This window comes from Telluria sp. AZSoR62, assembly GCF_058111565.1.
Window position 1 is genome coordinate 1 of the sequence record NZ_JBYTST010000011.1, and the last position, 111645, is coordinate 111645.

At 66.3% G+C, this 111645-nt stretch carries 105 protein-coding genes, 1 tRNA gene and 1 riboswitch (1 of these 107 only partly in view); of the genes, 63 read left to right on the forward strand and 43 right to left on the reverse strand.

Annotated elements, in window-relative coordinates; translation table 11 throughout:
• The first annotated feature begins 215 nt into the window (after positions 1-215).
• The 27 genes from AC3XQU_RS16935 (at position 216) to AC3XQU_RS17065 (ending at position 24072) form a co-directional block, all read left to right on the forward strand.
• Positions 216-671: a hypothetical protein gene (locus AC3XQU_RS16935; protein ID WP_489875337.1), complete on the forward strand. Its 456-nt coding sequence runs from the start codon at positions 216-218 to the stop codon at positions 669-671.
• An 88-nt stretch (positions 672-759) separates the two neighbouring features.
• Positions 760-1740 (forward strand): NAD(P)H-quinone oxidoreductase, encoded by a 981-nt coding sequence (locus AC3XQU_RS16940; protein ID WP_489875338.1) that lies wholly within the window; start codon positions 760-762, stop codon positions 1738-1740.
• A 116-nt stretch (positions 1741-1856) separates the two neighbouring features.
• Entirely contained in the window at positions 1857-2606 is a 750-nt protein-coding gene (gene tpiA, locus AC3XQU_RS16945; protein WP_489875339.1) for a triose-phosphate isomerase, read from the forward strand.
• A gap of 73 nt (positions 2607-2679) precedes the next feature.
• Positions 2680-3168 carry a preprotein translocase subunit SecG gene (gene secG / locus AC3XQU_RS16950; protein ID WP_489875340.1) on the forward strand — a complete coding sequence of 163 codons (489 nt, stop codon included), beginning with the start codon at positions 2680-2682 and terminating at the stop codon, positions 3166-3168.
• Between the two features lie 245 nt (positions 3169-3413).
• Positions 3414-3498 (forward strand) — tRNA-Leu (locus AC3XQU_RS16955).
• A gap of 282 nt (positions 3499-3780) precedes the next feature.
• Entirely contained in the window at positions 3781-4140 is a 360-nt protein-coding gene (locus AC3XQU_RS16960; protein WP_489875341.1) for an NADH-quinone oxidoreductase subunit A, read from the forward strand.
• Between the two features lie 3 nt (positions 4141-4143).
• Entirely contained in the window at positions 4144-4620 is a 477-nt protein-coding gene (locus AC3XQU_RS16965; protein WP_489875342.1) for a NuoB/complex I 20 kDa subunit family protein, read from the forward strand.
• Between the two features lie 15 nt (positions 4621-4635).
• Positions 4636-5229 (forward strand): NADH-quinone oxidoreductase subunit C, encoded by a 594-nt coding sequence (locus tag AC3XQU_RS16970; RefSeq protein ID WP_489875343.1) that lies wholly within the window; start codon positions 4636-4638, stop codon positions 5227-5229.
• Positions 5229-6482 carry an NADH-quinone oxidoreductase subunit D gene (locus tag AC3XQU_RS16975; protein ID WP_489875344.1) on the forward strand — a complete coding sequence of 418 codons (1254 nt, stop codon included), beginning with the start codon at positions 5229-5231 and terminating at the stop codon, positions 6480-6482. The genes AC3XQU_RS16970 and AC3XQU_RS16975 overlap by 1 nt, the downstream gene beginning before the upstream one ends.
• A gap of 14 nt (positions 6483-6496) precedes the next feature.
• Positions 6497-6973 carry an NADH-quinone oxidoreductase subunit NuoE gene (nuoE, locus tag AC3XQU_RS16980; protein WP_489875345.1) on the forward strand — a complete coding sequence of 159 codons (477 nt, stop codon included), beginning with the start codon at positions 6497-6499 and terminating at the stop codon, positions 6971-6973.
• The gene (gene nuoF / locus AC3XQU_RS16985; protein ID WP_489875346.1) at positions 6970-8265 is read left to right on the forward strand and encodes an NADH-quinone oxidoreductase subunit NuoF; all 1296 of its coding nucleotides are present in this window, start codon (positions 6970-6972) and stop codon (positions 8263-8265) included. Before nuoE ends, nuoF begins: the two co-directional genes overlap by 4 nt.
• Before the next feature lie 21 nt (positions 8266-8286).
• Complete coding sequence (gene nuoG / locus AC3XQU_RS16990) at positions 8287-10617, forward strand: NADH-quinone oxidoreductase subunit NuoG (RefSeq protein WP_489875347.1); 2331 nt, start codon at positions 8287-8289, stop codon at positions 10615-10617.
• Positions 10617-11699 carry an NADH-quinone oxidoreductase subunit NuoH gene (gene nuoH / locus AC3XQU_RS16995; RefSeq protein ID WP_489875348.1) on the forward strand — a complete coding sequence of 361 codons (1083 nt, stop codon included), beginning with the start codon at positions 10617-10619 and terminating at the stop codon, positions 11697-11699. Before nuoG ends, nuoH begins: the two co-directional genes overlap by 1 nt.
• Positions 11700-11711: 12 nt before the next feature.
• Positions 11712-12200 carry an NADH-quinone oxidoreductase subunit NuoI gene (gene nuoI / locus AC3XQU_RS17000; protein WP_489875349.1) on the forward strand — a complete coding sequence of 163 codons (489 nt, stop codon included), beginning with the start codon at positions 11712-11714 and terminating at the stop codon, positions 12198-12200.
• A gap of 20 nt (positions 12201-12220) precedes the next feature.
• Positions 12221-12904 carry an NADH-quinone oxidoreductase subunit J gene (locus AC3XQU_RS17005; protein ID WP_489875350.1) on the forward strand — a complete coding sequence of 228 codons (684 nt, stop codon included), beginning with the start codon at positions 12221-12223 and terminating at the stop codon, positions 12902-12904.
• Positions 12901-13209, forward strand: coding sequence for an NADH-quinone oxidoreductase subunit NuoK (gene nuoK, locus AC3XQU_RS17010; protein ID WP_489875351.1), 309 nt, complete (start codon positions 12901-12903; stop codon positions 13207-13209). Before AC3XQU_RS17005 ends, nuoK begins: the two co-directional genes overlap by 4 nt.
• Positions 13210-13245: 36 nt before the next feature.
• The gene (nuoL, locus tag AC3XQU_RS17015; protein ID WP_489875352.1) at positions 13246-15318 is read left to right on the forward strand and encodes an NADH-quinone oxidoreductase subunit L; all 2073 of its coding nucleotides are present in this window, start codon (positions 13246-13248) and stop codon (positions 15316-15318) included.
• 26 nt (positions 15319-15344) lie between these two features.
• On the forward strand, positions 15345-16841 hold the full coding sequence (locus AC3XQU_RS17020) for an NADH-quinone oxidoreductase subunit M (RefSeq protein WP_489875353.1): 1497 nt from the start codon (positions 15345-15347) through the stop codon (positions 16839-16841).
• Positions 16842-16848: 7 nt separating this feature from the next.
• Complete coding sequence (nuoN, locus tag AC3XQU_RS17025) at positions 16849-18366, forward strand: NADH-quinone oxidoreductase subunit NuoN (RefSeq protein WP_489875354.1); 1518 nt, start codon at positions 16849-16851, stop codon at positions 18364-18366.
• 4 nt (positions 18367-18370) lie between these two features.
• Positions 18371-18700, forward strand: coding sequence for a DUF2818 family protein (locus tag AC3XQU_RS17030; protein WP_489875355.1), 330 nt, complete (start codon positions 18371-18373; stop codon positions 18698-18700).
• Positions 18701-18742: 42 nt separating this feature from the next.
• On the forward strand, positions 18743-19300 hold the full coding sequence (locus AC3XQU_RS17035) for an NUDIX domain-containing protein (protein WP_489875356.1): 558 nt from the start codon (positions 18743-18745) through the stop codon (positions 19298-19300).
• 4 nt (positions 19301-19304) lie between these two features.
• On the forward strand, positions 19305-20012 hold the full coding sequence (locus AC3XQU_RS17040) for a hypothetical protein (RefSeq protein WP_489875357.1): 708 nt from the start codon (positions 19305-19307) through the stop codon (positions 20010-20012).
• A complete protein-coding gene (gene ispD, locus AC3XQU_RS17045) occupies positions 20009-20755 on the forward strand; it encodes a 2-C-methyl-D-erythritol 4-phosphate cytidylyltransferase (protein WP_489875358.1) in 747 nt (248 codons plus the stop codon). The genes AC3XQU_RS17040 and ispD overlap by 4 nt, the downstream gene beginning before the upstream one ends.
• Before the next feature lie 4 nt (positions 20756-20759).
• On the forward strand, positions 20760-21272 hold the full coding sequence (gene ispF / locus AC3XQU_RS17050) for a 2-C-methyl-D-erythritol 2,4-cyclodiphosphate synthase (RefSeq protein ID WP_489875359.1): 513 nt from the start codon (positions 20760-20762) through the stop codon (positions 21270-21272).
• 86 nt (positions 21273-21358) lie between these two features.
• Positions 21359-22651, forward strand: a complete 1293-nt coding sequence (locus AC3XQU_RS17055) for an MFS transporter (protein ID WP_489875360.1) — start codon at positions 21359-21361, stop codon at positions 22649-22651.
• A 3-nt stretch (positions 22652-22654) separates the two neighbouring features.
• Positions 22655-22963: a hypothetical protein gene (locus AC3XQU_RS17060; protein WP_489875361.1), complete on the forward strand. Its 309-nt coding sequence runs from the start codon at positions 22655-22657 to the stop codon at positions 22961-22963.
• A gap of 215 nt (positions 22964-23178) precedes the next feature.
• A complete protein-coding gene (locus AC3XQU_RS17065) occupies positions 23179-24072 on the forward strand; it encodes an ion transporter (RefSeq protein ID WP_489875362.1) in 894 nt (297 codons plus the stop codon).
• Positions 24073-24129: 57 nt separating this feature from the next.
• Here AC3XQU_RS17065 and AC3XQU_RS17070 read toward each other — a convergent pair whose 3' ends face one another.
• Positions 24130-24645: a sterol desaturase family protein gene (locus AC3XQU_RS17070; RefSeq protein ID WP_489875363.1), complete on the reverse strand. Its 516-nt coding sequence runs from the start codon at positions 24643-24645 to the stop codon at positions 24130-24132.
• Between the two features lies 1 nt (position 24646).
• Positions 24647-25423 (reverse strand): fatty acid desaturase, encoded by a 777-nt coding sequence (locus tag AC3XQU_RS17075; RefSeq protein WP_489875364.1) that lies wholly within the window; start codon positions 25421-25423, stop codon positions 24647-24649.
• Between the two features lie 370 nt (positions 25424-25793).
• Between AC3XQU_RS17075 and AC3XQU_RS17080 the strand changes: the two genes are divergently transcribed.
• The gene (locus AC3XQU_RS17080; RefSeq protein ID WP_489875365.1) at positions 25794-26369 is read left to right on the forward strand and encodes a phasin family protein; all 576 of its coding nucleotides are present in this window, start codon (positions 25794-25796) and stop codon (positions 26367-26369) included.
• 52 nt (positions 26370-26421) lie between these two features.
• Here AC3XQU_RS17080 and AC3XQU_RS17085 read toward each other — a convergent pair whose 3' ends face one another.
• The 6 genes from AC3XQU_RS17085 to ribA all read right to left on the reverse strand — a co-directional run bounded on the left by AC3XQU_RS17085 (position 26422) and on the right by ribA (position 32704).
• Positions 26422-27642 (reverse strand): acyltransferase family protein, encoded by a 1221-nt coding sequence (locus tag AC3XQU_RS17085; RefSeq protein ID WP_489875366.1) that lies wholly within the window; start codon positions 27640-27642, stop codon positions 26422-26424.
• A 41-nt stretch (positions 27643-27683) separates the two neighbouring features.
• Positions 27684-28451: a LytR/AlgR family response regulator transcription factor gene (locus AC3XQU_RS17090; RefSeq protein ID WP_489875367.1), complete on the reverse strand. Its 768-nt coding sequence runs from the start codon at positions 28449-28451 to the stop codon at positions 27684-27686.
• Positions 28439-29491 carry a sensor histidine kinase gene (locus tag AC3XQU_RS17095; RefSeq protein WP_489875368.1) on the reverse strand — a complete coding sequence of 351 codons (1053 nt, stop codon included), beginning with the start codon at positions 29489-29491 and terminating at the stop codon, positions 28439-28441. Before AC3XQU_RS17095 ends, AC3XQU_RS17090 begins: the two co-directional genes overlap by 13 nt.
• Before the next feature lie 92 nt (positions 29492-29583).
• Positions 29584-30567, reverse strand: a complete 984-nt coding sequence (locus tag AC3XQU_RS17100) for an FHA domain-containing protein (protein WP_489875369.1) — start codon at positions 30565-30567, stop codon at positions 29584-29586.
• Positions 30564-31991: a S1 family peptidase gene (locus AC3XQU_RS17105; protein WP_489875370.1), complete on the reverse strand. Its 1428-nt coding sequence runs from the start codon at positions 31989-31991 to the stop codon at positions 30564-30566. Before AC3XQU_RS17105 ends, AC3XQU_RS17100 begins: the two co-directional genes overlap by 4 nt.
• Before the next feature lie 62 nt (positions 31992-32053).
• On the reverse strand, positions 32054-32704 hold the full coding sequence (gene ribA / locus AC3XQU_RS17110) for a GTP cyclohydrolase II (protein ID WP_489875371.1): 651 nt from the start codon (positions 32702-32704) through the stop codon (positions 32054-32056).
• A 123-nt stretch (positions 32705-32827) separates the two neighbouring features.
• On the opposite strand from ribA, the gene AC3XQU_RS17115 reads away from it, so the two are divergent.
• The gene (locus AC3XQU_RS17115) at positions 32828-34429 is read left to right on the forward strand and encodes a cache domain-containing protein (protein WP_489875372.1); all 1602 of its coding nucleotides are present in this window, start codon (positions 32828-32830) and stop codon (positions 34427-34429) included.
• 12 nt (positions 34430-34441) lie between these two features.
• Here the strand turns inward: AC3XQU_RS17115 and AC3XQU_RS17120 are convergent, their stop codons facing one another.
• Entirely contained in the window at positions 34442-34669 is a 228-nt protein-coding gene (locus AC3XQU_RS17120; RefSeq protein WP_489875373.1) for a DUF3820 family protein, read from the reverse strand.
• Positions 34670-34732: 63 nt separating this feature from the next.
• Between AC3XQU_RS17120 and AC3XQU_RS17125 the strand changes: the two genes are divergently transcribed.
• From AC3XQU_RS17125 to AC3XQU_RS17165, 9 genes are all read left to right on the forward strand, one after another.
• Positions 34733-35152, forward strand: a complete 420-nt coding sequence (locus tag AC3XQU_RS17125) for a DUF1810 domain-containing protein (protein WP_489875374.1) — start codon at positions 34733-34735, stop codon at positions 35150-35152.
• 147 nt (positions 35153-35299) lie between these two features.
• Positions 35300-36844 carry an NYN domain-containing protein gene (locus AC3XQU_RS17130; protein WP_489875375.1) on the forward strand — a complete coding sequence of 515 codons (1545 nt, stop codon included), beginning with the start codon at positions 35300-35302 and terminating at the stop codon, positions 36842-36844.
• A 211-nt stretch (positions 36845-37055) separates the two neighbouring features.
• Positions 37056-37490, forward strand: a complete 435-nt coding sequence (locus tag AC3XQU_RS17135; protein WP_489875376.1) for a hypothetical protein — start codon at positions 37056-37058, stop codon at positions 37488-37490.
• Between the two features lie 91 nt (positions 37491-37581).
• The gene (locus AC3XQU_RS17140; protein WP_489875377.1) at positions 37582-39051 is read left to right on the forward strand and encodes a sodium:solute symporter; all 1470 of its coding nucleotides are present in this window, start codon (positions 37582-37584) and stop codon (positions 39049-39051) included.
• Positions 39052-39083: 32 nt separating this feature from the next.
• A complete protein-coding gene (sppA, locus tag AC3XQU_RS17145) occupies positions 39084-40940 on the forward strand; it encodes a signal peptide peptidase SppA (RefSeq protein WP_489875378.1) in 1857 nt (618 codons plus the stop codon).
• A 253-nt stretch (positions 40941-41193) separates the two neighbouring features.
• Entirely contained in the window at positions 41194-42546 is a 1353-nt protein-coding gene (locus tag AC3XQU_RS17150; RefSeq protein WP_489875379.1) for an efflux RND transporter periplasmic adaptor subunit, read from the forward strand.
• Positions 42547-42592: 46 nt separating this feature from the next.
• Positions 42593-45691: a multidrug efflux RND transporter permease subunit gene (locus AC3XQU_RS17155; protein ID WP_489875380.1), complete on the forward strand. Its 3099-nt coding sequence runs from the start codon at positions 42593-42595 to the stop codon at positions 45689-45691.
• Positions 45688-48951: an efflux RND transporter permease subunit gene (locus AC3XQU_RS17160; protein ID WP_489875381.1), complete on the forward strand. Its 3264-nt coding sequence runs from the start codon at positions 45688-45690 to the stop codon at positions 48949-48951. The genes AC3XQU_RS17155 and AC3XQU_RS17160 overlap by 4 nt, the downstream gene beginning before the upstream one ends.
• Positions 48948-50345 (forward strand): efflux transporter outer membrane subunit, encoded by a 1398-nt coding sequence (locus AC3XQU_RS17165; protein ID WP_489875382.1) that lies wholly within the window; start codon positions 48948-48950, stop codon positions 50343-50345. Before AC3XQU_RS17160 ends, AC3XQU_RS17165 begins: the two co-directional genes overlap by 4 nt.
• Positions 50346-50577: 232 nt before the next feature.
• Here AC3XQU_RS17165 and AC3XQU_RS17170 read toward each other — a convergent pair whose 3' ends face one another.
• Positions 50578-50826 (reverse strand): WGxxGxxG family protein, encoded by a 249-nt coding sequence (locus tag AC3XQU_RS17170; protein WP_489875383.1) that lies wholly within the window; start codon positions 50824-50826, stop codon positions 50578-50580.
• A gap of 338 nt (positions 50827-51164) precedes the next feature.
• On the opposite strand from AC3XQU_RS17170, the gene AC3XQU_RS17175 reads away from it, so the two are divergent.
• From AC3XQU_RS17175 to AC3XQU_RS17190, 4 genes are all read left to right on the forward strand, one after another.
• Positions 51165-53306 carry a S46 family peptidase gene (locus AC3XQU_RS17175; protein ID WP_489875384.1) on the forward strand — a complete coding sequence of 714 codons (2142 nt, stop codon included), beginning with the start codon at positions 51165-51167 and terminating at the stop codon, positions 53304-53306.
• A 102-nt stretch (positions 53307-53408) separates the two neighbouring features.
• Complete coding sequence (gene pnuC, locus AC3XQU_RS17180) at positions 53409-54002, forward strand: nicotinamide riboside transporter PnuC (RefSeq protein WP_489875385.1); 594 nt, start codon at positions 53409-53411, stop codon at positions 54000-54002.
• On the forward strand, positions 53999-54550 hold the full coding sequence (locus AC3XQU_RS17185) for an AAA family ATPase (protein ID WP_489875386.1): 552 nt from the start codon (positions 53999-54001) through the stop codon (positions 54548-54550). The genes pnuC and AC3XQU_RS17185 overlap by 4 nt, the downstream gene beginning before the upstream one ends.
• A gap of 63 nt (positions 54551-54613) precedes the next feature.
• The gene (locus tag AC3XQU_RS17190; RefSeq protein WP_489875387.1) at positions 54614-55588 is read left to right on the forward strand and encodes an HDOD domain-containing protein; all 975 of its coding nucleotides are present in this window, start codon (positions 54614-54616) and stop codon (positions 55586-55588) included.
• A gap of 39 nt (positions 55589-55627) precedes the next feature.
• On the opposite strand, the gene AC3XQU_RS17195 is transcribed toward AC3XQU_RS17190, so the two are convergent.
• Positions 55628-57760, reverse strand: coding sequence for a TonB-dependent siderophore receptor (locus tag AC3XQU_RS17195; protein ID WP_489875388.1), 2133 nt, complete (start codon positions 57758-57760; stop codon positions 55628-55630).
• 93 nt (positions 57761-57853) lie between these two features.
• Positions 57854-57958: riboswitch (TPP riboswitch) on the reverse strand.
• A 123-nt stretch (positions 57959-58081) separates the two neighbouring features.
• Positions 58082-59053 (reverse strand): DUF535 family protein, encoded by a 972-nt coding sequence (locus AC3XQU_RS17200; protein ID WP_489875389.1) that lies wholly within the window; start codon positions 59051-59053, stop codon positions 58082-58084.
• 329 nt (positions 59054-59382) lie between these two features.
• Here AC3XQU_RS17200 and AC3XQU_RS17205 point away from each other — a divergent pair, with 329 nt between their 5' ends.
• Positions 59383-60090 carry a glutathione S-transferase gene (locus AC3XQU_RS17205; RefSeq protein ID WP_489875390.1) on the forward strand — a complete coding sequence of 236 codons (708 nt, stop codon included), beginning with the start codon at positions 59383-59385 and terminating at the stop codon, positions 60088-60090.
• A gap of 9 nt (positions 60091-60099) precedes the next feature.
• Here the strand turns inward: AC3XQU_RS17205 and AC3XQU_RS17210 are convergent, their stop codons facing one another.
• Positions 60100-61314, reverse strand: coding sequence for an MFS transporter (locus AC3XQU_RS17210; protein WP_489875391.1), 1215 nt, complete (start codon positions 61312-61314; stop codon positions 60100-60102).
• A gap of 102 nt (positions 61315-61416) precedes the next feature.
• Between AC3XQU_RS17210 and AC3XQU_RS17215 the strand changes: the two genes are divergently transcribed.
• Positions 61417-62313, forward strand: a complete 897-nt coding sequence (locus AC3XQU_RS17215; protein WP_489875392.1) for a LysR family transcriptional regulator — start codon at positions 61417-61419, stop codon at positions 62311-62313.
• A gap of 14 nt (positions 62314-62327) precedes the next feature.
• Here the strand turns inward: AC3XQU_RS17215 and AC3XQU_RS17220 are convergent, their stop codons facing one another.
• Both AC3XQU_RS17220 and AC3XQU_RS17225 read right to left on the reverse strand, forming a co-directional pair.
• Complete coding sequence (locus AC3XQU_RS17220; protein WP_489875393.1) at positions 62328-62990, reverse strand: SdpI family protein; 663 nt, start codon at positions 62988-62990, stop codon at positions 62328-62330.
• Positions 62987-63274 (reverse strand): autorepressor SdpR family transcription factor, encoded by a 288-nt coding sequence (locus AC3XQU_RS17225; protein WP_489875394.1) that lies wholly within the window; start codon positions 63272-63274, stop codon positions 62987-62989. The genes AC3XQU_RS17220 and AC3XQU_RS17225 overlap by 4 nt, the downstream gene beginning before the upstream one ends.
• 132 nt (positions 63275-63406) lie before the next feature.
• Between AC3XQU_RS17225 and AC3XQU_RS17230 the strand changes: the two genes are divergently transcribed.
• The 4 genes from AC3XQU_RS17230 to AC3XQU_RS17245 all read left to right on the forward strand — a co-directional run bounded on the left by AC3XQU_RS17230 (position 63407) and on the right by AC3XQU_RS17245 (position 68853).
• The gene (locus tag AC3XQU_RS17230) at positions 63407-63901 is read left to right on the forward strand and encodes a VOC family protein (RefSeq protein WP_489875395.1); all 495 of its coding nucleotides are present in this window, start codon (positions 63407-63409) and stop codon (positions 63899-63901) included.
• Between the two features lie 67 nt (positions 63902-63968).
• The gene (locus AC3XQU_RS17235; protein WP_489875396.1) at positions 63969-64817 is read left to right on the forward strand and encodes a PhzF family phenazine biosynthesis protein; all 849 of its coding nucleotides are present in this window, start codon (positions 63969-63971) and stop codon (positions 64815-64817) included.
• A gap of 190 nt (positions 64818-65007) precedes the next feature.
• Complete coding sequence (locus tag AC3XQU_RS17240) at positions 65008-65796, forward strand: N-acyl amino acid synthase FeeM domain-containing protein (protein ID WP_489875397.1); 789 nt, start codon at positions 65008-65010, stop codon at positions 65794-65796.
• 174 nt (positions 65797-65970) lie between these two features.
• Entirely contained in the window at positions 65971-68853 is a 2883-nt protein-coding gene (locus tag AC3XQU_RS17245; protein ID WP_489875511.1) for a putative bifunctional diguanylate cyclase/phosphodiesterase, read from the forward strand.
• A gap of 41 nt (positions 68854-68894) precedes the next feature.
• Here the strand turns inward: AC3XQU_RS17245 and AC3XQU_RS17250 are convergent, their stop codons facing one another.
• From AC3XQU_RS17250 to AC3XQU_RS17260, 3 genes are all read right to left on the reverse strand, one after another.
• A complete protein-coding gene (locus AC3XQU_RS17250; RefSeq protein ID WP_489875398.1) occupies positions 68895-69272 on the reverse strand; it encodes a DUF4124 domain-containing protein in 378 nt (125 codons plus the stop codon).
• Between the two features lie 96 nt (positions 69273-69368).
• Complete coding sequence (locus AC3XQU_RS17255; RefSeq protein ID WP_489875512.1) at positions 69369-69743, reverse strand: RidA family protein; 375 nt, start codon at positions 69741-69743, stop codon at positions 69369-69371.
• Positions 69743-70711: a threo-3-hydroxy-L-aspartate ammonia-lyase gene (locus AC3XQU_RS17260; protein ID WP_489875399.1), complete on the reverse strand. Its 969-nt coding sequence runs from the start codon at positions 70709-70711 to the stop codon at positions 69743-69745. The genes AC3XQU_RS17255 and AC3XQU_RS17260 overlap by 1 nt, the downstream gene beginning before the upstream one ends.
• Before the next feature lie 138 nt (positions 70712-70849).
• On the opposite strand from AC3XQU_RS17260, the gene AC3XQU_RS17265 reads away from it, so the two are divergent.
• Complete coding sequence (locus tag AC3XQU_RS17265; protein ID WP_489875400.1) at positions 70850-71428, forward strand: hypothetical protein; 579 nt, start codon at positions 70850-70852, stop codon at positions 71426-71428.
• Here the strand turns inward: AC3XQU_RS17265 and AC3XQU_RS17270 are convergent.
• Genes AC3XQU_RS17270 through ompR form a run of 3 tightly spaced genes read right to left on the reverse strand, consistent with a single transcriptional unit; the run spans position 71425 to position 74135 of the window.
• A complete protein-coding gene (locus tag AC3XQU_RS17270) occupies positions 71425-72057 on the reverse strand; it encodes a class I SAM-dependent DNA methyltransferase (RefSeq protein WP_489875401.1) in 633 nt (210 codons plus the stop codon). The genes AC3XQU_RS17265 and AC3XQU_RS17270 overlap by 4 nt on opposite strands.
• Before the next feature lie 3 nt (positions 72058-72060).
• Positions 72061-73434, reverse strand: coding sequence for an ATP-binding protein (locus tag AC3XQU_RS17275; protein WP_489875402.1), 1374 nt, complete (start codon positions 73432-73434; stop codon positions 72061-72063).
• Positions 73434-74135, reverse strand: a complete 702-nt coding sequence (gene ompR / locus AC3XQU_RS17280) for an osmolarity response regulator transcription factor OmpR (RefSeq protein WP_051306146.1) — start codon at positions 74133-74135, stop codon at positions 73434-73436. Before ompR ends, AC3XQU_RS17275 begins: the two co-directional genes overlap by 1 nt.
• A gap of 301 nt (positions 74136-74436) precedes the next feature.
• On the opposite strand from ompR, the gene AC3XQU_RS17285 reads away from it, so the two are divergent.
• The 3 genes from AC3XQU_RS17285 to AC3XQU_RS17295 all read left to right on the forward strand — a co-directional run bounded on the left by AC3XQU_RS17285 (position 74437) and on the right by AC3XQU_RS17295 (position 77309).
• Positions 74437-74832 carry a hypothetical protein gene (locus AC3XQU_RS17285; RefSeq protein WP_489875403.1) on the forward strand — a complete coding sequence of 132 codons (396 nt, stop codon included), beginning with the start codon at positions 74437-74439 and terminating at the stop codon, positions 74830-74832.
• A 169-nt stretch (positions 74833-75001) separates the two neighbouring features.
• The gene (locus AC3XQU_RS17290) at positions 75002-76897 is read left to right on the forward strand and encodes a flagellar assembly protein A (RefSeq protein WP_489875404.1); all 1896 of its coding nucleotides are present in this window, start codon (positions 75002-75004) and stop codon (positions 76895-76897) included.
• 25 nt (positions 76898-76922) lie between these two features.
• Positions 76923-77309 (forward strand): DUF2750 domain-containing protein, encoded by a 387-nt coding sequence (locus AC3XQU_RS17295; protein ID WP_489875405.1) that lies wholly within the window; start codon positions 76923-76925, stop codon positions 77307-77309.
• On the opposite strand, the gene AC3XQU_RS17300 is transcribed toward AC3XQU_RS17295, so the two are convergent.
• Together AC3XQU_RS17300 and AC3XQU_RS17305 are read right to left on the reverse strand one after the other, a co-directional pair.
• A complete protein-coding gene (locus AC3XQU_RS17300) occupies positions 77306-77812 on the reverse strand; it encodes a nuclear transport factor 2 family protein (protein ID WP_489875406.1) in 507 nt (168 codons plus the stop codon). The two genes, AC3XQU_RS17295 and AC3XQU_RS17300, sit on opposite strands and share 4 nt — an antisense overlap.
• A 28-nt stretch (positions 77813-77840) precedes the next feature.
• Complete coding sequence (locus tag AC3XQU_RS17305; RefSeq protein ID WP_489875513.1) at positions 77841-78683, reverse strand: DUF817 domain-containing protein; 843 nt, start codon at positions 78681-78683, stop codon at positions 77841-77843.
• A gap of 200 nt (positions 78684-78883) precedes the next feature.
• On the opposite strand from AC3XQU_RS17305, the gene AC3XQU_RS17310 reads away from it, so the two are divergent.
• Together AC3XQU_RS17310 and AC3XQU_RS17315 are read left to right on the forward strand one after the other, a co-directional pair.
• Positions 78884-81781 carry a hybrid sensor histidine kinase/response regulator gene (locus tag AC3XQU_RS17310; RefSeq protein WP_489875407.1) on the forward strand — a complete coding sequence of 966 codons (2898 nt, stop codon included), beginning with the start codon at positions 78884-78886 and terminating at the stop codon, positions 81779-81781.
• Positions 81782-81810: 29 nt separating this feature from the next.
• Complete coding sequence (locus AC3XQU_RS17315) at positions 81811-82458, forward strand: NUDIX hydrolase (RefSeq protein WP_489875408.1); 648 nt, start codon at positions 81811-81813, stop codon at positions 82456-82458.
• A 4-nt stretch (positions 82459-82462) separates the two neighbouring features.
• Here AC3XQU_RS17315 and AC3XQU_RS17320 read toward each other — a convergent pair whose 3' ends face one another.
• Positions 82463-82801, reverse strand: coding sequence for a hypothetical protein (locus AC3XQU_RS17320; protein ID WP_489875409.1), 339 nt, complete (start codon positions 82799-82801; stop codon positions 82463-82465).
• 179 nt (positions 82802-82980) lie between these two features.
• Between AC3XQU_RS17320 and AC3XQU_RS17325 the strand changes: the two genes are divergently transcribed.
• Positions 82981-83442 (forward strand): chemotaxis protein CheW, encoded by a 462-nt coding sequence (locus tag AC3XQU_RS17325; protein ID WP_489875410.1) that lies wholly within the window; start codon positions 82981-82983, stop codon positions 83440-83442.
• A gap of 17 nt (positions 83443-83459) precedes the next feature.
• On the opposite strand, the gene AC3XQU_RS17330 is transcribed toward AC3XQU_RS17325, so the two are convergent.
• The 8 genes from AC3XQU_RS17330 to AC3XQU_RS17365 all read right to left on the reverse strand — a co-directional run bounded on the left by AC3XQU_RS17330 (position 83460) and on the right by AC3XQU_RS17365 (position 92598).
• On the reverse strand, positions 83460-85457 hold the full coding sequence (locus AC3XQU_RS17330) for an ATP-binding cassette domain-containing protein (protein WP_489875411.1): 1998 nt from the start codon (positions 85455-85457) through the stop codon (positions 83460-83462).
• A gap of 80 nt (positions 85458-85537) precedes the next feature.
• The gene (gene prmB, locus AC3XQU_RS17335) at positions 85538-86428 is read right to left on the reverse strand and encodes a 50S ribosomal protein L3 N(5)-glutamine methyltransferase (protein ID WP_489875412.1); all 891 of its coding nucleotides are present in this window, start codon (positions 86426-86428) and stop codon (positions 85538-85540) included.
• Between the two features lie 80 nt (positions 86429-86508).
• Positions 86509-87642, reverse strand: a complete 1134-nt coding sequence (gene dapE / locus AC3XQU_RS17340) for a succinyl-diaminopimelate desuccinylase (protein ID WP_489875413.1) — start codon at positions 87640-87642, stop codon at positions 86509-86511.
• The gene (locus AC3XQU_RS17345) at positions 87639-87992 is read right to left on the reverse strand and encodes an ArsC family reductase (RefSeq protein WP_489875414.1); all 354 of its coding nucleotides are present in this window, start codon (positions 87990-87992) and stop codon (positions 87639-87641) included. Before AC3XQU_RS17345 ends, dapE begins: the two co-directional genes overlap by 4 nt.
• 125 nt (positions 87993-88117) lie before the next feature.
• A complete protein-coding gene (locus tag AC3XQU_RS17350) occupies positions 88118-89260 on the reverse strand; it encodes a PilT/PilU family type 4a pilus ATPase (RefSeq protein ID WP_489875415.1) in 1143 nt (380 codons plus the stop codon).
• A gap of 120 nt (positions 89261-89380) precedes the next feature.
• Positions 89381-90208 carry a 2,3,4,5-tetrahydropyridine-2,6-dicarboxylate N-succinyltransferase gene (dapD, locus tag AC3XQU_RS17355; RefSeq protein WP_489875416.1) on the reverse strand — a complete coding sequence of 276 codons (828 nt, stop codon included), beginning with the start codon at positions 90206-90208 and terminating at the stop codon, positions 89381-89383.
• Positions 90209-90237: 29 nt separating this feature from the next.
• Complete coding sequence (dapC, locus tag AC3XQU_RS17360) at positions 90238-91464, reverse strand: succinyldiaminopimelate transaminase (protein ID WP_489875417.1); 1227 nt, start codon at positions 91462-91464, stop codon at positions 90238-90240.
• 93 nt (positions 91465-91557) lie between these two features.
• Positions 91558-92598: an AraC family transcriptional regulator gene (locus AC3XQU_RS17365; RefSeq protein ID WP_489875418.1), complete on the reverse strand. Its 1041-nt coding sequence runs from the start codon at positions 92596-92598 to the stop codon at positions 91558-91560.
• 75 nt (positions 92599-92673) lie between these two features.
• On the opposite strand from AC3XQU_RS17365, the gene AC3XQU_RS17370 reads away from it, so the two are divergent.
• Genes AC3XQU_RS17370 through AC3XQU_RS17380 form a run of 3 tightly spaced genes read left to right on the forward strand, consistent with a single transcriptional unit; the run spans position 92674 to position 97383 of the window.
• Positions 92674-94269 carry an FAD-binding oxidoreductase gene (locus tag AC3XQU_RS17370; protein ID WP_489875419.1) on the forward strand — a complete coding sequence of 532 codons (1596 nt, stop codon included), beginning with the start codon at positions 92674-92676 and terminating at the stop codon, positions 94267-94269.
• A complete protein-coding gene (locus AC3XQU_RS17375) occupies positions 94266-95828 on the forward strand; it encodes a glycerol-3-phosphate dehydrogenase/oxidase (RefSeq protein WP_489875420.1) in 1563 nt (520 codons plus the stop codon). The genes AC3XQU_RS17370 and AC3XQU_RS17375 overlap by 4 nt, the downstream gene beginning before the upstream one ends.
• Positions 95821-97383: an FGGY-family carbohydrate kinase gene (locus AC3XQU_RS17380; protein ID WP_489875421.1), complete on the forward strand. Its 1563-nt coding sequence runs from the start codon at positions 95821-95823 to the stop codon at positions 97381-97383. Before AC3XQU_RS17375 ends, AC3XQU_RS17380 begins: the two co-directional genes overlap by 8 nt.
• Before the next feature lies 1 nt (position 97384).
• On the opposite strand, the gene AC3XQU_RS17385 is transcribed toward AC3XQU_RS17380, so the two are convergent.
• The 3 genes from AC3XQU_RS17385 to AC3XQU_RS17395 form a co-directional block, all read right to left on the reverse strand.
• On the reverse strand, positions 97385-98740 hold the full coding sequence (locus AC3XQU_RS17385; protein ID WP_489875422.1) for a diguanylate cyclase: 1356 nt from the start codon (positions 98738-98740) through the stop codon (positions 97385-97387).
• Between the two features lie 175 nt (positions 98741-98915).
• Positions 98916-100109 (reverse strand): aminotransferase-like domain-containing protein, encoded by a 1194-nt coding sequence (locus AC3XQU_RS17390; protein WP_489875423.1) that lies wholly within the window; start codon positions 100107-100109, stop codon positions 98916-98918.
• Between the two features lie 150 nt (positions 100110-100259).
• On the reverse strand, positions 100260-100721 hold the full coding sequence (locus AC3XQU_RS17395) for a RidA family protein (RefSeq protein WP_489875424.1): 462 nt from the start codon (positions 100719-100721) through the stop codon (positions 100260-100262).
• A 187-nt stretch (positions 100722-100908) separates the two neighbouring features.
• On the opposite strand from AC3XQU_RS17395, the gene AC3XQU_RS17400 reads away from it, so the two are divergent.
• On the forward strand, positions 100909-101517 hold the full coding sequence (locus tag AC3XQU_RS17400; protein ID WP_489875425.1) for a PH domain-containing protein: 609 nt from the start codon (positions 100909-100911) through the stop codon (positions 101515-101517).
• Positions 101518-101608: 91 nt separating this feature from the next.
• Here the strand turns inward: AC3XQU_RS17400 and AC3XQU_RS17405 are convergent, their stop codons facing one another.
• On the reverse strand, positions 101609-102169 hold the full coding sequence (locus AC3XQU_RS17405) for a protein tyrosine phosphatase family protein (RefSeq protein ID WP_489875426.1): 561 nt from the start codon (positions 102167-102169) through the stop codon (positions 101609-101611).
• Between the two features lie 222 nt (positions 102170-102391).
• On the opposite strand from AC3XQU_RS17405, the gene htpG reads away from it, so the two are divergent.
• Positions 102392-104311 carry a molecular chaperone HtpG gene (gene htpG / locus AC3XQU_RS17410; protein ID WP_489875427.1) on the forward strand — a complete coding sequence of 640 codons (1920 nt, stop codon included), beginning with the start codon at positions 102392-102394 and terminating at the stop codon, positions 104309-104311.
• 62 nt (positions 104312-104373) lie between these two features.
• On the opposite strand, the gene AC3XQU_RS17415 is transcribed toward htpG, so the two are convergent.
• Positions 104374-104772 (reverse strand): GFA family protein, encoded by a 399-nt coding sequence (locus AC3XQU_RS17415; protein ID WP_489875428.1) that lies wholly within the window; start codon positions 104770-104772, stop codon positions 104374-104376.
• A gap of 173 nt (positions 104773-104945) precedes the next feature.
• On the opposite strand from AC3XQU_RS17415, the gene AC3XQU_RS17420 reads away from it, so the two are divergent.
• Positions 104946-105443 carry a hypothetical protein gene (locus tag AC3XQU_RS17420; RefSeq protein WP_489875429.1) on the forward strand — a complete coding sequence of 166 codons (498 nt, stop codon included), beginning with the start codon at positions 104946-104948 and terminating at the stop codon, positions 105441-105443.
• On the opposite strand, the gene AC3XQU_RS17425 is transcribed toward AC3XQU_RS17420, so the two are convergent.
• From AC3XQU_RS17425 to AC3XQU_RS17435, 3 genes are all read right to left on the reverse strand, one after another.
• On the reverse strand, positions 105436-105966 hold the full coding sequence (locus AC3XQU_RS17425; RefSeq protein ID WP_489875430.1) for a GNAT family N-acetyltransferase: 531 nt from the start codon (positions 105964-105966) through the stop codon (positions 105436-105438). The two genes, AC3XQU_RS17420 and AC3XQU_RS17425, sit on opposite strands and share 8 nt — an antisense overlap.
• Positions 105967-105972: 6 nt before the next feature.
• Positions 105973-106518, reverse strand: a complete 546-nt coding sequence (locus AC3XQU_RS17430; RefSeq protein ID WP_489875431.1) for an RBBP9/YdeN family alpha/beta hydrolase — start codon at positions 106516-106518, stop codon at positions 105973-105975.
• A 70-nt stretch (positions 106519-106588) separates the two neighbouring features.
• Positions 106589-107731, reverse strand: a complete 1143-nt coding sequence (locus tag AC3XQU_RS17435) for an acyltransferase family protein (RefSeq protein WP_489875432.1) — start codon at positions 107729-107731, stop codon at positions 106589-106591.
• Positions 107732-107925: 194 nt separating this feature from the next.
• Here AC3XQU_RS17435 and AC3XQU_RS17440 point away from each other — a divergent pair, with 194 nt between their 5' ends.
• Entirely contained in the window at positions 107926-108126 is a 201-nt protein-coding gene (locus tag AC3XQU_RS17440) for a hypothetical protein (RefSeq protein ID WP_489875433.1), read from the forward strand.
• A gap of 88 nt (positions 108127-108214) precedes the next feature.
• Here the strand turns inward: AC3XQU_RS17440 and kynA are convergent, their stop codons facing one another.
• From kynA to kynB, 3 genes are read right to left on the reverse strand one after another with little or no spacing between them, the layout of a single operon-like run.
• The gene (kynA, locus tag AC3XQU_RS17445) at positions 108215-109108 is read right to left on the reverse strand and encodes a tryptophan 2,3-dioxygenase (protein ID WP_489875434.1); all 894 of its coding nucleotides are present in this window, start codon (positions 109106-109108) and stop codon (positions 108215-108217) included.
• A 9-nt stretch (positions 109109-109117) separates the two neighbouring features.
• Complete coding sequence (gene kynU, locus AC3XQU_RS17450) at positions 109118-110374, reverse strand: kynureninase (protein ID WP_489875435.1); 1257 nt, start codon at positions 110372-110374, stop codon at positions 109118-109120.
• Complete coding sequence (gene kynB / locus AC3XQU_RS17455) at positions 110371-111018, reverse strand: arylformamidase (protein ID WP_489875436.1); 648 nt, start codon at positions 111016-111018, stop codon at positions 110371-110373. The genes kynU and kynB overlap by 4 nt, the downstream gene beginning before the upstream one ends.
• 583 nt (positions 111019-111601) lie before the next feature.
• Here kynB and flhD point away from each other — a divergent pair.
• Positions 111602-111645: the beginning of a flagellar transcriptional regulator FlhD gene (gene flhD / locus AC3XQU_RS17460; RefSeq protein WP_171081135.1), read on the forward strand. Its footprint extends 274 nt past the window's final position; 44 of the gene's 318 nt are visible here — the first part of the coding sequence; it begins with the start codon at positions 111602-111604; its stop codon lies off the right edge, out of view.

Consider the following 111645-nt stretch of genomic DNA (forward strand, 5'->3'; position numbering starts at 1 on the left):
TAATCCGCACCGGCAAGCCATTTGACGCAAATTACCCGTCGAAACGGCTTGCCATTCAAGACGGTATCTGACCCCGAAGGTGTGACCTGACCCCGAAGGTGTGACCCCGAAGGTGACCCCGAATGCGCGCGCTGTGCTAACCTGACCCCCTGGCCCGCTTCTGTTGTCGACACGTCGGACGATGCCAGGCGTGCGGCTGTCGGCGGGGGGCATTCATGATTTCCAGGCGTAAGCTCAACCACATCAGCGCGGGACTGCTCGACACCTTCATGTCGCGCTACAACGATTACGAAGGCTATTGGGCCTTCGGGGTGCTGGCGTGCGAGGCAAGAGGCGCAGCGAACCGCATCGAATTCGACTTGCTGGCCGGAGCCGCGCAGCCATGCACGCCCGCCGCGCAGCAGGTCGCGCGCAACTATGCCGATTACTTGCGCCTTGCCGCCGCCAGGCTCGGGGTAGCGCTGGAGCAGCTGGAGGCGGTCCGCATTGTGATCGCGTTCGGCCTCCCGCCCGTTGCGCCCGATCCGAACCGGCGCCAGGTGGGCGATCCGTTCAGCTGCTCGCTGCAGGTCGCCACGCGGGACGGCCGCAGCGTATGGCGCGAGAAGCTGTCGCACTGCATGCCATTCGACGCATTCCGCGGCAGCCGCAGCACGCGTTATCACGGCTGATCGCTCAGGCGTGCGCACATCTGCGCGCGCGCCCACATCTTTTTTTCGCCTCCCGTACAATTGCGGTTTTTTCAACACCGGAGCATTCATGCGCGCCATCGAGATCACTCAACCGGGCAAGCCCGAGGTCCTGCAGCCGTGCGAGCGCCCGATGCCCGTGCCCAAAGCGGGCGACGTCTTGATCAAGGTGCATGCGGCCGGTATCAACCGCCCTGACGTGCTGCAGCGCCTGGGCAAGTACCCGGTTCCGGCGGGCGCATCCGACCTGCCGGGCCTGGAAGTGGCCGGCGAAATCGTCGGCGGCGACTACGCCGCGGCCGGTTTCGAGAAGGGCGACATGGTCTGCGCGCTGGTGCAGGGCGGCGGCTATGCCGAATACTGCACTGCGCCCGCCGAGCAATGCCTGCCCGTTCCGGACGGCCTGACGCCGCTGGAAGCGGCCTCGCTGCCGGAGACTTTTTTTACCGTTTGGACAAATATTTTCGACCGCGCGCAGCTGGCGCCGGGCGAAACCCTGCTGGTGCAGGGCGGGACCTCGGGCATCGGCGTGACCGCGATCCAGCTCGCCACGGCATTGGGCCACCGCGTCTTCGCTACCGCCGGGTCGGACGAGAAATGCCGCGCCTGCGAAGCGCTGGGCGCCGAGCGCGGCATCAACTACAAGACCGAAGACTTCGCCGGGGTGGTGAAGGAGCTGACGAACGGAAAGGGCGTCGACGTCATCCTCGACATGGTCGCCGGCGACTATATCCCGCGCGAGATCGATTGCCTGGCCGACGACGGCCGCATCGCGCTAATTGCGCTGCTGGGAGGCGCCAGGGTGGAGATCGACCTGGGGCAGGTATTGCGCCGGCGCCTGTCCATCAGCGGTTCGACCCTGCGCCCGCGCCCGGTCGCCTTCAAGGCGGCGATCGCACGCCATTTGCGCGAACGCGTCTGGCCGCTGTTCGCGCAAGGCAAGCTCAAGCCGGTCATTTACCGGACTTTCCCGCTGGCGCGGGCCAGCGAAGCGCATGCGCTGATGGAGTCCAGCACGCACGTGGGCAAGATCGTGCTGGAAGTGATCTAAGCGATTGAATCAAAAAGGGAAGTGGTGGTGAAGCGGGGCCAGGATAGAAGCCCAGCCATTGTTTGACTGCCACATATTCGACCGCTAGAATAGCGGGTTATTTAAAGTGGACTCGTATGCGTTCCAAACTCGTCGTAGGTAACTGGAAGATGAACGGCAGCCGTGAAGCCAATGCGCTGCTGCTGACCGGCATTCTGGCTGGACTGGACAATGCCAAGGCGGCGGCGGCCGTATGCGTGCCGGCGCCTTACCTGTACCAGTGCCAGGACCTGCTGCAGGGCAGCGCGCTGGCCTGGGGCGCACAGGACGTGTCCTGCCAGCCGAGCGGCGCCTACACGGGCGAAGTCTGCGCGTCGATGCTGCAGGAATTCGGTTGCCGCTACGTCATCGTCGGCCATTCCGAGCGCCGCGCCTACCATAGCGAGTCGAGCGAACTGGTCGCGAAAAAAACCAAGGCCCTGCTGGACGCGGGCATGACCCCGATCGTCTGCATCGGCGAAACGCTGGAGCAGCGCGAAGCAGGGCAGACCATGCAAGTGGTGAACGAACAACTCGGCGCCGTGCTCGACAAGATCGGCCCGGATGCCGTGGACAAGATCGTGCTGGCCTACGAACCGGTGTGGGCGATCGGCACCGGCAAGACCGCCACCCCGGCCATGGCCCAGGAAGTGCACGCCGGCCTGCGCGAAAAGCTGCGCGCATGCAACGCTGCAAGCGCGGAAAAGGTATTGGTGCTGTACGGCGGCAGCATGAAGCCGGATAATGCGGCGGACCTGATGGCGCAGCCTGACATCGACGGCGGCCTGATCGGCGGCGCAGCCCTGAAGGCGGCGGATTTCCTCGCGATCATCCACGCAGCGAAATAATCGAACTCAGCAAGCATTACCGCAGTACAGAATTACCGCATTTAATCGTCGTTAACTTGGAAATGGAATTGCAATGAACACCCTGTTTAATCTGGTTATTGTCGTGCAGGTTATTTCTGCCCTGGCCATTATCGGCCTGGTGCTGGTCCAGCACGGCAAGGGCGCCGACATGGGCGCGGCCTTCGGCTCGGGCGCCTCGGGCAGCCTGTTCGGTGCCTCGGGCTCGTCGAACTTCCTGTCGAAGTCGACCGCCGTCGCGGCCGCCATCTTCTTCGCCTCGACCCTGGCGCTGGCCTATTTCAGCAACAACCGCACCGCCGGCCCCGACGGCGGCGTGATGGAGCGCGTCACCGTGCCGTCCTCGAAGGCGCCGGCCACCGGCATCCCGAGCGACATCCCGGGCGCCGGCCCGAACGCCGGCGCGACCACCGTCGTGCCTGCCAACGACATCCCGCAAACCCCGGGCGTGGCCATTCCGGCCGCACCGGGCCAGGCGGCTCCAGCGCCAGCGGCGCCTGCTGCAGCGGCTCCGGCCGCACCGGCCCCGGCGCCAACCAAGTAATTCCTCGATGTTCGTCGCACGGGCGCCGCACGCCCGTTCGCGATTAGCGGTAGAATGCGGCTCGCTGTGATTGGCGCGGGCTGGCTTCTTCCGCAGCCCGGCAAGATTTAGTACTGAATGCAAGTGATTAGCTGTAAAGATTAATCGTCAACATTAAATTGTTGAGAAATTGCGTAAATTCCTTGTGATAGCGCAATTTGTGCATTGAAAAGTAGTGCTAAAGCAGGGTAAAATACTGGTCTCCAGCCGACGTGGTGAAATTGGTAGACACGCTATCTTGAGGGGGTAGTGGCGCAAGCTGTGCGAGTTCGAGTCTCGCCGTCGGCACCAAGATACAAAGAAGCCAGCAAGGGCGCAACGAGCAAACGCTCTCCTGCCTGAGCTGGCTTTTTTTACGATTCGTGCGGCCCTGGTCGGTTCAAAAGGGCCTTGAGAAACCGTCGCGAGCGGCGGCAATGTTGGCTGAGAAGCGCAGCTGTACGCCAGTACAGCGGGCATCGCAGGCCGGCAGTGCAACGCGCAGTAGGTTGATCAGGGTCCAGCCAGGTCGTGTGGGTCGGCGCTGCATCCCTGCAGTGTTTCATTAACCGATCGTTCAATACAGGCTTCATCGTGAACCTCGAAAATTATTTCCCCGTACTTCTCTTTATTCTGGTTGGCGTCGGCGTCGGTGTCGCCCCGCAGGTGCTCGGCCGCCTGCTCGGGCCCCATCGTCCGGATGCCGCCAAGCTGTCCCCGTATGAATGCGGCTTCGAGGCCTTCGAAGACGCGCGCATGAAGTTCGACGTCCGGTATTACCTGGTCGCGATCCTGTTTATTTTGTTTGATCTGGAAACGGCATTCTTCTTCCCATGGGGCGTCTCGATGCGCGAACTGGGCTGGACCGGCTTTGTCACGATGATGGTGTTTATCGCCGAATTCGTGGTCGGTTTCTGGTACATCTGGAAGAAAGGTGCCCTTGATTGGGAATAAGCCATGGCTATTGAAGGCGTATTAAACGAAGGTTTCATTACCACGTCAGCCGATAAGCTGATCAACTGGGCGCGCACCGGGTCGATGTTCCCGATGACGTTCGGCCTGGCGTGCTGCGCGGTCGAGATGATGCATGTGGGCGCAGCCCGCTACGATCTCGACCGTTTTGGCATTGTGTTCCGCCCATCGCCGCGCCAGTCGGACGTCATGATCGTGGCCGGCACGCTGTGCAACAAGATGGCGCCGGCACTGCGCAAGGTGTACGACCAGATGGCCGAGCCGCGCTGGGTCATTTCCATGGGTTCCTGCGCCAACGGCGGCGGCTATTACCACTACTCGTACTCGGTGGTGCGCGGTTGCGACCGCATCGTCCCTGTCGACGTCTACGTGCCGGGTTGCCCGCCGACCGCGGAAGCCCTGCTGTACGGCATCATGCAGCTGCAGAACAAGATCAAGCGCACCAACACCATCGCGCGCTAAGAACAGCGAAACACCATGACGACTAAACTCGAAACCCTTGAACTCGCCCTGAAAAATGCACTGGGCGAGGGCGTCGCGATCAGCTCGGCGCTGGGCGAAGTGACTGTGGTGGTCAAGGCCGCCGACTATCTCGCTTCGATGCAGGCCCTGCGCGACAACCCGGCGCTCAAGTTCGAAGAACTGATCGACTTGTGCGGTGTCGACTATTCCCAATATGGGGAAGGGACCTGGGACGGCCCGCGTTTCGCCGTCACCACCCACCTGCTGTCGCTCGAGCACAACTGGCGCGTGCGCGTGCGCGTGTTCTGCCTTGATGACGACATGCCGCTGGTCGAATCGGTAACAAGCATCTGGCGCGCCGCCAACTGGTACGAGCGCGAAGCGTTTGACTTGTTCGGCATCCTGTTCGACGGCCACGGCGACCTGCGCCGCATCCTGACCGACTACGGCTTCATCGGCCATCCGTTCCGCAAGGACTTCCCGATCACGGGCTATGTCGAGATGCGCTACGACCCTGAACAGAAACGCGTGATTTACCAGCCGGTGACGATCGAACCGCGCGAGAACATCCCGCGCGTGATCCGCGAAGAAACCTACGGGACGAAATAATGGCTGAGCTTAAGAATTACACCCTGAACTTTGGTCCGCAGCACCCGGCAGCGCACGGCGTGCTGCGCCTGGTGCTGGAGCTGGACGGCGAAGTCATCCAGCGCGCCGACCCGCATATCGGCCTGCTGCACCGCGGCACCGAGAAGCTGGCCGAGACCCGCACCTACCTGCAGTCGGTTCCGTACATGGACCGCCTGGACTACGTGTCGATGATGTGCAACGAGCACGGCTACGTGCTGGCAGTGGAAAAACTGCTGGGCGTGGAAGCCCCGGTGCGCGCGCAGTACATCCGCGTCATGTTCGACGAGATCACCCGTATCCTGAACCACCTGATGTGGCTGGGCGCGCACGCGCTCGACATCGGCGCCATGGGTCCTTTCCTGTACGCCTTCCGCGACCGCGAAGACCTGTTCGACGTCTACGAGGCAGTGTCGGGCGCGCGCATGCACGCGGCCTACTACCGCCCGGGCGGCGTGTATCGCGACCTGCCGGACTTCATGCCGCAGCACAAGGAGTCGCCGATCCGCTCGCGCAAGGCGATCGACGCCCTGAACGCGGACCGCCAGGGTTCGGTGCTGGACTTCATCGAAGCCTTCACCAAGCGCTTCGACGGCTATGTCGACGAATACGAAACCCTGCTGACCGACAACCGTATCTGGAAGCAGCGCACGGTCGGCATCGGCGTGGTTTCGCCGGAAGACGCGAAAGCCATGGGGTTCACCGGCGCGATGCTGCGCGGCTCGGGCGTGGCCTGGGACCTGCGCAAGCAGCAGCCGTATGCCGTGTACGACAAGATGGACTTCGATATCCCGGTGGGCACCAACGGCGACTCGTACGACCGCTACCTGGTGCGCATGGAAGAGATGCGCCAGTCGAACCGCATCATCAAGCAGTGCGTGGCCTGGCTGCGCGTGAACGCCGGTCCGGTGATGATCGACAACCACAAGATCGTGCCGCCGAACCGGATGGACATGAAGTCCAACATGGAATCGCTGATCCACCACTTCAAGCTCTTCACCGAAGGCTTCCACGTGCCGGAAGGCGAGGCGTATGCCGCGATCGAGCACCCGAAGGGCGAGTTCGGCATCTACATCGTCTCGGACGGCGCCAACAAGCCCTACCGCCTGAAGATCCGTACCCCGGACTACGCCCACCTGCAAAGCCTGGACGAAATGGCGCGCGGCCACATGATCGCGGATGCCGTCACCATCATCGGCACCCAGGACATCGTGTTCGGCAGTATCGACAGGTAAGAAGGACAAAGAATATGTTATCGCAGCAGTGCTACCAAAAAATCGATCGCGAGCTGGCCAAGTACCCAGCCGATCAACGCCAGTCGGCCGTGATGGCCTCGCTGGCCCACGCCCAGGTCGAACTGGGCTGGCTGTCGCCTGAGACCATGCAGGAAGTCGCCGACTACATCGGCATGCCGGCCATCGCCGTGCAGGAAGTGGCGACCTTCTACAACATGTACAACATCAAGCCGGTCGGCCAGCACAAGATCACCGTGTGCACCAACCTGCCGTGCGCGCTGTCGGGCGGCGAGCACGCCGCCAAGCGCATCAAGGACGCGCTCGGCATCGGCTTCCGCGACACCACCGCCGACGGCAAGTTCACCTTGCTCGAAGGCGAGTGCATGGGCGCCTGCGGCGACGCACCGGTGATGCTGGTGAATAACCACCGCATGTGCTCGTTCATGAGCGACGACAAGATCGACGCCCTGCTTGAGGAACTGAACAAATGACCAGCCTGCACGACCGTCACATCAATCCGCTGATCCTCAAGGACCTCAACGGCGAGAACTGGCACCTGGCCGACTACGTCAAGCGTGGCGGCTATTCGGCGCTGCGCAAGATTATCGAAGAAGGCATCTCGCCGGAACAGATCATCGCCGACCTCAAGGCCTCGGGCCTGCGCGGCCGCGGCGGCGCCGGTTTCCCGACCGGCCTGAAGTGGAGCTTCATGCCGCGCCAGTACCCTGGCCAGAAATACCTCGTCTGCAATACCGACGAAGGCGAGCCGGGTACCTTCAAGGACCGCGACATCATGCGCTACAACCCGCATGCGCTGATCGAAGGCATGGCCATCGGCGCCTACGCGATGGGCATCACCGTGGGCTACAACTACATCCACGGCGAGATCTTCGCGGAGTACCTGCGCTTCGAGGAAGCGCTGGAAGAGGCGCGCGCCGCCGGGTACCTAGGCGATAACATCCTGGGCTCGCAGTTCAGCTTCCAGCTGCACGCGCACCACGGCTACGGCGCCTATATCTGCGGCGAAGAAACCGCGCTGCTCGAGTCTTTGGAGGGCAAGAAGGGCCAGCCGCGCTTCAAGCCGCCGTTCCCGGCCTCGTTCGGCCTGTACGGCAAGCCGACCACGATCAACAACACCGAGACCTTCGCTGCGGTCCCGTTCCTGCTGAACATGGGACCGGAGAACTACATGGCGCTCGGTAAGCCGAACAACGGCGGCACCAAGATCTTCTCGATCTCGGGCGACGTCGAGCGTCCGGGCAACTACGAAGTCCCGCTGGGCACCCCGTTCGCCAAGCTGATGGAGCTGGCCGGCGGTATGCGCGGCGGCAAGAAGATCAAGGCCGTGATTCCCGGCGGTTCGTCGGCGCCGGTGGTGCGCGGCGAGGTCATGATGGACACCGACCTCGACTACGACTCGATCGCCAAGGCCGGCTCGATGCTGGGTTCGGGCGCCGTGATCGTCATGGACGAAACCCGCTGCATGGTCAAGTCGCTGCTGCGCCTGTCGTACTTCTATTACGAAGAATCCTGCGGCCAGTGCACGCCTTGCCGCGAAGGCACCGGCTGGATGTACCGCATGGTGCACCGCATTGAAAACGGCAAGGGCCGTCCGGAAGACATGGACCTGCTGAACAACATCGCCTTCAACATCAAGGGCCGCACCATTTGCGCCCTGGGTGACGCGGCCGCGATGCCAGTGGAAGCGATGATCAAGAACTTCCGCGAGGAATTCGAATATCACATCGAGCACAAGCACTGCCTCGTGCCCGCATACCTTTAAACCAGGTCAGGTAACGATCAAATGGTTGAAATTGAATTAGACGGCAAAAAAGTCGAAGTCGCACCGGGTTCCATGGTGATGGACGCCGCAAACAAACTCGGAACCTACATTCCGCACTTCTGCTATCACAAGAAATTGTCGATCGCTGCGAACTGCCGCATGTGCCTGGTCGAAGTGGAGAAGGCGCCGAAACCGATGCCTGCCTGCGCTACGCCAGTCTCGCCCGGCATGATCGTGCGCACCCACAGCGACAAGGCTGTGCAGGCGCAGAAGTCGGTGATGGAATTCCTGCTGATTAACCACCCGCTGGATTGCCCGATCTGCGACCAGGGCGGCGAATGCCAGCTGCAGGACCTGGCCGTCGGCTACGGCAAGAGCAATTCGCGCTACGACGAAGAAAAGCGCGTGGTGGCCCCGAAAGAAGCCGGCCCCCTGATCTCGATGGAAGAGATGGCGCGCTGCATCCAGTGCACCCGCTGCGTGCGTTTCGGCCAGGAAGTGGCCGGCGTCATGGAATTCGGCATGGTCGGCCGCGGCGAGCATTCGGAAATCACGACCTTTGTCGGCAAGACCGTCGACTCGGAAGTGTCGGGCAACATGATCGACCTGTGCCCGGTCGGCGCGCTCACCAGCAAGCCTTTCCGCTTTTCCGCGCGTCCATGGGAACTGCAGCGCCGCAAGTCGATCTCGCCGCACGATTCGCTCGGCACCAACCTGATCGTCCAGGTCAAGGGCGGCAAGGTCATGCGCGTGCTGCCGCTGGAAAACGAAGCCATCAACGAATGCTGGCTGTCCGATAAAGACCGCTTCTCGTACGAGGCGCTGGACAATGCCGACCGCTTGATCAATCCAATGATCAAGCAGGGCGGACAATGGCAGGAAACCGACTGGCAGACCGCGCTTGAATACGTGGCCCACGGCCTGCGCAACATTCGTCATGAACACGGCGCCGACAGCATCGCTGCCGTGGCCACCGCGCACTCGACCGTCGAAGAGCTGTACCTGCTCAACAAGACCATGCGCGGCATCGGTTCCGACAACATCGACTTCCGCCTGCGCCAGAGCGATTTCTCGATGGACGGCCAGGTCACGCCATGGCTGGGCATGCCGATCGCCGACATCTCCAGGCTCAAGCGTGCACTGGTCATCGGTTCGTCGCTGCGCAAGGACCATCCGCTGGTCGCCACCCGCCTGCGCGCCGCCACCAAGAGCGGCGCCAAGCTCTCGCTGCTGCAAGCCGCGGACGACGATCTGTTGATGCCGATCGCCAATAAACTGATCGCCGCACCGACCGACTGGCTCGCTGCATTGTCCGAAGTCGTGTCGGCCGTCGCTGCCGCCAAGGACAGCGCAGCACCTGGTGGCTTCGAGAACGTGCAAGCCGGTCCTGCCGCCAAGGCGATCGCCGCGACCCTGGTCGGCGTCGACACGCCGGGCGCCGTGCTGCTGGGTAACGCCGTATCGCACCACCCGCAAGCTGCGCAGATCCACGCTGCGGCGCAATGGATCGCCGAACAGACCGGCTGCAGCTTCGGTTATTTCGTCGAAGCGGCCAACACGGTCGGCGGCTACCTGGTGGGCGCCACCGGCAAGGGCGAGGCTGCATTCGCCACCCCGAAAAAAGCCTATGTGCTGCTGCACGCGGAACCGGAACTCGATAGCGCCAACCCGCAGCAGGCACGTGCGGCCCTGGATGGCGCCGAGATGGTCGTCGCCATGTCCTCGTTCAAGCACGGCATGGACTACGCCGACGTGCTGTTGCCGATCGCGCCGTTCAGCGAGACCGCCGGTACCTTCGTGAACTGCGAAGGCCGTGCACAGAGCTTCAACGGCACCGTGAAACCGCTGGGCGAGACCCGTCCGGCCTGGAAAGTGCTGCGCGTGCTGGGCAACCTGCTGGGCCTGTCCGGCTTCGATTACGAGACCTCGGAATCGATCCGCGACGAAGCGCTGGGCAAGGGCGTCACCGACCATGCGAACAAGCTGAGCAACGTGGGCAAGCTGGCGCCGAGCGCCGGTTCGTACGCCGCCGCCGGCCAGCTCGAGCGCGTCACCGACGTGCCGATCTATTTCACCGATGCGCTGGCCCGCCGTTCCGAGCCGCTGCAGCGCACCGCCGACGCGAATGCGCCGCTGGTGTCGCTGTCGAAAGCCGTCGCCGAGCAGCTGGGCGTGAACGCGGGCGACCGCGTGCGCGTCTCGCAAGGTAGCGGCAGCGCCGTGCTGGTGGCCAACGTGGATGCCCGCCTGCCGTCGAACGCAGTGCGCGTCGCCGCCGGCCACCCGGCGGTCGCCACCCTCGGTGCGATGTTTGGTGCAATCAATGTAGAAAAAGCAGGGGAGGGCAAGTAATGGCACAGCCCGGTTATATCGATAGTTTTTACGAGTTCGGCGCCGCCAGCCCCATCGCGCCGGTCTGGCCAGTGATCTGGACCGTGATCAAGATCCTGTGCGTGCTGCTGCCGCTGATGGGCCTGGTCGCCTACGCCACCCTGTGGGAGCGCAAGCTGATCGGCTGGATCCAGATCCGCGTCGGCCCGAACCGTGTCGGTCCTGGCGGCCTGCTGCAGCCGATCGCCGATGCGCTCAAGCTGCTGCTCAAGGAGATCGTGATCCCGACCAAGGCCACCACCAGCCTGTTCGTGATCGGTCCGGTCATGACCATCATGCCGGCGCTGGCCGCCTGGTCGGTGGTCCCCTTCGGCCCGGGCGCCGCCCTGGCCAACGTGAATGCCGGCCTGCTCCTGCTGCTGGCGATCACGTCGATGGAAGTCTACGGCATCATCATCGCCGGCTGGGCCTCGAACTCGAAGTACTCCTTCATGGGCGCGATGCGCGCCTCGGCCCAGATGATTTCCTACGAAATCCCGATGGGCTTCGTGATGGTCGTGGTGCTGATGGTCTCGGGCAGCCTGAACTTCTCGGACATCGTGCTGGGCCAGCAGGCCGGCACCTTCGCCGCCATGGGCCTGAACTTCCTGTCGTGGAACTGGCTGCCGCTGTTCCCGCTGTTCGTGATCTATTTCGTCTCCGGCCTGGCCGAATGTAACCGCCACCCGTTCGACGTGGTGGAAGGCGAGTCGGAAATCGTCGCCGGCCACATGGTCGAGTACTCGGGCATGTCCTACGCGATGTTCATGCTGGCGGAATACGCCAACATGATCCTGATCGCCACGCTGGCCGCGATCATGTTCCTGGGTGGCTGGTCGGCGCCGTTCGGTTTCCTCGAATTCGGCGCGTTCGGTGGCTTCTTCTGGCTGTTCGCGAAGATGTTCATCCTGGTCTCGCTGATGATCTGGGTCCGCGGCACCTTCCCGCGCTACCGCTATGACCAGATCATGCGCCTGGGCTGGAAAGTATTCATTCCGCTGACCCTGATCTGGCTCGTTCTCGTCGCAGGCTGGATGCAGACGCCGTGGAACATCTGGAAGTAAGAGAAGAGAAAAATGAATCGAGTGAAAGAAATCCTCGGCAGCCTCATGCTGACCGAACTCTTCAAGGGCCTGGCCCTGACCGGCAAGTACGCGCTGTCGCGCAAGATCACGGTCCAGTACCCTGAAGAGAAGACGCCGATGTCGAACCGCTTCCGCGGCCTGCACGCGCTGCGCCGCTACCCCAACGGGGAAGAGCGCTGCATCGCCTGCAAGCTGTGCGAAGCCGTCTGCCCGGCCATGGCCATCACGATCGAGTCGGCGCAGCGCGAAGACGGCACCCGCCGCACCACGCGCTACGACATCGACCTGACCAAGTGCATCTTCTGCGGCTTCTGCGAAGAGTCCTGCCCGGTCGACTCCATCGTCGAAACCCACGTGCTGGAATACCACGGCGAAAAGCGCGGCGATCTCTACTACACCAAAGAGATGCTGCTGGCCGTGGGCGACCGCTACGAAGCCGACATCGCCGCCGCCCGTGAGGCGGACGCGAAGTTCCGCTAATAAGAAAAGGCTGTCAAGTCATGGAATTTACAACTGGTTTGTTCTACGTGTTCGCGGCCATCATGGTGCTGGCCTCGTTGCAAGTGATTACCACCAAGAACCCGGTCTATGCCGCGCTGTTCCTGGTGCTCGCGTTCTTCAACGCGGCCGGCATCTGGATGCTGCTCAAGGCCGAGTTCCTGGCCATCGTGCTGGTGCTGGTCTATGTCGGCGCCGTGATGGTGCTGTTCCTGTTCGTCGTCATGATGCTCGACATTAACGTCGACCGCATGCGCGAAGGCTTCTGGGGCTACCTGCCCGTGGCTTCGGCCATCGGCGCCCTGATCGTGCTGGAGATGGCCGCCGTCCTGTGGCGCGGTTTCCTCGGTTTCGAGCAGTCGGCCGAAGCCGCCGCCGCCAACATCGGCGGCACCAAGGAACTGGGCCTGCTGATCTACACCAAGTACATCTACGGCTTCGAGATCGCCGCCGTGATCCTCTTGGTGGCGATCATCGCCGCAGTCGCCCTGACCCTGCGCAAGCGCAAGGACACCAAGGCCATCGACCCGGGCCTGGCCGTGCGCGCCAAGCGCAACGACCGCCTGCGCATCGTGAAGATGGACGCGGTCAACCAGCGCGCCCTCGATGCGGCCTCAAACGAGGCAGCTGCCCAGGCCGCCGCTGCGGCAGCACCAGCACCAGCCGTACCGAAGGAGACCCCATGACTTTGTCGCTCGCACACTACCTGATCCTGGGCGCGATCCTGTTCGCGATCTCGATCGTGGGCATCTTCCTGAACCGGAAGAACATCATCATCCTGCTGATGGCCATCGAACTGATGCTGCTGGCGGTGAACCTGAACTTCATCGCGTTCTCGCACTACATGGGCGACGCGGCGGGGCAGATCTTCGTGTTCTTCATTTTGACCGTCGCGGCCGCCGAATCGGCGATTGGCCTGGCGATCCTGGTGGTCCTGTTCCGCAACCTGGACACGATCAATGTGGAAGATCTCGACAGCCTCAAGGGCTGACGGGTTTCGGTACAACAATAACGACTAAGGTTCACTATGGCGGGGCAACTCTCTTCCTCAATGCTGCTCGCGGTGCCGCTGGCGCCGCTCGCAGGCTCGGCGATCGCCGGCCTGCTGGGTACGAAATTCTTTGGCAACGTGGTCGGCCGCAAGGTCTCCCACACGGCAACCATCCTCGGCGTCCTGATCGCGCTGATCATCTCGGTCCAGACCCTGATGGCCGTGCTGGACGGCGCGCCGGTCTTCAACCAGGACATCTACACCTGGATGAACGTGGCCGGCCTCAAGCTGGCGGTCGGCTTCCAGATCGACACGCTGTCGGCCATGATGATGTGCGTGGTGACCTCGGTGTCGCTCATGGTGCACATCTACACGATCGGCTACATGGCCGAGGACGAAGGCTATAACCGCTTCTTCTCGTACATCTCGCTGTTCACCTTCGCGATGCTGATGCTGGTCATGTCCAACAACTTCCTGCAGCTGTTCTTCGGCTGGGAAGCGGTGGGCCTGGTCTCTTACCTGCTGATCGGCTTCTGGTACACCCGCCCGACGGCGATCTTCGCCAACATGAAGGCCTTCCTGGTCAACCGCGTCGGCGACTTCGGCTTCATCCTTGGTATCGGCCTGCTGCTGGCCGCCGCCGGCTCGATGCAGTACGACGAAGTGTTCGCCAAGAGCGCGACGCTGGCCACGATGACCGTGCCGGGCACCGGCTGGCCGCTGCTCACCGCCGCCTGCATCTGCCTGTTCATCGGCGCGATGGGCAAGTCGGCCCAGTTCCCGCTGCACGTCTGGCTGCCGGACTCGATGGAAGGCCCGACCCCGATCTCGGCACTGATCCACGCCGCGACCATGGTTACCGCCGGCATCTTCATGGTGGCGCGCATGTCGCCGCTGTTCGAGCTGTCCGATACCGCTTTGAGCTTCGTGATCGTGATCGGTTCGATCACCGCGCTGTTCATGGGCTTCCTGGGCATCATCCAGAACGACATCAAGCGCGTCGTCGCTTACTCGACCCTGTCGCAGCTGGGCTACATGACCGTCGCGCTGGGCGCCTCGGCCTATTCGGTGGCCGTGTTCCACCTGATGACCCACGCCTTCTTCAAGGCGCTGCTGTTCCTGGGCGCGGGCTCGGTCATCATCGGCATGCACCACGACCAGGACATGCGCAACATGGGCGGCCTGCGCAAGTACATGCCGATCACCTGGATCACGTCGCTGCTCGGTTCGCTGGCCCTGATCGGCACCCCGTTCTTCTCGGGCTTCTACTCGAAGGACTCGATCATCGAAGCGGTGCACGCCTCGAACATCCCGGGCGCCGGCTTCGCCAACTTCGCGGTGCTGGCAGGGGTGTTCATCACGGCCTTCTACTCGTTCCGCATGTACTTCATGGTCTTCCATGGCGAGTCGCGCTGGAACCATCCGGTCAAGCACAGCGAAGGCCACGATTCGGACGCGCACCACGAAGAAGACGCGCACGACGACCATCACGACGACCACCATCATCACGGCCTGCAGCCGGGCGACAAGCCGCACGAGTCGCCGCTGGTCGTGACCCTGCCGCTGATCCTGCTGGCGATTCCTTCGGTGATCATCGGCTACCTGGCGATCGGCCCGATGCTGCACGGCGACTTCTTCAAGGACGTGATCTTCGTCGGCGAGAACCACACCGCCATGAAGACCCTGAGCGAAGAATTCCACGGCGCTGCCGCGATGGCGATCCATGGCCTCTCGACCGCGCCGTTCTGGCTGGCGCTGGCAGGTGTCGTTGCCGCCTACTACTGCTACATGGTCAACCCGCGCGTTCCGGCCTGGTTCTACGACAAGTTCAAGTTCCTGCACACCCTGCTGGACAACAAGTACTACATGGACAAGTTCAACCAGGCAGTCTTCGCAGGCGGCGCACGCGCCGTCGGCGGCGGCCTGTGGAAGGTGGGCGACCGCGGCCTGATCGACGGCCTGCTGGTCAACGGCTCGGCCAAGCTGGTCGGCTGGTTCTCGACCGTCGTGCGCAACCTCCAGACGGGTTACATCTACCACTACGCGTTCTTCATGATCGCTGGCGTGCTGGCGACCCTGCTGTACTTCTTCCCGTTCTGGCGCGGTTAATCAGGCCAAGATAAGAAAAGCGAAAAATGATGCAGTCAATTTCTACATTTCCTCCTTACCTGAGCCTGTCGATCTGGCTCCCGATCGTCTTCGGCCTGATCGTGCTGGCCGTGGGCCGCGAAGGCAACAAGGGCCTGACCCGGATGCTGGCCCTGGTCGGCGCCGTCGTCAGCCTGCTGCCGACACTGCCCCTGATCGCCAACTTCGACAATGCCGCCCACGGCATGCAGTTCTATGAAGCGGCAGCCTGGATCGAGCGCTTCAATGTGTTCTACAAGCTCGGGGTCGACGGCCTGTCGCTGTGGTTCGTGCCGCTGACCGCCTTCATCACCATCATCGTGGTGCTGGCGGCCTGGCAGGTGATCGACGAGCGCGTCGGCCAGTACATGGGTTCCTTCCTGATCCTGTCGGGCCTGATGATCGGCGTGTTCGCCTCGATGGACGGCCTGCTGTTCTACTTCTTCTTCGAAGCCACCCTGATTCCGATGTACATCATCATCGGCGTGTTCGGCGGCCCGAACCGGGTGTATGCGGCATTCAAGTTCTTCCTGTACACGTTCTTCGGCTCGCTGCTGACCCTGGTCGCGATCGTCTACCTGTACAACGCTTCGGGCTCCTTCGACATCCTCGAGTGGCACAAGCTGCCGCTGACGATGAGCGAGCAGATCCTGATCTTCATCGCCTTCTTCATGGCCTTTGCCGTGAAGGTGCCGATGTGGCCGGTGCACACCTGGCTGCCGGACGCCCACGTGGAAGCGCCGACCGGCGGTTCCGTTGTGCTGGCCGCGATCATGCTCAAACTCGGCGCCTACGGCTTCCTGCGCTTTTCGCTGCCGATCACCCCGGACGCCTCGCACTACCTGGCGCCCGCCGTCATCGTGCTGTCCCTGATCGCCGTGATCTACATCGGCCTGGTGGCCCTGGTCCAGAAGGACATGAAGAAGCTGGTGGCCTACTCGTCGATCGCCCACATGGGTTTCGTGACCCTGGGCTTCTTCATCTTCAACGACATGGGCGTGCAGGGCGGCCTGATGCAGGCGATCTCGCACGGCTTCGTGTCGGGCGCGATGTTCCTGTGCATCGGCGTGCTGTACGACCGCGTGCACTCGCGTGAAATCGCCGACTACGGCGGGGTCGTGAACACCATGCCGAAGTTCGCTGCGTTTGCCGTGCTGTTCTCGATGGCCAATGCCGGCCTGCCCGCCACCTCGGGCTTCATCGGCGAATTCATGGTCATCCTGGGCGCCACCCAGTTCAACTTCTGGACCGGCCTGCTGGCGGGCACCGCGCTGATCCTGGGCGCCGCCTACTCGCTGTGGATGGTCAAGCGCGTCGTGTTCGGCCCGATCGGCAACAAGCATGTCGCCGAGCTCACCGACCTGAACGGCCGCGAGTTCGCCATCCTGGGCGTGCTGGCCATCGCCACCCTGTGGATGGGCCTGTATCCGGCGCCGATCGCCGAAACGCTGCAGGTCTCGGTCTCGGACCTCTTGCAACACGTCGCAGTCAGCAAAGTGCCTTAAATAAGCCATGAACGAAATGAACTCCACCCTGCTAGCGGCGACCGACACCAACCTGGTGCCGGTCTATGCCGAAATCTTCCTGCTGGTCGCGGCTTCCGCGATCCTCTTGATCGACATGTTCCTGAAAGAGGGCAAGCGCAACCTGACCTACGCGCTGACCCTCCTGACCATCGCCGGCTGCGCCGTGTTCACCCTGGCCGACTTCAACTCGGGCGCAACGGTGTACACCTTCAGCGGCATGTATGTGTCCGACCCGATGGGCAACCTGCTCAAGCTGTTCACCTACCTGGCCACCGCCATGACCCTGGTGTATTCGCGCCAGTACTCGGGCGAGCGGGGCATGATGTCCGGTAACCTGGGCGGCGAGTTCTACGTGCTCGCGCTGTTCTCGATGCTCGGCCAGATGATCATGATCTCGGGTAACAGCATGCTGTCGCTCTACCTGGGCCTGGAACTGATGTCGCTGTCGCTGTACGCGCTGGTGGCCCTGCGCCGCGACCATGCCGTCTCGACCGAAGCCGCGATGAAGTACTTCATCCTGGGCGCACTGGCCTCGGGCTTCCTGCTGTATGGCATTTCGATGATCTACGGCGCCACCGGTTCGCTCGACATCACCGCCATCGGCCAGCTGACCGCCGACAAGGCCGTACGCAACAACACCATCCTGGTCTTCGGACTGGTGTTCGTGGTCGCCGGCCTGGCCTTCAAGCTCGGCGCCGTGCCTTTCCACATGTGGGTGCCGGACGTCTACCAGGGCTCGCCGACCGCGGTCACGCTGCTGCTGGGCGGTGCGCCGAAGCTGGCCACGCTGGCCATGACTTTCCGCATCCTAGTCGAGGCGCTGCCTGGCTTCGCTTTCGACTGGCAGCAGATGCTGATGGTGCTGGCCGTGCTGTCGCTGGCGATCGGCAACATCACCGCGATCGCCCAGACCAACATCAAGCGCATGCTGGCCTATTCGACCATCGCGCAGATGGGCTTCGTGCTGCTGGCGCTCTTGACCGGCGTGGTCGACGGCGACAACACCGATGCCGCCTCGTCGTACAGCGCCGCCATGTACTACATGATCACCTATGTGCTGACCACGGTCGGCAGCTTCGGCCTGATCATGATGCTGGCGCGCGCCGGCCACGAAGCCGAGCACATTGCCGACTTCAAGGGCCTCGGCAAGCGCAGCCCATGGTTCGCGATCGTCATGACCATCCTGATGTTCTCGCTGGCAGGCGTGCCGCCGATGGTCGGCTTCATGGCCAAGTGGGCCGTGCTGCAAGCCGTGGCCAATGCCGGCATGGTGTGGCTGGCGATCGTCGCCGTGATGTTCTCGCTGGTGGGCGCCTATTACTACCTGCGTATCGTCAAGACCATCTGGTTCGACGACGCTGCCGACACGGCCGCCATCCACACCCCGGCCGACATGCGCGTCGTGATGTCGGTCAACGGCCTGGCCGTGGTGGTGCTCGGCATCATCCCGGGCTGGCTGCTGGCGGTGTGCTACAGCGCCATGCAGGCAACCCTCGCAAAATAAGCCGGTGGATTCTTCCCTGGCCGTCTGGCTGGTGGTCGCGATCTCCCTCGCGGCCGCCAACCTGCCTTTCCTCAGCGAGCGCGTGCTGGGTCTCGTTCCACTCAAGACCCGCAGCGCCGCCGGCGGCACTGCGCGCACGAAGCCGCTCCCGCTGCGCCTGCTCGAATTAATTGTCTTATACTTTATCGTCGGCTTTCTCGCGCGCCTGCTGGAGTCCGGCATCGGCGGCGTGTTCAAGCAGGGCTGGGAGTTCTATGCGATTACCGGGTGTTTTTTCCTGGTACTGGCGTTTCCCGGTTTCGTCTGGCAGTACCTGCGCAAGCGCCGTTCGTAGGGTGGCCGGCGCAGCCGCCCACCCACCTACAACGGAGCCTGCATGACGGTCAATCTCAATGAAACCCGCATCGACGGCGGCGTCGTCTACGACGGCCCCTTCCTCAAGGTCGAACGCGACCAGGTACGCCTGCCGGACGGCTCGATCTCCCACCGCGAACTGATCCGCCACCCCGGCGCGGTCGTGATCCTGCCGCTGCTGCCCGACGGCCGCGTGCTGCTGGAGCGCCAGTTTCGCTATCCCAACAGGCAGGTGTTCGTCGAATTCCCGGCCGGTAAAATCGACCCGGGCGAGGATCACCTCGATTGCGCCAAGCGCGAGCTCGAAGAAGAGACCGGCTATACCGCCGCCAAATGGCGCTTCGTCTGCACGATCCACAATGCGATTGCCTATTCCGACGAGCATCTGGAACTGTTCCTGGCCGAAGACCTGACGGCAGGGCAGCAAAAACTCGACGACGGCGAATTCCTCGAGACCTTTACCGCCACCGTGCCCGAGCTGCTCGGCATGGTCCAGCGCGGCGAGATCACCGACGTGAAGACCATCATCGGGACCTTCTGGCTCGAGAAAATCCTGCTTGGTACCTGGAATCCCGCCTGAAGAAATGAAGCGCCTGCTTGCGTTCGTGCTCCTGTGCTGCGCGCTGGCCGCCGCGCCTGCGCAGGCCGCGGCCCGCACCGCGTTCCAGGCGGCCTGCGAGGACACGATCGGCGAAAGCCTGTCGGTGCTGACCGGCACCCAGAACGGCTTTCGCATCGATAACACGGTCGGCTACCGCTCGCTGACGGTGATGAAAGGCGGCGCCCGGCCCGGGCAGTACGTGCTGGGGCTGACGCGCACCGAGTCGCACGTGAGCATCACTGCCGGGGGGCGCCTGCTGGTGGATCCGGCCAGCGGCTATGAATGCATCGCGCCGCACATCGAGGTCAAGCTCTACTACCCGCCGATCGTCGTGTACGTCAGCCGCGAATTCGCGCCCAGTTCCTGCGCCTACCAGGAAGTGCTGGCCCACGAGATGCGCCACCTGAACACCTACCTGGGCCACCTGCCGCAGGCCGAGGCCCGGGTGCGCCTGGCGCTCAAGCGCCGCTTCGAGGACAAGCCGCTGTATGCGCGCACCGGCCAGGCGCAACAGCTGCTGCAGCGCGAGATCGACCGCGGCTGGATGCCGTATATCAAGAGCGAAATGGCCAAGGTCGAAGCGATGCAGGCAGCCATCGACTCGCCCCAGGAATATGCCCGGCTGGGCAAGGTTTGCGGAGGTGAGGTACAGTCTTTGCTCCGACCCACCCGAACCCGCAATCCATCATGACGAACCCATCCGCTTCCAAGCCAGCAGCGCGCTACATCGCCCTGATCCCGGCAGCCGGGGTTGGCGCGCGCATGGGGGCGAGCAGCCCCAAGCAATACCTGCAGCTGGCCGGTCGGCCGATGCTGCGCCACACGCTCGACGCCTTCGTGTCGAGCCCGCTCATCGCCCATACCTATGTAGTGGTGAGCGCGGACGACCCGGTCATCGATTCCATCGTGCCGGCGCGTGGTGTGACCGTGCTGCGCCATGGCGGCGCCAGCCGCATGGACTCGGTGCGCAACGGCCTGCTGGCCCTGCACGGCATCCTGCACGAGGACGACTGGGTGCTGGTGCACGATGCGGCGCGGCCAGGGCTGGATGCGGAACTCATCGAGCGCCTGATCGTCGAAACAGGTGAGCATCCCGCCGGCGGCCTGCTGGCCTTGCCGGTGGTCGACACGGTCAAGCGCAGCGTCGCCGATGAGGTAGCGACCGTGTCGCGCGACGGCCTCTGGCTGGCCCAGACGCCGCAGATGTTCCGCTACCACCTGCTGAGCCGCGCCCTGGACGCGGCCACCGACCCATCCATGATTACCGACGATGCAAGTGCGGTTGAAGCGCTGGGACTGGCCCCCAAGTTGGTGGAAGGGCACCCGCGCAACCTGAAAGTCACGCTGCCTGCCGACATCCGGATTGCCGAGATGTACCTGGCCGCTTACCGCCCCCAGACGCAAGCCGACACGCAACCTGAACAGAAAAACTGAACCTATGGCACTAGCTTCCTATAATCCCGCACCGCCGTTCCGCATCGGAACCGGCTACGACTGCCACGCACTGGTCGAAGGGCGCAAGCTCATCGTCGGCGGCGTGACCATCCCGCATCGCCTGGGCCTGCTCGGCCATTCGGATGCCGACGTGCTGCTGCACGCCATCATCGATTCGCTGCTGGGCGCCGCCGCGCTGGGCGATATCGGCAAGCATTTCCCGGACACCGATCCGATGTTCGCCGGGGCCGATTCGCGCACGCTGCTGCGCGAAGTCGGGCACCGCGTGGTGGCCACCGGCTACACCATCGGCAACATCGACGCGACCATCATCGCGCAGGCGCCGAAGATGGCGCCGCACATCCCGCATATGGTGTCGCGGATCGCCGAAGACCTGGGCGTGTCGCCCCAGCAGGTGAACATCAAGGCCAAGACCAACGAGAAGCTCGGCTTCCTCGGGCGCGAAGAAGGCATGGCGGCGGAATCGGTGGCAATGCTGATCCGCGCGGCGGAATAGGGCGTTTTTTAATGTCGCTCTGTCATGTGCGTGCATATGCACTATAATCGGCCGGATGGGCAATCCGCCTGTTCGAGGAGCCGCACATGACATCCCCTCCGGCCATTGCCCCCGCCGCCCCGGCATCCATGACGCCGCGTGCGGCCTGGATGCTGATCCTCGCCGCCAGCGCGATCCTGATGATCACGATGGGCGCGCGCCTGACCACGGGGCTGTTCCTGTCCCCGATCAATACCTCGACGGGTCTCGGCATTGCGTCCATCAGCTTCGCGATGGCGGTGGCCCAGCTCATGTGGGGCGCCTCGCAGCCGGTGTTCGGCGCCATCGCCGACAAATACGGCCCGGCGAGGGTCATCATCGTCGGCGGGCTCATGCTGGCCGTGGGCACCGCCGCCACGCCTTTCGTCGACTCGCAGTGGGGCCTGATCGTGACCATGGGCCTGCTCTCGGCGGCAGGCGCAGGGGCGGGCAGCTTCTCGATCCTGATCGGCGCCACCGCCCAGCGCCTGCCCGCCGAGCGCCGCGCCTTTGCGTCCGGCTTCATCAATGCGGGCGGCTCCTTCGGCCAGTTCGTGTTCGCGCCGCTGATGCAGGCGATCATCGCCAGCGCGGGCTGGGTCGCGGCCATGCTGACGATGGCGGCCTCGACCTTGCTGACCATTCCGCTCGCACTCGGGATGCGTGGCAAGAAGCCATCGATTCCGGCGGTGCAGGGCAGCGCAGCCGGCGCCAGCCCCGCCGTGGCGCCGGCGCCCGCAGGCATCTCGCTCACCGAGCAATTGCGCCAGGCGGCGCGCGACCGCTCCTACCTGTGCCTGCACCTGGGCTTTTTCACCTGCGGCTTCCACATTGCCTTCCTGGTGACCCACCTGCCGGGCGAAGTCGCCCTGTGCGGCCTGCCGGCCGGCGTCTCGGCCACGGCGCTCGCGCTGATCGGCCTGTTCAACATCGCAGGCAGCCTGGCGGCCGGCGCGCTGGCCACCCGCTACCGCATGAAGTCGCTGCTGGCCGTCATCTATGCCAGCCGCGCCGTCATCATCGTGCTCTACCTGCTGGCGCCCAAGACCGCGCTGACCTTCTACCTGTTCGCCGGCGCGCTCGGCTTCACCTGGCTGGCCACCGTGCCGCCCACCGCGGGCCTGGTGGGCAAGCTGTTCGGCATGCGCTACCTGGCCACGCTGTTCGGCATGACCCTGCTGTCGCACCAGATCGGCGGCTTCTTCGGCGCCTGGCTGGGGGGCCTGAGTTTTGTCCGCTTCGGCGACTACAGCTGGATGTGGTACGCCGACATCCTGCTGGCCGTGGCCGCCGCCCTGGTCAACCTGCCGATCCGCGAGCAGCCTGTGGTGCGTCCGGCGCTGGCGCCGGCGAAGGGCTGAGCGGTGGCGCGCGAGAGCTGGCTGTATCGCGAGGTGGCGGTCGAATCGAAGCCCGATCCCCGCACCGGCCGGCTGCGCATCCGGCCGGTGCCCGGCCAGGCCTATGCGTCCTCGCTGCGGGTGCAGTGCTCGCGCCAGCTGGTCGACCCCGAACGCTATCCGGCCGGCACGCGCTTCCTGCTGTCGGCCAAGCTGACCGACCGCCAGGGCGGCGAGCCCTTCCTGTATGCCTGGCACGGCGACCCGGTGGACGTGATGAGCGCCGGCCGGCTCAAGCGCTTTTTAGAAGAGCGGCGGCGCTTGCGGATCTAGGAATCGCCGACTGTCTGGTAGCGCATCCTTGCTGAATTGGTTAACATCGAACGCCCAAGACCGACCAGGAGAATGATATGGCCACAAGGAACATCGCCGTCATCGTTGGTAGCCTGCGCCAGGAGTCGTTCACGCGCAAGTTCGCCTTTGCCGCCTGGGGCGAGCGCCATGCCCGGTGATCCGATCGCGCGGCCTGGCCCACATCGCATGCGGCGATGAAGGCCGCCAGCGCAGCACCTGGCAAGCGCCAGCCGGCCCGCTACGGGCGTCCGGCCGGCGGCTGGCGCGCCCGCCTGTACGATGTGATCTTCGAGAGCGACACCCCGGCCGGCCGCCGCTTCGACATCCTGCTGGTGGCCGCGATCCTGCTCAGCATCCTGGTGGTGGTCCTCGAGAGCGTGCCGGCCATCGGCAAGCAGCATGCGGACGTCATGTACGTACTCGAGTGGGCCTTCACCCTGCTGTTCACCGCCGAATACCTTGCGCGCCTGGCCTGCGTACGCCGGCCGCTGCGCTATGCCACCAGCTTCTTCGGCATCGTCGACCTGCTGTCGGTGCTGCCCACCTATGTTTCGCTGCTAGTGCCGGGCAGCCAGGCCCTGCTCGACATCCGCATCCTGCGCCTGCTGCGCGTCTTCCGCATCTTCAAGCTCACCCTCTACATCGAGGAATACACCCGCCTGGCCGAAGCCCTGGCCAACAGCCGGCGCAAGATCATGGTGTTCCTGTCGGTGGTGCTGATGGCGGTGCTGATCCTGGGCACCTTGATGTATGTGGTGGAGGGGCCCGAACATGGCTTCACCAGCATTCCCACCGCCATGTACTGGGCGATCGTGACCATGACCACGGTGGGATACGGCGACATCACGCCCCAGACCACACTGGGCAAGGGCATTGCCTCGTTCATGATGCTGCTCGGCTGGGGCATCCTGGCGGTGCCCACGGGGATCGTGACCGCCGAGATGACGGCGATGCGCGTGGACCGCCGCCACGGCCTGCGCGCGGCGCGCACCTGTACGGATTGCGGCAGCGGCGACCACGATGCCGGTGCGCAGTATTGCAAGGATTGCGGGGCGGCCTTGCCTGCGGCGCTGGAGCCCGAGCCTTAGGGCGGCGCGCCGGAGGTCTTATATGCGGCTATGCAGGCGGCTGCCGGACAAGTGCGATCACACCCCTGATGAATACCGGCTCTGGTCTTCCGGGGCGCCGGAAGAGGCGCGGGTGTTTTCTTGCAGTTTCTTCTTGAGCTGAGCGGCTGGCTCGGCATAGATGAATCCGAATGACACGCAGCCATCACGCCCCTTCACCGCGTGATGCAAGCGGTGGGCCTGGTAGACGCGCTTCAGGTAGCCGTTGCGCGGCACATACTTGAAGGGCCAGCGCTGGTGCACCAGACCGTCATGCATGAAGAAATACAGCATGCCATACGTCGTCAGGCCTACGGCGATCCAATACAGAGGCCGGAACCAATTGGCGCCGACAAACAGTGCAATCGCGAACACGGTAAAAACAATCGCATAGAGATCGTTTTTCTCGAGCATACCGTCATGCGGTTCATGATGGGACCGATGCCAGCCCCAGCCCCATCCGTGCATGATGTGCTCATGCGACCAGGCTGCAAACCATTCCATGAACGCGACGGTTCCCACCACGAGCAGGATGGGGATGAGGTAATGCAACATGCTATCCATTCTCGACCTTACAAGATTCCGCGTTGATTGCCGACCGGCGCTGCGCCGGCAGTTTCCACCACGGCACCCATGGCGTGTCGTGATGCTCGTGATGGTAGCCGAAATGGAAGCAGGTCAGCAGGGAGACGACATGCGACAGGTCATTGCTGCGGGCGCGGTGCCGATCGGCGAACGGTGTTCCGTCGACACGGTGCGGGCGATACGTGCCGAAGTAGAACAGTTGCACGGATGAGAGCAGCGCCGGCAATGCCCAGAACACCAGCATGGTCGGGAAGCGCTCGCGCAGGATCAAGAGGTAGGTGACGACGGCGATGGTCAGCAAGCCGAATTCGCGCCAGCTGAAATAGTGGCGGAAGAACTTGAAGTACCACGGCCAGAAGCTGCGTGGATGATCGATGTCGAAATCGGGATCGGCGGCCGTGCCGGCATGGCGATGGTGGGCATGGTGGTTTTCATAGAGCTTGTCGTACGAAAAACCGGCATAGATGAAGACACAGAAGCAGCCAATGGCACGGTTGAGCCATGGATAGCGCGGCGCCAGCGAGCCGTGCATCGTATCGTGGGCGACAATGAACAAGCCGACGCTCAGCCAGCACTGCAGGGCAATGACGAGAGGCGCGGCGAGCCAGAGCCGCGCGGACGTCCAGTCGACCAGGAAGATCGCGCTGACATGCACAGCCAGCCAGGCGCCGACAACCAGGCCGGCAAGCATCAGCCCGACCGTGGTCGTCGCGCTGCCGACCCGGCTTTCGTTCGTCGGTGTCACCATATTGGACATCCATCACACCCAGGTCTTGACGTGGACACGGCAGGGCCAGCGTCGTGCCTACGATCGCAAGGGCCCATCAACCCATGATCATAGCAGATCGATCGGATCTTCCGCGCGCCGCAGCACCCGCGCCAGGCCCGTCCATAAGACTGGCGAGACCTGTTCAGCCATTCCTCGGCGGCGCCAGGGACACCGGCAGAGCATGTGAAATCGCGCTGAACGTTTCTGCCCCCCAGCCACGCACGTTTGATACACATCAAACGCGTACCAGCCTGCCCCTTTAGCCTTCTAGCTTCGTGCCGCGGACGCCGGCCCAACCGGTTCCAAGGCTTGCCGTTCCCATTCATACCAGACAAAGTGAGGTCAATGCATGTATCCCTTTTCGCAATCCGTGACGCCGGCCGTGCGCAGCCACATGGACGCCCAGACCGCCTTCATCAACGACATGTCGAAATCCGTGTTCCATTCCTTCCAGCAGATGTGCGACCTGAACATCCAGCTGGTGCAGACCCTGGTCGAAGAAGGCACGCTGGCCAGCAAGCAGGTGCTCAGCGCCGACCGCCAGAGCGAGATCTTCACCGCCGCATCCAGCCGCGCCCAGCCCACCAGCGAGAAGCTGCGCTCCTACCAGCAGTACATTTCGCGCCTGGCCGCCGACGCCCAGGCCGAACTGGCCCGGGTGACCGAGCAGCACGTGCAGAACACCAGCCGCACCGCACGCGCCCTGGTCGATGAAGTCGCCCGCACCACCGCCGAAGAGACCGAGCGCAGCATCCGCACCCAGCAGGAGGCCTTGCGCTCCGCAACCGACCCGTTCGCCCGTCCCAACGGCTCGGCCGACGCCTCTGCCCGCGGCGACGGCGAAGAGGCACGCAGCCGTCCCGCCTCAGGGCAGGGCGCACAGCAGGGCCAGGCCAACCGGCCATCGGGCAGCGCCGCCCACTAACTGGCGCCCGACACGCTCGCCAGTGTCGTCGCTGTAACAGAGCGGGCGTCGTTCAGCCCGCAGTCGCTTCACCCGGCACGGCCTTCAGCTGCCGTGCCGCTTCCGGATCCTCCCGGCGCGGTCCCAGGCCCAGCAGCGGCCGCAGCATCCCGACGCGGCGCACGATCTCGAACACCCCGAAACCCAGGGTGAGGGTCAGTACCACCAACACCATCGCCTCGACACCCGGCCTCATCCGCACCGGCTGCAGCGCATGGGCAATCACCACGATCAGGCTCTGGTGCAGGATATACACGGGGAACACGGCTTCGTTCAGGTAGCGGCGCGCAGGCCCGTCGCGGTCCAGGTGACGCCGCGCAAACCCGCAGGCCGCCACCATTGCGCACCAGGCCAGCAAGCCATGCAGCGCGTACATCGCCGGGCGCAGCAGGCTCCCCGCCTGTGGCGCTAGTACGCCGCCGGGCGCAGCCTCCCAGATCCGCAGCACGGCCCATCCGGTCGCGGCGATGGCCAGAGCATGCCAGCGCAAGGGCGGCAGCCGCGCCCAGAACCCCGGTACCCGCGCCACCAGGGCGCCGAGCAGGAAGGGAAGGAAGGACGAGGCATGGTTATACCAGTCGTCCACCACTGCATGGGTGGTCGGGAAACGCTCGACCAGCAGCACGCGCGCCAGCGCCAGCACGGCTGCCGGCAGGGCGACGATGCGCCAGCCGTGCAAGAGCTTGCCGACACCGACCGCCAGCCGGTCGAAGCGTGCGCCGGGCAGGGCCAGGCAGCCAGCCAGCAGCACCGAATATATCCACAGGTAGGCCACGAACCACAGGTGGTTCCAGGTCGGCATGATCAGGCAGTCTTCGCGGCAAAAACCGTCGTAGCCGCTCAGGTAGAGGCGCATGAAGGCGCCGTAGCCCTCGCCGTAGCCGAGTTTCTCGACCACTTCCAGGTAGGCTTGCGGCGGCACGATCACCAGCATCCCGAACAGTAGCGGCGCCAGCAGGCGGCTGCTGCGCCGGCGCAGGAAAGCGGCCGTCTTCACGCGCGCGAGCACCAGGCTGGCGCCGGCGCCGGCGACGAAGAACAGCAGGCCGAGGCGCCAGGGCGAGGATAGCTGCATGAAGGGTTCCGGGCCGGCGCCGGCTAAGGGGCTTTTCACGTGCCAGTCCCAGCTCACGTAATACATCCCCACGTGGTAAAGGACCAGCAAGAAAAACGCCAGGATGCGTACCCAGTCGAGGAAATACAGGCGGGCGTTGCCCTGCTGCTGGATGGTCATGGTGCGCTCTCGAAAAGGAAGAGCGGCCAGACTGCCGCGGCTCACTCGATGGCGCGACTGTTTTGTGGCGAAGCGGGCGCCGCGTGGGGCGAGCCGGATTGCGAGAGGGCATCCAGCACCGCCTGGCGGAACTGGCGGCTGCACGGCACCCGCGCGCCGCTGATCAATACCAGCTCGCAATCGCCCTTGTCCAGCGGATGGATGCGCGCGATGCAGGCGATGCGCACCGCGGCGCGCCGGTGGCAGCGCACGAAGCCGGCTCCGATGCGCTCGAGCAGCCCGGCCAGGGTCTGGCGCAGCAGCGGTTGTGCGCCGGCCGAATGTAGCACCACGTAATTGTCGGCCGTCTCCAGCCACTCGATCCCCGCCACCGGCACCACCCGGGTGGCGCCGCGCTCGCTCACCAGCAGGTTGGCGGGCGGCAGGCCGGCGCCCTGGGATCGTGCCGTGCCGCCGGCGCGGCGTTCGAGCAGGCGCTCCAGCGCGCGCCGCAGGCGCAGCTGGTCGAAGGGCTTGAGCAGGTAGTCGATGGCGCCGGCGTCGAACGCGCGCAGCGCATAGGCGTCGTAGGCCGTCACGAACACCACCTGCGGTGCCGGGGTGGGCAGGGAAGCGGCCAGATCGATGCCCGACAAGCCGGGCATCTCGATGTCGAGCAGCAGCGCATCGGGTCGGAACGCAGCGAGCATCGCCATCGCTTCGAGGCCGTCGCCCGCTTCGCCGATGGCCTCGATGCCGGCTTCCTGTTCCAGCATGCGGCGCAGGCGCGCGCGCGCCGGGCGCTCGTCGTCGACGATCAGGATGCGCATGGCAGCCGCAGTTCCGCGCGCACGCCGGTAGGCGCGAGCTGGGTGAGGCAGACGCCGGCGGCATCGCCATGCAGGGCGGCCAGGCGCGTGCGCAGGTTGGCCAGGCCGATGCCCGGCGCATTCTCCGCGAGCAGGCCGGCATCGTCCTCGACCCGCAGCACCAGGTGCGCGCCGTCGCGCAGGGCGCTGACCGCGATGCGGGTGGGCTCGCGGCGCCGTTCCACCGTGTGCTTGAACACGTTCTCCAGCAGCGGCTGCAGGCTGACGGCGGGCAGCAGCACCTCCAGCACCTCGTCGGCGATCTGCCAGTCGATGTGCACCCGGCCGGCGAAGCGCTCTTCCATCACGCCCGCATAGCCCCGGGCCAGGCGCAATTCCTCGGCCAGCGTCGCTTGCGTGCGTTCGCCGAGCGCCAGCGTGGCGCGCAGCATGTCGGCCAGGCGCACCAGCATCGCGTCGGCGCGGGCGACGTCGACGTGCATCAGCGAGGAGACCGTGTTGAGGGCATTGAACAGGAAGTGCGGCTGCATCTGGCGCGCCAGCGACTGCAGTTGCGCTTCGCGCAGCAGGGCATTGCTTTGCTCCGCGCGCAGGCGCGCGCCGAGCAGCTCGCGGTAGGACAGCAGACCGAAGCCGATCACGGTAAACAACCCGATGAAGACCGTGATCTTCAGGGATTCATACACGAACACCTGGGGCCAGGACTCGTGCTCGTACCGGACGCCGGCCAGCGCATACACCGCGTGGCGGATGCCAAAGACCAGCGGCACGAAGGCGATCCAGTACAAGGGCAGCAGCAGCGCCTGGCGTGCGAACCAGCGCGCGGGGGTGGCGATCAGGGCGTCGGTGTGCGCGTTCGCGCGGCGCTGGACCAGCAGCAGCAGGGTGGCGACCAGCGCCGAGGACAGCTCCCACAGCACCGGCTGCCAGTAGGCGCTGCCGCCGTCGCGCCGGTAGTCCTGGACCGCGACCAGTACCATCAGGGCCCAGAACAGGACCCAGGCCATGGCGGCGGCACGCTTGCTTCGGTTGCTGTTCATCGGCGCAGGGGAAAGAAGGATGAGCGATGATCGGCGATCGGCCGGCGCTTGTCAAAGCGGCTCGCATGGCTGCCTGCCGGCGCGCGGCCTGCTCAGTTGCCGCCCTCGGCATGCCCGGCGCGCTCGGCGTCGATGTCCGAGCGCATGGCCGCGACCGAGCCCATGTAGTCCGCCACCGTGGCGTCCGGGCTGGCCCGCAGCTGCGGCGGCAGCAGCACCGACATGTACAGTTCGTCGGCGGTGCGTCCGTGCCGCTGCTCGTTGGCGATCAGCACCAGCCCCGAGCCGAGGAGGGCCATGGCCGCGCACAGCGCGCGCAGGCGCCGCCGCAGCGGAGGCCGGATGGTCGCGAGGTGGAAATAGACGATGCCGGCGACGGTCGCCGCCGCCGCATGCGAGCCGTAGCGCGTGAGCCATTCGAAGGAGCCCGCATAGGCCAGCACGCTGGCGAGCAGGCGCACGCCGACCAGCGCCGCCACCCCGCAGCCGAAGATGAACAGGTGGCGTCCCAGGCGCGCATGGCGCCCGAACAGGCGGTTCAGGAAAGCCCACAGGCTGCTCCACAACAGCGCCGCGCCGATGCCCCAGGCCGGCGCCTGCACGTAGTACAGCAGCTCGAAGGGCTGGGCGTCGAGCAGCCAGGCCACCAGCAGCGCCACCAGCGCCGCCAGCAGCACGCCCGCAGCTCCCGGCAGCAGGCCTTCCCAGCCGTGCATGGTGCGGTCGACCATCTCGGGCGGCACCGGGAAGCCGGCCGGGCGCACCCGCAGCGAGGTGTGGCCCATGCGCACCACGGTGTCCCCGCCCATGACCACCTGCTGCACCCGGCGCCCCGCGTGCACCACGCCGTTGCGGCTGCCCAGGTCGCGCAGCACCAGGGCGCCGTCCTCGCCGGCATCGATTTCCACGTGGTGGGCCGCCGCGTAATCGTCGTCGACGATGAAGTCGTTGTCGTAGGCGCGGCCGACCCGGATCGGCAGGCGCGTGGCGCGGTGGCGGTGCAGCACCTCGCCGCTGCGGGCCAGCATCTCGATGGTCCAGGGGCCGTCCTGCTGCTGCGGCGCGTGCCCGGTCATCGGCGCCCGTTGCGCCCGAAGGCGCCGAGGAAGGCGCGCGTGACGCGCATGCCGTTGTCGTAAGAGACGCCGGAGATGTCGAGCCGGCTCTGCAGGCTCGATTCGGCCGCGTCCGTGCTGGCCGTGAGCAGGGTGAAGTTGTACAGGCCTTCGAACTTGCGGTAGGCGCGCACGCAGGTGACCGCGCGCAGCGGCAGGGTGCGGGTGTGCACGAAGTGCTCGGTGCAATGCGGCTTGGTCAGGCGCGCGTCGCCGGCCCCGCGCGGCTGGTCGGTGCGGAACAAGCGGCTGGCCAGGGCCGCGAAGGGCAGGGGGTGCAGGTTGTCGGAGCGGATGTACTGGTGGGTCATCGACACATGCCCGGTCTGCTGGGCCGCCGACACGTAGACCGCCGCCTCCATCGCGCAGCTCATCGCGTCGGACGTATAAGCAGTGGCCGCCTTCACGTTCGAGCGTCCCCAGCAGCGCAGCTGGCCCGATTCGCGCACCGGCACCAGGTAGGGCCCCATGCTCTTGATGGCCAGCGGTTCGTCGAGCAGGCGGTCGACCATGGCGCGCTGGTGCGTCAGGAGCTGGCCGGCGATCACGGGGTTGAAGTCCTTCGGTGGCCGCAGCTGGGACTCGACCTTGCGCAGCAACTCCTGCGCATACTTCACCGGTACCAGGAAGCTGACCGATTCGCCGTCGCGCCGCTTGGAGACGTTCACGCCGGCCACCAGCCCGTTGCCGGTCACGCTCGGACCCCCGCTCATGCCGGAATTGATGGTGCCGCTGAAGATCAGCTGGTCATAGAAGCTGCGCGTGACGATGCCGTTGTAGGCGCCTTCCGAGATCGCGAACCCGAGGTCGAGCGGATTGCCGAGCGAGTACAGCCGCTGCCCCTGGTTCAGGCGCAGCGGCCGGTCGGGCAGCTTGAAGAAGCCGCTGCCCTTGCGATCGACGCGCACCACGGCCAGGTCGTGCAGCACGTCCACCGCCATCAGCTCCACCGGGCCGCTGTTGCCGTCGGTGTCGACGAATTCGGCCGTGTAGACGTCCGGGTCGAGCGCCAGTTGCGACACCACGTGGTAGTTGGTGACCACCAGGTTGCCGGCGCCGACCAGGAAGCCCGAGCCGACCGTGGACTGGGTGCGCCCGTTCTTGAGCAGCATGCGGATCTGCAGCAGGTCGCCGCGCGCCGAGGCATACAAGTCCTGGGCTGCCGACGAGGGCAGGGGCAGGGCTTCCTGGGCGTCGACTTCGCCCGGCGCGGGGGCGGACGGCGTGAGGCCGGGCGGCGCGGACGGCGGCAGGTGGGGCGGCGCGGCAGCCCGGTTGACAGCCGGCCCCGCGCCCGCTGCAGGCCGGGTCGGCCGCTGGGCCTGCGCGGCAAGGGCGCCGGCGGCCAGGCAAGCCAGGAGCAGGGCAACGGCTTTGCGTTTCATGCATTCACTTTATAGCAAGACGAATCCCTATCTTGCCACTGGACAGCCGCTGCGCGCGCGCGTTAGGCCGCGCCGGGTTCCACGACGGCGGCCGGGGTCATCATGTGACCGAGCTTGGCCTGCTTGGTGTCGAGGTAGGTGTTGTTGAAGGCGTTGCGGTTCACCAGCAGCGGCACGCGGTCGGCCACCTCGATGCCCAGGCGGGTGAGGGCATCGATCTTGCGCGGGTTGTTGGTCATCAGGCGCAGCGAGCGCACGCCGAAATGCGCCAGCATCAGCTGGCACAGCTCGTAGTTGCGGGCGTCGGCATGGAAGCCCAGCTGCAGGTTGGCCTCGACCGTGTCGGCGCCGGCTTCCTGCAGGCGGTAAGCGCGGATCTTGTTGAGCAGACCGATGCCGCGGCCTTCCTGGCGCAGGTAGAGCAGCACGCCGCGGCCTTCCTCGGCGATGCGCTGCAGCGCGCCTTCGAGCTGGGCGCCGCAGTCGCAGCGCTGCGAGAACAGCACGTCGCCGGTCAGGCATTCGGAGTGCACGCGCGCCAGCACCGGCGCGCCGTCGCCGACGTCGCCCAGCACCATCGCCAGGTGTTCCTTGCCGGTGGAATGCTCGACGAAGGCGTGCAGCGTGAACTGCGCCCATGGGGTCGGCAGGGCGCACGAAGTGACGTAATCGAGCAGCTGGTCGCTGGCGGGCAGGGTGGGCAGGGCGGGCATAACGTTTCTCGTGGTAGGAGCGTGTTGCTGTAACAGTGTAGTTTACCGGAAATCCGCGCCAGCCGTGCGGCAGCGCCGCCTGGGCATGTTACTCTAGCGCAATTGTTACGACCTGCGATGTCCATGGCCACACATTCCTCCCTTCCCGCCCTGAGAGGGCGACGCAGCCTCGGCGCCTGGCTCGCCCTGGCGTTCTCGCTGATGAGCGTGATCCTGACCCTGCTGCTGGTCGAGGTCGTCGAACGCGCCGCCACCGAGCAGGTCAAGGAGAGCATCGGCCACGGGCTGGGGGAGCTGGCGCGCCAGACTGCCGACAAGCTCGACCGTGGTATGAGCGAGCGCTACCGCGAAGTCGGCCTCATGGCGCAGCGCCGCGACCTGCGCGATCCTCGCCTTCGGCTGGCCGAGCGGCGCCAGATCCTCGCCGACATCCGGCGCACCTACGGCTACTACGACTGGATCGGCATGGCGGGCCTGGACGGCAAGGTGATCGTCGAGGCGCGCGGACTGCTTGAAGGGGTGGACGTATCGCAGCGCCCCTGGTTCAGGAATGCGCTGACGGGAACCTATGTGGGCGACGTGCACGAGGCGGTCAAGCTGGCCAAACTGCTGCCGGGCGAGAACGGCGAGCCGCGCCGCTTCGTGGACGTCGCCTTTCCCTACACCGGCGTTGACGGGCGAGCCGCTGGCGTGCTGGGCGTGCACCTGTCCTGGCAGTGGGCGCGCGACGTCGAGCGCTCGATCATCGCACCTGTGCAGGCGCGCGGCCGGGTGCAGGCGCTGATCGTGAGCAAGGAGGGACTGGTGCTGCTTGGCCCGCCCGGCCTGCAGGGACGCACGATCGATCCGGTCAGCCTGCGCCTGGCGCGGGAAAAGCGCACCGGCTACCGCATCGAGCAGTGGCCCGATGGCCTGTCCTACCTGGTCGGCTACGGCGCCACCATGGGGCGGGCTGCCTACCCTGGCCTGGGCTGGACCGTGCTGGTGCGCCAGGATGTCGAGGATGCCTATGCGCCGGTGCGCCGCCTGCGCGAACGGGCTTTGTGGAGCGGCGCGGCGCTGGCGGTGCTGTTTTCGCTGGCCGGCTTGCTGGTAGCGGGCCGCATCACCCGTCCGCTCGGCGCGCTGGCCGAATCGGCCGGGCGACTGCAGCGCGGCGAGGCCGTGCAGCTGGTGCCGAATCCGCGCGACTACCACGAAGTGCAGGAGCTCTCCGGCGCACTGAACCAGCTGGTGACTGATCTGGTGCGCGAGCGGGCGCACTTGCGCGAGCTGAACCTGACCCTGGAGCGGCGCGTCGAGGAACGCACCGGCGAGCTCGAACGCGCGCTGGGCGCAGTACGCGCCAGCGAGCAGCGCATCAACGCCATCCTCGATACCGCCGCGGACGCCTTCGTCGGCGTCGACCAGCGCGGGCTGGTGGTCGACTGGAACCACGCGGCCGAGCGCATGTTCGGCTGGCGCCGGCAGGAAGCGCTGGGCTGGCCGGTCGCCGAACTGGTGGTGCCCGAGCGCTACCGGGACAGCTTCGGCAGGGGCCTGCATGCGTTTCGCCAGGCGGGCCGCCTGCCCATGCTGGACCGGCGGGTCGAGCGCATCGTCCATGACCGGCAAGGCCGCGAGTTCCGCGTCGACATGACGACCGGCCTGGCGGGCCAGGGCGAGGACGCCTTCTTCAGTGTATTCCTGCATCCCGTGGCGCAGCCTACGCCGCCCGGCCAGTAGACAGGCTGCTCGTCAGCGGCTCCGGGCACGGCCTGCGCGCAGCGGGTCGAGCAGGCTGCGCAGGTCGTTGTGGTCGAGTTCGTACATCAGGGCGAGCAGCTGGCCCAGTTCGCCGCGCGGGAAGCCTTCGCGGGCGAACCAGCCAAGGTAGTGGCCGGGAAGGTCGGCGATCTTGCGCCCCTGGTACTTCCCATAGGGCATGTCGCGTTCCAGCAGGAGGGTGAGGTGTTCGCTATTCATCGTGCCGCACTTTAGCAAATTGGGGGAAAGTTGTAGCATTTGTCCGACTGGGAGGAGCAAATCATGGAAACCGAATTCGACCTGGAACGCTTCGTCCAGGCACAGGCGCCGGTGTACGGCACGGCCGTTGCCGAGCTGCGCGCCGGGCACAAGCGCACGCACTGGATGTGGTTCATCTTTCCCCAGATCGCCGGGCTCGGGCAGAGCGAGATGGCGCGCCGCTATGCGCTGCGCAACGGCGACGAGGCCGCGGCCTATCTCGAGCATCCGGTGCTGGGTCCGCGCCTGCGCGAATGCGCGGCGATCGTGGCCGCCCTCGAGGACCGCTCGGCCGAGGAGATCTTCGGCCAGCCCGACACGATGAAATTCCGGTCCTCGATGACGCTGTTCGCCGACGTGGCGCCGGACGAGGCGGTGTTCCAGGCCTGCATCGACAAGTACTTCGACGGCGAGCCCGACGACGAGACCCTGGCGCGCCTGTGACGGGCGGCTGCCCAACGCCGGGGGGCCTGAACGCCGGCGCTTCCATGCCTGCGCGGCGCGGCGCTTTCGCGCGTTGCGTGCGAAGCGGGGCGTGTTGCGTATAATTCACCGACGATTTGTCCACACATCAATAGAAAAAAACAACTCATGGCTTCTTCCGACAACATCAGCATGGCGGTGTTCTGCGACTTCGAAAACGTCGCGCTCGGCGTGCGCGACGCCAACTACGAAAAATTCGACATCCGCCCGGTGCTCGAGCGCCTGCTGCTCAAGGGCAGCATCGTCGTCAAGAAAGCCTATTGCGACTGGGACCGCTACAAGGCCTTCAAGGCCCCGATGCACGAGGCCAATTTCGAGATGATCGAGATCCCCCACGTGCGCCAGTCCGGCAAGAACTCGGCCGACATCCGCCTGGTGGTCGATGCGCTCGACCTGTGCTACACCAAGTCGCACGTCGACACCTTCGTGATCATCTCGGGCGACTCCGACTTCTCGCCGCTGGTGTCCAAGCTGCGCGAAAACGCCAAGCGGGTCATCGGCGTGGGCGTCAAGCAGTCGACCTCCGACCTCCTGGTGGCGAACTGCGACGAATTCATCTTCTACGACGACCTGGTGCGCGAAGTGCGCCGCGCCGCCGCCAAGCGCGACGAGCGCAAGGCCGCGCCGCAGAACAACCGCCGCCCGACCGACGACAAGCGCAAGGAAGAACTCGAGGCGCGCAAGGTGCAGGCGCTCGAGATGGTGGTCGAGACCTTCGACGCCCTCACGTCCGAGCGCGGCGACACCGGCAAGATCTGGGCCTCGCTGCTGAAGGACACCCTCAAGCGCCGCCGTCCGGACTTCTCGGAAACCTATTACGGCTTCCGCACCTTCGGCAACCTGCTGGAAGAAGCGCAGACCCGCGGCCTGTTCGAATTCGGCCGCGACGAGAAATCCGGCACCTATGTCTTCCGCAGCGCCAATGCCCCCGTCGCGATGCCGGCGCCGGAACTGGTGGTGGCGGCCGACAGCGGCGACGAGGAAGCGGGCGCACAGGCCGACGAGGGCGATGCCGCCGTCGAGGGCCGTGGCGAACCGCGCCGCCGCAGCCGCGGTGGCCGCAACAAGGGCTCGGGACGCGGCGAATCCGCCGAACGCACGGCGCCGGAGGCGGTTGCCGCGGAACCGGCCGAGCAGGAAACGGAACTCGCCGAGCCGGTCGACACCAGGCCGGAGCCGCGCGGCCGCGGCCGTGGCGGCCGCAAGAGCTATCGCGATGCAGCACCGGCACCGCAGGAAGCGGAAGCACCTGTCGCGGCGCCGGAAGAAGCAGAGCGCGCCGCGCACGATGCACGTGCGGCACAGGAAGCCGTCGAGCTGGCGGCTCCGGAAGCGGTCGAGCCCGAGCCGGAGCCGGCCGCTGCCAAGGAACGCCGCCGTGCGCCGCGCAAGCCTGCGGCGCGCAAGGCTGCCGCCGCGGTCGCTGAGGAAACGATCACGCCGCCAGTCGAACCGACACCGGCGCCAACGCCTGCGCCGGCAATGGCGAGCGATGCGGACGACGATTACGAGGACGACACCAGCGACGATGTCGATGGCAATGTCGCCGAAGGTAGCGCGCCGCGCAAGAAGTCGGCAGGGCGCCCGGCGCGCAAGCCGGCTGCGCGTAGCGCCGCGCCGCGTGGACGTCGCCCGGCCAAGGCGAAGGAATAAGTCCTGGCGGTTGCGGCATGAACCTGGGTTCCGGCGTAGGCCGGAACCCAGGTTGTCGGCAAACCGTTCGCGCGTCCATCAACGTTTGCTGCCCGCACACCGACGCACCCCGTGCGCCACCCCTGCGGCGCCAATGACATAATGTCATCGCCTGCCTGCGCGGGCTGACGGGGCATCCGCCCCGCACGACGTGAAGCCATCGGAGCCTGCCATGCGCGTATTTGCCGCAGTTTCTTCCGCAGTACTGGCCTTGCCCTTGCTCCTGGCCGCTCCCTCCCACGCCGCCCCTCCGTCCGACCATCCCATCCTGGGCATCTGGAAGCTCAACCTGCCCGACCTGAGCTGCTCGGAAACCTACCGCTTCCGCGCCGACGGCACCACGCTCGTGACCAGCGCCGAAGAAGTCTCCGAGAGCGCCTACCGCATTCCCGACAAGCCCAGCGCCAAGGGTTTCTACCGGCTCGACGACCAGATCACGAAAGACAACGGCAAGAAAGACTGCGCCGGCGCGGTCATGAAGGTCGGCACCAAGGCCACCAATTTCATCCGCTTCCATCCCTCTGGCGCCCTGTTCCTGATGTGCGCCGACGAAACCATGGAAACCTGCATCGGGCCTTTCCAGCGCGTGCAGGGCGAAGAAGCCTGAGAAGCGGGGCAGTGGTGGGCCGGGGCCTTGTTCCCGGTGAGGACGCTTGGGTGTATATTGCTGGGCGACACGACAACTGCATTGGAATTCCATGTCCCCGGTATTACTGTTCTGCATCCTCATCGGCTATTTCGCGCTCCTGCTCGCCGTCGCCTGGGCCACTTCCCGCAACGCCAACAACGACAGCTTCTTCATCGGTAACAAGAGCAGCAACTGGATGCTGGTCGCCTTCGGCATGGTCGGCACCACCTTGTCCGGCGCCACCTTCATCAGCGTGCCCGGTGCTGTCGGCAGCGACGCATTCGGCTACGCCCAGATCCTGATCGGCTATGTGTTGGGCTATATCGCCGTCGCCTACATTTTGCTGCCGCTGTACTACCGCCTCGGCCTGACCTCGATCTACCATTACCTCGACCTGCGCCTCGGGCGCCGCGCCTACCAGAGCGGGGCGGGCTTCTTCATCATCTCGCGCCTCCTGGGCGCGACCGCGCGCCTGTACCTGGTCGTGAACATCCTGCAGGCGATCATCCTCGACAGCCTGGGCGTGCCGTTCTGGATCACCACGCTCGTCATCCTGGGCATGATCCTGCTGTACACCTACCAGGGCGGCGTGAAGACCATCGTCTGGACCGACACCCTGCAGACCACCTGCATGCTGTTCGGCCTGTTCGCCTGCGTCTGGTTCCTGCTCGGCGAGCTGGGCATGTCGATCCCGGAAAGCCTGAACCAGATGCAGTCACAGGGCCTGGCGCGCATCTTTACCACGGACTTCGACAGCCCGAACTTCTTCCTCAAGCAGATCGTGGCCGGCATCTTCATCGTGCTGACCATGACCGGCATGGACCAGGAAATGATGCAGAAGACGATCTCGGTCAAGACGCTCAAGGATTCGCAGAAGAATCTGCTGACCCTGACCGCCGTGCTGGTGGTGGTCTTGATGAGCTTCCTGTTCCTGGGCGGCCTGCTGTACCTGTATGCGCCAGTGGCCGGCGTGACCGCCACCGGCGACAAGATCTTCCCGGCCGTGGTGATGGGACACCTGCCTGCCACGGTGCAGATCATCTTCCTGATCGCCCTGATCTCGGCGCTGTTCCCGAGCGCGGACGGCGCCATTACCGCGCTGACCTCGTCGTTCTGCATCGACATCCTCGGCATCAAGCGCCGCACCGACATGACGGAAGCCGCCAAGGAAACGCTGCGCCGCCGCGTGCACCTGGGCTTTGCCGCGGTCTTCCTGCTCCTGGTGATGGGCTTCAAGCTGGCCGACAACCCGAGCATGATCGTGGTCATCCTGAAGCTGGCGGCCTATACCTACGGGCCGCTGCTGGGCCTGTTCGCCTTCGGCATGATGACCCGCCGCTCCCTGAGCGACCATCTTGTCCCGTTCATTACGATCGGCGCACCGATTCTTTGCGCTGTCCTTGAGTACAATCAGGAACACCTGCTTGGTTCCTACCGCCTCGGGCTGGAATTGCTTATGGTAAATGGCATACTCGTCTTTGCCGGCCTATACGCGATTTCGCACAAGGAAGGCGCCGGGCGTGCCGCGCTAGCGGCCTGAGTGCTACAAATTTACTGACCTGTGGAGTATGAATGGCTTTTAAACCTTTTAGTGCGCTGGGGCGCGGTTTGCGCATGGTGTGGAATGCGGTCGACTTTACCCGCCGCACCGTGATGAACCTGCTGTTCCTGCTGATCGCGCTGGTGATCCTGGTCGTGGCCTTCTCCGGCGGCGTCAAGCCGATCGGCGACAAGAGCGCGCTGGTGCTGGAACTCAAGGGCGACCTGGTGGAGCAGCACGAAACCAGCTTCCCCGACACCCTGCTCGACAGCGTCGGCGGCGACAGCAAGCGCAGCGTGCGCCTGCGCGACGTGCTGCGCGTGCTGGACGAAGCGGCCAAGGACAAGCAGATCACCACCGTGGTCCTGCTGCTGGACCAAATGGATGGCGGCGGCATGGCCATGCTGCGCGAGATCGGCGCCGGCATCGACCGCGTCAAGGCCTCCGGCAAAAAGGTCATCGCCTGGGGCGGGATGTACGACCAGAAGCGCTACCTGGTGGCCTCGCACGCCGACGAAGTCTATGTCCACCCGATGGGCATGGTGATGATCGAAGGCTTCGGCGGGCGCCGCAACTACTACCGCGACGCCCTCGACAAGCTGGGCGTGACGGTCAACCTGATCAAGGTCGGTACCTACAAGAGCTTTGCCGAGCCGTATATCGCCAACGGCCCGTCCGAAGCGGCCCAGGAAGCCGACAGCTTCCTGTACAACGCGCTGTGGCAGGACTACACGGCCCAGGTCGAGAAGAACCGCAAGCTCCCGGGCGGCGCGATCGCCAAATGGATCGAAACCCTGCCGCAGCAGATGGAAGCGGCCGGCGGCAGCGCCGCCAGGGCGGCCCAGAACATCAAGCTGGTCGACGGCCTCAAGACCCGCGACGAGATCCGCGACATGCTGGTCAAGCGCGGCGCCTACGACGAGGGCATCAAGTCCTTCCGCCAGGTCGGCTACCAGGACTATCTGGGCCGCCACCCGCAGAAGCCCTTCGGCGACGCCGTGGGCGTGATCGTCGCCTCGGGCAACATCACCGAAGGCACGAGCGGTCCGGGCGTGGTCGGCGGCCTCACCACCGCCAACCTGATCCGCCAGGCGCGCGAGGACGAACAGGTCAAGGCCATCGTGCTGCGCGTCGATTCGCCCGGCGGCAGCGCCTATGGCTCGGAACTGATCCGGCGCGAGCTGGAACTGACCCGCGCCGCCGGCAAGCCGGTGGTGGTGTCGATGGGCAGCGTGGCCGCGTCCGGCGGCTACTGGATCTCGATGGCGGCCGACGAAGTCATCGCCGACCCGGCCACCATCACCGGCTCGATCGGCGTGTTCACCATCTTGCCGACCGCCGAGAAAGTCAGCGACAAGCTGGGCATCCACACCGGCGGCTACACCACCACCTGGCTGGCCGACGCCTACAACCCGCTGCGCCCGATCGACCCGCGCTTCACCCAGCTGATCCAGAGCAGCATCAACCACGTCTACAGCGAGTTCACCACCAAGGCCGCCGCGGCGCGCAAGACCACGGCCGCGAAAATCGACGAAGTGGGGCAGGGCCGGGTCTGGACCGGCGCCCAGGCCAAGGAGCGCGGCCTGGTCGACCGCCTTGGCAATTACCGCGACGCCCTCAACTCGGCCGCCAAGCGCGCCAAGCTCGGCGCGGACTACCGCGTGGCCTATGTCGAGCGTCCGGTCAACAAGGTCGAGCGCTTCCTGAACATGATGGGCGCCTCGAGCGTGCAGGCGCTGAACATCCAGATCAAGCTCGGCCTGATCGACGCGGCGCTGCCGGCCGGTACGGCGGCCCAGGTGATGGACGACATGGCCTTCCTGCGCGACGTGGCCGACGGCCGCAAGCCGTTTGCCGCCGTCACCCACTGCATGTGCGGCACGCCATGAAGAGATTTGTAGCCGGTTTGTAACCGGATACGAGGCCAGCCAGGACGGGCGCGGAACGATTTCCGCGCCCGTTTTGCGTTTACGCCCGGGGAGCCGGCGTACCCGTGTAAATCGGTGTAAAGCCTGTCCCGCGCTTGTAACAAGCCGGTGCGCGCAATGTACGTTACGAAACATATGAAGCCGGGGTAGCGTGCTAACCTTTTCTCATCCGTATTGTACAAATTGCATGTTGGCCGAAAAAACAAGGATGAGCATGGAGTCGAACCCACCCCAGAAGTCTGCCCTCACCAGTCCACCGCCTGCGCCGCCCAAGCGCAACAAGCGTCTGGTCGGCACCGTCGTCGCGGTGCTGGCCATGATCGGCCTGGCCGCGCTGGCCTGGTACCTGACCCACCGGCCGGCAGGCGGCGCGGCCGGCGCCGGCGGTCCTCCGGGCGCGACGGGACAGCGTGCAGCCGGCGGCGGTGGCGGCGGGCCGGGTGGGGGCGGCGGTGGCGGTGGCCGCGGCGGGCGCGGCGGCGGAGCGACCACGGTCGGCGTCGCAACGGCCGAGCTGCTCGACATCCCGGTCACCATCGACGCGCTGGGCACCGTGGTGGCCGCCGCGAACGCGACCGTGCGACCGCAGGTCTCGGGCGTGCTCCAAAAAATCAACTTCGAAGAAGGACAGATGGTGCGGGCAGGGCAGGTGCTGGCCACGGTCGATGCGCGTTCCTTCGAGATGGCGCTGCTGCAGGCGCGCGGCCAGCGCCAGCGCGACGAAGCGCAGCTGGAAAGCGCGCGCCTGACCTTGTCGCGCTACCGCACCCTGCTCGAGCAGGACTCGATCGCGCGCCAGGAAGTCGATACCCAGGCGGCGCTGGTCAAGCAGCTCGAAGGCACCGTGATGACCGACCGCGCCGCCGAAGGCATCGCCCAGCTCAACGTCAGCTACACCCAGGTGAAAGCGCCGATCTCCGGGCGGGTCGGCCTGCGCACCGTCGACATCGGCAACCTGGTCGGAAGCAGCGACGCCAACGGCATCGCCGTGATCACCCAGCTCTCGCCGATCGACGTCGAATTCGCGGTGCCGCAGGACGGCGTGCCCGCGCTGCAGGGCCGCATCGCGCAAAAGGCGAAACTGACGGCGATTGCCCTGGACCGCACCCGCACCACCACCCTGGCCTCGGGCAGCTTCTTCGCCCTGGACAACCAGGTGGATGTCCAGACCGGCACCGTACGCGCCAAAGCGCGCTTCTCCAATAGCGACAACAAGCTGTTCCCCAGCCAGTTCGTCAACCTGCGCCTCCAGCTCGACACCATCGACGACGCAGTGGTGGTGCCGGTCACGGCGCTGCGCCACGGCGCGGCCGGCGACTTCGTCTACGTGCTCAATGCCAAGGACAAGACGGTCTCGCAACGCGCGGTCACGCGCGGCCAGGCGACGGTGGACCGGATCCAGATCGCCACCGGCCTGAAGGTGGGCGAGCAGGTGATCACGGAAGGCGCCGACCGCCTGCGCGACGGCGCCAAGGTGACCTTGCCGGGCGACCGTCCGGCCGGTGCGCGCGGCGAGGGAGCAGGGCGGGGCGAAGGGCGGCGCCAGCGCCAGGGGGCGCAGCAATGATGCAGGCGCCCGAAGCGCTCACCGATGCGCGGCACGGGGCAGCCGGATGAATCCCTCCACCCCCTTCATCCGCCGTCCGGTCGCCACGGCCCTCCTGATGCTGGCCATCGTGCTGGCCGGGATGGTCGGCTACCGCTTCCTGCCGCTGTCGGCGCTGCCGCAGGTGGACTTCCCCACTATCCAGGTGCAGACCCTGTATCCGGGCGCGAGCCCCGAAGTCATGGCGCGCACCGTCACCGCGCCGCTGGAGCGCCAGTTCGGCCAGATGTCGGGCCTGACGCGCATGAGTTCCACCAGCGCCTCGGGCGTGTCGGTGATTACCCTGCAGTTCGGCCTGGGCCAGACCCTGGACGTGGCCGAGCAGGAAGTGCAGGCCGCGATCAATGCCGGCGGCTCGCTGCTGCCGACCGACCTGCCGGCCCCGCCCGTCTACGCCAAGGTCAACCCGGCCGACGCGCCGGTGCTGACCCTGGCCATCACGTCCGATACGCTGCCGCTGACCGAAGTGCAGAACCTGGTCAACACCCGCCTGGCGTTGAAGATCAGCCAGGTCTCGGGCGTGGGCCTGGTCTCGCTCTCCGGCGGCCAGCGTCCGGCGGTGCGGATCCAGGCAGACACCGAAGCGCTGGCTTCCTACGGCCTGGGCCTGGACACCCTGCGCAGCGCCATCACGGCGGCCAATGCCAACAGCGCCAAGGGTAATTTCGACGGCCCCACGCGCTCGTATGCGATCAATGCCAACGACCAGCTCTTGAGCGTCCCGGACTACAAGAACCTGATCGTCTCCTACCGCAATGGCGCGCCGGTGCGCCTGCAAGACGTGGCGCGGGTGGTCGACAGCGCCGAGAACGTGCGCATCGGCGCCTGGGCCAACCTGAAACCGGCGATCATCCTCAACGTGCAGCGCCAGCCAGGCGCCAACGTGATCGCCACCGTCGACGGTATCCGCGAACGCCTGCCCGAGCTGCAGGCCGGCTTGCCCGCCTCGGTGCGCATGGACGTGCTGAGCGACCGCACCGCCGGCATCCGCGCCTCGGTCCACCACGTGCAGCTCGAACTCCTGCTGGCCGTGGCCCTGGTGGTACTGGTGATCTTCGCCTTTTTGCACAGCATCCGCGCCACCATCATCGCCAGCCTGGCGGTGCCGATTTCCCTGATCGGCACCTTCGGCATCATGTACCTGATGGGCTACAGCCTGAACAACCTGTCGCTGATGGCGCTGACGATCGCCACCGGCTTCGTGGTCGACGACGCCATCGTCATGATCGAGAACATCGCGCGCTATATCGAAGAGGGCGAAAAGCCGATGGCCGCCGCCATCAAGGGCGCCGCGCAGATCGGTTTCACCATCATTTCGCTGACCGTCTCGCTCATTGCCGTCCTGATTCCGCTGCTGTTCATGGGCGACGTGGTGGGGCGCCTGTTCCGCGAATTCGCGGTGACGCTCGCCGTGACCATCCTGATCTCGGCCGTGGTGTCGCTCACCCTGGTGCCGATGATGTCGGCACGCTGGCTCAAGAGCCATGAAGAAGAACGCCCGGGTCGCTTCGCGCAGCGGACCCAGGCCTTTTTTGACCGCATCATCCAGCGCTACGACGTGGCGCTGGGCTGGGTGCTGGCGCGCCAGGGCCTGACCCTGCTCGTCGCCCTGGGCACGCTGGTGCTGACCGCGCTGCTGTGGATGGTGATCCCGAAAGGCCTGTTCCCGACCCAGGACACCGGCCAGCTGCAGGCACGCCTGCAGGCGCGCCAGTCGATCTCGTATGCTGACATGGCCAAGCTGCAGCAGGCCGCCGCGCGCGAAGTGCTGCAGGACCCGGCGGTCGAGTCGCTCAGCTCCTATGTCGGCGTGGACGCGGCCAACAACACGATGCTGCATACCGGCACCATGCTGATCAACCTGAAGGGCGAGCGCGAGGACGACCAGGACGAGATCATGGCCCGCCTGCGCCAGCGCGTGGCCAACGTCGCCGGCGTGACCATGTATGTGCAGCCGACCCAGGACCTGACCATCGACGCCGAAAGCGGCCCGACCCAGTACCGCCTGTCGCTGGAAGGCGCCGACAGCGCCACCGTCAACGCCTGGGCCGGCAAGCTGGTGGCGCAGATGGCCAAGCGCGCGGAGCTGCGCAACGTCACCAGCGACGCCGGCGCGGTGGGCGCGGCCGCCTTCGTGGACATCGACCGCGACACGGCCTCGCGCCTGTCGATCACGGCCGCCTCGGTGGACGACGCGCTCTACAGCGCCTTCGGGCAGCGCATCGTCTCGACCATCTTCACCGAGACCAACCAGTACCGCGTGATCCTGGAAGCCCAGCAGGACGAAGCGATGTCGCTCGATGCGCTCGGCCGGCTGCAGCTGCGTACCGGCTCGGGGCAGCCCACGCCGCTGGCGGCGGTGGCGAAAGTGACGGAACGCGAAGCGCCGCTGCAGATCACCCACGTGGCCCAGTATCCATCGACCACGATCGGCTTCGATACCGCGGGCGGGACGTCGCTGGGCACCGCCGTCGATGCGATCCGCGAAGCGGCCGAGGACATCAAGCTCCCGGCCTCGGTCACCATGACCTTCCTCGGCGCTTCCGGCGCCTACCAGGCGTCGCTGTCGAACCAGCTGTGGCTGATCCTGGCCGCCGTGGTCTGCGTCTACATCGTGCTGGGCGTGCTGTACGAAAGCTACGTGCACCCGCTCACCATCCTGTCCACGCTGCCCTCGGCCGGCGTGGGCGCGCTGCTGGCGCTGTGGGTGACGGGGCAGGGCCTGGGGGTGATCGGCATCATCGGCATCATCCTCCTGATCGGCATCGTCAAGAAGAACGCCATCATGATGATCGACTTCGCCATCGAGGCAGAACGCGACGGCGGGAAAAGCCCGCTGGACGCGATCCGCCAGGCCGCGCTGCTGCGCTTCCGCCCGATCCTGATGACGACCCTGGCCGCGCTGTTCGCGGCGGTGCCGCTGATGCTGGGCTGGGGCGAGGGCGCCGAACTGCGCCGCCCCTTGGGCCTGGCCATCTTCGGTGGCCTGATCGTCAGCCAGCTGTTGACCCTGTTCACCACGCCGGTGATCTACCTGGCCTTCGACCGCCTGGCGCGCCGCCGCAGCGGGCGCGCGCGAGCCAAGCCGGAGGAGGTCGGCGCATGAACCTGTCGCGCCCCTTCGTCGAACGCCCGATCGCGACCGTCCTGCTGACGCTGGGGATTGCGCTGGCAGGCATCGGCGCCTTCTTCGTGCTGCCGGTCTCGCCCCTGCCGGCGGTGGACTACCCGACCATTTCGGTGTCGGCGTCCTTGCCCGGCGCCAGCCCCGAGACCATGGCCTCGAGCGTGGCCACGCCGCTGGAGCGGCGCCTGGGCGTGATCGCCGGGGTCAATGAAATGACCTCGAACAGCGGCAACGGCTCCACGCGCGTCAGCCTGCAGTTCGACCTGAACCGGAAAATCGACTCTGCCGCGCGCGAAGTGCAGGCCGCGATCAATGCCAGCCGCGCCGACCTGCCGGCCACGCTGCGCAGCAACCCGACCTACCGCAAGGCCAACCCCTCGGACGCGCCGGTGATCATCCTGGCGCTGACTTCCAAGACGCGTTCGCCCGGCCAGATCTACGAGTCGGTCTCGAACCTGGTGCAGCAGCGCCTGGCGCAGGTAAAAGGCGTGGGCGAAGTCGAGATCGGCGGCGGCTCGCTGCCGGCGGTGCGGGTCGAGCTGCTGCCCTATGCCCTGAACAAATACGGCGTCTCGAGCGAAGACGTGCGCGCGGCGATCCAGGCCACCAATGCCAACCGCCCCAAGGGCGCGATCGAAGGCAATGGCCACCGCTTGCAGATCTATTCGCAGCCGGCAGGCGGCAACGGCGGGCGCACCGCTGCGGAGTACCGCGACCTGGTGGTGGCCTGGCGCGACGGCGCCGCCATCCGCCTTCAGGACGTGGCCGAGGTCATCGACGGCGTCGAGAACGTGAACACGCTTGGCCTGTTCAATGGCGAGCCGGCCGTGATCGTCCTGATCACGCGCCAGCCGGACGCCAACGTCATCGAAACCGTGGACGGCGTGCGCGCGCTGCTGCCGTCGCTGCAGGCCCAGCTGCCGGGCGACGTCAAGCTGCAGGTGGCCTCGGACCGCACCAATTCGATTCGCTCCTCGCTGCACGAGATCGAATTCACCCTGGTGCTGTCGATCCTGCTGGTGGTGCTGGTGGTAAGCGTGTTCCTGCGCAGCGTGCGCGCCACCATCATTCCGGCGGTGGCCACGGTCGTGTCGCTGCTCGGGACCTTCGGCGTCATGTACCTGCTGGGTTTTTCCCTGAACAACCTGTCGCTGATGGCGCTGACGGTGGCCACCGGCTTCGTGGTGGACGACGCCATCGTGGTGCTGGAAAACACCGCGCGCCACATCGAGGCCGGCATGGACCGCATGCAGGCTGCGCTGCTGGGCGCGCGCGAAGTCGGTTTCACCGTGCTGTCGATCTCGCTGTCGCTGGTGGCGGTGTTCATTCCGCTGCTGTTCATGGGCGGGCAGGTGGGCCGGCTGTTCCGCGAATTTGCCGTGACCCTGTCGGCGGCGGTGATGATCTCGCTGGTGATTTCGCTCACCACCACGCCGATGATGTGCGCCTGGCTGCTCAGGAAAGAAGACCGGAAGAAGCAGCCGGGCCGCCTGGCGCGCTGGTCCGAGAACGGCTTCAACCGCGTGCTGCGCGGATACGAAGCATCGCTCGACTGGGCGCTCGCTAGCCGCGTTCTCGTGATGCTGATCCTCGGCTTCGTGGTGGCCCTGAACGTCTACCTGTTCGCGGCCGCCCCGAAAGGCTTCTTCCCGCAGCAGGACACCGGCCAGCTCAATGGCGGCATCCGTGCCGACCAGAGCATCTCCTTCCAGGCCATGCAGGGCAAGCTGCGCCAGCTGGTGAACATCATCAAGCGCGACCCGGCGGTCGATACCGTGGTGGCCTTCACGGGCGGCGGGCGGGCCGGAGGCGGCTTCATGTTCATCAACCTCAAACCCGTGCGCGACCGCGCCGAGGGCGACACCGGCCAGGCGGTGATCGCGCGCCTGCGCCCGCGGCTGGCGCGCGTGACCGGCGTGTCGATCTTCCTGAATCCGGTGCAGGACCTGCGCATGGGCGGGCGCTCCAGCAATTCCACCTACCAGTACACCCTGAAAAGCGACAACGCGGCCGACCTGAAGCAATGGGCCACGCGCCTGGCGGAAAGCATGAAGCGCCAGCCTTCGCTGGTCGACGTCGACACCGACCAGGCCGAGAACGGCGTCGAGACCTTCGTCACCATCGACAAGGACACCGCCTCGCGCCTGGGGATCGGCACGCGCGACATCAACAACGCCCTGTACAACAATTTCGGCCAGCGCCAGGTGGCGAACATCTACGATGAGCTGAACCAGTACCACGTGATCATGGGCGTGGCCCAGCGCTATGCCCAGTCGCCGGAAGCGCTGCGCGACGTGTACGTGCCCGCGCGCGGGAACGGGGGCGCGGCCGCCGCCCCAACGACGGGCGCCACATCCGGCGCGCCCGCGGCAGGCACGCCGGCCGCCCCGGCCAACCTGACGGCCGCGCGCGACCCCTCCAGCGGCTCTGCCTTGTCAGGCAGCGCCACCACGATGGTGCCCCTGATGACGATCGCCAGCTTCGCCGAAAGCTCGACGCCGACCTCGGTGAACCACCAGGACGGCGAGCTGGCGACCACGGTCTCGTTCAATCTGGCCGAGGGCTTCAACCTGGAAGACGGGCAGCAGGCCGTCAAGCAGGCCGAAGCCGAGATCGGCATGCCGACCAATGTGCGGGGCAGCTTCCAGGGCACGGCGCGCGCGGCGGAAGAATCCAGCAAGGAGCAGCCGCTGCTGATCCTGGCGGCGATCGTCGTCATCTACATCGTGCTGGGCATCCTGTACGAGAGCCTGGTGCACCCGGTGACGGTCTTGTCCACGCTGCCCTCGGCCGGCGTGGGCGCGGTGCTGGCCCTGCTGCTGTTCCGGATGGAGTTCTCGATCATCGCGCTGATCGGGGTGTTCCTCCTGATCGGCATCGTCAAGAAGAACGCGATCCTGATCATCGACTTCGCCCTCGAATCCGAGCGCGCACGCGGCCTGAGCGCGATGGAAGCGGTGCGCGAAGCCTGCCTGCTGCGCTTCCGCCCGATCCTGATGACCACGCTGGCGGCGGCGCTCGGCGCGCTGCCGCTGGCGATCGGCTTCGGCGAAGGCTCCGAGCTGCGCCGGCCGCTGGGCATCGCCATCATCGGCGGGCTGGTGGCCAGCCAGGTACTGACCCTGCTCACCACCCCCGTCGTCTACGTCCTGCTCGACAAGCTGCGCACCCGCAAGCCCGACGAGCAGCAGCTGTCCCGCCATGCCTTCGACGGCGACCCGACCCCGGTAAAACCATGAATACCATGCACCTGCGCTTCCGACTCTCGCTCATCGCCCTTGCGGCGTCCGTCCTGGGCGGCTGCGCCGTCGGCCCGGCCTACCAGCGCCCCACGACCCCCGAACCCGCGGCCTTCAAGGAGGCGCAGGGCTGGGTGCCCGCCGCCCCGGCCGACGCGCTCGAGCGCGGCCCCTGGTGGGAGCTGTTCCAGGATGCGGAGCTGAGCGCGCTGGCGGCCGGCGTCGCGGTCTCGAACCAGAACGTGGCGGTCGCCGTCGCGAACTATGCGCAGGCAAGGGCGCTGGTGAGCCAGCAGCGCGCCGCATTGTTCCCGGCCGTGAACCTGGGCCTGAGCGCGGACCGCTCCGGCGTGCGCAACCAGGGTGCGGACAGTTCCTACCGCCTGAACCTGGGCGGCAGCTGGGAGCCCGACGTGTGGGGCCGCCTGCGCGCCGGCGTCAGCAGCGCGCAGGCGGGCGCCGACGCTTCCGCGGCCGACCTGGCCAGCGCGACCCTTGCGGCCCAGGGCGAACTGGCAGCCAACTACTTTGCCGTGCGCGCGCTAGACGCCCAACGCGCGCTGCTGGTGCGCACGATTGCCGGCTACGAGCGCGAGCTGCAGATCACCCAGAACCGATTCAATGTCGGCATTGTCGCCCGCACCGACGTGCTGCAGGCGCAGACCCAGCTCGCCAATGCGAGGGGCGACGAGCTCTCGCTGGTGCGCCAGCGCGCCCAGTTCGAGCATGCCATCGCGGTCCTGCTCGGCAAGGCCCCCAGCGAGTTCACGCTGGCTGCCGCGCCGGCCTGGCGCGTGAGCGTGCCGGCGGTGCCGGTGGGCGTGCCCAGCACGCTGCTGCAGCGCCGCCCGGACATCGCCGCCGCCGAGCGCGACGTCGCCGCTGCGAATGCGGAGATCGGCATCGCGCGGGCCGCCTATTTCCCCGACATCGGCCTGTCCGGGTCGCTCGGCACGGGCGGCAGCCGCGTGTCCGACCTGCTGTCGGCATCGAACGCCGCCTGGTCCTTCGGCCTGTCGGCGGCGCAGGCGATCTTCAATGCCGGCGCCACCCGCGCCGGCGTGGCGGGCGCCGAGGCGCGCCACCAGGCCACCGTCGCGCGTTACCGCCAGACCGTGCTCGCGGCGTTTGCGGACGTGGAAGACCAGCTGACGGCCACCCGCATCCTGGAGCAACAGCAGGAACTGCGGCAGGTCGCCTCCGAGGCGGCCGACAAGGTCGAGCAGCAGATCCTGAACCGTTACCGAGCAGGGCAGGTGAGCTATTCGGAAGTGGTGCAGGCCCAGGCGACGGCGCTGGCCGCGCGACGTTCGCTGGTGCAGGTGCAGGCCGACCGCCAGGCCGCGGCGGTGCTGTTGATCCAATCGCTCGGCGGCGGCTGGCGAGCCGGCTGAGCAATCCGGCCCCGGCCGGATAATCGATCGGCAGGGCGAATAACAGGGAGGGCAGGCAGCAGGGATAATCCAGCCGGTATTATATAAACCGGCTGGTAACGCATAATGGCAGGGCGGCGATATATTCGCTCCCTGCCATGTGCATTATTAAAAGATGCACGACGACTATTCGCTTTTCCGTGTTGCAGCGCGTATTGAACGCTGCAATACCGATCGCGTAACCGATTAAAAATTAACGATTGTTCGGATTGGTCGTGGTGGTGGTAGTGCGGTGCACGTGGTCGTCGTGCTTGCGGCGCAGGCCCAGCAGGCCAGCCAGGCCCAGCAGGCCGATCCAGCCAAAGTCGCGGTCTTCTTCGACGGGCACGGTGGTGGTGGAGGTGGTGACGGTGTTGTCAGGGGTGGTGTTCTGGGCTGCTGCCGGCAGGGCGACGGCGGCGGTAATCGACAGGGCGAGGATAGCTGGGATGATTTTCTTCATATTCGGCTCCAAGTGGTTTGATAAACGTTGTGATTTACACGGGTCCTGGACTTTGCAATAACGCGCGCAAAGCGTTAGAAGGTGTATGTACCGTTCTGGCTTTTAGTATAGACAGGTTCGCAATAACCCTATGCACCGTACTAATAGGAAATAATAAAACAGGCCGGCGCCGTGATAAGTCATGCATTTCGCCGTTTTCATCCGCCACTATTTGGTCCTTATTGAAATGGTGCGTGCAGGCCAGGCTGCACGGGGCGTCAAGACGCCAAAAAACGACCCAACCTGGGTACAAGAAAGCTATACTCCCGGCTGCTTTTTCCATCCATCCGGGGTTCATTTTGTTCAAATCCGTCGTACTGCCTGTCGTCCTGCTGGGCGCCGCGAGCATTGCCATCGCCGATGAAGGCCAGTGGCAGCCGCACCAGCTGCCGCAACTCAAATCCGAACTCAAGCGCATCGGCATCACCATGCCGGCCGAGAAGCTGGCCGACCTGGGCAAGCACCCGATGAGCGCGATCGTGTCGCTGGGCGGCTGCTCGGCCGCCTTCGTCTCGCCCGACGGCCTGGTGGTCACCAATCACCACTGCGCCTATGGCGCCATCCAGCGCAACGCGACGCCCGAGAAGAACTACATCGTCAATGGCTACCTGGCCAAGACCCGCGCCGAGGAACTGCCGGGCGGCCCGAATACCCTGGTCTACGTGACCGAGAAGGTCGAGAACGTGACCGAGCGCGTGCTCAAGGGCCTGGCCCCCACGCTGAGCGGCCGCGAGCGCCACGAGCTGGTCGAGTCGCGCATCAAGTCCCTGATCGCCGAGTGCGAGACCGACAAGTCGACCCGCTGCTCGGTGCCGGCCTTCCACCGCGGCCTCGAGTACTACCGCATCAAGCAGCTGATGATCCGCGACGTGCGCCTGGTGTATGCGCCGTCCGACCGCATCGGCAACTTCGGCGGCGACATCGACAACTACGAGTGGCCGCGCCAGACCGGCGACTATTCCTTCCTGCGCGCCTATGTGGGCCCGGACGGCCGCCCGGCCGACCCGTCTCCGAACAACGTGCCCTACAAGTCGAAGGACTTTTTGGTGGTGTCGGCCGAAGGCCTGAAGAACGGCGATCCGATCCTGCTGGCCGGCTACCCGGGCCGCACCAGCCGCTACAAGCTCCCCAGCGAGATCCGCTTCGCGCGCGACGTCGACTTCCCGGCCAAGGCCGCGAGCATCACCGCCGACCTGTCGGTGATCGCCGCCGCGACCCAGGGCAACCCGGCCTGGGACGTGCGCTATGCGAGCGTGGCCAAGAGCCTGAACAACGTGCTCAAGAAGACCCAGGGCCTGATGGATGGCTTCGCGCGCAAGGACATCGCCGCGATCAAGGACGTGCAGGACGCGCAATTCCGTGCGTGGCACAGGCAGAATGGCGCGGGCGGCGGCAAGAACCTGCTGGGCGAGCTCGATAGCGTGATCGCGCAGGACATGGCGCAGTCGCGCCAGGAAGCCGCGTGGGCGGAAGCCACCCACAGCGACCTGCTCAAGAGCGCGCGCACCTTGTACCGCCTGGCGCTGGAACGCCAGAAGCCCGACCCGCAGCGCGAAACCGGCTACCAGGAGCGCGACCTCTCCTTTATCAAGGCGCGCTTGAGCCGCCTCGAGCAGTCCTTCGTGGCCAGCGTGGACGAAGCCCGCTACGGCGCCGCCCTGGCGCGCTATGCCCGCATCGACGCCAAGGTCCGCCCGCAAGGCCTGGACGCGCTGCTGCCGGCGCCCAACGCGCTGGGCGCGATGTACAAGAGCAGCGAACTGGGCGACACCGCCAGGCGCCTGGCCTGGATCGGCAAGGATCCTGACGCCTTCCGCAAGTCTGGCGACCCGTTCATCGCGCTGGCCGTGCGCCTGCACGACACCGGCATGGGCCTGGAGAACCGCCGCAACGAGCTCGAAGGCAATCTCGAGCGCGTCATCCCGCAATACATGAGCGCCGTGATCGCCTGGAAGAAGTCGCAGGGCAAGCCGGTCTACCCGGACGCCAACTCGACGCTGCGCGTGACCTACGGCACCGTGGCGCCGTACTCGCCGCGCGACGGCCTGGTCAAGGGCCCGTTCACGACCGTGGAAGGCATCGTCGAGAAGGCCACCACCAAGGATCCGTTCATCGTCCCGGCCGCGCTGACGGAAGCGGTGAAACAGAAGCGCTACGGCGTGTTCAAGGACAAGGCGCTGGGCACCGTGCCGGTCAACTTCCTGTCGAGCGCCGACACCACGGGCGGCAATTCGGGTTCGGCCGTGATGAACAAGCGCGGCGAGCTGGTGGGACTGAACTTCGATTCGACCTATGAATCGATCACCAAGGACTGGTATTTCGACAGCGCCATCACGCGCGCAATCCACGTCGACATCCGCTACATGCTGTGGGTGATGCAGGAAGTCGACCATGCCGACAACCTGCTCAAGGAAATGACGATCAAGTACCCGAAGAAGTAAACCGGGTCGTCGTTTGTCCAGGGGCCGCGGCGGTGCACATCGCCGCGGCCTTGTCCTGTCCGGCTGCGGCTGTTACCATCCGGCGTCTCTCGACTGGACCACATGAACGACACGCTCAATCTCGCCGGGCTGGCCACCACGCCGCTGGAACTGCTCTCCTTCCTGCTGGCCGTCACCACGGTGGCGCTCAACATCCGCCAGAAGCACTGGGCCTGGCTGTTCTCGATTGCCTCCTCCGGCACCTACGCCGTCGTGTTCTTCGACGCCAGGCTGTATGGCGACATGGGCCTGCAGTTCGTCTTCATCGCGGCCTCGATCTGGGGCTGGTACCAGTGGCTGCATGGGGCCGGCGACCAGCCGCTCGTGGTGACGCGCTTGACGCGCCTTGGCTGGGGGTGGGCCATCGGCGCCTGGGCCCTCGGCTTCATCCTGCTGTCTTCCTTCCTCGACCATTACACCGATACCGACGTGCCGCACGCGGACGGCTTCCTGACCGCCGGCAGCCTGGTAGGCCAGCTCCTGCTGGGCCGCAAGAAGGTCGAGAACTGGATCGTCTGGATCGTGGTGGACGTGCTCTACGTCGGCCTGTACCTCTACAAGGGCCTGAACCTGACCGCCTTCCTGTATGCGCTGTTCGTGTTGATGGCCTGGACCGGCTGGCGCGCCTGGTCGAACATCGCGCGGCGGGATGCATGATGGCGCTTGTCGCGCGCATCGCGGTGCTGGGCGCCGAATCGTCCGGCAAGTCCACGCTGGCCGAAGCGCTGGCCGCGCGCTACGGCACGGTGTGGGTGCCCGAATACCTGCGCGAATTCGTCGACCTGCATGCCCGCGTGCCTTTCGAGAGCGACCAGTACCCGATCGCCTGCACCCAGCGCGCGCGCGAGGACGCCGCCGCCGGCCGCGCCACGCGCTGGCTGTTCTGCGACACCACGCCGCTCATGACGGCGCTGTACAGCCGCCAGTACTGGGGCAGGGTGGACCCGCAGCTGGCCCGCCTGGACAGTCGCCACGACTACGCCCATACCCTGGTGACCGCGCCCGACAGCCCCTGGGAGCCGGACGGGCTGCAGCGCGAATCCGAGGAAGTGCGCCAGAACGTGCACCGGATGCTGGTGCAGACGCTGGACGAACGCGGCATCCCGTATCTGCTACTGGAAGGCCCCCTGGCGCACCGCCTGGCGCAGGTGGAAGCATTGCTGGGGCGTCCCGGCAACGCCCCAGGTCAAGGAAACGCGTCTTAGTGCTAGGATTTGTTGCCGTATGGTATTAGAATAAATTTTTTCTCTTACCGATGGCGGTGTACCGTGAAAAAATGGCTAGACCGCTTGTTAGGCGGCACCAGCAAGGAGACTGACGCGCCGGCCGGCCACGTCCCGGCGGCCGCCGTGGACACTGACGAGGCGGTGCTCGATATCGACACTGCTTTCTACCGCTGGCTGGTGGGGTCGAGCCGCACCAACGCTACCCCTGAAGTCGAAGAAGCAATCCTGGGCGAAGTGCGGGCGCTGGCGACCGATCCCGAGAATGCGTCGGGCCTGGTGCCGCGCATTCCCGACCTGGTCTCGCAGCTACTCAACGCCCTGTCGGACGAGAACATCTCGAGCGCCGCGCTGTCGGCCGAGGTGGGACGCGACCTGGTGCTGGTCGCCGAAGTCATCCGCGAAGCCAACAGCGCCTACTACCGCCCGGCCACGCCGATCGAAACCCTGGACGGGGCGGTGGCGATGCTGGGCCTGAACGGCCTGCGCATGCTGCTGGCGCGGATCGCCTTCCGGCCGCTGGTGCGGGTCAAGGTCCAGGGCGTCGCGCGCGCCGTGGCGCCGAACGTCTGGCGCCATTCCGAGCGCTGCGCCTTTGCCGCCAGCGTGATGGCCCCGGGCCTGTCGGCCAGCGTGTTCGAAGCCTACCTGGCCGGCCTGATGCAGAACGTGGGCCTGCAGGTGGCCTTCCAGGTGGCGGATCGCCATTGCGAAGGCAAGGTGCCGAACTCCGGCGCGTTCGGGATCGCGCTGTTCGAGGCCAGCCGCCAGCTGTCCTCGGTGATTGCCCGGCATTGGGATTTCCCGGCCGACGTGGTCGAAGCCATCGCGCGCTCAGGCGAGCCGGACGAGGGCGAGACGCCGCACCTGGCCCAGGCCCTGGCCCAGGGCGACCGCATCGCCAAGCTGCGCCTGCTGCTCGACGCCGGCGTGATCGAGCCGGACAACAGCCTGGTCGCCAGCGGATTGAACGGCTTCCAGCGCCGCTGCCTGGGCAAGCTGGAAGATCTCGGCGACTGAAACCTGCCTGCCACGGTCAACGTGGCAGGCTAGACCGCTTCAGAAGTCGAACTGGGCCGACAGGCGGAAGGACCGCGGCGCGCCCGGCAGCAGGTAGCCGCCCAGCGACTGGGTCACGTCGCGCCAGTAGAACTTGTCGAAGACGTTGTCGACGCGGGCGCGCAGGATCGTGTTCATCCCCCCGAACCTCAAAGCATAGGACGCGCCCAGGCCAGCCACATGGTAGCCCGGCACCACCGCCCGGTTGGCCGGATCGAAGGCCTTGCTGCCGGAGTACTGCCACAGCGCGTCCACTTTCAAACCAGCCAACGCCGGCACCGCATATTCCACCCACGCAGTCGAACGAAGCTGCGGCACGTTGGTCACGCGCTTGCCTTCGACGGCGGCGTCGCCGGTGCCGGTCTGCTTCGCGTCCAGCGCCATCATCGACAGGCTGTAGTTCAGGTCCGCATGGAGCTTGCCCTGGGCCGCCAGCTCGAACCCGCGGTGCTGCTGCTCGCCGGCGCGCACAAAGGTGCCGGCGGCGTTCACGTATTCCAGGCCCTGCTTGATGTCGAACAGCGCGGCCGAGACCATGACCGCATTGCTGACGACGCCCTTTACGCCCAGTTCCAGCTGCTTCGAGCGGCTCGGCGGCAGGGCGGTGTTCTCGTTGGTGGTGCCCATCTCGGCGATGCCGCCGTGCTGCAGCCCGTGGCTGAGCGACCCATAAACGCTCCAGTCGCGCGCCGGCTTGTAGACCAGCGCCACGCTCGGCAGCACGAAGCTGTCATTCGCCTTGACGCGCGGCTGGCCGATCTCGGCCAGCTCGTCGCGCTTGAGTTTCACGTAGCGCAGGCCGGCGTGCAGTGTGAACCTCTGCGACAAGGTAGCGACGTCCTGCACGAACAGCGAAGTCTCGCGGTCGCTGCGGCGCTCCATCACCGGGCCGGTGGCGGGATTGCCCGGGGCCGGATCGACCTGCAGGTTATTGTAGATGTTGCTGTAGCCGGCGTAGTCGTAGACGTATTCGCCGAAGCTGTCGTGGCGCTCCGACATGGCCGCGCCCACACTCAAGGCATGGCGCACCGCGCCCGTGTTGAAGCGTCCCTGCAGCATCGCCTGCGCGCCCCACGGGGTCTTGCGCTCGCCCACGCTCTGGTAGTCGTAGACGTCGTAGTCGCCGTTGGAACAGTAGCCAGGATAGTAGCCTTCGGCCTCGTTGCTGCAGCCGTAGGGGAAGGCGGTGTAGTCGTCGCGCTTGAACCAGTGCTTGTTGGCGTTGGCCGTGAAGGTCCAGTCCGGATTGATGCGGTATTCAAAGCGCAGCCCGAGGTTGCTGCTGTCGGTGTCCACGGGTTTGGTCCAGGACTGGTTGTTCAGCAGCGTCCTGGGCGACACGCCGGTCGGGAGTGTTTCGTTGCGGATCAGCTGGTAGCCCGGCGCCGTGATTTGCGAGCGGTGCTGGTGGTCGAGGTCCAGTTGCACCAGGGCGTCCGGGGTCAGCTGCCAGTCGAAGGCGAGCGAAGCGAACTGGCGCTCGCCGTCGGCGCCGCGCACATACGACTTCAGGTCCTCGGCGGCGGCGTTGATGCGGTAGCCGAAGCGGCGGTCCTCGAAGCGCCCGCCCAGGTCGACCGAGCCGTGCAGGGTGCCGCGCTCGCTCACCTCCACCAGCGCCGAGCGAAGCGGCGTGGCGGTCGGGCGCTTGGTCACGAAATTGACCATGCCGCCGGGCGCTGCCACGCCTGCCTGCAGGCCGGCCAGGCCGCGCAGGGTTTCGACGCGTTCCTTGTTCTCGAGCGGGATCTGGGTATCGGCCGGAATCGCGATGCCGTCCTTGCGGTAGCTGGTCGCGTTGTCGAGGGCAAAGCCGCGGATCGAGAACTGCTCGGCATACCCGACCGCGTTATAGGCGTCGCCCACCGAGGCGTCGAAACGGGCCGCGTCGGTGACGTTGCGGATCGACAGGTCCTGCATCTGGGTGCGGGTGAGGGCGCTGATCGCGGCCGGGGTGTCGAGCAGCGGCGCATCGGAAAAGCCGCCGATGCTGGCGCGGTCGCTGGCGACCCAGCGGCTGCCGGTGACGACCACCGAGGCGACGGAATCAGGCGTTTGCTGCGCCGAGGCGGTCGCGGAGAAGGCCTGCAGGACGGCGCAGGCAAGGACGGATTGCTTCAGGTTGAATGTCATGTGTTTGCTCGTCTTCGCGCGCCACGGATTGCTCATTGGGCGCGCTGCTTTTGGAAAAGCCGGAGCCAACGTGGGGGAAGGGCAAACAAGATGGGGAACTGCTTTGCGCTTTCCTTCGCTGGCATTATCCAGATCAGGTACGAAGGGTATCTCTCACCCGGATCGTGCATGGCACGTCCAGGACCCCTAGCGAGGCGGCAGTGTACCACGGTCCCGGGCGGGTGTGGTGAATGTGGCAAGCAGTGGTGGCGCTTGCGTTGCCGCTGATCGTCAAGCGGCCGTCAAATAGTCCGCTGGACTGTTTGACCTGCGAGGTGAAGCTCAGGCTTCCGCGGTCGCGGGCGCGGCCACCGTGCGCGCCTTGGCGGCGAGCGCCGGCGCCATGTGGCGCAGCATGGTGGAGCGGGTGGAGTCGCCGATGGCGCGCCAGTATTCGCGCCGCTGCGCCGCGCGCTTGCGGTGCTTGGACGGCATCTCGGACAGCGGCTTGAGGAAGAAAGGCAGCGGCACCAGGTAGCTGCGGCCCGGCATCTCGACCCCGCCCAGCACCTTCCAGAAGCCGTCGTAGGCATTCTCGAAATGCTTGGTGTCGAGCGGGTTGTAGGCGATATGCGAAGTGCACTTGATGGCCACCACGCGGTCGATGCCCACCGCCTGCGCCACGCCCTGCATGGCGGCGAAGCAGAAGAAGCTCGGCGAATTGTTCGGGAAGGCTTCTTCGAAGGCGTCGAAGGCGGCGCCGGAATCGGTCCAGCGGCCCTGGTTGCGCGTGACGAAAGGCACGGTGGGCAGGTCGACGCCGGCCAGCTGGCCATCGACCCAGGTGTAGGACAGGCGGTGCAGGTATTTGCCGTCGGCGACCAGCGAGATGGTGAGGTCGCCCTCGGCATCGCTGCGCGGCGCCATCTCCAGGCGCAGGAGGAAGGTGTGCTCGCCGCTGTCAAGCTGCGCCTGGTGCTGCCACAGGGTGAGCCCGCCGCTGCCATACACCAGCTGGTGGTAGGCATTGCTGAAAGTGCTGTCTTCGAAGCGGTAGTGCGAGAGCACGCATTGCACGCGCTGGCGGGCGCTCAGGTCATTCGCCAGGTAGCTGCGGTGGCTCAGGTGGTGGAACAGGTCGTCGTTCGGTGCGGCCGCCACGAAGCGGCGTACCAGCTCGAGACGGCACAGGGCCTGGTGCTCGCGCCAGTAGCGCAGCACGCGCAGGCTGCGCACGATGCTGAGCATCCAGGAAGCAGGCGTGTACTGGCCGCGGCGGGCGAGCCAATGCTTGGTTAAATGAGCGAAGATCATGCGGGGCGCTCCATTCGGCATAAAGTTGCGGGCGCAGCAAGGGCGCCCCTGTCTTTAACTGGATGCCCGTCAAGGGACGACGGGCTGGCTTTGCAGAAAGTTAATTCCACAAAGCATTATCTGCCGAAAAGCTAGCTTGTGCCCGGATAGTGCAAAAGCAATGAGGAAGTGAAACCTGGGTCAGAAGAAGCGGTCATGTGGTCTCTCTCTATTATTTGACTTTTTGTTTTCGCCTGACAGGCACCGCAAGCCTACCATGTTTGTGCGGCGACACGCTTCCAATTCATCGCCGATAATTGCGCCAGACCGAAACACCCTGGGGGAGCGAGATGGCGTACGAACTTTTTTACTGGCCGGGCATTCAGGGCCGGGGCGAATTCGTCCGGCTCGCGCTCGAAGAGGCCGGGGCGGAATATGTGGACGTGGCGCGGCGTCCCGGCGGCATGGACCTGCTGCTGACGGCGCTCGACACCGAAGCCCACCCCTCGTTCGCGCCGCCCTTCCTCAAGGCCGGCGAGATGACGATCGGCCAGGTCGCCAACATCCTGCTCTACCTGGGCGAGCAGCATGGCCTGGCGCCGCGCACCGACCCGGGGCGGCTCTGGACCCACCAGCTGCAGCTGACCATCGCCGACCTGGTCGCCGAGGCCCACGACACCCACCACCCGATCGCCACCTCGCTGTATTACGAAGACCAGAAGCCGGAAGCGCAGCGCCGCGCCGCCGACTTCATCGAGACGCGCCTGCCGAAATTCTTCGGCTACTTCTCGCGCATCCTGACCAATCCCGAGCCGCGCCACTGGCTGGTGGGCGAAAAGCCCACCTATGCCGACCTGTCGTTGTTTCAGCTGATCGAAGGCCTGCGCTACGCCTACCCGAATGCGATGAAGCGCCTGGAAGGCGAGTACCCGGCGCTCGGCCAGCTGCGCGACCGGGTCGCGGCGCGGCCGAACATCGCGGCCTACCTGGCCTCGCCCCGGCGGGTGCCGTTCAACGAGAACGGGATCTTCCGCCACTATCCGGAGCTGGACGAGTAGGCCGCTGCGTCAATGGGCGACGGCGGCGCTGCGCACCACCTTCGCCGGCACGCCGTCGCGGCGATCCAGCCAGGCGGCCAGGGTGGTCAGGGCAAAGGCGCCCGCCACGATGACGGCGCCGATCCAGGGCGTGGCCATCAAGCCGAGCTTCGCGACGACCAGGCCGCCGCCCGAGGCGCCCAGCGCGATGCCGACATTGAAGGCGGCGATGTTCAGGCCGGAGGCCACATCCACCGCATGCGGCGCATCGCGTTCGGCGCGCTGCACGACATACACCTGCAGGCCAGGCACATTGCCGAAGGCGACTGCGCCCCAGGCCAGCACCGTGAGCAGCACCAGCGCCTGACTTCGCGCGGTAAAGGCCAGCACCACCAGCACCAGCGCCAGCAGGGCGAACACGATCTGCAGCGCCGCCAGCGGTCCCTTGCGGTCGGCCAGCCTGCCGCCCCAGATATTCCCCGCCGCGACCGAGACGCCGTACACCAGCATCACCAGGCCCACGCTGGAGGGCGCAAAGCCCGCTACTTCCTGCAGGATCGGCGCCAGGTAAGTGAAGGCGATGAAGGAGCCGCCGTAGCCGAGGGTGGTGACGGCGTACACCAGCAGCAGGCGGGGTTTCTTCAGCACGGCCAGTTGCGTGAGCAGGCTGGCGGGTTTGCCGCCTTCGTTGCTGCCAGCGATATCCGAGGGCACCAGGATCCAGCTGCCGATCATGGCGACCACGCCCAGCAGCGACACGGCCAGGAAGGTCGCTTGCCAGCCGAAGTGCTGGCCGATGAAGGTTCCGAGCGGCACGCCGGTAACCAGGGCCACGGTCAGGCCGGTGAACATCAGGGCAATCGCGCTGGCCGCTTTTTCCTTCGGCACCAGGCTGGTGGCGATGGTCGAACCAATCGAGAAGAACACGCCGTGCGCCAGGCCAGTGAGCACGCGCGCGGCCATCAGCGCCGCATAGCCGGGCGCCATCCAGGCCACCAGGTTGCCGATCGTGAACAGCATCATCAGGCCGATCAGGAGCTGCTTGCGCGGGATGCGGCCCGTCAAGGCCGTGAGCACCGGCGCGCCGATCGCCACGCCCAGCGCGTACAGGCTGACCAGGAGGCCGGCGGAGGGAACGGACACGCCGAGGCTGGCCGCGATGGTGGGTATCAGGCCGACGATGACGAATTCGGTGGTTCCGATGGCGAAGGCGCTGAGTGTCAGCGCCCAGAGTGCAAGTGGCATGGTGGCTCCTGGTGCATGTCGTGGAAAGGCATGCAGTGTGCCGCTCGCCGCACCAAAGAAAAATGTGTCGACGTACAATTGATTTTTGATCTGGAGTCACGAATGATCGACGTAGAGGCTTTGATTACATTTTCTACAGTCATAGATACAGGGTCGTTCTCGGCCGCCGCCGAGCGGCTCGGGCAAACCCCATCGGGCGTGTCGCGCACGATCGCGCGCCTCGAGGATCACCTGGGGATGACGCTGATGCGCCGCACGACGCGGCGCCTGCAGCTGACCGAAGAGGGGAGTTGGCTGCTGGGGCGCGCGCGCAGTCTGCTGGCCGACCTGGCCAACACCGAACTCGAAGCCGCCGCGCGCCGTTCGCAGCCCGCGGGCCTGGTGCGGGTCAATGCGGCCACGCCGGCGCTGGACCATCTGCTCGCGCCCCTGGTGGCCGACTTCATCGACGCCTACCCGCTGGTGCAGCTGGAACTGGTCAGCGGCGAAACCTATGTGGACTTGATCGAGGAGCGCGCCGACCTGGCGATCCGCATCGGCGCACTGCCCGATTCGACCCTCAATGCGCGGCGCCTGGGCACGACGCGCCTGCGCGTGCTGGCCTCGCCCGCCTATCTGGACAAGCACGGCGCGCCGGCCGGGGCCGCGGAGTTGAGCGCGCACCGCACGCTGGGATTCACTGCGCCGGCCTCGCTCAATACCTGGCCGTTGCGGCACGCCGGCGGGGAAGGGTGGACGGTGAGTCCTGGCGTGCACGCATCGAGTGGAGAGACCTTGCGCCACCTGGCGCTGGGCGGAGCGGGGATCGCGTCGCTGGGGGATTTCCTGACCCGGGACGATGTGGAGGCCGGGCGCCTGGTGCCGGTGCTGGAAGACGCTACGCTGGCGTGGGCGCAGCCGGTATGGGCGGTGTTCTACAAGCAGGGCGCCCTGGCGCCGCGGGTGGCGGCGCTGGTGGATTTTCTGGCGCTGCGCTTGCAGGCGGTGCTGGATCGGTGAACCGGTAACAAACCCTAGGCCTCCAGCGTCCCCGCCCGTTCCAGCCGCTTGTAGTACACCAGCGAATACCCCACCGGCACCAGCGCCCCCACGCCCAGCGCCGCCAGGGCCACCAGCGTCGGCCATCCGGCCAGCACCGCAAGCATGGCCAGCACGCCGCCGGTCACCATGGTCCTGGCCGCGAACCGGTGCGTCGCATACCAGACCCGCTCGTTGGCCAGCGTCCACGGCGTGCGCACGCCGAGCCAGAAATTGCGGCGCACCTTGCCGGTCACGTTACCGGCGAGGATGAAGAACATGGCCAGGCCGGCCAGCATGGCGCGGTCGACATTGAAACCCGGCTTCCATGCGCCCCACAGGTGCACGCATTGCAGGTAGGCGAAGCAGGACACGCTCACCATGCCCAGGTACCACCAGGTCGATTCGAACTCCTCTACCGCAAAGCGTTTCGGCGAGAGTCTGGGCAGCACCAGCCACACCGCGCCCGAGCCGAGCATGAAGGCCGAGTACAGCAGCACCATCGCGCGCGGGCCCCAGCGATCGGGTTCGCCATCGGCATTCCAGTGCACCGGCACCAGCGAAGGCAGGTCCGGATACAGGGCCAGCACCAGGTTCAGGGTCAGCAGCGACACGGCCAGGAACAGCACCAGGAATCGCTTCCACATCGGTTTCTTCATTGTTTGTCTCCCCTGGCGCCACGCGCCATGTCCATCGACCAGGCCAGCACGTCTTCGAGCACCGTGGTGTCGAGCGCATACCAGATGGTCTGCCCGTCGCGCCGGCTGGTAATCAGGCCGGCTGCCTTGAGCACGGCAAAATGATGCGACACGGTCGGCTTGGTCATGTCGAACCGCGCCGCCACGTCGCCCGCGCTCATCTCTTCGTTGCGCAGCAGGCGCAGGATCTCGCGCCGCGTCGGATCGGCGATCGCCTTGAAGACCTCGTTCAGCGGTCCGGCCATGTTTGATCGTTTTCTAATTAGATGAATGTCTAAATACTAGCGGCAGCAGGCCTCCGGGTCAAGCCTTTTGGAGATTGCCCGAACCTTCGGACAGGGCTAATGTCACTCACTCTTCCAACCCGAGGAGATGCCATGAACGCCACGCAATCCGCAGTCAAGCCCGTCGAAGACGGCGTGCATACCGTGACCCCGCACCTGGTCTGCGCCGGCGCGGCCGAGGCGATCGATTTTTACCGGCGCGCTTTCGGCGCCGAGGAAATCATGCGGCTGCCCGGGCCGGGCGGCCTGCTGGCCCATGCGGCGGTGCGCATCGGCGATTCGATGGTGATGCTGATGGATGAATTCCCCGACTGGGACGCCACCGGGCCGGCCGCGCTGGGCGGCTCGCCGGTCACGATCCACCTCGCGGTGCCGGACGTCGACCAGCTGTTCGAGCGCGCCGTCGAGGCGGGCGCCAAGGCGCGCATGGCGCCGTCCGACATGTTCTGGGGCGACCGCTACGGCGTGGTCGAGGACCCCTTCGGGCACCGCCGGTCGATCGCCACCCATATCCGCGACGTCTCGCCCGAGGAAATGGCGCAGTCGATGCGCCAGGGGATGGGGCAGGGTAGCCCCGACGGGCAGTGAGCGGGCCTGCGGGCAGGTCCGGCAGGGGCGCGTTATGATGACGATTCCTTCACAACGAGAACCCGCCATGGAAGTCATTGCAAAGCTGGACCAGGTGCTGCGCATCGCAGCGTTCGACGACAACGGGACCGGCGGCAATCCGGCCGGGGTCTGGATCGGCGACGCGCTGCCGCCTGCGGCCGAGATGGCCGGGCTGGCCCGGGCCATCGGCTTTTCGGAAACGGCATTCGCGGCACCGGCAGGCGAGGGTTGGCGGGTGCGTTATTTCTCGCCCGAGTCCGAAGTGCCTTTCTGCGGCCACGCCACCATCGCGCTCGGTGCCGCGCTGGCGCGGCGTTTCGGCGACGGCCGCTATGCCTTGGCCCTGAACTCGGCAGCCATCTCGGTCGAGGGCCGGGTCGAGGGCGAGCGCGTCGCGGCCAGCCTGCAGTCGCCGCCCACCCGCAGCCAGCCGGCCCCGGCGCCGCTGGTCGAGGCCGCACTCGGCCTGTTCGGCTATTCCCGCGCCGACCTCGACGAGCGCATTCCGCCGGCGCTGGCCCATGGCGGCGCCGACCACCTGGTGCTGGCGCTGAACAGCCGCGCCGCGTTGGCGCGCATGTCCTACGAGCTCGACGCAGGACGGCGCCTGATGAACGGCCACGGCCTGGTAACGATCGTGCTGGCGTATGCGGAACACGCGCAGCTGTTCCATACCCGCAATCCGTTCGCGTCCGGCGGCGTGCTGGAAGACCCGGCCACCGGCGCCGGCACTGCGGCCCTGGCCGGTTATCTGCGCGATCTCGGCTGGCCCCACGGCGGGCGCATCGACGTGGTGCAGGGCGAAGACATGGGCATGCGCTCGCGCCTGGTTGCGGAGATCGGGCCGGAAGCGGGTGCGTCGATCCGCGTTTCGGGCACTGCGCGCATGATGTAGGCGGGGGAATGTGGCGTGCTTACACCATTTTTGACGCGCATGGTTGGATGTAGGACTATTCTTTCATTGACGTAGGACAAATAGAAGGCTTTAAGTGCTTCTGCTCAGCAATTAGATTGCTAGTAATCGGATTGATAATTTGATTCAGACAAGTTCTGTTTCATTCTTTCAACCCGAGGAGTACCCCGTCATGTCGCTGTTCGACCCAGTCGTCTCCACACCAGCCGGCGCGAGCGTGCGCGCTGCCCGCGAAGCACGTGCCGCCGGCCGCGCTACCGAGCGCCTGCCCTTCACCATCCGCCGGGTTGAAACCGAAGCCGACCTGCTGAAAGCGGTCCAGGTCCGCCACGCCGCCTATGCCCGCCATGTGCCCGACTTCGCACGTGTGCTGGCCCGGCCCGAAGCGGCCGACTATGAAGCAGACACCATCGTGCTGCTGGCCGAGTCCAAGCTCGATGGCTCGCCACTGGGCAGCACCCGAATCCGCACCAACCTCTATCGTCCGCTGGGCGTCGAGGAATCGGTCGAGCTGCCGCACTGGCTGCAGGGCCGCCGCCTGGTGGAAGCGACCCGCCTGGGCATCGACGAAGGCCGCGTCGGCCGCATGGTCAAGGTGGCACTGATCAAGGCTTGCTTCATGTATTGCGAAGACAACGCCATCGACTATTCGGTCGCGACCGGCCGACCGCCGGTCGACCGCCAGTACGAGCAGATGCTGTTCACCGACGTGTTCCCGGAGCAGGGCCCCGTCGCGCTGCGCCACGTCGGCAACATCCCGCACCGCGTGATGGCCTTCGAGATCGCCAGCTTCGAGCAGCGCTACACCGAGGCGTCCCATCCGCTGCTGGGCTTCTTCTTCCACACCCACCACCCCGACATCGACATCGGCCCGGCCGTGCCGCCGCCGGTCGTGGCCGCGCCACACGCCCGTGTCCCCGCACATCCGGCGTTGCAGGCGCGCGAATTCGCTTTCGCCTAACCCATATTCCATACATATTGCATGACGGCATCAATATAAGGCTGTATCCTTGCGCTTTGGCGCTCCCCCCGGCAACGGCGGGAGCATTCGACCGCATTCATACTGCCTATGCCCATTCCAACACCCACACGCCGTTCTTCGCTTCCCGCTGCAGCGCAGGCGGTCGTGGAGCGGGTGTTGAAGGTCTTTGCCTACTACCTGATCCCGCTCGGGATCGGGATCGTTTCCCTGATTGCCCTGATTTTCTGGCACGACCAATACCGTACGGTCGGCGACGTGCCGCTGTCGATGGTCGTCACTGTGCAGACCGAAGCCACGCTGGCGCCGCGCGCCGCCCTGGCGCGCGCCCAGGCCGGCAGCCTGGTCACAGGCCATGACACGCATCTGGCCGAAGACCCGGTCTGGTTCGTCTTCGAACCGATGCCGCGCCTCGGCGCCCAGGTGGTCGAATTCCCGTCGCGCCATGCGCAGGATGTGAGCTGCTGGGATGGCGGCAGCCTGGCCCCGCTCGGCAGCGCCACGCGCGGCGCCGGCACTGGCGTCATCGAAGGCTCGAAAGCCGGCTTTGCCCTGAAGATGTCGCCGCTGCCTTCCAGCCTGCTGTGCCGCTCCCGCTTTGCCGGCCCGGCGCGCCTGTCGGTGCTGCAATGGCCTGCGGACCAGTACGCGCTCTCGGTCGAGCAATACCACCGCAAGTCCGGCCTGCTCGACGGCGGCATGGTGGTGCTGGCCCTGTTCATCCTGATTACCGCCCTGATCAACCGCCAGCCGCTGTACGTGCTGTTCGCCGGCTGGCTGATCCTGAACCTGCGGGTGGGCGCGCTGTCGGCCGGCTGGGACATCCAGTGGCTGGGCCAGACCCTGCCGTCGGAATGGCTGCTGCTCAGCCGCTCGCTGACCATCACACTGTACGGCATCGCCACGCTGACCCTGTACCAGGCGCTGCTGCGCGAAAACATCGCCGCCATGCGCTATGTGCTGCCGATGCGCATCATGCAATGGCTTTGCCTGCCGATGCTGGCCGCCGCCATATTCCTGCCGTATGGCATGTACCTGCCGCTGTTGTGGGGCATTACCGTGTGCTGTTTCTCGGTGATGACGGTCGGCCTGTTCAAGATCATTGCCGAATCGCGCAACCGCGTCGCCTCGTGGTTCGCCGCCTCGTTCGCGGTCAGCTTCCTGGCCACGATCGCCGAGGTCGCCGCGGCCGCGCTCGGCATGCGCGAGCTGCTGGGCGTCATCAATAGCGTCACCGCCGCCCTGGCCTCGAGCCTGCTGGCCGCGCTGGCCGTGGCCGAGCAGATGCGCACCGAGACCGAGCAGCGCGAAGCGGCCCAGCAGGAACTCGAGCACGCCTACCAGGCCATGCCGGTGGGGCTGTTTACGCTGGACATGTACGGCCACTTCCTGAGCGTCAACCCGGCCCTGCAGAAGATGCTGGGCATCACCAGCTTCGTTGCGGGCCGTACCGCCTGGCGCCAGTTCTTCACCGAGAGCACCTGGACCGAGCTGCACGAGCAGGTCCATGCCCGCGCCGAGGCCGAGATGGAACTGACCAGCCGCGACGGCACCCAGCGTTTCCTGGTCAGCGCCACCCTGGCGCGCGCCCGCATCGAAGGCGTGCTCCAGGACACCACCGAAAAGTACAAGGCCACCGAACAGCTGCAGTTCATGGCCAACAACGATCCGCTCACCAAGGTCTATAACCGCCGCGGCATCGAGCGCGAGTTCGCGCAGGCCGCGAGCGGCCTGGCCGCCGGCAAGCCGATGGCCCTGGCCTATGTCGACCTGGACCGCTTCAAGCTGATCAACGACCTGTTCGGCCACGCGGCCGGCGACGAAGTGCTCAAGCAGGTGTGCGAGCGGATGGCCACCATGCTGGCCGGCGGCCAGCAGATCGGCCGCGTCGGCGGCGACGAATTCGTGGTCCTGATGCCCGAAACCGCGATCCCGCTGGCCTCGATCATCTGCCGCGGCATTGTCGACCGCCTCGGCAACACGCCTTACCGGGTGGGCGACAAGGCCTTCCACGTGCGCGGCTCGGTCGGCCTGATCGAAGTCACGCCGGGCATCGCCATGAAGGATGCGGTGTCCACCGCCGACCGCGCCTGCCGCGAAGCCAAGACGGGATCGGGCGAAGGCCTGGTGGTCTACGAGCGCGGCGCCGAAGCCTTCCGCCAGCGCGCGGCCGAACTGGACATGGTTGCGCGCCTGTCCGCCACCAACGCCACCGACTGCCTGCTGCTGGAGATGCAGCCGATCATGTCGCTCAAGCACCCGCACGAATCGCTGAACTTCGAGGTGCTGCTGCGCATGCGCGAAGCCGATGGCCGCATCGTGCCGGCCGGCGCCGTGATCTCGGCGGCCGAGAAGAGCGGCCGTGCCAGCGTGATCGACCGCTGGGTGCTGTCGACTACGCTCGCATGGATCGCCGAGCATGCCGACCGGCTGGTGAACACCCGTTTCGTGTGCATGAACCTGTCGGGCGCCTCGCTCAACGACGAGCGCTTCGTGCAGGACACCTTCGACATCCTGGGCCGCTACGTTCACATCGCCAGCCGCCTGTGCCTGGAGATTACCGAGAGCGTCGCCCTGCACGACCTGGACAACACGCGCCGCTTCATCGACCAGGTGCGCAGCTTCGGCGTGAAGGTGGCGCTGGACGATTTCGGCGCCGGCTACACCTCGTTCTCGTACCTGAAAGAGCTGCCGGCCGACGTGCTGAAAATCGACGGCAACTTCATCGTCAACATCAATGCCCATCCGGCCAACGTCGCCATCGTCGAGGCGATCGTGAGCCTGGCCGTGAACCTGGGCATGAAGACCATCGCGGAATGGGCGGAAGACGCGGCCACCGTGCAGACCCTGTCGGAGATCGGCGTGGACTATGTGCAGGGCTGGGCCGTGGCGCGCTCGCTGCCGCCGGAGCGCATGCTGCAAGCCCGTTCGGCGGCCGATTTCATTACCGACCCCGAGGTGCTGGATGTGCTGAAGGTGATCGGCGCGCAGTCATCGCCGCAGGTGGCGAGCGTGACGCGGCTGCATGATTTGCATTGAGTAGTCGTCCCGTCTGATCTACCCAACGCGCCGGCGTCGACTCAATCCAGCGTCGCCAGCGTCTGCCTTGGCGCCGAATCGAGCATCAGGAAATGCGCCCGCGCTTCCTTCAGCGTGGCGACGTCGCGCATCATCGGCTTGGCCTTGACGCGCGGCGCCAGGTGGCGGCGCTGCACCGGTGGCGGCGGCAGGGCGACATGCTCGGCCGCCAGCGGATGCGGTTCGGCGCGCGGCGCGTCTTCCGGCACGCTGCTGCTGGCCAGGCGCACGGTGGCGGTGCCGCCTTCGCAGGCCTGGTCGGTCAGCGTGACGTGTCCGGCGCCATCGACGCATTTGACGATGTCCGAGCCGGCAAAGGCGCCCGGCGTGGTGAGGGTGGTGGCTGCAATGATGAGGCTAAGGCAGAGATGACGCTTCATGGTCGGCTCCTTGTTCTTGAGCCTCCATTATTAATGTCAAAATTACAATTCTCTGTTCGGTAGCACACGCGTGCGCGGCAAAGGCGCGAGAATCACTCAGCTATTCGGCAATTGCGCCACAAGCTGCACTTCCACCAGGAAACCATAATGCAGGCTTGGGACCGGCACCACCGCGCGTGCCGGACGGTGCTCGCCGAATACGGCCGCGTACAGCAGGTTGAACGCCGGCCAGTGCTCGCTACCGGCCAGGTAGGCCGTGCACTGCGCGACGTCCTCCAGGGCGCAGCCGGAGGCGCGCAGGATCTTCTCGCATTGCTCGAACACCGAAGCGCACTGGGCCTCGAAGCCGGCGCCGGCCAGCGCGCGCGCCGGCAGCACGCCCGACACGAATACCAGGCCGCCGCGCGTGACGACGGCCTGCGAATAATGCCCGGCGGGCGCCGGGAGCTCCGGCGACTGGATGAATTCCATCACGCAGCCGTAACCAGTTCGGCGAAGCGCGCCAGGTCGACGTTGCCGCCGCTGATCAGGATGCCGACGCGCTTGCCCTTGACGTCGACCACGCCGTGCAGGGCCGCAGCCGCCGCCAGGCAACCGGTCGGCTCGACCACCATCTTCATGCGCTCGGCAAAGAAGGCCATCGTTTGCGCGAGCTGCGCGTCGCTCACGGTGACGATGTCGTCCACATGGCGCTTGATCACCTCGAAATTGTGCACGCCGAGATGGGTCACCATGGCGCCGTCGGCGATCGTCCTGGGCACCGCGATGTGCACGATTTCCCCTTTGCGCAGCGACTGCTGGCCATCGTTGCCGGCTTCCGGCTCCACGCCGATCACCTTGCAGTGCGGCGACAGCGCGCGCGCGGCCAGTGCGCAGCCGGCCAGCAGGCCGCCGCCGCCCAGGCAGACCAGCAGCAGGTCGAGCGGACCGGTCTCCTCGAACAGCTCCTTGGCCGCCGTACCCTGGCCGGCGATGACGTCCGGGTGGTCGTAGGGCGGAATCAGGGTCATGCCGCGTTCTTCCGACAGCCGGCGCCCGATCGCTTCGCGGTCTTCCGTGTAGCGGTCGTAGGTGACCACTTCGCCGCCGTATTCCCTGGTGGCCTTGACCTTCAGCGCGGGGGCATCAACGGGCATGATGATGACCGACTTGATGCCCGCCAGTTGGGCCGACAGCGCGATCGCCTGCGCATGGTTCCCCGACGAGAAAGTCACCACGCCGGCGGCGCGCTGGGCATCGTCGAACTTCGCGATTGCGTTGTAGGCGCCGCGGAACTTGAAGGCGCCCATGCGCTGGTAGTTCTCGCACTTGAAGAACAGTTCGCCGCCGCTGATGCGGTTGGCGGTGGTCGAGGTCTTGACCGGCGTGCGGTGCGCCGCGCCTGCGAGGCGCTCGGCGGCCAGTTCGACGTCACGGTAGGAGAGGGCGGTATCAGTCATGGGGATCTCGCGAAGGTCGGAAGCCGATAGTATAGCGAAGGCCGCAGCCCGGTCGATGGCAAGTTTCCGCCGCGCGTGCCAGAATTGCCGGTCCGGAGCATCGCCACCCAGGCATGCTCGCTGCATGAAGGAGCGCCCTTGTCCCCACCATTGACCCTGCACCTGGAATTGGAGCGCGCGCTGTACGCCGCCTTCCCGCGCTTCCCGCTGCCGCCCATGGCGGGCATGGCGCTTGATTGCTCGCTGGCGCGGCACGCACGGGAGCTGCTGGACGGCGCCCCGTGGCCGGAAGCGGTCGGCTACCGCCTGCTCTACGGCGAGCTGGACATCAGCCTGAGCGGCTGGATGCAGGGCCTGCCACCGGCGGTCTTCGACTACTACCTCGCCAGCCACCTGATGCTGGCCTCGATCCTGGTCGAACACGGCGGGCGCACGAATTACGTCGGCCAGGTGATGGAAGCATTCCTGTTGCCCCCGCCGGGCGAAGCGGTGAACGCGGGCGCGGAAATCGACGATGAATTGTTGCCGGATGCCGCCGTCGCCAGCTACGGCGCCGCACGCCTCGATTTCTATCGGCGGATCACGCCGGCCCAGCGCGCCTGCATCGGGCAGTTCCTCGACCTCTACCTGCGGCATCGGGGCGTGATGGAATTCACGGAGCAGGGCCTGCGGCTGTTCGAGCGCAACCGGGACGACTGGCTGCACTCGTCGCGCTAGGCCACGGCGCCTGGCGCCATCCGTTGCACCACCAGGTAGAGGTGCTGCAAGGGGTACTGGTCGAACTCGAGATGCCTGCACACGCAGCCCGCCTCGGCGATCAGCGCGAGCAGGCCCGGTATGCCCAGCGTGCTGTAATAGACTGCGGGCCCCATCGTGTCGTCGACATGCTCGCCCGGCGCGTCCAGCCCACCGATGGAAAACACGCACACGCCGCCGTCTTCCAATGCGCTAAGCAGCTTCAGCATGACCGGCCGCTGCTCTGCCAGCGGAACATGCCAGAGACTGTCCCAGGCCGTGATGAAGCGGTAGCGGCGCGGCGGCTGCCATGCGCAGACGTCGGCATGGTGCAGGAGAACGGCTGGATCGGCCTCGCGCGCCAGCGCGATCATGCGCGCGGAAATGTCGACGCCCTCGATCTGCAGGCCATGCGCGCGCAGCAGCGGATTGAAACGGGTATTGCAGCCGCAGCCGGCGTTCAGCGCCCAGCCACCCGCTTGCGGTGCGAGGAAGGCGAGGGCGCGCTCGTGCTGGCGCATGCCGTTGGCGGCGTTGAAGTCGCCGTCGCGCCAGCGCTCGGCCAGCGCGTCGTAGGCTAGCGCGATCGCCGCTTGCGCTTGGGCAGGCATGTGTCAGCCCGCCAGCGGCAGCGCCACCTGCAGCAGCAGGCCGCCACCCTCGCGATTGCTGACAGTGAGTTCGGCATTGTGGCGGGTGAGCACCCGTTCGACGATCGCCAGACCCAGCCCCGCGCCATTGGCCTGCCCGCGCGCGCTGTCCAGGCGCGTGAAGGGCTTGAGCAGCTGCGGGATCTGGTCTTCCGGCACGCCCACGCCATGGTCGCAGATCTCGATGACCGCACGGCGCCCGTGGCCGGTCGCCTTGACCCGCAGCACGATGGCGATCTCGGTATAGTCCTGGCCCGGGGTCTTGCCGTACTTGCGCGCGTTCTCGATGATGTTGTTGACCACGCGGCGCAGGTCGGTGGCGTTGCCCATCACGTGCACGCCCGGCATCAGGTCGACCACCACCTTCAGGTCGCGGATGCGGCCGGCCTCGCGGCCGACGTCCGACAGCATCTCGGACAGGTTCACCGACACGAAGGTCGAGGCGTCGGTCGGCTTGGCGAAGTCGAGGAACTGGCCGATGATCGCGTCCATCTGGTTGATGTCCGACTGCATGCCTTCGCGCGCATCCTGCGGCAGGTCGACCATCTCGATCTCGAGCTGCATGCGCGCCAGCGGCGTGCGCAGGTCGTGCGAGATGCCCGCCAGGATCACGGCGCGGTCCTTCTCGACCTGGGCCAGGTCTTCCACCATCTGGTTGAAGCTGCGGTTCGCTTCGATGATCTCCTGCGAACCTTTCTCGGGCAGCGGCGTTGGTCGCTCGCCCTTGGCGATGGCGCGCGCGCCAGCCGTCAGGCGCGCCAGCGGCAGGTTGACGAGATTCGAGATCACGGCCGCGCCCACCAGCGACAGCAGGCCCACCAGGGTGGCCCAGCCGAGCCACTGCACGCCCGACAGGCCGGTGAGGCGCTCGCGCTCGAGCATTAGCCAGTACTCGTCTTCGTCGATGTTGAAGCTGATGTAGAAACCCGGGACGCCGTTCACGGAGCTCGACAGGCGCGTCTGCTTGCCGAGGCGTTCGCGCACTGCCTTGGCGATGTCCGCCATCAGGGGCGTGCTCGGCGGCGGCTCGACGATGTCGTAGTCGTTGAGCGTGAGTACGCGGATGCCTTCGTTGGAGACCAGCTCGAGCAGCAGCTCGCGGCGCAGGTCCGGCGCCGAGTGGGTGAGGGCGGCCCTGGTGATGGTCACCGCCGACCCCACCAGCTCGGCCGTCTGCTGGACTTTCTGATCGCGCTGGAAGACGCTGATCATGCCGATCCACGAGCCCATCGAGGCCGCGGTGAGCAGCGACATAAGCAGGAAGGTGCGCCAGAACAGGCCGCTGCGGTACCAGGCAAAGCGTGCGGCGCGGCGCGCCGCCGTAAAAGGTGCGAACACTAGCGGGGCTGGCCTTCAGGGATGAAGACGTAGCCCAGGCCCCAGACGGTCTGGATGTACAGCGGGCTGGAAGGATCGGGTTCGATCAGCTTGCGCAGGCGCGAGATCTGCACGTCCAGCGAGCGGTCGAAGACTTCGTATTCGCGGCCCCTGGCCAATTCCATCAGCTTCTCGCGCGACAGCGGCTGGCGGGCGTGGCGGGCGAACACCTTGAGCACCGAGAATTCGCCGGTGGTCAGCGGCACGGTCTCGCCGTTTTTCTTGAGCGTGCGGGTGCCCAGGTCGAGCACGAAGTCGCCGAACTCGAAGGTTTGCGGGGTCTCGCTCGGCGCGCCCGGGATTTCGTCCGGGCCCTTGCGGCGCAGGACCGCGCCGATGCGGGCCACCAGCTCGCGCGGGTTGAACGGTTTCGGCAGGTAGTCGTCGGCGCCCATCTCGAGGCCGACGATGCGGTCGACGTCTTCGCCTTTTGCGGTGAGCATGATGATCGGAGTCTGGTCGCCGGCGCCGCGCAGGCGGCGGCAGATCGACAGGCCGTCTTCGCCGGGCAGCATCAGGTCGAGCACCAGCAAATCGTAGCGCTCGCGCAGCCACAGCTTGTTCATGGCCGGCGCACTTTCGGCGGTGACCACCTGGAAGCCCTGCTCGGTGAGGTAGCGCCGCAGCAGGTCGCGCAGGCGCACGTCGTCGTCCACAACCATGATTTTCGCGCTGTGGCCGCCCTGGGCGCCCGGAGGTGCGTTCGTATTGGTGTTGTTCGTCGATGAATTCATATGGATTCCAGAATTGTCAGATGCATGTCGCTATGGTAACGTGTTATCGATTGAACATCTCGTCCATATGGCTCAGCCATTACATTGTGTTACAAACTTTACCCAATCAGGCTTACACCTCAGACGGTATGCACATAAACTGGCTGCAAGTGAAGGACACAGCTGGCCATCGGCGGCAAGTGGAAATCACAGCTTATCTGTTTATATGGCATCGCGGAAGAGGAACACTATGAACGACGCGCTTATGAAAAACCAGGCAGCATGCGGCACCGCCGGGAATGGGTTCGTCCGGGGTTTCGCCACTTTCGTGCGGCACGGCGTTCTTGCCTGCGCGCTGGCCTGCACCGCGGCCGGCGCCATGGCCCAGGAACGCGACCGTGGTGCGCGCCGCGAAGATATCCAGCAGCAGCGCGAACGGTTCGATACCCGCGCCCAGGAGCCGCGCTTCGATGCGCGTGCCTACGAGATGCGCGAAGAACAGCGCCGCGCCGTGATGCAGGAAGAGGCCAACCGGGTGCGCGACGAGCGCCGCGGCGGACGCATGACGCCGGACGAGCGTCGCGACCTGCGCCGCCAGATCAACGAAGCCGGTGCGGACCTGTATCCGAACGCACGGCGCCGCTGAAGGCAAGCGATATGACGAAGACGGCGCCATGGGCGCCGTTTTTCATTGGAAAGCGCGGTTCATCGCGGCTCCAGGCAGGTTTCCCATAAGGAATATTGTTGCCATACGTTTATTTGTATGTCGCGACATGGTATCTTGGCGTTTACCTAGCTGATTGAAGAGCACGATCGTGTCCGAGTCCGTCCTGTCCACCACTGTAGCGCCACCTGCCGCACGCGATCCGGCTGGCGCTGTCGCGGGCGGCCAGTGCATCGCCAGGCAGTCCGACGGCGTCTACGCCGACGCGACCGCGCTCGGCCCGGCGCTGCTGGCGGCGGTCGACACCGTCTTCCTGAAGAACCAGTATTTTGCAGGCCTGGACTATGCCGTCCTGCTCAAGGCCCTGTTCGGCCATGGTCCCGAGCTGCCGCGCAATGCGCGCGGCGAAACCGTGATCCGCCTGGCCGACGACATCCTGCCCTTCGACCCGAAGCGCCGCCTGCTGTACCGCGCCGCGAAGATCGCCGACGGCCAGGCCGAATACTATTTCGAGCCGCTGTTCATGGCGGACGACGAAGGCGTCGAGCAGCCGGCCCGGCTCGATCGCGACGAATTCATCGCCGACATGTGGACCAAGGGGATCCGCTTCGGCATCGACGTCGCCGCGGTCCAGGAAGCGATCGACAGCGGCGCCGCCGGCCGCTACACCGTGGCGCGCCGCCTGCCGCCCAAGCCGGGGGAAGACGCGCGCGTGGTCGAGGTCTCGAACGACCTGCACCGCAGCGACGCGCCGCGCCAGCTCGCCAACGGCAAGCTCGACCTGATGAGCTTCCAGAACCGCTTCCCCCAGGTCCACCGCGGCAACCGGCTGCTGCAGAAGCTCCCGCGCGTGCACGGCGAACCCGGTTTCGACCTGTCCGGCATTGCGCTGCCGCCCGAGGTGCCGGCCGATCTCGAGCTGGATAAACTGAGCGGTCCCGGCACCGTGGTCGACCGCATCGCGGAAGGCGAATTCCTCGTCGCCCTGCAGGACGGCTTCCTGAACGTGGACCGCGCCAGCAGCCAGATCACGGTGGGCGACAAGATCGTCAGCCACGACGGCGTGAGCGCCCGCACCACCGGCAACCTGCAGCTCACCGGCGACTACGAGGAATTCGGCGAGGTCCAGGAAAACCGCATCATCGAGGGCGAAGGCATCACGGTGCATGCCGACGTGTACGGGCATATCGCTTCGCGCGGCGGCGTCGTGCGCCTGGACCGCAACCTGATGGGCGGCAGCGCGCGCAATGCCGACGGCCCGATCCAGGTGATGGGCGTGGCCTCCAGCGCCATCATCCAGAGCGTCAAGGGCGAGGTGAACGTGCAGCGCGCCGAGAACTGCACCATCTCGGGCGTGAAGGTCACCGTGGCCGAAGCGCTCAATTGCGAGATCATCGCCGACGAAGTGCATGTCGGCCAGGCCGAGGGCTGCGCCATCGCCGCCCGGCGGGTGACGATCGAGCGCGCCGCGCCGCGCGGGCACAGCGAGATGCGGGTCTTCGTGCTGCGCCCCGACTGCAGCCGCATCGATGCGGCAATCGGCATGATCGGCGAACGCATCGATCAGTTCGGCAAGCTGGCCGCGCAGCGCCGCAGCACCATGCAGGAGCTGTCGGCCCAGCCGGACGTGGCCAGCTATGTCAAGCTGGCCGGGCGCGTGCGCAAGGGCGAACTGGTGCTCACCCCGGAACAGCAGCCGATGTTCAAGAAACTCGCCGCCGGCGTCGCCCCGGCCCTCAAGCAGATGTCGGCCTTTGCGCAGGAGCTCAAGGACATCGAGGCCGAGCAGGAAGCGGGCGTGGCCTTCCAGGCCAGGCTGCAAACCCAGCGCGCGCAGCACAGCGCGGTGGCCGGCGCCGAGATCCTGTCGGTGGCAGGCGAGGTCACGGTGCGCGCGATCGACGTCGAGCCGGAAGCCGAAAGCCTGCACGTCCTGCCGGCGCGCGAATTCAAGGCGCGCCTGCGCGACGCCAGCGGGGCCGAACTGCTGTTCTCCGCCAGCAGCGGCGCCTTCAGCTGGAGCACCGCCGCCCCGGCGGATGCGTGACCCACGAACCCATCGAAGGAATACCATGACGCTGCACCTGAATGCCGATCTCCAGGCCGACCGCGACCGTTTCATCGGGGCCGTACGCGACAGCGGCGTCGTGTGGGGCCTGCAATCGCCGGAAGGCTGGGCATGCTGCCAGTCGAACGAGGGCGAGGCCCAGGTGCTGGTGTTCTGGTCCAGCCAGGCCGAAGCGCGCCGCCACGCCCAGGGCGAGTGGTCCGCCTATGCGCCCGTCCCGATCGCATTCGAGGACTTCGTCGACACCTGGCTGCGCGGCATGCACGACGACGGCATGCGGGCGGGCGTGAACTTCAATGCCGACATGGCGGGCATCGAGATGGCGCCGGCCGACCTGGCACGGGCGCTGCTGGTGCATCCCGACAGCGACGCACCATCGGCTGCCGGCTAGTCGCACCGGCAGTTGTCCTGGGCCGGCCGGATCTCGGTGCCCTGGTGGAAGGTGTTCTTCCAGCCATCCGGCTGGCGTACCCACACGCGCACGTAGCGCCCGCGGAAAGGCCTGGCCCTGGCACCCGCCAGCCGGCTGCGGAAGACGCCGGTGACGACCGCGGCCACGCCGCCGTCGAGCACCTGGATCTCGGTCGATTCGGCCTCGTAGACCCGGAACCGGATCTGCTTGCGCTCGATCGCGGTGAGCAGCTCGGTCTTGCTGCGTACCCGGCCACGGCTCTCCACATGATAGTACTGCCGGTCCATCAGCACGCGCAGGGCAGTGGTGTCGCCTCGCAGGATGGCGCCGGCGCGCTGGCGCTCGAGCCCCGCCAGCACGGCCCGGATGTCGCTGCCGGCCGCCGCGTCCGGACGGCCGCCCTGCGCGCCGGCGGCGCAGGCGCCAGGCAGCTGGGCCGCCAGCAGGCAGACCAGGGAGGCAACCGCGATGGGTCGCTTCATGGTGCTTCCTCGACCGGGCGGATTCGGTTCATGCCCGCGCCACGTGGATCTTTTCCTTGATGTGCTTGAGGTTGGCGACGATGGTGAAGGTCATGATCACCAGCAGCGACCAGGAGCTCCATTTGCTCACGTGGACGCTCGACCAGGCGCCCAGCTGGTTCGGGTAGCGCCACACGCCCCAGAAGGTGCCGATGTTCTCGGCCAGCCAGATGAAGAAGCCGATCAGCACGAAGGCCAGCAGCAGCGGCATCTTGCGGTCGCGGTCGAGCGGGCGGTACACCACCATGGTGCGCGAATACAGGCCGAGCGCGCAGGCGGCCAGGTACCAGCGGTAGTCGCCGATGTAGTGGTGGGTGAAGAAGTTCACGTAGATCAGGATCGCAATGATCCAGGCCATCCAGTGCGGCGGATGGTGGCGGATGCGCAGGTCGAACAGGCGCCAGGCCTGCACGATATAGCTGCCGACAGCCGCGTACATGAAGCCCGAGAACAGCGGCACGTCGAGCAGCTTGGTATAGCCGAAGTCCGGGTAGCTCCACGACTGGATCGTGCCGGAGACCTTGAAGGCCTCGAGCACGAAGCCGACCGCATGGAACAGGCAGATCGCCTTGAGCTCGTCCACCGTCTCCAGGCCCGAGCGCACCATCCACAGCTGGATCGCCAGCGCCACCAGCAGCAGCACGTCGTAGCGCGGGATGCCCAGGATCCCCGCGCGCGGGGTGAGCATCATGGCGGCAAAGAACAGGCCCACGAACAGGCAGGCGCGCGCATTCTTGAAGCCGAAATACAGGAATTCGGCGCCGCCGCGGCGCCAGCCGCCGAGCTGGCGCGCCCGGGTGTCGAGCAGTACGTTGTCGAGCGCGAGCGTCATGGGGGAAGAGCCGGGCATTCTTTTCATTGTTGTGCGGACCTGGAAGCAAAGCCGATGAGTGATTCGATGTTGTCACAGAAGGATCGCCGAATCAATCTCGGCTCGGCGAAAAATGCCTGATCGTAACGAAATCTCGCCGCCATTCACATCGGTAAGAATGGAGCCAGTCCCAATTCCTGCACAACATTTCTAAATCGGCCATGGAGCCTTCCGCCCACCCCTACGGCGTGCTGTTCGATGCCTCGCCCAATCCCTACCTGGTGCTCGACCGCCGGCTCAACATCGTCACCGCCAACCGCGCCTACCTGGCCTTCACCGGGCGCACGCTGGAAGACATCGTCGGGCGCTGGGCCTGGGACGCCTTCCCGACCGACCCCGCCACCCTGCGCCAGGCGGTCGCCTCGTTCGAACGCGTGATCGCCACCGGCCGGCCCGACACCATGGCGCTGCTGCGCTTCGATATTCCGCGTCCCGAAGCGCAGGGCGGCGGCTCCGAGGTGCGCTACTGGACCATCACGCACACGCCGGTATTCGGCCCCGGCGGCGAGGTCGAGATGGTGATGCAGCATCCGATCGACGTCACCGGGATCGAGCGCATGCGCCAGGCGGCCGGCGCCGCCGAAGGCGAGCAGGCCACGCTGCTGGCCGAACAGACCGGCCTGCTGACGCGCGCGCAGCACGTCTTCGAGGCCAACCTGCACCTCCAGGCCGATCTCGAGCGCATGGAGACGCTGTTCCTGAAGGCGCCCAGCTTCATGGCGGTGCTGCGCGGCCCGCAGCATGTCTTCGAGTTCGTCAACGAGTCCACCATCGGGCTGCTCGGGCCACGCACGTATGTGGGACGCCCGGTGCGCGAGGTCTTGCCGGAACTGGCCGACCAGGGACTGTTCGAGGTGCTCGACCGGGTGTACGCAAGCAGCACGGAATTCCTCGGCTACGACGTCCCGATCCGGGTGCGGCGCGGCGCGGCCGATTTCCTGGAGCGCCGCTACATCAACGTGATCTACCAGCCGATCATCGAGGACGGGGCCGTGGCCGGGATCTTCGTGGAAGGCGCCGACGTCACCGAGCAGCACCTGGCGCGCCGCCTGGTCGAGGAGCAGGTGTTGCAGCTGCGCCAGGTGGAGCGCCAGCAAGCCTTCCTGCTCGCGCTGTCGGATCGCCTGCGGCCCCTGATGGCGGTGGAGGACATCATCGCCGGCGCCAGCAGCCTGCTGGGAGAGTGGCTCGGCCTGGCGCGGGTGCTGTTCGCCGAAGTGAGCGAACCGGCGGGCACGGTCACGGTCCGGCGCGACTGGTGCCGTCCGGGAGTGCCCAGCGTCGCCGGCATGGCGATGACGCTCGAGGCTTTCGGCCCGGGCGTGGCGGACGACCTGCGCGCCGGCATGGACGTGGTCGTGCGCGACGTGGGGCGGGACGAGCGCACCCGCAACAACCTGGCCGCCCACGAGGCGGTCGGGGTGCGCGCCCACCTGACCGTGCCGCTGGTGAAAGCCGGCGCGCTGCGCATCGTGCTCACCCTGCACAGCGTCGCCCCGCGCGACTGGAGCGAGGACGACATCGGCATGGCGCGCGACATGGCCGAGCGGACCTGGGCCGCGGTGGAAACCGCCGATGTCCAGGCCGAACTGCGCGCCGAGCGCGACCAGTCCACCTATATCTTCGACACCATGACCGAAGGCTTCGCGCTGGTCGACCGCGACTGGACCATCACGCGCATGAATGCGACCGGCCTGGGCCTGGTGCAGCGGCAGGAAAGCGAGGTCGTCGGCCACAACCACTGGGAGGTGTTCCCCGAATCGGTCGGCACCGACATCGAACGCATGTGCCGGCAGGTGCGGGCTACCCGTGCCGCGGGCACCGTGGAATACGCTTTCCCTCGACCCGACGGCAGGCGTGTGTGGCTCGAGGTAAGGGTCTACCCGGCCATGGGCGAGGGCCTGGCGATCTTCTTCCGCGATATCACGCAGCGACGCAACGCCCAGGAGCAGCTGCGCCTGGAGGGCCAGCGCAAGGACGAGTTCCTGGCGATGCTGGCCCACGAGCTGCGCAACCCGCTGGCCCCGATCGGCGCCGCCGCCGAGCTGCTGGCGCTCGGGCGGCTCGACGCCGAGGGCGTGCGCCGCACCAGCGCCATCGTCAGGCGCCAGGTCGGCCACATGACGAGCCTGATCGACGACCTGCTGGATGTGTCGCGCGTGACGCGCGGCCTGGTGACGCTCGAAACCGTGCCGGTGGACGTCAAGGACGCCGTGGCCGATGCGATCGAGCAGGTGCGCCCCCTGGTGGAGGGCCGGCGCCACCGGCTCGACGTCCACCTGGCGGCCGAGCATGCGACCGTCGAAGGCGACCGCAAGCGCCTGGTCCAGGTGCTGGCCAACCTGCTGGGCAATGCGGCCAAGTACACGCCGGAAGGCGGGCGCATCGTCATGCACATGGAGGTCCACCCGGAACGGGTGGTCCTGTGCGTGATCGACAACGGCATCGGCATGACGCCGGAGGTACAGCACAGCGTGTTCGGGCTGTTCACCCAGGCCGAGCGCACCTCGGACCGCTCGCAGGGCGGCCTGGGCATCGGGCTGGCGCTGGTCAAGAGCCTGGTCGAGCTGCACCGCGGCACGGTCGCGGTGCACAGCGACGGGCCGGGCCAGGGCAGCAGATTCTCGATCTGCCTGCCGCGCATGGCGGCGCCCGCGCCCGGCGCCGGCAGCGCCGCCGGGCAGGGCGCGCCGCAGCGCGTGGACGTGGGGCGGCGCGTGCTGGTGGTCGACGACAACGTCGATGCGGCCGAGCTGCTCGGCATGATGATCGAAGGGGCGGGCCACCATGTCCATATCGAACACGATGCGCACCGCGCCCTCGACCATGCGCGGACGGCGGAGCTGGACGCCTGCATCCTCGACATCGGCCTGCCCGGCATGGACGGCAACGAGCTGGCGCGCCAGCTGCGGCAGCTGCCCGCCACGCGCGCCGCCCTGCTGGTCGCCGTCACCGGCTACGGAGGGGCGCAGGACCGCGAGGCCTCGCTGGCGGCGGGTTTCGACCATCACCTGGTCAAGCCGGCCGACATCCGGCAGCTGCTCGCGCTGCTCGGTTGAGGGCCGGGGCCTTGCCGTATGATGCGCGCATGACTGCCCATCATCCGAAGAAGAACGAACGCGGCGAGCCGGTCGCGATCGATGTGCCGAGCGCACCGACGCCGCTCGCAAACTGGTTTGACCCTGCACTGGCCGCAACCGTCGTTCCCGGCGGCGCAATGCCGGCGGCCCTGAACGGCATCGCCTTGCAGCCATGGACCGATGCGCCGCAGGACGATGCCGGCTGGGCGGCCGTGGCAGGCCAGGACGCCCCGTTCACCGAGCCCGTGTACGAGCCGGTGGCCGGCATGCGCATCGCGGCCGGGGTCGCGATCGAGGAAGCGGACGGGCGCATCTGGGTCGTCCATCCCTCCAACGCCTATGGCGGTTATGCCGCCACCTTCCCGAAAGGCGCGCAGGATCCCGGCGTGCCGCTACGCGCCACGGCCATACGCGAAGCCTTCGAAGAAAGCGGGCTGCAGGTGGTGCTGACCGGGTTTCTTGCCGACCTGACCCGCAGCCGCAGCCGGACCCGCTACTACCTCGGGCGCCGTACCGGCGGCTGCCCGGCCGACATGGGTTGGGAAAGCCAGGCCGTGTCGCTGGTGCCGCGCCCGCAGTTGGCGAGGGTGCTGGTGCATCCGAACGACGCACCCCTGGTCAGCTTGCTGCTGGACGCGGCAGGCAGGTTGGCCTGACAGGTCAGGACGCGGGCTCCGGCAGCCCGGCGTACCAGGCGGCATAAGGGGTATTGGCGACCATGCGCCGATTCAAGTCCGGCGCGCCGTCATGCCACCATACCGGCCCCCGTTCGCCCAGAGCACGCTTGGCCTCGTCGACCAGGGCGCGCGCGGCGCGCAGCGCAGCAGGGTCGCCCGCCTTTTTCGCCACGCCGACCTGCCTGCGTGCCCGCATGAGCTGGTCGACCAGCCGCTGCCGATCCACGGGGTCGAGCGCCGGGTTGCTGCTGCGCCAGAGGCGGCCCGCAACAACGAAATAGCGGCCGTCTGGCGTGCCGGGATATTTCTCTGAAGATGACATTGGCGGACTATACCGAAGCAGGGGCGCAAGCGCCGTACGGTTCCCGGCGCTGGCTACGACGGACGGTGTGACGGATCTGACCCGGATCCACGCGCCGCCACGGTGCACTAGTTGACAACAGTCAACATTCCCCAGAGGCTGCGCCCTTAGCATTGGTGATGCCGATGAAAGGAACCACCATGTCGAACCAACCGCTAGCCGTACCCCAGCAGTTCCTTGGTTTCACCCTGGGCGGGCTCGAATACGGGCTCGACTATGCAGCCGTGCAGGAGCTCAAGCCGTTCAAGTCGCTCGAGCGCTTTTCCAGCGATGGCGAAATCATCGGCGGGGTGGCGCTCTCGCGCGGGGTGATCATGCCGGTGGTCGACCTGCGCGCCGCTTTTTCCGCGCAGCCGGCAAGGCCTGACCCCGGCACCGACGTGATCGTCGTGCGGGTCTCGGCCGGCGTGGTCGGGGTGGTGGTGGAGCGGGTGACGGGCGTGGTGCGGCTGCATCCGGAACAGGTGGCGCCGCTGCCGGGCGCCCGGGCCGACGCCGACTACCTGATCGGCCTCGGGACCATCAAGGGCCGGCGCCTGGTCCTGATCGACATCGACCGCCTGATGTCGCTGGCCCCGGCCGAGCCGCGCCAGGTGGCCTAGCCCGGCCCTGGCCTGCCTCAGGCGGCCAGGCCTTCGAGCTGCTCCTGCAGCGACATCCATTCGGTTTCCAGCTGCTCCAGGTCGCGCACCGCGAAGGCCTGGTCGGCCACCAGGGTCTTCAGGCGCTCCTTCTGGCCGGCCTCGTAGACGGCCGGATCGAGCAGCGCGGCGTCGATGGCGGCCTTCTTCTCGTTGAGCTTGGCCATCTGTTCTTCCAGGCGCTTGACCCGGTTCTCGATCGGCTTGCGCAGCGCGGCAATGCGCTGGCGCTCGCCGGCTTCCATGCGCTTCTGGTCCTTGCGCTCGGCCGGCGGCGCGGCCGCCAGTGCCGCCCGGGCTTCGGTGGCTGCAGCCGTGATCGGCGTGGCGGCGATCGTCGGCAGGGTGACGGTACCCTTGCCCAGCTTGGTCTTGAACAGCCATTCCTTGTAGTCGTCCAGGTCGCCGTCGAAGGGCTGGAGCTTGCCGTCGGCGACGATGATGAATTCGTCGGTGGTGGCGCGCAGCAGGTGGCGATCGTGGGAGACCAGCACCACGGTGCCTTCGAACTGGGCCAGCGCCAGCGTCAAGGCTTCGCGCGTTTCGAGGTCGAGGTGGTTGGTCGGTTCGTCCAGCAGCAGCAGGTTCGGGCGCTGCCACACGATCAGGGCCAGCGCCAGGCGGGCCTTTTCGCCGCCCGAGAAGGGCTTGATCGGGCTGGTCACCATCTCGCCGGGGAAGTTGAAGCTGCCCAGGAAGTTGCGCAGCTCCTGCTCGCGCACGGTCGGCGCGATCTTCGCCAGGTGCCACAGGGGCGACTCGTCGTGGCGCAGCATCTCGACCTGGTGCTGGGCAAAATAGCCGATCGACAGTCCCTTGCCGAGGGTGGCGATGCCCTCCAGCGGCGCCAGTTCTCCGGCGATGGTCTTGATGAGCGTCGACTTGCCGGCGCCGTTCACGCCCAGCAGGCCGATGCGCTGGCCGATCTGCAGCGAGAAGTTGATGCGCTTGACGATGGTCTTGGCGCCGACCTTGTCGCCATGTTCGTCCAGCAGGTGGTAGCCGGCATTTACATTGTCCAGCACCAGCAGCGGATTCGGTGCGGCCAGCGGCTCGCGGAACTCGAACGAGAATTCGGCGGCGGCGCGCAGCGGCGCCAGTTCTTCCATCTTGGCCAGGGCCTTCATGCGGCTCTGGGCCTGGCGCGCCTTGGTGGCCTGCGCCTTGAAGCGGTTGATGAAGGATTCCAGGTGGGCGCGCGTGCGCTGCTGCTTTTCCATCGCGCTGGCGGCCAGCACCATGGCGGCGGCGCGCTGGCGCTCGAAGCTGGAGTAGTTGCCGCCGTAGCGTTTGAGCTTGCGCTCGTCGATGTGCACGATGACGTTGACGATTTCGTCGAGGAAGTCGCGGTCGTGCGAGATGATGACCAGGGTGCCGGGGTAGCGCTTGAGCCAGTCCTCGAGCCAGATGATGGCGTCCAGGTCCAGGTGGTTGGTCGGCTCATCCAGCAGCAGCAGGTCGGAAGGGCACATCAGCGCCTGCGCCAGGTTCAGGCGCATGCGCCAGCCGCCCGAGAAGCTCGCCACCGGCTGCTGCATCTGGTCGAGCGAGAAGCCCAGGCCGAGCAGCAGCTGCTCGCCGCGCGACTGCACGGTGTAGGCGTCGGCGTCGAGCAGCGCGCCATGCACTTCGCCCAGCGCCATGCCGTGCGCATCCATGTCTTCGTGCGCTTCCAGGCGTTCGAGTTCGGCCTGCAGGCGGCGCAGGTTGACGTCGCCGTCGATCGCGTATTCCAGGGCAGGACGGTCCAGCGCCGGCGTCTCCTGGGCCACGTAGGCCATGCGCCACTTGGCCGGGAAGTCGATCGATCCCTGGTCGGCGTGCAGCTCGTTGCGCAGCATGGCGAACAGGCTCGACTTGCCGGCGCCGTTGGCGCCGATCAGGCCGATCTTGTCGCCCGGGTTGAGGGTAAGGTCGGCGTCCACGAGCAACGGTTTGGTGCCGCGCATCAGGCTGACGTTCTGGAATCGGATCATGGGTGACTAAAGGATGGTGTGCGGGGCGATGCGGAGGATCAGGATCACCGCGTGGGCGGGAACACCCGCCCACCCTGCGGTTATTGGGCTTGCAGCTGTTCGGCAGTCAAGAGGAACACGGCGTCGTCGCCGGCGCTGGTGGTGAGCCAGGTCAGGCCGAGGTGGCCGAAGGCGGCTTCCGCGTATTCGGCTTCGTTGCCGATTTCGACCACCAGCACGCCCTCGGGCGTGAGGCGTTCGGCGGCGCCGGCCACGATCTTGCGCACCAGGTCCATGCCGTCTTCGCCGCCCGCCAGCGCGATCTGCGGCTCGCGCTGGTATTCCGGCGGCAGCTTGCCCATCGAAACACTGTTCACGTAAGGCGGATTGGTGACGATCAGGTTGTACTTCTTGAACGGCACGTTGGTGTACAGGTCCGATTCGATCGGGTTGACGCGGCCTTCGAGCTTGTATTCGCGGATGTTGTGCTCGGCCACGGCCAGCGCATCCTTCGAGATGTCGACCGCATCGACCACGGCGTTCGGGAATGCGTCGGCCATCATGATCGCCAGGCAGCCGCTGCCCGTGCACAGTTCCAGCACGTTCTCGATCGCTTCCGGATCCTGCACCCACGGGCTGAAGGTGTTGGGAATCAGTTCGGCGATGAAGGACCGCGGCACCAGCACGCGCTCGTCCACATAGAAGCTGTAGGTGCCGAGCCAGGCTTCCCTGGTGATGTAGGCGGCCGGCACGCGCTCGCTGACGCGGCGCTCGATCACCGACAGCACCTGCAGCACTTCTTCCGGCAGCAGTTTGGCATCCAGGAAGGGCTCGAGGCGGTCGAGCGGGAGCTTCAGGGTATGCAGCACCAGGTAGGCCGCCTCGTCGAAGGCCTCGGCGCTGCCATGGCCGAAGAACAGCTTGGCGCCGTTGAAGCGGGTGATGGCATAGCGCAGCAGGTCGCGCGGCGTGCTGAAATTGGTGGTGGTCATGGCCTTCTCCTGTCCTGTTGGTTCTGTTACTGCCTGTTTTGCAACGATACCGGCAAATGCGCCGGCAACTAAGCCAGCAACTAAGCCAGCAACTGCTCCAGCGTGCGGCGGTAAATATTCTTGAGGGGGTCGATGTAGCGCAGCTCGATGTGTTCGTCGATTTTGTGGATGCTGGCGTTCGGAGGCCCGAATTCTATCACTTGCGGGCAGATGCGGGCGATGAAGCGCCCATCCGAGGTCCCGCCGGTGGTCGACAATTCGGTCTGTACGCCCAGCTCGTCCTGGATCGCCACGCACAGGGCGTCGGACAGCGTGCCCTTCGGGGTCAGGAAGGGCTGGCCCGACAGGGTCCATTCCAGCGTGTAGTCCAGGCAATGGCGGTCCAGGATCGCGTGCACCCGCGCTTCCAGGCCGTCGGCGGTGCTGGCGGTGGAAAAACGGAAGTTGAAGTCCAGGCTCATGCTGCCCGGGATGACGTTGTTGGCGCCGGTGCCGGCCTGGATGTTCGAGACCTGCCAGCTGGTCGGCGCATAGTATTCATTGCCCTCGTCCCAGACTTCCGCCGCCAGGTCCGCCAGCGCCGGCGCGGCCTGGTGGATCGGGTTGCGCGCCAGGTGCGGGTAGGCGATATGGCCCTGGATGCCCTTGACCACCAGGTGGCCCGAGAGCGAGCCGCGGCGGCCGTTCTTGATGGTGTCGCCCATGACGTGGTTCGAAGTCGGCTCGCCCACCAGGCAATAGTCGAGCGTCTCGCCGCGGTCTTCCAGCCGTTCGCACACGACGACCGTGCCGTCCGTGGCCGGGCCTTCCTCGTCGCTGGTGATGAGGAAAGCGATCGAGCCCTTGTGCCCGGGGTGCGCCGCGATGAATTCCTCGCAGGCGACGACCATCGCCGCGATCGAGGTCTTCATGTCCGAGGCGCCGCGGCCATACAGCTTGCCGTCGCGCCGGGTCGGCACGAAAGGCGCCGACTCCCACTGCTGCACCGGGCCGGTCGGCACCACGTCGGTGTGGCCGGCGAAGACGAACACCGGCGACGCTGTGCCCTTGCGCGCCCACAGGTTGGTCACGCCATTCGATTCGATGGTCTCGCAGGCGAAACCGAGCGGCGCGAGCAGTTCGATCAGGCGCTGCTGGCAGCCCTTGTCGTGCGGAGTGACCGAGTCCAGGGCGATCAGCTCTTCGGTGAGCAGCAGGGTGCGGGACGGCTTCATTTGGCGAACTTTGCAGCGTATTGCTCTGGCGAGAAGCCGACCGAAACCGGGCCCGCGCCTTGCAACACCGGGCGCTTGATGACGGATGGGTTTTCCAGCATGAGCTCCAGGGCGCTGGCCTTGTCCACGACTTGCGCCTTGCGCTCATCGCTGAGATTGCGCCAGGTCGTGCCCTTGCGGTTGACCAGGGTTTCCCAGTCGAGCTGCTCGAGCCAGCCGGCGGCCAGCTCGCGCGTCAATCCCTGCTTCTTGAAATCAATGAAGGTGAAGTCGTGGCCGTTATCGAGCAACCAGGTGCGGGCTTTCTTGACGGTGTCGCAGTTGGGGATGCCGTGCAGGGTAATGGTCATGGGCGTCGTTCTAGCGCCCGCGCGAGCGCGCAGGCCGATGGTATTTTGGAAAGGCGGGAGGATAGCACAGCACGCCCCTGCGAGGATTCTACACAGGGGCGCTTACCAGGGGCGGACGGCTGGACTCAGGTATTGAGCGTGAATTCCGTGAAGGAGGCGCCCGACGCGTCGGCATCCGGCTTCTGCTCTTCGGTTTTGCCCTGGCTCTCCGGCCCATTGTTGAGCAGCCAGAGCAGGTTGGTGGCCGAGTCGGCGTTGGCCAGCGCTTCTTCCTGGGTCACCACGCCATCCTTCACCAGCGCCAGCAGGGCGGTCTCGAAGGATTGCGAACCCGGCGAGAGGCTCTTGTCCATCGCATCCTTGATCTGGCCGATCTCGCCTTTCTCGATCAGGTCGGCGATATAGCGGGTGTTGAGCATGACCTCCACCGCGGCCTGGCGCTGGCCGCCGGCGGCGGACTTGACCAGGCGCTGCGAGACGATCGCCTTTACGCTGGAAGACAGGTCCTGCAGCAGCGCGGCGCGGTTCTCGATCGGGTAGAAGCTGATGATGCGGTTCAGCGCGTTGTAGCTGTTGTTCGCGTGCAGGGTAGCCAGCACCAGGTGGCCCGACTGCGCATAGGCCAGGGCCGCGGCCATCGTTTCCTTGTCGCGGATCTCGCCGATCAGGATGCAGTCCGGCGCCTGGCGCATGGAGTTGCGCAGGGCGGTGCCGAAGCTGGTGGCGTCGCTGCCGATCTCGCGCTGGTTGACGATCGATTTCTTGTTCTTGAAGAGGTATTCGATCGGGTCTTCCAGCGTCAGGATGTGGCCGGGGCGCTGTTCGTTGCGGTGGTCCAGCATCGAGGCGATGGTGGTCGACTTGCCCGACCCGGTGGCGCCCACGATCAAGAGCAGGCCGCGCTTTTCCATGATCAGCTCGGACAGCACCGGCGGCAGCCCGAGTTCGCCGATCGGCGGGATATTCGCCGGCACGAAGCGGAAAACGGCCGAGATCGAGCCGCGCTGGCGGAAGGCCGACAGGCGGAAGCGCCCGAGGTTGGGCACGGAGACGCCCAGGTTCAACTCGTTTTCGCGGTCCAGCTCCGTCATCTGCTCGGGCGTGGCGATTTCCGACAGCAGGGAGATGATGTTCTCGGGTTCGAGACGATGCTGGTTGATCGGGATGAGGTTCCCGTTGATCTTGATATGCACCGGCGAGTTCACGGCGAAGAACATGTCGGAAGCGTTCTTCTCCTTCATCAGCTGGAACAGGCGGTCCATGGCCATGTCATCGTCTCCCGATAATTATGTGGTGTGCGTTCGTCCGTTGAACGCGTGGGCATTTGTAATTTAGGGCATTGCCCGAAATTACCCTGCCCACCCTACGGTAAAGCGTCCAGCTAACTATCAATCCCCGCGCAGCAGGTCATTGATCGCGGTCTTCGAGCGCGTCTGCGCGTCCACGCGCTTGACGATCACGGCGCAGTACAGGCTGTACTTGCCGTCGGCGGACGGCAGGCTGCCCGACACCACCACCGAGCCCGACGGCACGCGGCCGTAGCTCACTTCGCCGGTCTCGCGGTTGTAGATCTTGGTCGACTGGCCGATGTACACGCCCATCGAGATCACCGAGTTTTCTTCGACGATCACGCCTTCGACGATCTCCGAGCGCGCGCCGATGAAGCAGTTGTCTTCGATGATGGTCGGGTTGGCCTGCATCGGCTCGAGCACGCCGCCGATCCCGACGCCGCCCGACAGGTGGACGTTCTTGCCGATCTGGGCGCAGGAGCCCACGGTGGCCCAGGTGTCGACCATTGCGCCTTCGTCGACATAGGCGCCGATGTTCACGTAGGACGGCATCAGCACCACGTTCTTGCCGATGAAGCTGCCGCGGCGGGCCACGGCCGGCGGCACCACGCGGAAACCGCCCCTGGCGAAATCTTCCGGCGTGTAGTCGGCGAACTTGGTCGGGACTTTATCGTAGAACTGCATGCCATCGCCGCCCGACACCGGGACGTTGTTCTCGAGACGGAAGGACAGCAGCACGGCCTTCTTGATCCACTGGTTCACGACCCAGCTACCGGTGCCTTTCTCCGCCACGCGCAGGGTGCCGGCATCCAGGCCGGCCAGCACGTGGGCGACCGCCTCGCGCACGTCGGCGGGCGCGTTCGACGGGCTGATCTCCGCGCGCTGTTCCCACGCGGTGTCGATGATGTTCTGGAGTTGTTGGGTCATGATGGATCTTCAGTGAATAAAAGGGGGGCTCAGGCCAGGGTCTTGCAGAATTCGACGATGCGGTTGGCCGCATCGAGTCCTTCGTCGACGCCGGCCACCAGCGCCATGCGGATGCGATTGCGGCCGGGGTTGACGCCGTGCGCCTCGCGCGCAAGATAGCTGCCCGGCAGGACGGTGACATTATATTCGGCGTACAGGCGGCGTGCGAAGTCGGTGTCCGACAGGCCGGTGCGGCGCACGTCGGCCCACAGGTAGAAACCGGCGTCGGGCAGCTCGACATCCATCACTTCGCGCAGCAGCGGGGTAATGAGCCGGAACTTCTCGCGGTAGAGCGCGCGGTTTTCCTGCACGTGCTGCTCGTCGCCCCAGGCGGCAATGGATGCTGCCTGCACGGGCGGCGACATCGCGCCGCCGCAATAGGTACGGTAGAGCAGGAATTTCTTCAGCAGCTGCGGGTCGCCCGCGACGAAGCCCGAGCGCATGCCCGGCACGTTCGAGCGCTTCGACAGGCTGGAAAAAACGATCAGGTTCGCATACGGATGCTGGCCGCTGCTGCGGCCCAGCTGGTGCGCCGCTTCGAGCGCGCCCAGCGGCGGCGTCGCGCCGAAATAAATCTCGGAATAGCACTCGTCGGCGGCGATCGCAAAGCCGTGGCGGTCGGACAGCGCGAACAGCTGGCGCCAGTCCTCGAGCGAGAGCACGGCGCCGGTCGGGTTGCCCGGCGAGCAGACGTACAGCAGCTGCACGCGCGGCCAGACGTCGTCCGGCACGCTGCCGAAGTCCGGCGCGAAGTTGCGGCCGGGTTCCGAGTTCACGTAATACGGCTCGGCACCGGCGAGGTAGGCCGCGCCTTCGTAGATCTGGTAGAAGGGATTGGGGCTCATCACCAGGGCGCCGCCGTCGCGCTGGCCGCGCGCGCTATCGACCACGCACTGGGCGATGGCGAACAGCGCTTCGCGCGAGCCGTTCACCGGCAGCACCATGGTAGCCGGGTCGACCGGCGGGATGCCGTAGCGATGCTGCAGCCAGCCGGCGATCGCCGCGCGCAGCGGCTCGCCCCCGATGGTGCTGGGGTAGCTCGACAGGCCAGCCATTGCATGCATCAGGGCTTTCTCGATGAAGGGCGGCGTCGGGTGTTTCGGCTCGCCGATGCCCAGGCTGATCGGGCTGTAGTCGGCGTTCGGGACCACGCCGGCGAACAGCTGGCGCAGTTGTTCGAAGGGGTAGGGATGGAGCTGGTCGAGATGTGGGTTCACGTCGGTAGCCGGTCTGTGCGCTGTCGATATTCCGTCAATTATAGCCCTTGCAAGAATAGGCGGCTGACGCCTGCCCGGCAGCAGCCATGGCGCTCAGTTTCCGGCGGCGCGCCAGGCGCCGGGATTGAAGCCCGACCAGTCGCGAAAGGCGTGGGTGAACGCGCTCTGTTCCTGGTAACCCAGCAGGAAGGCGATGTCGACCAGACTGTAGGAGCCCTGGCGCAGGTAGCCGCGCGCCAGTTCGTAGCGGGCGCTGTCGAGCACTTCCTGGAAGCTGGCGCCGGCCTCCTGCAGCTTGCGCTGCAGGGTGCGCGGCGACATGCCCAGTTGCGCCGCGACCGCAGGCAGGCGCGCGCCGCCGTGCGCGAGACCCTGGACGATGACGGTGCGCACCTGCGCCTGGATGCCGCCGCTGGCGGCGCTGCGCTCGCCCAGCAGGCGCTCGGCATGCTGGCGCAGCACCGGATACAGGCTCGGGTCGGCGTTGGGCACCGGCATGGACAGCAGCGCCGCATCGAACTGCGCCACGTTGGCTGCAGCCCCGAACCGGGGCGCCACGCCCAGGACGCGCAGGTATTCTTCAAACGGCGCATCGCTGTGGTGGGTGAAGGCAACCTGGCGCGGCGCCAGCGCGCGCCCGGCCAGCCAGCTGCCGAAGACGCGGATGCCGGCGAACACGCTTTCCACCAGGTGGCGGCTGGCGTCGGGATAGTGGCTGCTCCAGCCGTAGAGCGCCATCTCACCCTCGACCGCGAGGCTGCTGCGGCCCAGGTCATGCGCCAGGCCTTCGTAGCGCTGCGTCTGTTCCAGCGCCTGGCGAAAATCGCTGCAGGCCATCAGGACCAGGCCATACGCCGAGAAGGTGGCGGGCCGCACGCGTTCGCCCACGTGCAGGCCGAAGTGCGGGTCTTCGGCCAGGCGCGCGCCCGCGTCCAGCAGCGCGATGTAGTCGCGCGCGGCCAGCGAATCGGGCTGGCAGCGCAAGGCTTCGGCAGGCAAGCCGGCTGCCACCGCAAGCTGCGCCGCATCGACGCCGCGGCTGGCGGCGGTCTCGATGAGCGGCTGCAGGTAGGCGCAGGTGACCCGGCCGGCATCGAAGGCGGCGGCTGGCGCGATGGAGCAAAGATGTGACATGAAAGCGCAATACGGTAGAGTGATGGACGCTTACTCTGGCATAAGTGACACGACCGAGTATAAGGGGAAAAGAACATGCGGCGCTGGAATGGCTGGGGTGACGATGCGATCGATATGCCGCTGGGTGGGCAGGCGCAGGCCTTCCTGGCCGACAAACTGGGGCAGGGGACGCCGCCGCGGGACGCCAGCTTCGACGACGTCTGCGCGCAGCTCGCACCTGGCCGCCTGGCGCCGCATCCGCTGGTCGACGCCGGCGCACCCGCGCGCCTGCTGCATGCCCACGGCCAGAGCCTGCCCGACTGGCTGCGCCTGCGCCATGGCCGCATCGATGCCGCGCCCGACGGCGTCGCCTGGCCGGAATCAAACGACGAGGTGCGCGCGCTGCTGGCCTTTGCAGGCAGCCAGGGCGCCGACATCATCCCCTATGGCGGCGGCACCAGCGTGGCCGGGCACCTGGGCGTGCAGCAAACGGCGCGCCCGACCCTGAGCATCGACATGCGGCGCATGCGCGCCATGGTCTCGCTCGACCGCGACTCCCAGCTGGCGACGTTTGGCGCCGGCGTCACCGGTCCCGACCTGGAGGCGCAGCTGCGCGCCCACGGCTACACCCTCGGCCACTTCCCGCAATCCTTCGAATACTCGACCCTGGGCGGCTGGATCGTCACGCGCTCCTCGGGCCAGCAGTCGCTGCGCTACGGGCGCATCGAGCAGCTGTTTGCCGGCGGCCGGGTCGAGACGCCCAGCGGCACCCTGGATATCCCGACCTTTCCGGCATCGAGCGCCGGCATCGACCTGCGGGAGATGGTGCTCGGCTCCGAAGGGCGCCTCGGCGTCGTCACCGAGGCCACGGTGCGTATCAGCCGCCTGCCGGAGCACGAGGCCTTCCATGCGGTGTTCTTCCCGGACTGGGAACGCGCGCTTTCGGCTGTGCGCGAGCTGGCGCAGGCGCGGCTGCCCCTGTCGATGCTGCGGCTGTCGAACGCCATCGAGACCACCACGATGCTGACCCTGGCCGGACATCCGAAGCTGGTGAAACTGCTCGAGGGGTGGCTGTCGCTACGCGGCTGCAGGGAGGGCAAGTGCATGCTGATGATCGGCGCCAGCGGCGCGCGTTCACAGGCGGTGCCGGCCCTGCGCGCGGCCCTTGGCATCGCGCGTCGCACCCGCGGCGTGCACGTGGGGCGGGGCCTCGGCGAGCGCTGGCGCCGCAACCGCTACCGCAGCGTCTACCTGCGCAATGCGGCCTGGGCCCAGGGCTATGCGATCGATACGGTGGAAACGGCGGTCGACTGGCCGCGCGTGACTCAGGCCATGGAAGGCATCGAGCGCGCCGCCAGGGAGGCGTTCGACGCGTTGGGCGAGAAGGTGCATGCCTATACCCACCTGTCGCATCTCTATCCGCAGGGCGCCAGCGTGTATTCGACCTTCGTGTTCCGCCTGGCCGGCAACTACGCGGCGGACCTGGCGCGCTGGCGACTGCTCAAGGACAGCGTGTCGGCCGCCATCGTCGCGGCGGGCGGCACCATCAGCCACCAGCACGGCGTGGGCGTGGACCACGCGCCCTGGCTGGCGGCCGAAAAAGGCGAGCTGGGGCTGGGTGCGATGGGGGCCCTGTTCAGGCATGTCGATCCCGAGGGGCGCATGAACCCCGGCAAGCTGCTCGCGCCATGAAGCCCGAGCCAGTAGATGTGCTCGTGATCGGCGGCGGCATCACCGGCGCCGGCATCCTGCTGGAAGCGGCGCGGCGCGGCCTGAGGGCGCTGCTGGTCGAGCAGCGCGACTTCGCCTGGGGCACTTCCAGCCGCTCGTCCAAGCTGGTGCACGGCGGCCTGCGCTACCTGGCCGAAGGGCGGCTGCGCCTGACGCGCGAGTCGGTGCGCGAACGCGAAGCCCTGCTGCGCGATGCACCCGGCCTGGTCGAGCCCCAAAGCTTCGCGTTTGCCGACTATGGCGCAAGCCCGCGCAAGCGCCGCAGTTTCCTCGCCGGCCTGGCCATCTACGACCTGATGGCCGGGCGGCGTGAACCCCACTGGCTCGACGCCGACGCGTTCGCGATGCTGGCGCCGAACGTCGACCGGACCGGCCTGGCCGGCGGCATCCGCTACCTGGACGCCAAGACCGACGATGCGCGGCTGGTGCTGCGCGTGCTGGACGAAGCGCGCAGCCATGGCGCCGAGGCGCGCAATTATGTCGCGGTCGAGGATTTGCTGCGCATGGACGGCCGGGTGACGGGCGCGCGGTTGCGCGACGGGCGCACGGGCGCCTCGAGCGAAGTGCGGGCAAGCGTCGTGGTCAACGCCACCGGCGCCTGGGCCTGCGCGCTGCCCGGCCAGGGCCGGGCGCCGCGCCTGCGCCCCTTGCGCGGCAGCCATCTGGTGCTGCCGGCCTGGCGCCTGCCGCTGGCGCAGGCGGTCAGCCTGATGCACCCAAGCGATGGCCGGCCGGTGTTCGCGTTTCCCTGGGAGGGCGTGACCCTGGTGGGCACCACCGATGTAGACCATGGCGAGGCCCTGGCGCAGGAAGCGCGCATCACGCGCGGCGAATTCGACTACCTGATGGCGGCCCTGCGCGCGCAGTTCCCGCAAGCTCACTTGCAGGACGGCGACGTCGTGGCCACCTATGCGGGCGTACGCCCGGTGCTCGACAGCGGCACGGGCGCCGCGCCCTCGAAGGAAGCGCGCGAACACATGGTGTGGGACGAGCCCGGGCTGGTCGCCGTCACCGGCGGCAAGCTGACCACCTTCCGCGCCATCGCCCTGGCCGCCTTGGGCCACGTGGCGCGCCAGTTGCCGCAGTGGCGCGCGGACCTGGCGCCGCGGCCCATCTTCGCCGCGCAGCCGCCGCCCAGGGGGCCGCGCAGGCTCACGAACGGACTCCTGCTGCGCCTGGCGGGCCGCCATGGGCGCCATGCGCAGGCGCTTGTCGACGCCGCCCAGGCGGGCGAGCTGGAGCTCGTTCCCGGCACGCTCACGCACTGGGCCGAACTGCGCTGGGCCGCGCGCAGCGAAGCCGTTCACCGCCTGGAAGACCTGCTGCTGCGCCGCACCCGCTTGGGGCTGCTGCTGCGCGCCGGCGGCGCCGCGCACCTGGCCCGCATCCGCGCCATCTGCCAGCCGGAACTCGGCTGGAGCGACGCCCGCTGGGAGGCGGAGCAGGCAGCCTACCTCGCGCTGTGGCAGGCGCATTACGGCATCCCCACCACCCACGAGAACGAGCCACCCCATGCCTGAACCCCTGATCCTGGCCATCGACAACGGCACGCAAAGCGTGCGCGCGCTGCTGTTCGACCTGCAGGGAGAGATCGTCGCCAGGTCGCAGGTGCAGCTTCTGGACTACACGAGCGCGCACCCCGGCTGGGCCGAGCACGATCCGGAAGGCTTCTGGCAGGCCCTGTGCCAGGCTTGTAGGGAACTGTGGCTTCAACCCGGCGCCGACCGCGGCCGCATCAAGGGCGTGGCCGTGACCACCCAGCGCGGCACCGTGATCAACGTCGACAGCCAGGGCAAGCCGCTGCGCCCGGCCATCACCTGGCTCGACCAGCGCCGCACCGGGACCGTGCCGCCCATCGGCCCGCTGTGGCGAACGGCCTTCCGGCTGGCGCGGGTGAGCGGCACCATCGATTACTTCCGCGGCGAGGCCGAGATCAACTGGATCCGCGCCCACCAGCCGGACGTCTGGCAAGCGACCCACAAGTTCCTGCTGCTGTCGGGCTACCTGAATTTCCGGCTGTGCGGGCGCTACGCCGATTCGACCGGCTCGCAGGTGGCCTATATTCCCTTCGACTACCGGCGCCGCAAGTGGGCCGCGAGACGCGACTGGAAATGGCAGGCGCTGGCGGTGGAGCCGCGCATGCTGCCCGAGCTGTTCGAGCCCGGGTCGCGCCTGGGCGAGATCACGCTGGACGCGGCGCTGGCGACCGGCATCCCGCAAGGCCTGCCGCTGCTGGCCGCGGCCGCCGACAAGGCCTGCGAAGTGATCGGGGCAGGGTGCAGCGCGCCGGACGTCGGCTGCCTGAGCTACGGCACCACGGCCACCATCAACACCACCAGCACGCGCTATGTGGAAGTGACGCCTTTCGTGCCGCCTTATCCGGCCGCGATTCCCGGCGCCTACAGCACCGAAGTGCAGGTGTTTCGCGGCTACTGGATGGTGAGCTGGTTCAAGGAGCAGTTCGGCCACCACGAGCAGTCGCGCGCGCTGCTCGAAGACGTGGCGCCGGAGCGCCTGTTCGACGAACTGGCCAATGCCGTGCCGCCGGGCTCGATGGGCCTGATGCTGCAGCCTTACTGGACCCCTGGCATCCGGGTGCCGGGGCGCGAAGCCAAGGGCGCGATCATCGGCTTCGGCGACGTGCACACCCGCGCCCACGTCTACCGCGCGATCCTGGAGGGACTGGCCTATGCGCTGCGCGAAGGCAAGGAGCGCATCGAGCGCCGCAGCAGCGTCCGCATCACCGAGCTGCGCGTGTCGGGCGGCGGCTCGCAGAGCGATGCGGCGATGCAGCTCACCGCCGACATCTTCGGCTTGCCCACCTCGCGCCCGCACGTGTACGAAACCTCGGGGCTGGGCGCGGCCATCGATGCGGCGGTGGGGCTGGGGTTGCACCCGGACTTCACGACGGCGATCGCGGCGATGACGCGGGTGGGAAAGGTGTTCGAGCCGATCGCGGCCAACCACGCCGTCTACGAGCGGCTGTACCGCGAGGTCTACCTGAAGATGTACCGGCGGCTGCAGCCGATGTACCGCGATATCGCGCGCATCACCGGCTACCCGAAGCAGCTCTAGTTCAGCGCGCCAGCGCGCGGCTCATCGCGTCCCAGGCATAGCCGGCGCCCACGGCCAGTACCTGGTTGCGTCCGCCCGCCTTGGCGTCGTACATGGCGCGGTCGGCGGCCAGGAACAGCGAGCGCAGCTCGTCGAAATTGGTCGGCACGATGGTCGCCGCGCCCACGCTGACGGTGACGAATTCCAGGGTAGTCGAGCGCGGGTTCGGCACCCGCAGGCGCTCGACGTCGGCGCGGATGGCTTCGGCCACCTTGGCCGCTCCGGCATGCGGGGTATCCGGCAGCAGCAGCACGAATTCCTCGCCGCCGTAGCGCGCGGCCAGGTCGGTGGCGCGCAGGGCGTGCGCCTGCAGCGCGCTGGCCACCGCCTGCAGGCATTGGTCGCCGGCGGCGTGGCCGAACAGGTCGTTGTACAGCTTGAAGTGGTCGACGTCGATCACCAGCAGCGACAGCGGCTTGGCATTGCGCATCGCGCGCTGCCATTCGCGTTCGAGGCAGGCGTCGAAATGGCGCCGGTTGGCGATGCCGGTGAGCGGGTCGGCCAGCGCCGCGCGCTGCAGCGCGTTGGCCGACTGCTTATGGTGGGTGATGTCGTGCAGCATGGCGACCCAGAGCTGCTCGCCGGTGGTCATTGGAGACAGGTTCAGGTCCATGGCGCGCAGGCTGCCGTCGGGCTGGCGCAGCAGTACTTCGCGGGTGCCGCGGCAGCGCTCCTGCATGCCGTCGTCCATGCTGCCGAACCAGGCGGCGACTTCGCCGGCGGCGGGTTCGGCCACCAGCTCGGACAGCAGGCGCCCGGCCAGTTCGCGGTCGGTGTAGCCCAGGCAGCGCTCGCTGGCCGGGTTGGCGTACTGGATGCGGCCGTCCTGGCCGAGCAGCATCAGGCCCTCGTCCATGCCCTCGACGATCATGCGCAGGCGCTTGACCTGCTGGGTATGCGACTGGTTGGCCGAGCGGATCTGCAGCTGGGCGCGCACGCGGGCGCAGACTTCCGGCAGGCGCAGCGGCTTGGCGATGTAGTCGGCTGCGCCGCGGTCGAAGCCGGCGACGATGTCGTCGGTATCGGAACAGGCGCTGACGAAAATGACGGGGATGTCGGCGGTGCTCGGCTGGTTTTTCAGGCGGCTGCAGGTTTCCAGGCCATCCAGGCCGGGCAGCATTACGTCGAGCAGGATCAGGTCGGGCTGGACGCGGCCGGCAAGGTCGAGCGCGCGTTCGCCGGAGGTGGCGACAAAGGTGCGATAGCCCTGGCCACGCAGGATATCCTGCAGCAGCCCGAGGCTGGCGGGGGCATCGTCGACGATCAGGATCGCGGCCTGGCGCGCGGGCGCGGGGAGGGCGAAAGCAGGATGATTCATGGGGGTCAAGGCCGGTTCGGACTGATGGAGATCATACTCCCATCGTCTTCGCCTTCGGCAACTATCGTTTCCCCAAGAAACATTGCTGTTGCGGTGCTACAACTTGAAGTTGACTCTCGGCAAGTAACTGCCGGTCGTCCTGCGGGCGGCCCTGGAGCGCGCCCGCAGTAGGTCTTTACAGCATGCCGGCGATCAGCTTGCCGAGGACGGCGATGCCTTCACGGATGCGTTCCGGCGGCACCGTGACAAAGGACAGGCGCAGCGTATTGCTGGCCGGGTTGTTGGCGTAGAAGGGCGCGCCCGGCACGAAGGCCACGCGGGCGGCCAGCGACTGGTCCAGCAGTTTCATGGCGTCGATGCTCTTTGGCAGGGTCACCCAGATGAACATGCCGCCTTCGGGCTTGGTCCAGGTCACGCCGCTTGGGAAGTGTTCGGCCATGGCGTCGAGCATCACCTGGCACTGGTCGCCGTACAGCTTGCGGATGGTCGGGATGTGCTGCTCGAGGAAGCCGTCCTTGACCACTTCGTGCACGACCATCTGCGTGAGCTGGGCGGTGTGCAGGTCGGCCGCCTGCTTGGCCAGCTCGAGGCGGCGCACCAGCGGCAGCGGGGCGCAGACGTAGCCCAGGCGAATGCCGGGGGTCAGCACCTTCGAGAAGGAACCCATGTAGATCACGCCGTCCGGGTTCATCGCGACCATCTTCGGCATCGGCTCGCCCTTGTACGACAGGGCGCCATACGGGTCGTCCTCGATCAGCGGGATGCCGAAGCGCGCGCAGGTCTCGACCAGCTCGTGGCGGCGCTCGAGCGACAGCGAACGGCCGGTCGGATTCTGGAAGTTCGGCAGCGAGTACAGCATGCGCGCGCCGTCGGCCACCGCAGCGATCGACGAGGGCACCAGGCCGTGGTCGTCGGTGTCGACCGATTTGAATTCGGGACGGTAGACCGAGAAGGCCTGCAGCGCGCCGAGGTAGCTCGGGGTTTCGACCAGCACGCGGCTGCCTTCGTCGACCAGGACCTTGCCCAGCAGGTCGAGCGCCTGCTGCGAACCCGAGGTCATGAGGATCTGTTCGGGCAGGATGCGCGAACCTTCCGTGGAGAGCGAGTTGGCGATCCATTCCCGCAGTGGCGCGTAGCCGTCGGTCGGGCCGTATTGCAGCGCGACCTTGCCGGCTTCGCTCAGCACCTTATCGTAAGCGGCTTTCATGCGCTCGACCGGGAAGGTGGCTGGCGAAGGCAGGCCGCCGGCGAAGGAGATGATCTCCGGACGCTGGGTGATCTTCAGGATTTCGCGGATGAACGAGCTTTGCAGCTGCTGCGCGCGCTCCGAAAATTGCCACTGGATGGGATTTGGATTCTCGATTTTCATACTGTTCTCACTGACAGGAAGGGACCGCACGGTAGTGCCGGGCCATTATAAAGCACGCCGGGTAGGCGGCTTTGGAAAGAGCCGGTCCGGGTAGGCCCGGCTCGCTACCGATAGGTTTAAACAAATGTCATATTTGTTTAAACAATTGTTTTAAGCGACCTCGGCGATCATTTCGATCTCGACGCAGGTACCGCGCGGCAGCGAAGCCACGCCGAAGGCCGAGCGCGCGTGCTTGCCGGCGTCGCCGAAGACTTCGCCGATCAGTTCCGAGCAGCCGTTGGTGACCAGGTGCTGCTCGTTGTATTCCGGGGTCGAGGCGACCAGGCTCATCACCTTGACGATGCGCTTGACGCGCCCCAGGTCCCCGCCGACGGCTTCCTGCAGGGTGCCCATCAGGTCGATCGCGACCGAGCGTGCGGCGGCCTGGCCGTCCGCCGTGGTCTTGTCGCGGCCGAGGATGCCGGCGTTGGGCGAACCGTCCGCGTTCTTGGCGATGTGGCCCGAGATGAAGACCAGGTTACCGGTCTGCACGTACATGACGTAGGCGGCGGCCGGGGTGGCCGGCGCGGCCAGGGTGATGTTCAGTTCTTTGAGTTTGTCGTAGACGGACATGGCGTTCCCAGGTTGCATGATAAAGAGCCGGTATTGTACGACCTGGCGCTCGCCCTGCCCATCGTTCTCGTTCGCGGCAGCGCCTGGCCTGGGCCTGGACGAAAAAAATCCGGCCGCCTACCCGCGGCGAATATTTGCGGTCGTCAAACGATGCTAATGTAGCCGTTTTCATCAAGAGAGGGCGGCCATGTTCAAGAAATTCGCGTCGGAAGCACTGGGCATCAGCGACATCGGTGTCATCGTCGGCCCCGCCGACTACAGCAAGGTCGATGCCGACGATTACCTCTTCAGCGAAGACGGGGAACAGATTTTCTTTCTCATCAAGAGCAAGAAGGACGAGTACTGCTTTACCAACCTGGCGCTGATCCACGTCGACGGCGACTCGGCCGTGTCGTCGAAGCGCACGATCAAACGCTACGACTATGCGTCCCATAACGTTTCCGGCGTCAGCATCGAGACTGCCGGCACGCTCGACATGGATGTCGAGCTCAAGTTCAAGCTGGACAACACGCTGTTCTCGATCGACGTCAAGAAGTCTTTCATCGAGCAGGTCAAGGACATCTACAAGGCATTGATCTCGATCGGCAAGCAGCAGGTGCGCGATGCACTGTCGCGCGAGAATGCCTTGCGCACGCTCGACGCCACGGCCTCGGTACACAAGCTCAATATCGCCCCGGGGGCGGGCAGCCTGGTCAGCCAGTATCAGGAACTGCTGGAGGCACTGAATACGGCCATGTTCGAAACGCATACCAAGCGCGATTTCAGTGACGTGTTTGCGAAATATATTCACAATTGATGGGCGCGCTGGGTTCCCAGCCAACACATGCTTGACGGCCGCAAGCATGTGTCATGCGCATGCAATTGCACGCTCCGTCTAGCGTGTCCGGTCATCGCACCGCCGGCCCCGCCGTGCCGCGCCGCTCGACCCGCTGGCGCAGCGCGTCGCCGAGGTCGTCCGCCGACTGGCCGGCCATCCGGACTGTGCCCATGATGGCGCCGGCATCCCGCCCACCCGGACGCGACGCTTCGGCCAGGGCCCAGGCGCGGGCCGCGCGGCTGCCGCTGCGGCAGTAGATGAGCACGTGCCCCGGGCCGCTTGCCTGGGCAGCTTGCAGTTCGCCCCGCAGCTTGTCGACGGCCTCGCCGGGAATGCTGCCGGGACGGACCGGAATGGACGAGAAGCGCAGTCCCAGCGTGTGCGCCCTCGACGCCATGACTGCCGACGGCGGCTGGTCCGGCCCTTCGCCATCCGGGCGCAGGTTGATGATGGTGGTGTAGCCCTTCGCTTTCAGCAAGGGCAGGTCCGCCTCGCGTAGCTGACCGGCTACCGCGATGCCTGGCGCCAGCTCGGCCGGATGGTCGGCGGGTTCGCCGGCCGCTGCCGGTGTGAAGCTCGCAGCCAGGCATGCAAAGGCAAGGGCAGGTGCGGAGATCCGCCAGTGTTTCATGTCGATGTCCTCAGTTGACAAGCCCGGTGGTGGGCGCATTGAAAAAGGCGATCCGCCACGATGGGGCGGCGATCGCCATGGCGCATCTTCTCGATGAAAGAATATTTCATCCAGCCGCGCCATATGAAAGAAAATTTCCCGTTACAAATACCCCTTGAAAAGCATCTTGCGATCCCAATATCGCACCAGTCTATCAACCAGAACCACCCTTGAGGAAATAACATGGCTGTCGCCGAAAAAGAAACCCTTGGCTTCCAAGCAGAAGTAAAACAGCTGCTGCAACTGATGATCCACTCCTTGTATTCGAACAAGGAGATCTTCCTGCGCGAACTGATCTCGAACGCATCCGACGCAGCCGACAAGCTGCGCTTCGAGGCGATCAACAACGATGCCCTGTTCGGTAACGACCATGAGCTGAAGATCAAGGTGTCCTTCGACAAGGATGCGCGCACCATCACGATTTCGGACAACGGCATCGGCATGAGCCGCGACGAAGTCGTCTCGCACCTGGGCACCATCGCCAAGTCGGGCACCAAGGAATTCTTCAGCAAGCTCTCGGGCGACCAGCAGCAGGACGCGGCGCTGATCGGCCAGTTCGGCGTGGGCTTCTACTCGGGCTTCATCGTGGCCGAGAAAATCATCGTCAACACCCGTCGCGCCGGCGCCTTCGCCTCCGAAGGCGTGCGCTGGGAATCGGCCGGCGAGGGCGACTACAGCGTCGAGCCGATCGAGAAGACCAGCCGCGGCACCGACGTGATCCTGCACCTGCGCGCCGGCGAAGAAGAGATGCTGTCGGCGTGGAAGCTCAAGGGGATCATCCGCAAGTATTCGGACCACATCTCGCTGCCGATCGTGATGCAGAAAGAGGAATGGGACGAAGAGAAGAAGCAGACCGTCCTCAAGGACGAATACGAGACCGTCAACCAGGCCAGCGCGCTGTGGGCCCGCAACAAGGCGGACATCACCGACGAGCAGTACAACGAGTTCTACAAGCACGTCTCGCACGACTTCCAGGAGCCGCTCACCTATACCCACAACCGGGTCGAGGGCCGCAGCGAGTACACCCAGTTGCTGTTCGTGCCGAGCCACGCGCCGTTCGACCTGTGGGACCGCAACAAGCGCGCCGGCATCAAGCTCTACGTCAAGCGCGTCTTCATCATGGACGACGCCGAGCAGCTGATGCCGACCTACCTGCGCTTCATCAAGGGCGTGATCGACTCGAGCGACCTGCCGCTGAACGTCTCGCGCGAGATCCTGCAGGAATCGCGCGACGTCAAGGTGATCCGCGAAGGCTCGACCAAGCGCGTGCTGGGCATGCTGGAAGAAATGGCGAACGCGGACGAGCAGGCGGGCAAGGACAAGTACACGACCTTCTGGAAAGAGTTCGGCCAGGTGCTCAAGGAAGGCATCGGCGAGGACGCGACCAACAAGGACCGCATCGCCAAGCTGCTGCGCTTTGCCTCGACGTCGAATGACTCGAGCGAACAGACCGTGTCGTTCGGCGACTACGTGGGCCGCATGAAGGAAGGCCAGGACAAGATCTACTACGTCACCGCCGACAGCTTCAACGCCGCGAAGAACAGCCCGCACCTGGAGATCTTCCGCAAGAAGGGCGTCGAAGTGCTGCTCATGACCGACCGCGTGGACGAGTGGATGCTGTCCTTCCTGAGCGAGTTCGAAGGCAAGGAACTGGTGTCGGTGGCCAAGGGCGGCCTGGACCTCGGTTCGCTGGAAGACGAGGCGGAAAAGAAGGAACACCTCGAGGTCGAAGCCGGCTACAAGGAACTGGTCGAGAAGATGAAGGCTGCCCTGGGCGACAAGGCCAAGGACGTGCGCGTGACCTTCCGCCTGACCGATTCGCCGGCCTGCCTGGTCGCGGACGAGAACGAGCTGTCGGGTAACCTGCTGCGCATGCTCAAGGCCGCTGGCCAGGATGCGCCGGAATCCAAGCCCATCCTCGAGATCAACCCGAACCACCCGCTGGTCACGCGCCTGAAGTACGAGGATGCGAACGGCGCGCGCTTCGGCGACTGGTCGCACATCCTGTTCGACCAGGCGATGCTGGCCGAAGGCGGCAGCCTGAGCGATCCGGCGTCCTTCGTGAAGCGCCTGAACGAAATGCTGCTGGCGACGGCGGCGTAAGACGCTGCTTCAGTCGTCCATGGAGCCGGGGCCGCGCGCCCCGGTTTTTTTACGTCCCCGTTTCAGAGATGGCGCACTTCCAGCGGCGGCGTGGTCCAGTTGTCGTTGCGCCCGTCCAGGTAGCGCACCGGCGCGGCCGCCAGTTCCTGCGGCGACGCGTCGTCCAGGCAGGCCAGCACAACCGCATGGAAGGCCCCCAGCGCCGCCGATTCGCCCGTGGAGAAGGTGTTGATGCCGCACTGGCCGCAAAAATAGTGCGCGTCGCGGCGCGTGGCGTAGCGGTATTCGCGCAGCACGTCCGCACCGCTGGTCAAGCGAAACGAACTTGTGGGCACCTGCGCCGCCCAGAAGCGCATCTTGGTGCAGATCGTGCAGTTGCACTTGATCGTGCCCTGGGCGAGATCGATGTCGGCTTCGAATCGCACGCTGCCGCAATGGCAGCTGCCGTGGTAGGTTTTCATTGCTGTCCTTAGCATCCTCGAACCCGCGACGATATCGCAGGCAGCCCCGGCTCGACGAGCAAATCGACGGCCTGGAAAGCATTTCATTTGCGCGGCATAAAATGCGGCCGTGCCGGTGGCGCGGACCATGAAAACGGGTAGGATGTTTTTTTCCGTTACCCGATTGGAGCACCATGTCGCGACTCCTGGCTGCCGCTCTCCTGTTGTCGTGCGCCGCACCCGCATGGGCCGATCCGCTGGTCTATGCCGGACGCATCGAGCGCATCGAATTCCGGCCCTACGGCGCGCGAGGATGCCCGGATCCCTGCCCGGTCAGCGCGCCGCGCGCGGATGGCGTGGTCACGGTGTGCGTGACGAATTCGGGCGGTTGCCAGGCCACCGAATTCAGGGTCGGCAAGGTGTTCGCCGGCCACCTGGGCGCGACCCGCACGATCAAGGCCACGATTGGCGAGTGGGGACCGACCTTCCGCCTGACGAAAGAACTGCTGCTGGTCGTCGAGGATGGCGGCCGTACGCAGTGGACCTATGCCATCGAGCGCGATGGGCAGGTGCTGGTCCGTCCGGGACGCCTGTACAGCATTCCGCCCGCGCAGGTCCACGCGATCGGACCGAACGAGACCGGCCTGGTGCCGGCGGCGCACCTGGTCGCGGAGCTGGGCCTGGCTAGGTAGTCCTGGCAGAGCGCCACGCCTCGGCGCCGAGTTCGTAGACCGACACCACCTGCGCATTCCAGGTTTCCTCGCCCCGGTACTGCATCCCGAGCCGCTGCATCACGCGCGCGGAATCGGTATTCGCCGGGTCGCAGATCGCCGCCAGCCGCGGCGCCTGCAAGTCGTCGAACGCAAACGCCGCCATGCGCCGCGCCGCTTCCGTCGCGTAGCCCCGTCCCCAGCGGTCGGGCCGCAGGCGCCAGCCGATTTCATGGGCATTGGCCGGATCGTGGCCGAGGTGCTGGATGCAGCCGGCGCCTACCAGTTCGCCGGATTCCTGCTCGATGAAGCTCCACCACGAATAGCCGAAGCGTTGCCAGCGGCCCTGTACGCGTTCGATCATGGCCAGGGTGTCTTCCGGCGTCTCGGGCTTGGCGCCGATGAAGCGCACGACCCGCGGGTCCGCGTTGAGCAGGCGCAGGCCCGCATAGTGATCGAGGCAGACCGGTTCCAGGCGCAGGCGCGCGCTCGTCAGGATCGTCATGCTGGCTTACTGCCCGATCTCGGTGCAGAAGTCCTGCAGCAGGAGCTCGCCTTCCGGCCAGGGACCGTGGCCGGATTCGGTGTTCACGTGGCCGGCCTGGCCGATCTCCACCAGCCGGCTGCCCCAGTTCGACGCCAGGGTCCGCGCGCGTTCGAGCGTCATGTAGGGATCGTTGGTGCTGGCCAGCACCATGCTCGGGAAGGGCAGGGCGGCCTGGGGGATCGGCGCGAAACCGTTGGCCGGAATCGGATAGGACGCCGCCTCGACGTCGCTTGGCGCCACGAGGAAAGCCCCGGCCACCTTCAGCGGCGAGCCGCTCCGGGCCCAGTGCGCCACCAGCATGCAGCCCAGGCTGTGCGCCACCAGGATCGGCGCGCCCTGGCAAGCGGCGATGGCCGCGTCGAGCTCGGCCACCCATTCGTCGCGTTCAGGGCAGTTCCAGTCGCGGTGTGCGGCCTTGGTCCAGCGCGGGTAGCGGCCCTGCCATTGGGTTTGCCAATGCTCGGGACCGGAATTCCACAGGCCCGACACGATCAGTACGTCGCACTTCATTACGCCTCCGCCCTTGGTAAAAGATCAAGGCCGATTGTACGTCGAAACGCGTGGCGGAGCAGGTGACGCGTCAGCCGTTGGGGCCGGCCACGACGGAGGGCGCCACCGCAGGCCGGCTCCCCGCGCCCAGCAGCCGTTCGAACAAGGCGCGGTAGGCCTGGCGCCTTCGCTCGGTCACGGCGCCCAGCGCCACCGTGGCGGCGACGATCAGGGCGGTCACGGCCAGCAGGTCGAGGCTGGAGCGCGCATCGTGCGGATAGAGCGCCAGCCATATCTCGATTACCAGCGCATGCGACAGGTAAAGGGTAAAGGTATGCGAGGCGGCCAGTTGCCAGCTTGGCGCGAAGCGCAGCAGCGCGTCGAAGCGGGCGTCGCGCGCGCAGGCGAAGTTGGCCAGCACGATGGCGCACACGAGGTAGTCGGAGACGAAGCGGTCGGCGCTGCCCAGCGGCAGGGAAGGCAAGGGCCACCAGGCCAGGGTCGCTGCACGCAGGCTGCCTTCGATGTCGAGGGCGGCATACAGGCCGAAGGCCAGCACGCTGGCCAGCCAGCCCAGGCGCGCCGTGCCGGTCCTCATGAGCGGGCCGCTGTGGCGGCGATAGTAGCGGCTGAGCCAGACCCCGCTGAGCCAGACCGGCAGCAGTAGCCACAGCTTGTATCCCATGATGGCCAGCACCAGCGCCACGGCCACGCTGCGGCGCATGCCGCGCAGGTAGCAGGCCACGCCGAACAGCAGGTAATACCAGGCTTCGTAGCCGAGCGACCAGTAAGGCAGCATGAAGGGCGGGACTTCCGCCAGCTGCCAGTGCTCGCCGAGGAACAGCAGGTGGAAGGGCAGGTAGAGGTAGATCTTGTCGAGCGTGTAGTCGGAGGTCGACTCGAAGCCGGCCAGGGTGCGCAGCAGCGCGGCGCAGACGAAGGCCAGCAGCAGCAGGGGCAGCACCACCGAATACAGGCGCGACAGGCGCGCCACCGCATAGCCGCGCGCGCTCGGGCGGCGCTGCGCGGTGCTGGCGGCGATCACGAAGCCCGACAGCACGAAGAACACGATCACCGCCTCGCGGCCCATGTGCGGCAGGACGCCCCAGGCGCCGGCCGGAATGATGCCGAAGAAGTCGAAATGCGCGAGCACGACCATGACCGCGGCCAGCAGCCGGGTCAAGTCGAGATAGAGCGAAAATGGACGCTCGAGCGGGTCATGCAAATATGGCATTGTTTCTGTAAATCATGACAACAACGCGATCATACACCCGGTTGGGCATGACAGGCCAAGCCAATTTCCGGGCGACATCTCTGGGCGCAACGCTCTACCCGCCGTGCATTGTTTCCTTGCGTCCGCATGACTATACTGTTTCCAAGCCGAAATACAAACGCGCTCAATTCCCCAACTGTCAACCAGGACCAGCAATGAAAAAAATCGTTCTTGCCATCGCCGTCGCTGCATTTGCCACCTCGGCCATGGCAACCCCAGCCCGGCCGAAATGCCTGCTTGTCTGCCCACCGACCGTCGAAGAAGTCGAACAGCTTGAACCGGCATTGCCGGAAGAAGCGGAGCCTACATGGTTCGAAGAATTGGTGGAAGATGCATTCCAGCCCGTTACCGGCTGATGTGCCAGCGGACCGGCGGCATGCCCGGTCTCATGAAAAAAGCCTCCTTGCGAGGCTTTTTTTATGCCCATCCAGCCCGGCTGGACGATTACAGTGCCGTACGCAGTGCGAACAGTTCCGGGAACAGCACCACGTCGAGCATCTTGCGCAGGTAGCTCGCGCCCGAGGTGCCCCCGGTGCCGGTCTTGAAGCCGATGATGCGCTCGACCGTGGTCACGTGGCGGAAGCGCCAGAAGCGGAAAGCGGTTTCCAGGTCGACCAGCTTTTCGGCCAGCTCGTACAGGGCCCAGTGATGCTCCGTGTCCTGATAGACGCCCAGCCAGGCAGCCTTGACGCTGTCATCGAGCTCGGTCGGCCGGGTCCAGTCGCGCGCCAGACGTTCGGGCGCCACCGCAAAGCCGCTGCGCGCCAGCAGCATCACCGCCTCGTCGTAGACGGAGGGAGCGGTCAGTTCCTGCGCCAGCAGCGCATGCGCCTCGGGGAATTTCTCGTGCACGCCGACCAGGGTCGCGTTCTTGTTCCCGAGGATGAATTCGAGCTGGCGGTACTGGAAGGACTGGAAGCCGGACGAGGCGCCGAGATAGGGCCGGATGGCCGTGTACTCGGGCGGCGTCATGGTGGCCAGCACGTCCCAGGCATGCACCAGCTGGTCCATGATGCGCGCCACGCGCGCCAGCATCTTGAAGGCCGGCGGCAGGTTGTTCTCGCGGATGGCGCGGCGCACCGCCTGCATCTCGTGCAGCATCAGCTTGATCCACAGCTCGCTGGTCTGGTGCTGGATGATGAACAGCATCTCGTTGTGGTTGGGCGAGAGCGGGTGCTGGGCCGACAGGATCTGGTCCAGGCCCAGGTAGTCGCCATAGCTCATCGATTCCTTGAAATCGAGCTTGGCGCCATGCCACTCGGCGCTCGGTTCGGTGCTGTGTTTGGTGCTGGCCGCGGCCATCGGGCAGCCAGGGCCGCTGTTGGTTTGCTCGTCCATGGGGCCTCCTCAGGTCACCGCGCCGCGCTCGAGCGCCACGTCGTAGGCTTTGCGGTCGAGGATGTCCTTCAGGATCGCCACCGCGTCCCAGACGTCGGCATAGCCCGTGTACAGCGGGGTAAAACCGAAGCGCATGATCTCCGGCTCGCGGTAGTCGCCGATCACGCCGCGCTCGATCAGGGCCTGCATCACTGCATAGCCGTGCGGATGGGTGAAGCTGACATGGCTGCCGCGGCGCTGGTGTTCGCGCGGCGTTACCAGGCCCAACGGGTGGCCGGCGCAGCTGGTTTCCACCAGCTCGATGAACAGATCGCTCAAGGCCAGCGATTTCTCGCGGATCGCCGCCATCGAGGTTTGCTCGAACACGTCGAGCCCGCATTCGACCAGGGCGAGCGACACCACCGGCTGGGTGCCGCACAGGGCGCGGCCGATCCCGTCGGTGGGCGTGAAGCCGTGCGACATCGCGAAGGGCTGGGCATGGCTCCACCAGCCGGTGAGCGGGTGGGCGAAGCGTTCCTGGTGGCGCCGGGGCACCCAGATGAAGGCCGGCGCGCCGGGTCCGCCGTTGAGGTATTTGTAGGTGCAGCCCACCGCGAAGTCCGCTTCCGCTTCCTGCAGGTCGAGCGGGACCGCGCCGGCCGAGTGGGCCAGGTCCCAGACCACCAGCGCGCCGTGCGCGTGCGCGTGACGGGTCACGGCGGTCATGTCGTGCTGGTAGCCGGTGCGGTAGTTGACATGGGTGAGCATCAGCACCGCGCAGTCGGCGTCGACCGCGGCGGGCAGTTCTTCCACCGAGTCGACCAGGCGCACCCGGTAGCCGCGTGCCAGCCATTGGGCCAGGCCTTCGGCCATGTAGATATCGGTCGGGAAGTTGCTGCGCTCGGTGACGATGGTGCGGCGCTCGCGGCCCGGGCCATCGGCCTGCAGGTGCAGCGCGGCGGCCAGCGCCTTGAACAGGTTCAGCGAGGTGGTGTCGGTGACGGCGACTTCGCCCTCCAGCGCGCCGATCAGGGGCGCGAGGCGGTTGCCGAGGCGCTTGGGCAGGTCGAACCAGCCGGCCGTGTTCCAGCTTTTGATGAGGTCATGGCCCCATTCGCGGGCGACGACGTCCTGGGCGCGCTGCAGGGCCGCCTTCGGGCGGGCGCCGAGCGAGTTCCCGTCCAGGTAGATGACGCCGGGCGGCAGGTCGAACTGGGCGCGCAGGGCGCGCAGCGGATCGAGCTGGTCGCGCGCCACGCAGGCGTCGCGGGTAAGGGAGACAGTCATGCGGATTCTTTCCGTGGCAGTTCGCGCAGGATGGCCCGGACCGGGCTGGCATCCATGCCGGCAAATTTCAGGGGCAGGGCGACCAGCTCGTAGTCGCCTTCGGGCACGTCGTCGAGCACGATGCCTTCCAGGATGGCCATGCGGGCGGCGCGCACCGCGTGGTGGGCGTCGAGCGTTTTCGAGTCCTGCGGGTCGAGCGAAGCGGCATCGGTGCCGACCAGGATGGCGCCGCGGCGGGCCAGCAGTTCTATGGCGGCCGGGGCGATGGCGGGAAAGGACGGGTCCCAGGCGCCTTGCGGGGCCTGCTCGTAGGTGCGCAGCAGCACGCGCGGCGGCAGCTGATCGAGCTTGTCTTCCAGATGGCGCGGCTCGACCAGCGCCGCGCCGGTGCAGTGGATCACGCGGCAGGCGCCGATATAAGGGCGCAGGTCGACCTGGTCGATGCTGCTGCCGGCCGGGTCGTAGTGGCTGGGGGCGTCGGTATGGGCGCCGAGGTGGGTGGTCATCGTCATGCGGCTGACCTGGACCGGACAGCCTGCGCCGATCTGCCAGGTCGGACCGGCCTCGAAGGGCGTGTCGCCGGGCCAGACCGGGATGCCGGCCGAGATCAGGGGGCTGATGTCCCAGAGTCGTAAGGATTCCATGCACTGCCTTTACGGATGGTTGAGGCTTGACGCTTCTTGAGGCCAGCAGTGTAGCAAGTTCCGGGGGGCGGCGTCCCGGTTTGTTGGCTCGACGACAAGCTTTCCGGACCTCCCGCATTATTTTCAAATTTTTTCTAAAAAAACCCTCAAGTTCCCGAAAGGCCTGCCGTTACCCCTACCAGAAGCGCAGTAATGGGTCTTGAAAAAATATTTTCGAACAACCCTAAAGTTCCTGCCAGGCGCTCCGTTAAAGAAGTAGAAGGGCAGTGTGGGGATGCAAAAAAATATTTTGCGAAAACCCTCAAGTTCTTCTCAAGCTTGACGTAAACCGTAGCAAGCGCACGACAGATCCACCGTCAGGCGCCTACAACTCGGCCGCATGTCCAGCACCATCTCCAGCCTCTTTTCATAGGGGCGCCAGAGCGATCCAGCAGGGTTTGTCAGACAAACTCCTACGGGTCCTGTACGTCATTATCGGACGCAAAATACAGAATTTGTCCAATTCCTCAAAAGTTGCTCCACAGTCAGAATCTATCTCATCGGCAACACACAAGTCGCCGACATAACGGATACGGAGATAGAAATGACGATGAACGACATGATGGCTGAAATTCGCGACGCAAACCT

Excerpts from the sequence above, each read along its gene's own strand:
- AC3XQU_RS16935 (WP_489875337.1), top strand. The coding sequence starts at position 216 with ATGATTTCCAGGCGTAAGCTCAACCACATCAGCGCGGGACTGCTCGAC.
- AC3XQU_RS16940 (WP_489875338.1), top strand. The coding sequence starts at position 760 with ATGCGCGCCATCGAGATCACTCAACCGGGCAAGCCCGAGGTCCTGCAG.
- tpiA (WP_489875339.1), top strand. The coding sequence starts at position 1,857 with ATGCGTTCCAAACTCGTCGTAGGTAACTGGAAGATGAACGGCAGCCGT.
- secG (WP_489875340.1), top strand. The coding sequence starts at position 2,680 with ATGAACACCCTGTTTAATCTGGTTATTGTCGTGCAGGTTATTTCTGCC.
- AC3XQU_RS16965 (WP_489875342.1), top strand. The coding sequence starts at position 4,144 with ATGGCTATTGAAGGCGTATTAAACGAAGGTTTCATTACCACGTCAGCC.
- AC3XQU_RS16970 (WP_489875343.1), top strand. The coding sequence starts at position 4,636 with ATGACGACTAAACTCGAAACCCTTGAACTCGCCCTGAAAAATGCACTG.
- AC3XQU_RS16975 (WP_489875344.1), top strand. The coding sequence starts at position 5,229 with ATGGCTGAGCTTAAGAATTACACCCTGAACTTTGGTCCGCAGCACCCG.
- nuoE (WP_489875345.1), top strand. The coding sequence starts at position 6,497 with ATGTTATCGCAGCAGTGCTACCAAAAAATCGATCGCGAGCTGGCCAAG.
- nuoF (WP_489875346.1), top strand. The coding sequence starts at position 6,970 with ATGACCAGCCTGCACGACCGTCACATCAATCCGCTGATCCTCAAGGAC.
- nuoG (WP_489875347.1), top strand. The coding sequence starts at position 8,287 with ATGGTTGAAATTGAATTAGACGGCAAAAAAGTCGAAGTCGCACCGGGT.
- nuoH (WP_489875348.1), top strand. The coding sequence starts at position 10,617 with ATGGCACAGCCCGGTTATATCGATAGTTTTTACGAGTTCGGCGCCGCC.
- nuoI (WP_489875349.1), top strand. The coding sequence starts at position 11,712 with ATGAATCGAGTGAAAGAAATCCTCGGCAGCCTCATGCTGACCGAACTC.
- AC3XQU_RS17005 (WP_489875350.1), top strand. The coding sequence starts at position 12,221 with ATGGAATTTACAACTGGTTTGTTCTACGTGTTCGCGGCCATCATGGTG.
- nuoK (WP_489875351.1), top strand. The coding sequence starts at position 12,901 with ATGACTTTGTCGCTCGCACACTACCTGATCCTGGGCGCGATCCTGTTC.
- nuoL (WP_489875352.1), top strand. The coding sequence starts at position 13,246 with ATGGCGGGGCAACTCTCTTCCTCAATGCTGCTCGCGGTGCCGCTGGCG.
- AC3XQU_RS17020 (WP_489875353.1), top strand. The coding sequence starts at position 15,345 with ATGATGCAGTCAATTTCTACATTTCCTCCTTACCTGAGCCTGTCGATC.
- nuoN (WP_489875354.1), top strand. The coding sequence starts at position 16,849 with ATGAACGAAATGAACTCCACCCTGCTAGCGGCGACCGACACCAACCTG.
- AC3XQU_RS17035 (WP_489875356.1), top strand. The coding sequence starts at position 18,743 with ATGACGGTCAATCTCAATGAAACCCGCATCGACGGCGGCGTCGTCTAC.
- AC3XQU_RS17040 (WP_489875357.1), top strand. The coding sequence starts at position 19,305 with ATGAAGCGCCTGCTTGCGTTCGTGCTCCTGTGCTGCGCGCTGGCCGCC.
- ispD (WP_489875358.1), top strand. The coding sequence starts at position 20,009 with ATGACGAACCCATCCGCTTCCAAGCCAGCAGCGCGCTACATCGCCCTG.
- ispF (WP_489875359.1), top strand. The coding sequence starts at position 20,760 with ATGGCACTAGCTTCCTATAATCCCGCACCGCCGTTCCGCATCGGAACC.
- AC3XQU_RS17055 (WP_489875360.1), top strand. The coding sequence starts at position 21,359 with ATGACATCCCCTCCGGCCATTGCCCCCGCCGCCCCGGCATCCATGACG.
- AC3XQU_RS17065 (WP_489875362.1), top strand. The coding sequence starts at position 23,179 with ATGAAGGCCGCCAGCGCAGCACCTGGCAAGCGCCAGCCGGCCCGCTAC.
- AC3XQU_RS17070 (WP_489875363.1), bottom strand. The coding sequence starts at position 24,645 with ATGTTGCATTACCTCATCCCCATCCTGCTCGTGGTGGGAACCGTCGCG.
- AC3XQU_RS17075 (WP_489875364.1), bottom strand. The coding sequence starts at position 25,423 with ATGGTGACACCGACGAACGAAAGCCGGGTCGGCAGCGCGACGACCACG.
- AC3XQU_RS17080 (WP_489875365.1), top strand. The coding sequence starts at position 25,794 with ATGTATCCCTTTTCGCAATCCGTGACGCCGGCCGTGCGCAGCCACATG.
- AC3XQU_RS17085 (WP_489875366.1), bottom strand. The coding sequence starts at position 27,642 with ATGACCATCCAGCAGCAGGGCAACGCCCGCCTGTATTTCCTCGACTGG.
- AC3XQU_RS17090 (WP_489875367.1), bottom strand. The coding sequence starts at position 28,451 with ATGCGCATCCTGATCGTCGACGACGAGCGCCCGGCGCGCGCGCGCCTG.
- AC3XQU_RS17095 (WP_489875368.1), bottom strand. The coding sequence starts at position 29,491 with ATGAACAGCAACCGAAGCAAGCGTGCCGCCGCCATGGCCTGGGTCCTG.
- AC3XQU_RS17100 (WP_489875369.1), bottom strand. The coding sequence starts at position 30,567 with ATGACCGGGCACGCGCCGCAGCAGCAGGACGGCCCCTGGACCATCGAG.
- AC3XQU_RS17105 (WP_489875370.1), bottom strand. The coding sequence starts at position 31,991 with ATGAAACGCAAAGCCGTTGCCCTGCTCCTGGCTTGCCTGGCCGCCGGC.
- ribA (WP_489875371.1), bottom strand. The coding sequence starts at position 32,704 with ATGCCCGCCCTGCCCACCCTGCCCGCCAGCGACCAGCTGCTCGATTAC.
- AC3XQU_RS17115 (WP_489875372.1), top strand. The coding sequence starts at position 32,828 with ATGGCCACACATTCCTCCCTTCCCGCCCTGAGAGGGCGACGCAGCCTC.
- AC3XQU_RS17120 (WP_489875373.1), bottom strand. The coding sequence starts at position 34,669 with ATGAATAGCGAACACCTCACCCTCCTGCTGGAACGCGACATGCCCTAT.
- AC3XQU_RS17125 (WP_489875374.1), top strand. The coding sequence starts at position 34,733 with ATGGAAACCGAATTCGACCTGGAACGCTTCGTCCAGGCACAGGCGCCG.
- AC3XQU_RS17130 (WP_489875375.1), top strand. The coding sequence starts at position 35,300 with ATGGCTTCTTCCGACAACATCAGCATGGCGGTGTTCTGCGACTTCGAA.
- AC3XQU_RS17135 (WP_489875376.1), top strand. The coding sequence starts at position 37,056 with ATGCGCGTATTTGCCGCAGTTTCTTCCGCAGTACTGGCCTTGCCCTTG.
- AC3XQU_RS17140 (WP_489875377.1), top strand. The coding sequence starts at position 37,582 with ATGTCCCCGGTATTACTGTTCTGCATCCTCATCGGCTATTTCGCGCTC.
- sppA (WP_489875378.1), top strand. The coding sequence starts at position 39,084 with ATGGCTTTTAAACCTTTTAGTGCGCTGGGGCGCGGTTTGCGCATGGTG.
- AC3XQU_RS17150 (WP_489875379.1), top strand. The coding sequence starts at position 41,194 with ATGGAGTCGAACCCACCCCAGAAGTCTGCCCTCACCAGTCCACCGCCT.
- AC3XQU_RS17155 (WP_489875380.1), top strand. The coding sequence starts at position 42,593 with ATGAATCCCTCCACCCCCTTCATCCGCCGTCCGGTCGCCACGGCCCTC.
- AC3XQU_RS17160 (WP_489875381.1), top strand. The coding sequence starts at position 45,688 with ATGAACCTGTCGCGCCCCTTCGTCGAACGCCCGATCGCGACCGTCCTG.
- AC3XQU_RS17165 (WP_489875382.1), top strand. The coding sequence starts at position 48,948 with ATGAATACCATGCACCTGCGCTTCCGACTCTCGCTCATCGCCCTTGCG.
- AC3XQU_RS17170 (WP_489875383.1), bottom strand. The coding sequence starts at position 50,826 with ATGAAGAAAATCATCCCAGCTATCCTCGCCCTGTCGATTACCGCCGCC.
- pnuC (WP_489875385.1), top strand. The coding sequence starts at position 53,409 with ATGAACGACACGCTCAATCTCGCCGGGCTGGCCACCACGCCGCTGGAA.
- AC3XQU_RS17185 (WP_489875386.1), top strand. The coding sequence starts at position 53,999 with ATGATGGCGCTTGTCGCGCGCATCGCGGTGCTGGGCGCCGAATCGTCC.
- AC3XQU_RS17195 (WP_489875388.1), bottom strand. The coding sequence starts at position 57,760 with ATGACATTCAACCTGAAGCAATCCGTCCTTGCCTGCGCCGTCCTGCAG.
- AC3XQU_RS17200 (WP_489875389.1), bottom strand. The coding sequence starts at position 59,053 with ATGATCTTCGCTCATTTAACCAAGCATTGGCTCGCCCGCCGCGGCCAG.
- AC3XQU_RS17205 (WP_489875390.1), top strand. The coding sequence starts at position 59,383 with ATGGCGTACGAACTTTTTTACTGGCCGGGCATTCAGGGCCGGGGCGAA.
- AC3XQU_RS17210 (WP_489875391.1), bottom strand. The coding sequence starts at position 61,314 with ATGCCACTTGCACTCTGGGCGCTGACACTCAGCGCCTTCGCCATCGGA.
- AC3XQU_RS17215 (WP_489875392.1), top strand. The coding sequence starts at position 61,417 with ATGATCGACGTAGAGGCTTTGATTACATTTTCTACAGTCATAGATACA.
- AC3XQU_RS17220 (WP_489875393.1), bottom strand. The coding sequence starts at position 62,990 with ATGAAGAAACCGATGTGGAAGCGATTCCTGGTGCTGTTCCTGGCCGTG.
- AC3XQU_RS17225 (WP_489875394.1), bottom strand. The coding sequence starts at position 63,274 with ATGGCCGGACCGCTGAACGAGGTCTTCAAGGCGATCGCCGATCCGACG.
- AC3XQU_RS17230 (WP_489875395.1), top strand. The coding sequence starts at position 63,407 with ATGAACGCCACGCAATCCGCAGTCAAGCCCGTCGAAGACGGCGTGCAT.
- AC3XQU_RS17235 (WP_489875396.1), top strand. The coding sequence starts at position 63,969 with ATGGAAGTCATTGCAAAGCTGGACCAGGTGCTGCGCATCGCAGCGTTC.
- AC3XQU_RS17240 (WP_489875397.1), top strand. The coding sequence starts at position 65,008 with ATGTCGCTGTTCGACCCAGTCGTCTCCACACCAGCCGGCGCGAGCGTG.
- AC3XQU_RS17250 (WP_489875398.1), bottom strand. The coding sequence starts at position 69,272 with ATGAAGCGTCATCTCTGCCTTAGCCTCATCATTGCAGCCACCACCCTC.
- AC3XQU_RS17255 (WP_489875512.1), bottom strand. The coding sequence starts at position 69,743 with ATGGAATTCATCCAGTCGCCGGAGCTCCCGGCGCCCGCCGGGCATTAT.
- AC3XQU_RS17260 (WP_489875399.1), bottom strand. The coding sequence starts at position 70,711 with ATGACTGATACCGCCCTCTCCTACCGTGACGTCGAACTGGCCGCCGAG.
- AC3XQU_RS17270 (WP_489875401.1), bottom strand. The coding sequence starts at position 72,057 with ATGCCTGCCCAAGCGCAAGCGGCGATCGCGCTAGCCTACGACGCGCTG.
- ompR (WP_051306146.1), bottom strand. The coding sequence starts at position 74,135 with ATGGTTGTGGACGACGACGTGCGCCTGCGCGACCTGCTGCGGCGCTAC.
- AC3XQU_RS17285 (WP_489875403.1), top strand. The coding sequence starts at position 74,437 with ATGAACGACGCGCTTATGAAAAACCAGGCAGCATGCGGCACCGCCGGG.
- AC3XQU_RS17295 (WP_489875405.1), top strand. The coding sequence starts at position 76,923 with ATGACGCTGCACCTGAATGCCGATCTCCAGGCCGACCGCGACCGTTTC.
- AC3XQU_RS17300 (WP_489875406.1), bottom strand. The coding sequence starts at position 77,812 with ATGAAGCGACCCATCGCGGTTGCCTCCCTGGTCTGCCTGCTGGCGGCC.
- AC3XQU_RS17305 (WP_489875513.1), bottom strand. The coding sequence starts at position 78,683 with ATGACGCTCGCGCTCGACAACGTACTGCTCGACACCCGGGCGCGCCAG.
- AC3XQU_RS17310 (WP_489875407.1), top strand. The coding sequence starts at position 78,884 with ATGGAGCCTTCCGCCCACCCCTACGGCGTGCTGTTCGATGCCTCGCCC.
- AC3XQU_RS17315 (WP_489875408.1), top strand. The coding sequence starts at position 81,811 with ATGACTGCCCATCATCCGAAGAAGAACGAACGCGGCGAGCCGGTCGCG.
- AC3XQU_RS17320 (WP_489875409.1), bottom strand. The coding sequence starts at position 82,801 with ATGTCATCTTCAGAGAAATATCCCGGCACGCCAGACGGCCGCTATTTC.
- AC3XQU_RS17325 (WP_489875410.1), top strand. The coding sequence starts at position 82,981 with ATGTCGAACCAACCGCTAGCCGTACCCCAGCAGTTCCTTGGTTTCACC.
- AC3XQU_RS17330 (WP_489875411.1), bottom strand. The coding sequence starts at position 85,457 with ATGATCCGATTCCAGAACGTCAGCCTGATGCGCGGCACCAAACCGTTG.
- prmB (WP_489875412.1), bottom strand. The coding sequence starts at position 86,428 with ATGACCACCACCAATTTCAGCACGCCGCGCGACCTGCTGCGCTATGCC.
- dapE (WP_489875413.1), bottom strand. The coding sequence starts at position 87,642 with ATGAAGCCGTCCCGCACCCTGCTGCTCACCGAAGAGCTGATCGCCCTG.
- AC3XQU_RS17345 (WP_489875414.1), bottom strand. The coding sequence starts at position 87,992 with ATGACCATTACCCTGCACGGCATCCCCAACTGCGACACCGTCAAGAAA.
- AC3XQU_RS17350 (WP_489875415.1), bottom strand. The coding sequence starts at position 89,260 with ATGGCCATGGACCGCCTGTTCCAGCTGATGAAGGAGAAGAACGCTTCC.
- dapD (WP_489875416.1), bottom strand. The coding sequence starts at position 90,208 with ATGACCCAACAACTCCAGAACATCATCGACACCGCGTGGGAACAGCGC.
- AC3XQU_RS17365 (WP_489875418.1), bottom strand. The coding sequence starts at position 92,598 with ATGTCACATCTTTGCTCCATCGCGCCAGCCGCCGCCTTCGATGCCGGC.
- AC3XQU_RS17370 (WP_489875419.1), top strand. The coding sequence starts at position 92,674 with ATGCGGCGCTGGAATGGCTGGGGTGACGATGCGATCGATATGCCGCTG.
- AC3XQU_RS17375 (WP_489875420.1), top strand. The coding sequence starts at position 94,266 with ATGAAGCCCGAGCCAGTAGATGTGCTCGTGATCGGCGGCGGCATCACC.
- AC3XQU_RS17380 (WP_489875421.1), top strand. The coding sequence starts at position 95,821 with ATGCCTGAACCCCTGATCCTGGCCATCGACAACGGCACGCAAAGCGTG.
- AC3XQU_RS17385 (WP_489875422.1), bottom strand. The coding sequence starts at position 98,740 with ATGAATCATCCTGCTTTCGCCCTCCCCGCGCCCGCGCGCCAGGCCGCG.
- AC3XQU_RS17390 (WP_489875423.1), bottom strand. The coding sequence starts at position 100,109 with ATGAAAATCGAGAATCCAAATCCCATCCAGTGGCAATTTTCGGAGCGC.
- AC3XQU_RS17395 (WP_489875424.1), bottom strand. The coding sequence starts at position 100,721 with ATGTCCGTCTACGACAAACTCAAAGAACTGAACATCACCCTGGCCGCG.
- AC3XQU_RS17400 (WP_489875425.1), top strand. The coding sequence starts at position 100,909 with ATGTTCAAGAAATTCGCGTCGGAAGCACTGGGCATCAGCGACATCGGT.
- AC3XQU_RS17405 (WP_489875426.1), bottom strand. The coding sequence starts at position 102,169 with ATGAAACACTGGCGGATCTCCGCACCTGCCCTTGCCTTTGCATGCCTG.
- htpG (WP_489875427.1), top strand. The coding sequence starts at position 102,392 with ATGGCTGTCGCCGAAAAAGAAACCCTTGGCTTCCAAGCAGAAGTAAAA.
- AC3XQU_RS17415 (WP_489875428.1), bottom strand. The coding sequence starts at position 104,772 with ATGAAAACCTACCACGGCAGCTGCCATTGCGGCAGCGTGCGATTCGAA.
- AC3XQU_RS17420 (WP_489875429.1), top strand. The coding sequence starts at position 104,946 with ATGTCGCGACTCCTGGCTGCCGCTCTCCTGTTGTCGTGCGCCGCACCC.
- AC3XQU_RS17425 (WP_489875430.1), bottom strand. The coding sequence starts at position 105,966 with ATGACGATCCTGACGAGCGCGCGCCTGCGCCTGGAACCGGTCTGCCTC.
- AC3XQU_RS17430 (WP_489875431.1), bottom strand. The coding sequence starts at position 106,518 with ATGAAGTGCGACGTACTGATCGTGTCGGGCCTGTGGAATTCCGGTCCC.
- AC3XQU_RS17435 (WP_489875432.1), bottom strand. The coding sequence starts at position 107,731 with ATGCCATATTTGCATGACCCGCTCGAGCGTCCATTTTCGCTCTATCTC.
- AC3XQU_RS17440 (WP_489875433.1), top strand. The coding sequence starts at position 107,926 with ATGAAAAAAATCGTTCTTGCCATCGCCGTCGCTGCATTTGCCACCTCG.
- kynA (WP_489875434.1), bottom strand. The coding sequence starts at position 109,108 with ATGGACGAGCAAACCAACAGCGGCCCTGGCTGCCCGATGGCCGCGGCC.
- kynU (WP_489875435.1), bottom strand. The coding sequence starts at position 110,374 with ATGACTGTCTCCCTTACCCGCGACGCCTGCGTGGCGCGCGACCAGCTC.
- kynB (WP_489875436.1), bottom strand. The coding sequence starts at position 111,018 with ATGGAATCCTTACGACTCTGGGACATCAGCCCCCTGATCTCGGCCGGC.